The organism is Pedobacter heparinus DSM 2366, from assembly GCF_000023825.1.
Lineage (GTDB): Bacteria > Bacteroidota > Bacteroidia > Sphingobacteriales > Sphingobacteriaceae > Pedobacter > Pedobacter heparinus.
On record NC_013061.1, the window covers coordinates 1,326,446 to 1,441,788 of the forward strand.

89 protein-coding genes, 2 tRNA genes and 3 rRNA genes (2 of these 94 running past the window's edge) are annotated in these 115,343 nt (G+C 42.4%); 43 read left to right on the forward strand and 51 right to left on the reverse strand.

What is annotated here, in order from left to right:
* The 5 genes from PHEP_RS05640 to PHEP_RS05660 form a co-directional block, all read left to right on the forward strand.
* A protein-coding gene (locus PHEP_RS05640) for an ATP-dependent Clp protease ATP-binding subunit (RefSeq protein ID WP_012781294.1) crosses the window boundary here: on the forward strand, positions 1–2,233 show its 3' portion. The gene continues 308 nt to the left of window position 1, outside the view; 2,233 of the gene's 2,541 nt are visible here — the last part of the coding sequence; its start codon lies beyond the left edge, outside the window; its stop codon occupies positions 2,231–2,233.
* Between the two features lie 218 nt (positions 2,234–2,451).
* Entirely contained in the window at positions 2,452–3,417 is a 966-nt protein-coding gene (locus tag PHEP_RS05645) for a formylglycine-generating enzyme family protein (protein WP_012781295.1), read from the forward strand.
* A gap of 38 nt (positions 3,418–3,455) precedes the next feature.
* Positions 3,456–4,784 (forward strand): Gfo/Idh/MocA family protein, encoded by a 1,329-nt coding sequence (locus PHEP_RS05650; protein ID WP_012781296.1) that lies wholly within the window; start codon positions 3,456–3,458, stop codon positions 4,782–4,784.
* A gap of 51 nt (positions 4,785–4,835) precedes the next feature.
* Positions 4,836–5,801, forward strand: coding sequence for an FAD:protein FMN transferase (locus tag PHEP_RS05655; protein ID WP_012781297.1), 966 nt, complete (start codon positions 4,836–4,838; stop codon positions 5,799–5,801).
* 29 nt (positions 5,802–5,830) lie between these two features.
* Positions 5,831–6,769, forward strand: a complete 939-nt coding sequence (locus PHEP_RS05660; protein WP_012781298.1) for a hydroxypyruvate isomerase family protein — start codon at positions 5,831–5,833, stop codon at positions 6,767–6,769.
* 14 nt (positions 6,770–6,783) lie between these two features.
* On the opposite strand, the gene PHEP_RS05665 is transcribed toward PHEP_RS05660, so the two are convergent.
* The 10 genes from PHEP_RS05665 to PHEP_RS05710 all read right to left on the reverse strand — a co-directional run bounded on the left by PHEP_RS05665 (position 6,784) and on the right by PHEP_RS05710 (position 17,303).
* Positions 6,784–7,857: a PA0069 family radical SAM protein gene (locus PHEP_RS05665; protein WP_012781299.1), complete on the reverse strand. Its 1,074-nt coding sequence runs from the start codon at positions 7,855–7,857 to the stop codon at positions 6,784–6,786.
* Between the two features lie 90 nt (positions 7,858–7,947).
* A complete protein-coding gene (locus PHEP_RS05670; RefSeq protein ID WP_012781300.1) occupies positions 7,948–8,766 on the reverse strand; it encodes an enoyl-ACP reductase FabI in 819 nt (272 codons plus the stop codon).
* A gap of 56 nt (positions 8,767–8,822) precedes the next feature.
* Positions 8,823–10,484 (reverse strand): DNA repair protein RecN, encoded by a 1,662-nt coding sequence (gene recN / locus PHEP_RS05675; protein ID WP_036675625.1) that lies wholly within the window; start codon positions 10,482–10,484, stop codon positions 8,823–8,825.
* Between the two features lie 91 nt (positions 10,485–10,575).
* Complete coding sequence (locus PHEP_RS05680) at positions 10,576–12,372, reverse strand: M56 family metallopeptidase (RefSeq protein WP_012781302.1); 1,797 nt, start codon at positions 12,370–12,372, stop codon at positions 10,576–10,578.
* Between the two features lies 1 nt (position 12,373).
* Positions 12,374–12,757, reverse strand: coding sequence for a BlaI/MecI/CopY family transcriptional regulator (locus PHEP_RS05685; protein ID WP_012781303.1), 384 nt, complete (start codon positions 12,755–12,757; stop codon positions 12,374–12,376).
* Between the two features lie 90 nt (positions 12,758–12,847).
* Positions 12,848–13,759: a type IX secretion system protein PorD gene (gene porD / locus PHEP_RS05690; RefSeq protein ID WP_012781304.1), complete on the reverse strand. Its 912-nt coding sequence runs from the start codon at positions 13,757–13,759 to the stop codon at positions 12,848–12,850.
* On the reverse strand, positions 13,756–14,955 hold the full coding sequence (gene coaBC, locus PHEP_RS05695; RefSeq protein WP_012781305.1) for a bifunctional phosphopantothenoylcysteine decarboxylase/phosphopantothenate--cysteine ligase CoaBC: 1,200 nt from the start codon (positions 14,953–14,955) through the stop codon (positions 13,756–13,758). Before coaBC ends, porD begins: the two co-directional genes overlap by 4 nt.
* Positions 14,956–15,000: 45 nt before the next feature.
* Entirely contained in the window at positions 15,001–15,330 is a 330-nt protein-coding gene (locus PHEP_RS05700; RefSeq protein ID WP_012781306.1) for a DNA-directed RNA polymerase subunit omega, read from the reverse strand.
* Positions 15,327–16,256, reverse strand: coding sequence for an outer membrane protein assembly factor BamD (locus PHEP_RS05705; RefSeq protein ID WP_012781307.1), 930 nt, complete (start codon positions 16,254–16,256; stop codon positions 15,327–15,329). Before PHEP_RS05705 ends, PHEP_RS05700 begins: the two co-directional genes overlap by 4 nt.
* A gap of 321 nt (positions 16,257–16,577) precedes the next feature.
* The gene (locus tag PHEP_RS05710; RefSeq protein WP_012781308.1) at positions 16,578–17,303 is read right to left on the reverse strand and encodes a hypothetical protein; all 726 of its coding nucleotides are present in this window, start codon (positions 17,301–17,303) and stop codon (positions 16,578–16,580) included.
* A gap of 326 nt (positions 17,304–17,629) precedes the next feature.
* Between PHEP_RS05710 and PHEP_RS05715 the strand changes: the two genes are divergently transcribed.
* Positions 17,630–18,073, forward strand: coding sequence for an SRPBCC family protein (locus tag PHEP_RS05715; RefSeq protein WP_012781309.1), 444 nt, complete (start codon positions 17,630–17,632; stop codon positions 18,071–18,073).
* 84 nt (positions 18,074–18,157) lie between these two features.
* Here PHEP_RS05715 and PHEP_RS05720 read toward each other — a convergent pair whose 3' ends face one another.
* The gene (locus PHEP_RS05720; RefSeq protein ID WP_012781310.1) at positions 18,158–19,168 is read right to left on the reverse strand and encodes a LacI family DNA-binding transcriptional regulator; all 1,011 of its coding nucleotides are present in this window, start codon (positions 19,166–19,168) and stop codon (positions 18,158–18,160) included.
* Positions 19,169–19,395: 227 nt separating this feature from the next.
* On the opposite strand from PHEP_RS05720, the gene PHEP_RS05725 reads away from it, so the two are divergent.
* Both PHEP_RS05725 and PHEP_RS05730 read left to right on the forward strand, forming a co-directional pair.
* On the forward strand, positions 19,396–20,433 hold the full coding sequence (locus PHEP_RS05725) for a pectinesterase family protein (protein ID WP_012781311.1): 1,038 nt from the start codon (positions 19,396–19,398) through the stop codon (positions 20,431–20,433).
* 13 nt (positions 20,434–20,446) lie between these two features.
* Entirely contained in the window at positions 20,447–22,129 is a 1,683-nt protein-coding gene (locus PHEP_RS05730; RefSeq protein ID WP_012781312.1) for a glycoside hydrolase family 43 protein, read from the forward strand.
* On the opposite strand, the gene PHEP_RS05735 is transcribed toward PHEP_RS05730, so the two are convergent.
* Complete coding sequence (locus tag PHEP_RS05735; RefSeq protein WP_012781313.1) at positions 22,112–23,146, reverse strand: LacI family DNA-binding transcriptional regulator; 1,035 nt, start codon at positions 23,144–23,146, stop codon at positions 22,112–22,114. The genes PHEP_RS05730 and PHEP_RS05735 overlap by 18 nt on opposite strands.
* 133 nt (positions 23,147–23,279) lie before the next feature.
* Here PHEP_RS05735 and PHEP_RS05740 point away from each other — a divergent pair, with 133 nt between their 5' ends.
* From PHEP_RS05740 to PHEP_RS05825, 17 genes are all read left to right on the forward strand, one after another.
* Entirely contained in the window at positions 23,280–24,968 is a 1,689-nt protein-coding gene (locus tag PHEP_RS05740; protein ID WP_012781314.1) for a sodium/sugar symporter, read from the forward strand.
* 263 nt (positions 24,969–25,231) lie between these two features.
* On the forward strand, positions 25,232–28,423 hold the full coding sequence (locus PHEP_RS05745; RefSeq protein ID WP_012781315.1) for a SusC/RagA family TonB-linked outer membrane protein: 3,192 nt from the start codon (positions 25,232–25,234) through the stop codon (positions 28,421–28,423).
* 21 nt (positions 28,424–28,444) lie between these two features.
* Positions 28,445–30,223, forward strand: a complete 1,779-nt coding sequence (locus PHEP_RS05750; RefSeq protein WP_012781316.1) for a RagB/SusD family nutrient uptake outer membrane protein — start codon at positions 28,445–28,447, stop codon at positions 30,221–30,223.
* Between the two features lie 11 nt (positions 30,224–30,234).
* Positions 30,235–31,779, forward strand: a complete 1,545-nt coding sequence (locus tag PHEP_RS05755; protein WP_036675628.1) for a DUF4957 domain-containing protein — start codon at positions 30,235–30,237, stop codon at positions 31,777–31,779.
* Positions 31,751–32,551, forward strand: coding sequence for a rhamnogalacturonan acetylesterase (locus PHEP_RS05760; protein WP_012781318.1), 801 nt, complete (start codon positions 31,751–31,753; stop codon positions 32,549–32,551). The genes PHEP_RS05755 and PHEP_RS05760 overlap by 29 nt, the downstream gene beginning before the upstream one ends.
* A gap of 1 nt (position 32,552) precedes the next feature.
* Positions 32,553–33,521 carry a pectinesterase family protein gene (locus PHEP_RS05765; protein WP_012781319.1) on the forward strand — a complete coding sequence of 323 codons (969 nt, stop codon included), beginning with the start codon at positions 32,553–32,555 and terminating at the stop codon, positions 33,519–33,521.
* Between the two features lie 114 nt (positions 33,522–33,635).
* A complete protein-coding gene (locus tag PHEP_RS05770) occupies positions 33,636–35,300 on the forward strand; it encodes a glycoside hydrolase family 28 protein (protein WP_012781320.1) in 1,665 nt (554 codons plus the stop codon).
* Between the two features lie 18 nt (positions 35,301–35,318).
* Positions 35,319–36,383: a pectate lyase gene (gene pelA, locus PHEP_RS05775; RefSeq protein ID WP_012781321.1), complete on the forward strand. Its 1,065-nt coding sequence runs from the start codon at positions 35,319–35,321 to the stop codon at positions 36,381–36,383.
* Between the two features lie 179 nt (positions 36,384–36,562).
* The gene (locus tag PHEP_RS05780) at positions 36,563–38,080 is read left to right on the forward strand and encodes a tagaturonate reductase (protein WP_012781322.1); all 1,518 of its coding nucleotides are present in this window, start codon (positions 36,563–36,565) and stop codon (positions 38,078–38,080) included.
* Positions 38,077–39,729 (forward strand): UxaA family hydrolase, encoded by a 1,653-nt coding sequence (locus tag PHEP_RS05785; protein ID WP_012781323.1) that lies wholly within the window; start codon positions 38,077–38,079, stop codon positions 39,727–39,729. Before PHEP_RS05780 ends, PHEP_RS05785 begins: the two co-directional genes overlap by 4 nt.
* A gap of 31 nt (positions 39,730–39,760) precedes the next feature.
* The gene (gene uxaC, locus PHEP_RS05790) at positions 39,761–41,161 is read left to right on the forward strand and encodes a glucuronate isomerase (protein ID WP_012781324.1); all 1,401 of its coding nucleotides are present in this window, start codon (positions 39,761–39,763) and stop codon (positions 41,159–41,161) included.
* 886 nt (positions 41,162–42,047) lie between these two features.
* Positions 42,048–43,569 (forward strand): 16S ribosomal RNA (locus PHEP_RS05800).
* 176 nt (positions 43,570–43,745) lie between these two features.
* Positions 43,746–43,820, forward strand: a tRNA-Ile gene (locus PHEP_RS05805).
* An 18-nt stretch (positions 43,821–43,838) separates the two neighbouring features.
* Positions 43,839–43,915, forward strand: a tRNA-Ala gene (locus PHEP_RS05810).
* Positions 43,916–44,139: 224 nt separating this feature from the next.
* Positions 44,140–47,018 (forward strand): 23S ribosomal RNA (locus PHEP_RS05815).
* A gap of 139 nt (positions 47,019–47,157) precedes the next feature.
* Positions 47,158–47,269 (forward strand): 5S ribosomal RNA (gene rrf, locus PHEP_RS05820).
* The 16S, 23S and 5S rRNA genes sit together here with 2 tRNA genes alongside, the layout of an rRNA operon.
* 275 nt (positions 47,270–47,544) lie before the next feature.
* On the forward strand, positions 47,545–48,525 hold the full coding sequence (locus tag PHEP_RS05825) for an acyl-ACP desaturase (RefSeq protein ID WP_012781325.1): 981 nt from the start codon (positions 47,545–47,547) through the stop codon (positions 48,523–48,525).
* 3 nt (positions 48,526–48,528) lie between these two features.
* On the opposite strand, the gene PHEP_RS05830 is transcribed toward PHEP_RS05825, so the two are convergent.
* From PHEP_RS05830 to rpsA, 13 genes are all read right to left on the reverse strand, one after another.
* Complete coding sequence (locus PHEP_RS05830) at positions 48,529–51,924, reverse strand: methylmalonyl-CoA mutase family protein (RefSeq protein WP_012781326.1); 3,396 nt, start codon at positions 51,922–51,924, stop codon at positions 48,529–48,531.
* Between the two features lie 150 nt (positions 51,925–52,074).
* The gene (pafA, locus tag PHEP_RS05835) at positions 52,075–53,742 is read right to left on the reverse strand and encodes an alkaline phosphatase PafA (protein ID WP_012781327.1); all 1,668 of its coding nucleotides are present in this window, start codon (positions 53,740–53,742) and stop codon (positions 52,075–52,077) included.
* 186 nt (positions 53,743–53,928) lie between these two features.
* Positions 53,929–55,215 carry a bifunctional folylpolyglutamate synthase/dihydrofolate synthase gene (locus PHEP_RS05840; RefSeq protein ID WP_012781328.1) on the reverse strand — a complete coding sequence of 429 codons (1,287 nt, stop codon included), beginning with the start codon at positions 55,213–55,215 and terminating at the stop codon, positions 53,929–53,931.
* Between the two features lie 41 nt (positions 55,216–55,256).
* Positions 55,257–56,078: a hypothetical protein gene (locus tag PHEP_RS05845; RefSeq protein ID WP_012781329.1), complete on the reverse strand. Its 822-nt coding sequence runs from the start codon at positions 56,076–56,078 to the stop codon at positions 55,257–55,259.
* On the reverse strand, positions 56,075–56,476 hold the full coding sequence (locus PHEP_RS05850; protein WP_012781330.1) for an ExbD/TolR family protein: 402 nt from the start codon (positions 56,474–56,476) through the stop codon (positions 56,075–56,077). Before PHEP_RS05850 ends, PHEP_RS05845 begins: the two co-directional genes overlap by 4 nt.
* Positions 56,476–57,186 carry a MotA/TolQ/ExbB proton channel family protein gene (locus tag PHEP_RS05855; RefSeq protein WP_012781331.1) on the reverse strand — a complete coding sequence of 237 codons (711 nt, stop codon included), beginning with the start codon at positions 57,184–57,186 and terminating at the stop codon, positions 56,476–56,478. Before PHEP_RS05855 ends, PHEP_RS05850 begins: the two co-directional genes overlap by 1 nt.
* Positions 57,187–57,188: 2 nt before the next feature.
* Positions 57,189–58,511 carry an HU domain-containing protein gene (locus PHEP_RS05860; RefSeq protein WP_012781332.1) on the reverse strand — a complete coding sequence of 441 codons (1,323 nt, stop codon included), beginning with the start codon at positions 58,509–58,511 and terminating at the stop codon, positions 57,189–57,191.
* A gap of 54 nt (positions 58,512–58,565) precedes the next feature.
* Positions 58,566–60,269 carry a TonB-dependent receptor gene (locus PHEP_RS05865; protein WP_012781333.1) on the reverse strand — a complete coding sequence of 568 codons (1,704 nt, stop codon included), beginning with the start codon at positions 60,267–60,269 and terminating at the stop codon, positions 58,566–58,568.
* An 11-nt stretch (positions 60,270–60,280) separates the two neighbouring features.
* Positions 60,281–63,298 carry a tetratricopeptide repeat protein gene (locus PHEP_RS05870; RefSeq protein ID WP_012781334.1) on the reverse strand — a complete coding sequence of 1,006 codons (3,018 nt, stop codon included), beginning with the start codon at positions 63,296–63,298 and terminating at the stop codon, positions 60,281–60,283.
* A gap of 170 nt (positions 63,299–63,468) precedes the next feature.
* Complete coding sequence (locus PHEP_RS05875) at positions 63,469–64,401, reverse strand: aspartate carbamoyltransferase catalytic subunit (protein WP_012781335.1); 933 nt, start codon at positions 64,399–64,401, stop codon at positions 63,469–63,471.
* 1 nt (position 64,402) lies between these two features.
* Positions 64,403–64,951 carry a bifunctional pyr operon transcriptional regulator/uracil phosphoribosyltransferase PyrR gene (gene pyrR / locus PHEP_RS05880; RefSeq protein ID WP_012781336.1) on the reverse strand — a complete coding sequence of 183 codons (549 nt, stop codon included), beginning with the start codon at positions 64,949–64,951 and terminating at the stop codon, positions 64,403–64,405.
* 123 nt (positions 64,952–65,074) lie between these two features.
* Complete coding sequence (locus PHEP_RS05885) at positions 65,075–66,676, reverse strand: beta-N-acetylhexosaminidase (RefSeq protein ID WP_012781337.1); 1,602 nt, start codon at positions 66,674–66,676, stop codon at positions 65,075–65,077.
* Positions 66,677–66,799: 123 nt separating this feature from the next.
* The gene (gene rpsA, locus PHEP_RS05890; RefSeq protein WP_012781338.1) at positions 66,800–68,734 is read right to left on the reverse strand and encodes a 30S ribosomal protein S1; all 1,935 of its coding nucleotides are present in this window, start codon (positions 68,732–68,734) and stop codon (positions 66,800–66,802) included.
* A 325-nt stretch (positions 68,735–69,059) separates the two neighbouring features.
* Between rpsA and PHEP_RS05895 the strand changes: the two genes are divergently transcribed.
* Genes PHEP_RS05895 through PHEP_RS05905 form a run of 3 tightly spaced genes read left to right on the forward strand, consistent with a single transcriptional unit; the run spans position 69,060 to position 72,773 of the window.
* The gene (locus PHEP_RS05895; RefSeq protein ID WP_012781339.1) at positions 69,060–69,761 is read left to right on the forward strand and encodes a cyclic nucleotide-binding domain-containing protein; all 702 of its coding nucleotides are present in this window, start codon (positions 69,060–69,062) and stop codon (positions 69,759–69,761) included.
* Positions 69,762–69,778: 17 nt separating this feature from the next.
* Complete coding sequence (locus tag PHEP_RS05900; protein WP_049772218.1) at positions 69,779–70,282, forward strand: Lrp/AsnC family transcriptional regulator; 504 nt, start codon at positions 69,779–69,781, stop codon at positions 70,280–70,282.
* A 52-nt stretch (positions 70,283–70,334) separates the two neighbouring features.
* Complete coding sequence (locus PHEP_RS05905) at positions 70,335–72,773, forward strand: phosphocholine-specific phospholipase C (protein ID WP_012781341.1); 2,439 nt, start codon at positions 70,335–70,337, stop codon at positions 72,771–72,773.
* 2 nt (positions 72,774–72,775) lie between these two features.
* Here the strand turns inward: PHEP_RS05905 and PHEP_RS05910 are convergent, their stop codons facing one another.
* Positions 72,776–73,618, reverse strand: a complete 843-nt coding sequence (locus PHEP_RS05910; protein ID WP_012781342.1) for a VOC family protein — start codon at positions 73,616–73,618, stop codon at positions 72,776–72,778.
* Between the two features lie 181 nt (positions 73,619–73,799).
* Here PHEP_RS05910 and PHEP_RS05915 point away from each other — a divergent pair, with 181 nt between their 5' ends.
* Positions 73,800–74,552 carry a hypothetical protein gene (locus PHEP_RS05915; RefSeq protein ID WP_012781343.1) on the forward strand — a complete coding sequence of 251 codons (753 nt, stop codon included), beginning with the start codon at positions 73,800–73,802 and terminating at the stop codon, positions 74,550–74,552.
* 25 nt (positions 74,553–74,577) lie between these two features.
* On the opposite strand, the gene PHEP_RS05920 is transcribed toward PHEP_RS05915, so the two are convergent.
* The 9 genes from PHEP_RS05920 to cmk all read right to left on the reverse strand — a co-directional run bounded on the left by PHEP_RS05920 (position 74,578) and on the right by cmk (position 85,326).
* Positions 74,578–75,552: a GlxA family transcriptional regulator gene (locus PHEP_RS05920; protein WP_012781344.1), complete on the reverse strand. Its 975-nt coding sequence runs from the start codon at positions 75,550–75,552 to the stop codon at positions 74,578–74,580.
* A gap of 161 nt (positions 75,553–75,713) precedes the next feature.
* A complete protein-coding gene (locus tag PHEP_RS05925; RefSeq protein WP_012781345.1) occupies positions 75,714–75,905 on the reverse strand; it encodes a hypothetical protein in 192 nt (63 codons plus the stop codon).
* Positions 75,906–75,989: 84 nt separating this feature from the next.
* Positions 75,990–77,300 (reverse strand): sensor histidine kinase, encoded by a 1,311-nt coding sequence (locus PHEP_RS05930; RefSeq protein ID WP_012781346.1) that lies wholly within the window; start codon positions 77,298–77,300, stop codon positions 75,990–75,992.
* Between the two features lie 23 nt (positions 77,301–77,323).
* A complete protein-coding gene (locus PHEP_RS05935) occupies positions 77,324–78,001 on the reverse strand; it encodes a response regulator transcription factor (protein ID WP_012781347.1) in 678 nt (225 codons plus the stop codon).
* 75 nt (positions 78,002–78,076) lie between these two features.
* The gene (locus tag PHEP_RS05940; RefSeq protein ID WP_012781348.1) at positions 78,077–79,483 is read right to left on the reverse strand and encodes an efflux transporter outer membrane subunit; all 1,407 of its coding nucleotides are present in this window, start codon (positions 79,481–79,483) and stop codon (positions 78,077–78,079) included.
* Positions 79,484–79,493: 10 nt separating this feature from the next.
* Positions 79,494–82,670 carry an efflux RND transporter permease subunit gene (locus PHEP_RS05945; RefSeq protein WP_012781349.1) on the reverse strand — a complete coding sequence of 1,059 codons (3,177 nt, stop codon included), beginning with the start codon at positions 82,668–82,670 and terminating at the stop codon, positions 79,494–79,496.
* A 42-nt stretch (positions 82,671–82,712) separates the two neighbouring features.
* Positions 82,713–83,882: an efflux RND transporter periplasmic adaptor subunit gene (locus tag PHEP_RS05950; protein ID WP_012781350.1), complete on the reverse strand. Its 1,170-nt coding sequence runs from the start codon at positions 83,880–83,882 to the stop codon at positions 82,713–82,715.
* Between the two features lie 26 nt (positions 83,883–83,908).
* Entirely contained in the window at positions 83,909–84,496 is a 588-nt protein-coding gene (locus PHEP_RS05955; protein WP_012781351.1) for a TetR/AcrR family transcriptional regulator, read from the reverse strand.
* A gap of 152 nt (positions 84,497–84,648) precedes the next feature.
* Positions 84,649–85,326 carry a (d)CMP kinase gene (cmk, locus tag PHEP_RS05960; RefSeq protein WP_012781352.1) on the reverse strand — a complete coding sequence of 226 codons (678 nt, stop codon included), beginning with the start codon at positions 85,324–85,326 and terminating at the stop codon, positions 84,649–84,651.
* 271 nt (positions 85,327–85,597) lie between these two features.
* On the opposite strand from cmk, the gene arfB reads away from it, so the two are divergent.
* The gene (gene arfB / locus PHEP_RS05965) at positions 85,598–86,008 is read left to right on the forward strand and encodes an alternative ribosome rescue aminoacyl-tRNA hydrolase ArfB (RefSeq protein WP_012781353.1); all 411 of its coding nucleotides are present in this window, start codon (positions 85,598–85,600) and stop codon (positions 86,006–86,008) included.
* A gap of 19 nt (positions 86,009–86,027) precedes the next feature.
* Here arfB and PHEP_RS05970 read toward each other — a convergent pair whose 3' ends face one another.
* On the reverse strand, positions 86,028–86,978 hold the full coding sequence (locus PHEP_RS05970; protein ID WP_012781354.1) for a lipid A deacylase LpxR family protein: 951 nt from the start codon (positions 86,976–86,978) through the stop codon (positions 86,028–86,030).
* The gene (gene lon, locus PHEP_RS05975) at positions 86,975–89,434 is read right to left on the reverse strand and encodes an endopeptidase La (protein ID WP_036673839.1); all 2,460 of its coding nucleotides are present in this window, start codon (positions 89,432–89,434) and stop codon (positions 86,975–86,977) included. The genes PHEP_RS05970 and lon overlap by 4 nt, the downstream gene beginning before the upstream one ends.
* 263 nt (positions 89,435–89,697) lie before the next feature.
* Here lon and PHEP_RS05980 point away from each other — a divergent pair, with 263 nt between their 5' ends.
* Complete coding sequence (locus tag PHEP_RS05980) at positions 89,698–90,324, forward strand: tetratricopeptide repeat protein (protein ID WP_012781356.1); 627 nt, start codon at positions 89,698–89,700, stop codon at positions 90,322–90,324.
* Between the two features lie 10 nt (positions 90,325–90,334).
* Here the strand turns inward: PHEP_RS05980 and PHEP_RS05985 are convergent, their stop codons facing one another.
* Positions 90,335–90,862: a hypothetical protein gene (locus PHEP_RS05985; protein WP_012781357.1), complete on the reverse strand. Its 528-nt coding sequence runs from the start codon at positions 90,860–90,862 to the stop codon at positions 90,335–90,337.
* Positions 90,862–92,382: a 2,3-bisphosphoglycerate-independent phosphoglycerate mutase gene (gene gpmI / locus PHEP_RS05990; protein ID WP_012781358.1), complete on the reverse strand. Its 1,521-nt coding sequence runs from the start codon at positions 92,380–92,382 to the stop codon at positions 90,862–90,864. Before gpmI ends, PHEP_RS05985 begins: the two co-directional genes overlap by 1 nt.
* A 135-nt stretch (positions 92,383–92,517) precedes the next feature.
* On the opposite strand from gpmI, the gene PHEP_RS05995 reads away from it, so the two are divergent.
* From PHEP_RS05995 to PHEP_RS06010, 4 genes are read left to right on the forward strand one after another with little or no spacing between them, the layout of a single operon-like run.
* Entirely contained in the window at positions 92,518–92,913 is a 396-nt protein-coding gene (locus PHEP_RS05995; protein WP_143715706.1) for a DUF4783 domain-containing protein, read from the forward strand.
* 36 nt (positions 92,914–92,949) lie between these two features.
* Positions 92,950–93,792, forward strand: a complete 843-nt coding sequence (gene nadC, locus PHEP_RS06000; RefSeq protein WP_012781360.1) for a carboxylating nicotinate-nucleotide diphosphorylase — start codon at positions 92,950–92,952, stop codon at positions 93,790–93,792.
* Positions 93,793–93,795: 3 nt separating this feature from the next.
* Positions 93,796–94,443, forward strand: coding sequence for a glycerol-3-phosphate 1-O-acyltransferase PlsY (plsY, locus tag PHEP_RS06005; RefSeq protein ID WP_012781361.1), 648 nt, complete (start codon positions 93,796–93,798; stop codon positions 94,441–94,443).
* A gap of 9 nt (positions 94,444–94,452) precedes the next feature.
* On the forward strand, positions 94,453–95,280 hold the full coding sequence (locus PHEP_RS06010; protein ID WP_012781362.1) for a M48 family metallopeptidase: 828 nt from the start codon (positions 94,453–94,455) through the stop codon (positions 95,278–95,280).
* 30 nt (positions 95,281–95,310) lie between these two features.
* Here PHEP_RS06010 and PHEP_RS06015 read toward each other — a convergent pair whose 3' ends face one another.
* The 4 genes from PHEP_RS06015 to PHEP_RS06030 form a co-directional block, all read right to left on the reverse strand.
* Entirely contained in the window at positions 95,311–96,564 is a 1,254-nt protein-coding gene (locus tag PHEP_RS06015; RefSeq protein WP_012781363.1) for an anthranilate synthase component I family protein, read from the reverse strand.
* A 69-nt stretch (positions 96,565–96,633) separates the two neighbouring features.
* The gene (locus tag PHEP_RS06020) at positions 96,634–97,911 is read right to left on the reverse strand and encodes an adenylosuccinate synthase (RefSeq protein WP_012781364.1); all 1,278 of its coding nucleotides are present in this window, start codon (positions 97,909–97,911) and stop codon (positions 96,634–96,636) included.
* A 34-nt stretch (positions 97,912–97,945) separates the two neighbouring features.
* Positions 97,946–98,440 (reverse strand): Fur family transcriptional regulator, encoded by a 495-nt coding sequence (locus PHEP_RS06025; protein ID WP_012781365.1) that lies wholly within the window; start codon positions 98,438–98,440, stop codon positions 97,946–97,948.
* A gap of 63 nt (positions 98,441–98,503) precedes the next feature.
* Positions 98,504–100,711, reverse strand: coding sequence for a RelA/SpoT family protein (locus tag PHEP_RS06030; RefSeq protein WP_012781366.1), 2,208 nt, complete (start codon positions 100,709–100,711; stop codon positions 98,504–98,506).
* A 238-nt stretch (positions 100,712–100,949) separates the two neighbouring features.
* Here PHEP_RS06030 and PHEP_RS06035 point away from each other — a divergent pair, with 238 nt between their 5' ends.
* The 4 genes from PHEP_RS06035 (at position 100,950) to PHEP_RS06050 (ending at position 104,210) form a co-directional block, all read left to right on the forward strand.
* Entirely contained in the window at positions 100,950–101,567 is a 618-nt protein-coding gene (locus tag PHEP_RS06035) for a DUF4294 domain-containing protein (RefSeq protein ID WP_012781368.1), read from the forward strand.
* 5 nt (positions 101,568–101,572) lie between these two features.
* On the forward strand, positions 101,573–102,049 hold the full coding sequence (locus PHEP_RS06040) for a glutathione peroxidase (protein ID WP_012781369.1): 477 nt from the start codon (positions 101,573–101,575) through the stop codon (positions 102,047–102,049).
* Positions 102,050–102,064: 15 nt separating this feature from the next.
* On the forward strand, positions 102,065–102,781 hold the full coding sequence (gene bshB1, locus PHEP_RS06045) for a bacillithiol biosynthesis deacetylase BshB1 (protein ID WP_012781370.1): 717 nt from the start codon (positions 102,065–102,067) through the stop codon (positions 102,779–102,781).
* Between the two features lie 67 nt (positions 102,782–102,848).
* Complete coding sequence (locus tag PHEP_RS06050) at positions 102,849–104,210, forward strand: acyl-CoA dehydrogenase family protein (RefSeq protein WP_012781371.1); 1,362 nt, start codon at positions 102,849–102,851, stop codon at positions 104,208–104,210.
* A gap of 3 nt (positions 104,211–104,213) precedes the next feature.
* Here PHEP_RS06050 and PHEP_RS06055 read toward each other — a convergent pair whose 3' ends face one another.
* From PHEP_RS06055 to PHEP_RS06080, 6 genes are all read right to left on the reverse strand, one after another.
* A complete protein-coding gene (locus tag PHEP_RS06055) occupies positions 104,214–104,618 on the reverse strand; it encodes a hypothetical protein (RefSeq protein WP_012781372.1) in 405 nt (134 codons plus the stop codon).
* Positions 104,618–105,949 (reverse strand): L-lysine 6-transaminase, encoded by a 1,332-nt coding sequence (lat, locus tag PHEP_RS06060; protein ID WP_012781373.1) that lies wholly within the window; start codon positions 105,947–105,949, stop codon positions 104,618–104,620. Before lat ends, PHEP_RS06055 begins: the two co-directional genes overlap by 1 nt.
* Before the next feature lie 69 nt (positions 105,950–106,018).
* Entirely contained in the window at positions 106,019–107,359 is a 1,341-nt protein-coding gene (gene gdhA, locus PHEP_RS06065; protein WP_012781374.1) for an NADP-specific glutamate dehydrogenase, read from the reverse strand.
* A gap of 115 nt (positions 107,360–107,474) precedes the next feature.
* Complete coding sequence (locus tag PHEP_RS06070) at positions 107,475–108,701, reverse strand: RNA polymerase sigma factor (protein WP_012781375.1); 1,227 nt, start codon at positions 108,699–108,701, stop codon at positions 107,475–107,477.
* A gap of 45 nt (positions 108,702–108,746) precedes the next feature.
* Positions 108,747–109,085: a YciI family protein gene (locus tag PHEP_RS06075; protein ID WP_012781376.1), complete on the reverse strand. Its 339-nt coding sequence runs from the start codon at positions 109,083–109,085 to the stop codon at positions 108,747–108,749.
* Between the two features lie 54 nt (positions 109,086–109,139).
* Complete coding sequence (locus tag PHEP_RS06080) at positions 109,140–109,613, reverse strand: carboxymuconolactone decarboxylase family protein (RefSeq protein ID WP_012781377.1); 474 nt, start codon at positions 109,611–109,613, stop codon at positions 109,140–109,142.
* 172 nt (positions 109,614–109,785) lie between these two features.
* Between PHEP_RS06080 and PHEP_RS06085 the strand changes: the two genes are divergently transcribed.
* Positions 109,786–110,343 (forward strand): NADPH-dependent FMN reductase, encoded by a 558-nt coding sequence (locus PHEP_RS06085; RefSeq protein WP_012781378.1) that lies wholly within the window; start codon positions 109,786–109,788, stop codon positions 110,341–110,343.
* A 1-nt stretch (position 110,344) separates the two neighbouring features.
* On the opposite strand, the gene PHEP_RS06090 is transcribed toward PHEP_RS06085, so the two are convergent.
* On the reverse strand, positions 110,345–111,217 hold the full coding sequence (locus PHEP_RS06090) for a 1-aminocyclopropane-1-carboxylate deaminase/D-cysteine desulfhydrase (protein ID WP_012781379.1): 873 nt from the start codon (positions 111,215–111,217) through the stop codon (positions 110,345–110,347).
* Positions 111,218–111,545: 328 nt separating this feature from the next.
* On the opposite strand from PHEP_RS06090, the gene PHEP_RS06095 reads away from it, so the two are divergent.
* A complete protein-coding gene (locus PHEP_RS06095) occupies positions 111,546–112,574 on the forward strand; it encodes an RluA family pseudouridine synthase (RefSeq protein WP_012781380.1) in 1,029 nt (342 codons plus the stop codon).
* Positions 112,575–112,591: 17 nt separating this feature from the next.
* Positions 112,592–113,428: an aminotransferase class IV gene (locus PHEP_RS06100; RefSeq protein WP_012781381.1), complete on the forward strand. Its 837-nt coding sequence runs from the start codon at positions 112,592–112,594 to the stop codon at positions 113,426–113,428.
* 21 nt (positions 113,429–113,449) lie between these two features.
* On the opposite strand, the gene fmt is transcribed toward PHEP_RS06100, so the two are convergent.
* A complete protein-coding gene (gene fmt, locus PHEP_RS06105) occupies positions 113,450–114,364 on the reverse strand; it encodes a methionyl-tRNA formyltransferase (RefSeq protein WP_012781382.1) in 915 nt (304 codons plus the stop codon).
* 60 nt (positions 114,365–114,424) lie between these two features.
* On the opposite strand from fmt, the gene PHEP_RS06110 reads away from it, so the two are divergent.
* Positions 114,425–115,343: the 5' portion of a DNA topoisomerase IB gene (locus PHEP_RS06110; RefSeq protein WP_012781383.1), read on the forward strand. 131 nt of this gene lie beyond the right edge of the window; 919 of the gene's 1,050 nt are visible here — the first part of the coding sequence; it begins with the start codon at positions 114,425–114,427; its stop codon lies beyond the right edge, outside the window.

The window sequence follows — 115,343 nt, forward strand, 5'->3', positions numbered from 1 at the left end:
TTTGATAGGTACAGAACACCTGTTGCTTTCTATTCTTCGCGATGATGATAACATTGCCTCACAGATTTTATTACAGTTTAACATCAATTACGAGATATTTAAACAGGAGGTTGAAGTGAACAAGAACGGTTTTAGAGACGAAACGCAGAACAGTGCATCAACAGGTGGAGATGATGACTACCGCGAAGAAGAATCATTCAGCAGCCCTAAAAAGGTGTCGGACATTAAATCTAAAACCCCGGTTCTGGATAATTTTGGAAGAGACCTGACCAAGGCAGCGGAAGAGGGCCGTTTGGATCCTATTGTTGGCCGTGAGAAAGAAATTGAACGCGTGTCGCAGATATTATCACGACGTAAAAAGAACAATCCGATCCTGATTGGTGAACCTGGTGTAGGTAAATCTGCTATTGCAGAAGGTCTGGCCCTCCGTATTGTTCAACGTAAAGTTTCCAGGGTACTGTTCAATAAACGTGTGGTAACATTAGACCTGGCTTCATTAGTTGCCGGCACAAAATACCGCGGACAGTTTGAAGAGCGTATGAAGGCGGTGATGAATGAGCTGGAAAAATCTACCGATGTGATCCTGTTTATTGATGAGATCCATACAATTGTAGGCGCAGGTGGTGCTTCAGGTTCTTTAGATGCATCAAATATGTTCAAACCAGCTTTGGCCAGGGGCGAAATTCAATGCATTGGGGCAACTACGCTGGATGAATACCGTCAGTATATAGAAAAGGATGGGGCTTTGGACCGTCGTTTCCAGAAGGTAATGATCGAGCCGGCTTCACCTGATGAAACCATAGAAATTCTGAACCGTATCAAAGAAAAATATGAAGATCACCACGGTGTGACCTATACAGATGAGGCGATTGCTGCCTGTGTGGCGCTTACTTCAAGGTACATTACCGACAGGTTTTTGCCGGATAAGGCAATTGATGCTTTGGACGAGGCCGGATCAAGGGTGCATTTAACAAACATACATGTTCCTGATAACATCATTGCGATTGAGAATAAGATTGAAGAGATCAAGGTTGAAAAAAATAAGGTTGTAAAAAGCCAGAAATATGAAGAGGCCGCCAAATTAAGAGATACTGAAAAAAATCTGTTGGAAGAGCTTGATCGTGCAAAGGCAGAATGGGAGGCTGAAACTAAAACGAAACGTTATACAGTTACAGAAGATAATGTTGCAGAGGTGGTTTCAATGATGACCGGCATTCCATTACAACGTGTTGGACAAACTGATAGTGTAAAGCTGTTAAATATGTACGATACTGTTGCGACCAAGATCATTGGACAGGATGATGCAATTAAAAAATTGACAAAAGCTATTCAGCGTACCAGAGCGGGATTAAAGGACCCTAAAAAACCGATCGGTTCGTTTATATTTCTTGGGCCTACCGGTGTTGGTAAGACTGAGCTTGCAAAGGAACTTGCACGTTTCATGTTTGACAGTGATGATTCACTGATCCAGATTGACATGAGTGAGTACATGGAGAAATTTGCTGTATCGCGTTTAGTAGGTGCGCCTCCGGGATACGTGGGGTATGAGGAAGGCGGACAGCTGACTGAAAAAGTACGCAGAAAACCGTATGCGGTAATTTTGCTGGATGAGATTGAGAAAGCACACCCGGATGTGTTTAATATCCTGTTGCAGGTATTGGATGAGGGACAGCTTACGGATAGTCTTGGTCGTAAGGTTGACTTCAGAAATACCATCATTATTATGACCTCTAATATCGGGGCCCGTCAGCTGAAAGATTTTGGGCAGGGAGTAGGTTTTTCTACCGCTGCAAAAAGCAACCAGGCTGATGCACATTCGAGGGGAGTAATTGAAAATGCGTTGAAACGCGCTTTTGCCCCTGAGTTCCTGAACCGTGTAGATGATGTAGTAGTATTTAATTCACTGGGTAAAGAAGAGATCTTCAAGATCATAGACATTGAGTTAAAATCGTTATTTGGTCGTGTACATAATTTAGGTTACGAGGTTAAGCTTACTGAGAAAGCAAAAGAATTTATAGCCGATAAAGGGTTTGATTCTAATTTTGGTGCAAGACCGCTTAAACGTGCGATCCAGAAATATCTGGAAGATCCGATCGCTGAAGAGATCCTTAAAGGAGAGATCCATGATGGAGATATTCTCGAAATCGATTACAACAAAGAAAGTAATGAAATAGTTGTAGAGAATAGAAGTCCGGGTAAGAAAAAGAAAAAAGAAGAGGGAAGTGTAGAATAATATCCCGGAACAATGCATAAAACCCCAGTTGGCGAAAAGCCAGCCGGGGTTTTTTTATGATACGATTTTGGCAGTATATGATGCGATCTTTACACTTAGTGTGATTTTTACACATTTTAGGAAATTATATGGCTATAGATTTTGGTTTTAACATAAATGCCTCTATTTTAGATAGAAAATAGGTTAGTTTACAATATCAATTGCATCAATACTTAAAAATGGAATCTAAATTATTGGGAGTGCTATTCTTTGTTTTTCTGGCCTTTCAGGTGCCGGCCCAGGAAAAACATGAAGCTTATACGCAGCAAATCAACGGGACTAAGCTGAGCTTTGAAATGAAAGCCATTCCTGCCGGAGAATTCTTAATGGGCAGCAAAAAGGGCAAGGCAGATGAACAGCCGGTACATCCTGTTAAGCTTGCGCCCTTTTGGATGAGTACCTTTGAGGTTACCTGGGATATTTTTGAACCCTTTTTATATAAAGATTATGAAGCTAACCATAGCACAGGCGCTATACCTGCAAATGTAGATGCAGTTACCAGGCCTACAAAACCTTATTTAGATATGACTTTTGGTATGGGTAAAGAAGGGCAACCTGCTTTGGCAATGACCCATTATAATGCCATACAGTTTTGCAAATGGCTTTATGCAAGAACAGGAGTATTTTACCGATTGCCAACAGAAGCCGAATGGGAATATGCCTGCCGTGCTGGTAGTATTACAGAATATGCGTTTGGGGATGGAGCTGCTATGCTCGGTGAATATGCCTGGTATAAGGACAATTCTGAAGGTAAAACACATAAAGTTGGTCTGAAAAAACCAAATGCCTGGGGTTTACATGATATGTATGGAAATGTTGCTGAATGGACTTATGATCAGTACATTCCGGATTTTTATGCTAAGGTGATAGGTGATAAAGTAAATAACCCTGTAGCTGTACCGGATAAATTGTATGCGCACGTAATCAGAGGTGGCTCTTACGAGGATCTTGCTAAGGATTGCCGTTCGGCAACAAGATTACCTTCTGATCCTGTTTGGAAGCAGCTGGATCCGCAGATACCTAAAAGCAACTGGTGGTTTCCTGAAGCACCTTTTATAGGTATGCGTTTGGTGAGGCCGCTAAATATACCTGCTAAAGAGGAAATAGATGCATATTACAATGCTGCCCCCCTAAAAGATTATTAAAGAAAAGCACAAAAAAGAACCAAATAAACCTAAATCAAATGAACAAGGAAGGATTGCGTGACCAGCGTCGTGAATTTTTAAAAACCTCAGCACTTGTTGCCGGAGGGGTAATGCTAAATGGAGTTGCCTTTGCTGGTGGCGGAGCGCATTCATCAGTAGATGATACCATTAAAATTGCACTTATTGGTTGCGGTGGTCGCGGTGCAGGTGCCGCCACGCAGGCATTAAGCACTAAACAAAATATTAAGCTGGTAGCCATGGCTGACGCTTTTCAGGACAGGCTTGATGAAACTTACCAGACACTATCTGCAAAATTTGCAGCTAAAGTTGATGTACCTCAGGAACGCAGGTTTGTTGGATTTGATGCCTATCAAAAAGCGATTGCATTAGCAGATGTTGTACTGCTGGCAACGCCTCCGGGCTTCAGGCCTATGCATTTTGAAGAAGCCATCAACAAAAATAAACATGTCTTTATGGAAAAACCTGTGGCGGTAGATTCCCCGGGAATCCGTAAGGTACTGGAAATTGCTGAACTTGCGAAGCAAAAGAAACTAAATGTTGTGGTGGGCTTGCAGCGCAGGTATCAGGCCAATTACAGAGAGGCGCTTAAACGGATTCAGGACGGGGCAATTGGCGATATTACCGGGGGACAGGTGTACTGGAACAGTGGTGGTGTTTGGGTTAAACCACGTAAACCGGGCCAGACAGAAATGGAATACCAAATGCGTAACTGGTATTATTTTAACTGGCTTTGCGGAGACCATATTGTGGAACAGCATGTACACAATATTGACGTGGCAAACTGGGCGAAAAATGCGTATCCGGTTTCTATTCAGGGCACAGGGAGCAGGGCCTGGAGAACCGGAAAAGATTATGGCGAGATCTATGACAATCATGCAGTAGAGTTAACTTACGCAGATGGTGCTGTGATCTATAGCCAGTGTCGTCATTTTGAGGGTACTTCTAACCGTGTTGATGAAACTTTTCAAGGTACAAAAGGACGTTCTTATTTAGCCGCTGGTGGCAATAAGGCTGTATTGTGGGACCATAAGGGTAAGGAAATATATAACCACCCTACAAAGGATAATCCGAATCCCTATCAGACTGAACATGACGAATTGTTTGCAGCAATAGCTAAAGGTGAATACAAGTTTGCTGATGCAGAACGTGGCGCAAAAAGTTGCCTTACTGCTATTATTGGCCGGTACGCGACTTACTCTGGCCGTGTAATTAAATGGGATGATGCCCTGAAAGCAGACAATAGTTTGTTCCCTGCCCAATTGAGCTGGGATGCGAACCCTAAATTAATGCCCGATGCAAATGGTTTGTACCCTATCCCTACTCCTGGACAAACCAGGGTGATTTAAGCTGTTGTGTTGGTAATAGGTAAATATATCAGCTTGTTTTTGCTCTCGCTGATGAATTTCTTTTCTGGATATGCTGACTTGCGGGAGTATACCATTAAAGGTTATGCCCAGGGAACTGACTATACGGTTAAATATTTTGCAGCAGACAGCATTGTTACGAAAGCGGATATTGACCGTATTTTGAATGCTATAGATTCCTCTATGTCACTTTATAAACCTTATTCTTTAATATGCAGGTTTAATGCAGCTGATGAGGGTTTGCATCTGGACCAGCACCTTGTGAAGGTGATGCGCAAGTCATTTGCCGTTTACAAAGATACCCGGGGGAAATTTGATGCCACCGTTGAGCCGTTGGTACAGGCCTGGGGATTTGGTGCCAAGCCCATCATTAAATTCCCTGATAGTGCGGAAGTTAAAATGCTGTTAGCTTGTGTGGGTATGAATAACCTGAGTTTAAAAGGAGATTATCTTAAAAAAAGCAGGCCTTGTATAAAACTGGACCTGAACGGGATTGCACAGGGCTATAGTGTAGATGTTATTGCCGATTATCTGCAACAAAAAAAAATAAAGTCCTTTGTTGTGGAATTAGGAGGAGAACTTAGAATGAAAGGACCTAAGCCTGACGGAAGCTCGCTACGTATTGGTATTGAAGGCCCCGCAATGACTGCGGATGCTGAACCTGTGATCAAACATGTCGTCCGTATTAATAATGGCGCAATAACAACTGCAGGAAATTATAGAAAATACCTGCTAAACGGGGCAAAAAAAATTGCACACCTTATTGATCCTAAAACGGGCTATCCTTTAGACAATGCATTGATCAGCGTAACGATTTATGCAAAGGACGCCATTACTGCCGATGGTTATGATAGTCCGATTATGGCAATGGGCGTTAAAGAAGCCCTGGATTTTGTCAAAGCAAGGAAGGGAATGGAAGCTTACATTATTTATCACAAGAAAGATGGTAGTGTGGCCGACACACTGACCAGTGGTTTCAGGAAAATGCTGGTAGACTAAACTTTAATTATATACCAAACAACCAAAATATGAACAGAATAGATTTTATAAAAAACAGTTTGGCGGCAGCAGGAGCAATTGTTGCAGGTTCTGCTATACCAGCAATCGCAGCGGATAAGACTGCTTTGCATAGCAGCAGATGGTCTGCTGGTAAAATTTTTAACCTGGATTATGCGCCACATCAGGGGATGTTTAAGCAGCATGCCGGAGACAACTTTCTGGATCAGATCAGGTTTATGCACGACCAGGGTTTCCGTTCTATAGAAGACAATGGTTATTTGAAAAGAACTATTGAAGAACAAACAAAAATAGGTGAGTTACTGGCCAAGCTGGGCATGAGAATGGGTGTATTTGTGGTAGATGGTGGTGACAACTGGAAAATATCACTAACCACTGGAAAAAAAGAATTTAAAGACAAATTCATAGAGACCTGCAAGCTTTCTATTGAAGCTGCTAAAAGATGTAATGCGAAATGGTTAACCGTAGTACCGGGCTTTTATGAACGAAAGCTGCCTTATGGCAACCAGTTTGCAAATGTGGTAGATGCGATGCGGGCAGGGGCTGAGCTATTTGAACCTCATGGCCTGATCATGGTGTTGGAAACGCTAAGTGATACACCGGAATTATTTTTGCAACAAACACATGAAACTTATGCGGTTTGTAAAGCTGTTAAAAGTCCGTCCTGTAAAATTCTATACGACATTTATCACATGCAGAAAATGGAAGGACAGCTGATGGTGAATATGGACCGTTGCTGGGAGGAGATTGCCTATATACAGATAGGTGATAATCCAGGTAGAAAAGAACCTACAACAGGAGAGATCAATTATAAGAACCTGTTTAAACACATTTATGAAAAAGGTTACAAAGGTGTTATGGGTATGGAACATGGCAATTCCAAACCCGGTAAGGATGGAGAGCTGCGGGTGATACAGGCCTATAGGGAATGTGATGATTTTCTTTCGTAACCATAGCAGTGATGTTAAAATAAATTGAGCTGAACTTTAGGAACTTTGAAAAGACTGGAATCCAGCTTTGGTTTAATTTCATTGAGGTGGTTCAGGCGGCAATGAAGTTTAAAGCTATCCTTGATCAATTTGGCAATATTTCCGTCTCCCCTCATTCTGTCGCCAAACCTGCTGTCATTCACGCTTCCTCCATGACAAGACTGGATGGCATGCCATACTTTTTCAAAGCGGTCGGGATAGTTTTTTCGTAGCCAGTCTTCAAATATTCCGCCTATTGCACCATTCAGCCTTACTACAGTGTATCCTGCTGCTATAGCCCCACAATTGGCAATTGTTTTTAAAATAACAGGGATTTCATGATCGCTTAAACCAGGTACCAATGGTGCTACCATTACACCCATAGGGATACCAGCCCCACTCAGCTGTTCTATTATTTTGAGTCGCTGTTTTGCTGTGGTAGTCCTGGGTTCCATTTTCTGACGCAATTTTTCATTCAGGCTGTTGATGGATACATAAACCATACAGAGGTTTAGTTTGGCCATTTCAGCAAGCAGGTCTATATCTCTCAATATCAATGCATTTTTTGTGATCATGCCAATCGGTTGCCGGTATTCCAATGCAATTTCCAGTAATTGTCTGGTGATCATAAATTTTCTTTCAGCAGGTTGGTAGCAATCTGTATTGCCAAATAAAGAAATAACGGAGGCGTCCCAGCCTTTACGTTCAAGGAATTTTTTAAATAAGGCCGGAGCATCTGTTTTTACGACGATCTTTCGTTCAAAATCCAGACCTGCACTAAAGCCCCAGTATTCATGTGCGTTACGTGCATAACAGTAAGTGCAGCCATGCTCGCAGCCCTGATAGGGATTAAGAGAATAGGCCATGCCAACATCCGGGCTGTCTACCTTGTTGACAATTGACTTTGATTTTCCAAAAATGAAAGTAGTTTTCCGGTCTTCTTCTTCCCATTCATCAATTCCTTCACTATGCTCCTTTGCATAATCATTTTTAGCAAAACGGTTATTTGGATTGAGTTGGGCCCCACGGCCTTTAACATAATTGTCAGGTTTTTCGTTGTCTAATATCATTAGTTAAAATTGCTAATAATATTAGTAATATGCAAATTTGTGTTAAACTTTAGATAGAGGGAGGCTTATGATATCAGTCTAATTTTATCATTATTTTTCTTCAATTCCCATTTTTTGCATCACCACATCACTTACTCCAGTCGAAGAGTAGCCCCCATCGTGGAAAAGGTTTTGCATGGTAACCATTCGGGTAAGGTCAGAGAACAAGGTAATGCAGTAATCTGCGCAGGATGCTGCATCCGCATTGCCCAATGGTGCAATGGCATCAGCATAATCATAGAAATCTCCAAAACCTTTGATGCCCGAACCGGCGGTAGTTTTTGTAGGTGATTGGGAAACCGTATTGATACGTACTTTTTTCTCTAATCCATAATAGTAGCCGAAGCTGCGGGCAATGGATTCCAGCATGGCTTTGATATCGGCCATATCTGTATAAAAAGGATAGGTACGCTGTGCGGCCATATAGCTCAAGGCAACCACACTACCCCCTTCATTAATGGCATCTAATTTTTTTGCTATTGCCAGCATTTTATGAAAAGACAAAGCCGAAACATCGATGCCTTTCAAAAAATAATCATAGTTTGATTCTGTATAAGGAATCTTTTTGCGAATATTTACGCTCATGCCAATAGAGTGCAGTACGAAGTCTATTTTTCCACCTAATATTTCTTGTGATTGGATAAACAGGTTAGTCAGGTCGTCCACATTTGTAGCGTCAGCCGGAACAATTTGTGCATTTGTTTTTTCTGCCAGTGCATTAATTTCTCCCATGCGCATGGCAACAGGTGCATTGGTCAAAACAAAGGTTGCACCCTCTTCGTGAGCTTTCTCAGCTACCTTCCACGCGATTGAATTCTGATCTAATGCACCAGTAATAATGCCGCGTTTACCTTTTAATAAGTTATACATAAAATTTTGTTTTTTAAAACAGGCCGAAGTTAAGGAAATTTTCTTTTGTCAAAAGCCTAGCTTTTATAACCAAGCAGATCTCTGGCATTTTCTATAGCTGGTGCACCAGGTGTTTTGCCACTTAACATTTCTGCAATCACTTGTATGCGGTCTGTTTTATTCAATTTGCGAATCCCGGTGGTCGTGCGTTCAGTTTCCTCATTTTTATAAACAAAATAATGCGCATCGCCTTTTGCTGCAATCTGAGGAAGATGGGTAATACAGATCACCTGCATGTTTTTTTCAAGCGCTCCAATAACTTTACCTACGCGAAGCGCTGTTTCTCCGGAAATACCGGTATCTATCTCATCAAATATTAAAGTAGGTAAGGAAGTGTATTTGGCCATAATAGATTTAATAGCGAGCATTAAACGCGAAAGCTCACCTCCGGATGCTACTTTGCCCACAGGAGCAGGAGGTTGACCTGTATTTGCCGAAAACAAGAGACTAATAATGTCTTTTCCGTCCTTATTCAATTCAGCACTTTGCTGCTGTTCGATTTTTATTTTAGCATTGGGCATACCTACCTGTTGGAGCAATTCTCTAACGCTACTTTCCGTATGAAGAATCGATTTGTTGCGGTTAAGGGATAATTTACCTGCTGTCTCCTCAAGTTCCCGATGGAGTTTTTCCTGCGCTTTATTCATACGTTCAATCTCTTCATCACCGCTTAAAAGATTGGCCAGGTTTTCTGAAAGCTGTGCCTGAATGGCAGTTAATTCTTCAATGCTGTTTACCCTGTGCTTTTGTTGTAAACTATAAACAAGGTCTAAACGGGTATTGATCTCTTCAATCCTTAAAGGATTAAAAATTATGTTTTCTTCCAGTGCAGATGTTTCTTCAGCAATATCTTTGATCTCGATCAGGGCAGAACGTAAACGGTCATTTAATGCTCCGTATGCAGGATTAAATTTCTCAATGCTTTGCAGTTGATTAACCGCTTCTTTGAGGATTGGAAGTACGGCTGTTTCCTGCTCGCTTAATAGGTTATAACTGGTCAGCAGGCTTCTTTTAATACTTTCCGAATTGTTCAGCATCTGCAGTTCGGTCTCCAGTTTTTCCTGTTCACCGGTCTGAAGATCTGCATTTTCCAGTTCATTGAACAAAAACTGCTCATAATCCTGCCTGTTTCGTGCTTCATCTGCTTTGTTCTGCAATTCGGTTAACTGACGTTGTTGCTGTTTATATAGCTTAAACTGATTGCGGTAATCCTGGAGTAAAGGCTGATGTCCGGCAAGAGTATCTACTACTGATAATTGGAATTCAGGATCATTAACTTCCAGTGTGGCATGCTGTGAATGGATGTCTATCAATCGTTCGCCTACCTGTTTCATTACAGTAAGGGTTACTGGTGTATCGTTAATAAAGGCCCTCGATTTCCCATCTGTAGTGATCTCCCTTCTTAAAGTACTTTCTTTATGGAAATCGAGGTCATTTTCTTCAAACAAAGCCTGCAAATGAGCGCTGACCAGTAAAAAATGTCCTTCAATGATGCATTTCTTATCCTGATTAAAAAAGTACTTAGTCTCGGCACGCTGCCCCAGTATCAGCGATAAAGCACCTAGCATGATTGATTTACCTGCGCCGGTTTCACCGGTAATGATATTTAAACCACTGTCAAGTTCCAGCTCAACACTGTCAATCAAAGCATAATTGCGGATGGAAAGTTTTTGTAGCATATACATTGCTAAATTATGAAAACTTAGCGATGAACAACAAAAAAAGGCAGAAGATTATCTACTGCCTTTTTTATCTTGTATGTTGGTCAGGTTAAAATGATGTGGTATCCGCTTTAATTGTTTTTTTCTTCAAAGTTTCTACATCCTCATCAAACTTTTTCTTCAGGTCCTGGTATGCTTTAGAGGCTTCGAGTGTTTTAGTCTCTTCAGATTTTTGCTTAAAAATAGGGGCCGAGAAGTGCAGTCGCATCTTTTCTGATAACTTGGCCTTATCCAATTCTTTTTTAAATTCAGGTGAATTTAATTTTATCGCGATTTCCCGGCTATGTTCAATAAGCTGTTTTTGCTGATTTTTCCATTCAGCAGAATTAAAAAACAGCTGGATTCTTTCTGAATTTTTTTTAATATCCTGCTGTTGTTTTTTCCACTCTTTCGAATCAAAGAATTTTTTCATCTTTTCTGAATTCTTTTTAATGTCCTCACTGTTTTTTGTCCATTCTTCAGCACTGAACTGTTTTTGCAGGTCTTCAGACATTTTTTTGAAACCCGACTGCCATTCCGGAGACATGGTAAACGTCAGACTTTTATTGACCACCGAATCGATATTGAAATCGAAATCGCCCTTGCTTACAAAGGTATCTTTGATCACTTCTTTTCTTAAACTGTCGGGCATTTCCTTTACAGAATTGTATTCCTGCTTACGGCCACTGGCATCAATGGTCACAATTTTAAACTTGTGTTTCTTTCTGGTTGTGTCCTGTCTTAAGAGAGGCAGCACATTCAATTTTACTAATGGATTGCTGAAATGTCGAATTTTTGCTTCAGAAAGCGGAGCCGGGACAGGAGGCACAGGTAAAACAGGTACCTGAGGTTTTAGGAAGGCCGGTTCGGTTTTTTCAGGACTGATCCAGGCCAGCGATATTACGGTAGCTATTGTCAAAGTGATGGCAAAAATCTGCTGTTTGGCATTCATATAATTGGTCTTCATATCTGTAATTCTTTTAATGCGCTGGTATAAATGTTGGTTGCTGCCATTTGCTGCCATTGACAAAGCAGGTGTTGTTTTGTCTTTAAGGATTTCAAGTTTTAACAACGCATGTGCATAAGTTAATGGTGTTCCTGTGAGTTTAAGTACAAGATCGTCGCAGGCATGTTCACGTTCTATATTGATAAACCTGCTGCTTAACCAGATGAAAGGATTAAAAAACATTAAGGTCTCGATGGCAGTTTTAATCAGATTGAGCAGGTAATCGTTTCTTCGGATATGCGAAAGTTCATGGATCAATATGGCTTCCACCTGCTTGATGTCCAGTTGCGCCACAAGCGCTATGGGAAACAATACCATTGGTTTAAAATAACCTATTACGAGCGGTATATTTACCTGGTCAGAAAGGTAGAAACTGATGGGCTGACGGAGCCCCAGCCTGGATAGCATTTCCTTAAAAACCTTTAACCAGGCTTCGGGAACAGATGTTTTGTCCGCCTCCTTAAGCTTATGCAGCTTTCTATAGCCCGCGGCAAGGATCAGCAGCTGGCACAACAGGCCAATGGCGTAAACATTAACAATATAAGGAAAAAACTGCTCTGTTTTCTGGTTGATCCCATCAGACAGGTCCGATGCATATTGCATCAGCACAATTTCTTTATTACCTGCAGAAATAAGCATATCATTAGCAGGAAGCTTAAAAATTGAGAAAAAAGTAATGCAGAAGCCTGCAAACATCAGACTTATGGCACCATAAGCCAGGTTGTGCTTTAGTTTTGCCGTCATTTTTGGAAAAAAGGCAATTAGAAGTAAAAGTACTCCATAAATAATTGCAGCTTGCCATAAAGAATGAAAGATACTCCATCCTGTTGCTTTGATCAGGTTGTTTACAATTGTTTCCATGTTATTGATTACTTAATTCATCCAGATATTTCTTTATCGAATCGATCTCATCTTTACTAGCCTTATGGTTACCCAGGGCCTGTATCACCATGCGTGCGGCTGAACCATTAAAAACATTATCGATCATTTTATTCACCAAATGTTGCTGGGTTTTTTGCTGATTGATCAATGCGCTGTAAATGTGTGTTTTAGCGGAAGTATCCCGGGCTACCAAACCTTTTTCATGCATAATCTGCATCAGTTTTAGTGTAGTTGTATAACCTGCGTCCTTATTTTTTTCTAAAACTTCATGTACATCCCTTACTGTGCAATCTCCTTTTTCCCATAGGATCTGCAAAATTTCGAGTTCACTTTCTGTCGGTTTCAAGTTTGCTGTTCCTGTCATAATATCATAGTACGAATGGTTTCGTAATCAAATATACGAATCTATTCGTAGATGCAAAATATTTTAACAAAAAAATTAAACAGGTGAGGATTAACGCTTTCCTTTAGTCCTTAGCGCTTCATATTTATTGATGTTGGCCGGATCCACTTCTGCCAGTAAATTATATGCTTTGATTACATCCTGAGGGTCGGGAAGTACGGCAATTACATTCACAAGCTCATCAGCTTTGGTAGCCAGGTACATATTGGGGAAAATAGAGCCCAGCTTTTGTTTATCCATAAGTTTTAAGCCCGATAGAAGGGCTGCAATTTTTTTAGCCGCTTTAGCAGGATCTTCCTGCATCTGGTCTAAGCCAGTATAGTGGTAATCATAAATGAACTGCCTCAGTTCCTCAAAGCTTTTGTTCTGCAAGTTCTCATTTAACCAATATCTGTTGCGCAGTCCATCAAAGGCTTTCCAACCCTTATTCCCTGATACCTGGGCTACATTTAAGATATTTTGTGCTTTGTTGTAAAAATGTGTGCCGCCAAGTTTGCTGAAACTATCTTTATCCAGGCCAATAATGGTATAAGCATAAAAGCTCAGCAGCGAACTTAAATTAGAGATGAAATTCTGATCGGAGAAATCCAGCGACTGGCCTTCATTGAAATTAAAATCAAAGTCTTTGTCGCTAATGTTCAGCAAAGTGCTGTTGTAAGCGGTGTTGTAAACTGGCCTGCTCGATTGGATCTGTGCTTCTGCTTTATAGGCCGAACTTCCATCCCAGGCAGTTATAGTAATTACGAAATTGCATTCTATGCGTTCTGGTGGAGTATAAGTTTCGTTACTCCACTTATTGTTGTTTAAAAACTCTCTGATGGTATTTTGTAAAATCTCTAAATTCCTTTTGTTGATGTTTGGAACAGTAGGGGCCATCAATTGTACCCTTGTATTTAATTCCTGGGCTTGCAGTGCCGCAGCACACAAAATACAGAGTAAGACAAGAGCGCAAAGTTTTCTCATACATTAACCAGCTTTAATATTTCATTGCAAATATCTTTGGCCACCTCGGTTTTCGATTTCATTTCAAAAACTATTTTTTCGGCGGCTTTATTAAAGATAGTTATTTTATTGGTATCCATTTTAAAACCGGCACCTTTATCATTTAAAGAATTGAGTACAATGAGGTCCAGGTTCTTTTTTATCAGTTTTTCTTTGGCATAGGTTTCCTCATTTTGTGTTTCGAGTGCAAAACCTACCAATATTTGCCGGTCAGTTTTTAATTGACCCAGGGTAGCCAGAATATCCGTTGTTTTTTTGAGCTCCAGGTTAAACTCATTGCTGGTTTTTTTTATCTTTTGCTCAGCCCTGGTTACCGGTGTATAATCTGCCACAGCAGCACTCATTACTGTAATGTCTGCCTTGCCAAATTCAGCTTTGCAGGCACTAAGCATATCGGCAGCACTTACCACATCAATCCGTTTGAGCTCATAATTGCTTTTTTCGGTAGTAGGACCAGTAATCAGCGTTACATCTGCACCCAGGCTTGCAAACCTGTTTGCAATAGCAAAACCCATTTTACCCGAAGAGTGGTTTCCTATAAAACGAACAGGGTCTATGGCCTCATAAGTAGGGCCCGCCGTAACCATGATCTTTTTTCCCAATAAGGGTAGTGAAGATCTGACCTTATCCGTTAAAAAAGCCAAAATATCTTCAGGTTCTGCCATCCGGCCTTCACCAAACAGGCCACTTGCCAGTTCTCCGCTGCCAGGCTGGATAACCTGGTTTCCATAGGTCAGTAATTTTTGGACGTTACCTGCTGTACTTTCGTGTTTCCACATATCCAGGTCCATTGCCGGAGCAACATATACCGGACATTTGGCTGATAAGTAGACGGCAGTAAGCAGGTTATCGCATAAACCGGAAGCCATTTTGGCCAGGGTATTGGCACTTGCAGGGGCAATTACCATAAAATCTGCCCAAAGGCCCAATTCAACATGATTGCTCCATACACCTGTTTCTTCTTCGAAATACTGGGTATAAACTGGATTTTTTGAGAGGGTGGCCAGGGTAAGTGGCGTAATGAAGTTGGCCGCACCAGCCGTTAAAATTACTTTGACGTTTGCACCAGCCTTTACCAACAGCCTTACCAGTATGGCTGATTTGTATGCTGCAATGCTGCCGCAAACGCCAAGAATGATCTTTTTATTTTTAAGCATGGTTTTAAGGAATGCAGAGATGCAATTTAATACCTATGCGTAGTTTTATTGTTGCTCTTTAGCAGGATTTCTGAAATAGATCTTATCGTTCAGGAACTCGTCAATAGCAATTAAGCTTGGCTTAGGCAAACGCTCATAGTGCTTACTGATTTCAATCTGCTCCCTGTTTTCGAAAATCTCTTCCAGATTATCATTAGAAGAAGCGAATTCAGCCAATTTGCCGTGCAACTCTTCTTTCATGTTGTTAGAAATCTGGTTAGCCCTTTTTGAAATAATTACTAAAGACTCGTAGATATTTTTTGTTTTCTGATCTAAATCATTAACATTTCTAGTAACCGTAGTATTCGGTACAGCGGGTTTATTCGTGTTCATCATTTGATGGGGGTTTTTATTGTCGTAGTGGTACTGTCTGATCTGGCATCTTTTGCCATTAATGCTCTGTATTTTTCCTGATTTTTGGCCAGTTCAGCCAAAAAATGTTTTGCATTTTCTATACCTTGTTCGCTATTTTTCTTTAAAGCTTTTGCATCTTCAAGCAATTTACTTTGCGGATGTGCCTCTACAAATTCATCTGCATAAGTAATGGCTTCGTTGTAACGGTCTTCCTGGCGTGTTTCCAAACTGTTCTTTGCATAAGCGAACTGAGATTTGATAATCAGGAAATCCATTTCTTCAGCATATTTAATATCCGGGAAATCAATCTGCGCATTTTTCAATGCTATAACAGCAGCCTTATAATTACTTACATCATAACCACCCAGATCGTAATACAACCGGGCATTGTTATATGCTTTATCTTCAAGCTTGGCACGCAAAAGTCCTATGTATTTTGCAGCATCGGCGGCACGCTCACTTTTAGGATAAAAGTTAATGAACAATTGCAAGGCATCTATTGCTTTATACGTGTTCTCCTGATCAAGGCTTGGGGCCGGAGAATCCAGGTAATAGCAATAGGCACCCATGTATCTGCATTCTTCTGCATATTTACTGGTTGGGTAAGTATCTGCAAATGATTTAAACTGATACCTTGCAGTAGTGTAGTCCTTTAATTTATACAGGGTTAAAGCATAATGGTAGTTTAACTCTTCAGCTTCTGCACGGCCTCTGTATTTCTGAGAAAGATCTTCAAATAAGATCAAAGCCTTTGCATAGTTCTTTTTGTTATACAAACGCATTGCCTCCTGATACTTTTTGGCTACATCGTTGCTCAGTCTGATCTTTTCAAACTGGCTTTTGCAGCCCGCAATGGTCAGGGCTATAATGGTAAAACTTAATAGTAGTACGTGTTTAACTTTAAACATTGTGCAAAGATAAGGTAATAATACGATAACGTCAATTAAAAATAACAGGATGCTAAACTATGTAAAGGCTTTGATGTAGGCAAGGCGTTAACATAATTTAACATCTTCAAATTTTCCCATGTTCTACGTTGTATAAGCTGCAGTTTCAATGGTTTTTGAGTGGGGATTCCGATGGCTTTGGATAGGGATTAACCATAGGAAAGCCCTTTCAACACCAAGCCAACACACTTGCAATACCAATATAAATATAAGGCGAAAAGAAATGATAAAGATCTTAAGTATAAGAAAGCCGGGATGGATTCCGGTTACAAACAACATAAACTATTTCGTAATATCCAATATGGTGGTAGCCGCACAATAAACAGATTTGTATTCCTTATTGTTCAATGTGCCTGGGCTTTTGTCCTTATAAACAGCTTCAATAAAATAGGTTCCCTTATCCAACGCCTTAAATTCAGCTTTTCCATTGGTATCTACTTTTGTATCCAGTTTCCAGCCAGCCTGGTTGAAAATACTAATCGTTACTTTTGAAAGATCGATGTCCTGATGTTCAACAGTTATGAGGACAGGCTTGTAGGCTGTTGTAGCTGTCGCAGAAACGTTCAGTTTAAATCTTCCTGTTTCGGGAACGGCTTTTTCGGCACCTACCTGTACCGCTGCACTTGCATAAAATTCAATTCTGAGTGATCCGGAAGGGAATTCCAGCACTTCCATAGCGTCGTTTTGCAAGATGATGCGGTATTCACCATTTTGTTCAGGAGTAAAACTTGCTTTATAATGGTCAGTTGCTGCAGTGGTTTGTAATTTGATCTTTTCTTTTCCGGGCATCAACAACCATAAAGAAAAGTTTTTGACATTGGCCATTTCCTTACTGTCCAGTAGTTCTGGTTTTTCTGCTGGTTCTGCATAAAACACCTGCACTTCATGTGCCTGTCCTTTTTTTCCTGAAGGGTTTGTTTTAAGCCAGAAAGCATGCGCAAAAGCACTGTTTACACCAATCGTCATTAACACGAGCAGGGCCCATGATTTTAAATTTGCTATCACCATATCATATTAAAATTTAGAAGTCAGACACAGTTAAATTTACCTAAAGTCGGTTTTTATTTAGACTGCATCTTAATAAGTGACAAATCTAATATTTTATTTCAGTATTAATAAGAATTATTCTAAATAACTGGATTTGCTGTCAAGTACCCTATCCTTATCCTAAGCGATGGTTTCAATGCCCTGGATGGGTTTATATTAAAAGCTGTCGCAATAACCCCTGTTTAATGTCGTTTTCACACAGCTTTTCTTTAATCTATAAGGGCTAGCTTTATATGGTCCAACCAAAATAATATCTATCAAAAAGGTAAGTGTTAAAATAAATCATCATGAAAAAATTAGAATTTAGTATTGCGATTAATGCAAGCCCCGAAAAAGTTTGGGAGATTATCATTGGAAAGGAAACTTACAATGATTGGACAGCACCATTTGCTGAGGGTTCAAGTGTAGAAACGGATTGGAAAAAGGGTAGCAAAGCTTTGTTCCTGGATGGTAAGGGAAACGGAATGGTCTCGGAGATTGTCGAGAGTATTCCTGGTAAATTCCTTTCTATCCATCATCTGGGGGAAGTGAAAGACGGTGTGGAAGATCTTACTGGTTATCAGGGAGAGCAATGGGGAGATGCCCTGGAGAATTATACCCTGAAAGAAGTTGAGGGCAAAACCGTTTGGCTGGTTAATATGGATATGAATGAGGAGTATGTAAAATATATGGAAGATACCTGGCCGCTGGCAATGGCAAAAGTAAAAGCGCTTGCTGAAAATGGCAGTTAATCCCTGGTCGATTTAACGACTGCGCTGAATAACCCTTCACCAGTAAATTTAGAGTTACAAACTGAAAGCTGCGCGTCCTGATCATCAGCGGAGGAACAATTTTGTATCGAGTACCTTATTCTCAAATTCTGTTACCGGCCTTTTGCTTTCTATCAGTTGGAGCAGCATGGTTGTGGCAATCTGTCCCATTTCAAAGGCCGGCTGCCGCACAGAGGTAAGCGGATACTTCAGTAGATCCAGCATATCAGAATTGCTAAAGCCGGCAATGGCCATGTCATTCAGCGCATCTACATTTAAACTCTTAAATACAGTAAGACAGCCCATCGATAGCCGGTCGCCTGCCACAAATATGGCATCCGGTTTTTCTTTAAGGTTTAGCAGCTCTAAAACTGCACTTTCCGTTTCTTCCTGAAACATACCGCCATGCGGACAATTTTTTATGTAATCAGGGTTGAGTGCTATTCCATATTGGTTTAAGGCCTTAGTATATCCCCGAAGACGCTCTATACTGATAGACAGATGGGCTGAACTGCTTAAATGTGCAATTTTTTTATAGCCAGCTCTGATCAGGTGTTCAGTAGCCTCAAAGGCACCTTTTTCATTATTTGCACTAATTTTATGGGTATGTATCTCCTCCGCAATGCGGTCGAAAAATACGATAGGTAATCCTTTATCGTGTAAAGCACTAAGGTGACCGGTATCTTTTGTTTCTGCGGATAGTGAAATTAGTAAACCATCTACACCCCTTGAGGCCAAATGTTGGGTATTGATCATTTCTCTTTCATACGATTCATGTGTCTGGGTAATGATAACATGGTAACCCTTATCGTAAGCAATGGATTCAATGCCATTGATGGCCTGAGAAAAATACTGGTTAGCTACTTCACTTACAATAACGCCAATTGATTTTGTACGGCGTTCTTTTAAACTTTGTGCAATAGGATTGGGGCGATAGTTAATTTTTTCTGCGTATTCCAGTACCAGTTTTTTGGTTTTGGGGCTGATCTCGTAAGTATCTCTTAACGCCCTTGACACGGTAGAGGTAGACAATCCTAAAGCAATTGCAATATCTTTTAAAGTAGCTGGCTCAAACATAAACTAAAGCGTAGTTGACAAGTAATTCCGAGAACGATTGCATAAATATAATGAATTTGATCGACATGTTATTTAATCGAAATTCGTATGATTGTCATACCAAATATTAAACCAGAGAACTTACCTCTTGAAAAGCAATCGATTGCTTCGTTTTTATTGGTTAACATTTATATTTTGTAGTTGTATCTGTTGATTTAAAGTAGCGTGCTAAAACAAATATTTAATACATGCAATTTGAATACGTAAAAAAGAGCCTTAAAATTTTAAGCCTGGTGGTTTTAATGGCTTTACCTGATATTGCCCGGGCCCAGCAAAAATTTCCTGCGCTGATCATTGTAGCGCAGGATGGTAGCGGCGACTTTAAAACCATACAGGAAGCAGTCAATTCGGTTAGGGACCTTGGACAGCTTCAGGTAAAAATCACAATCAAAAAAGGTATTTATCATGAAAAACTGGTTATACCTTCATGGAAAAAACACATTTCACTCATAGGAGAGAATGCTGCAACAACGATCATTACCAATGCGGATTATTCAGGCAAAGCTTATGTTTCCGGTCCTGATGCTTTTGGAAAAGATAAATTCGGCACTTTTAACTCCTACACTGTACTGGTGCAGGGCAGTGATTTTACTGCCGAGAATTTGACCATTGCCAATACTGCCGGCAGGGTGGGGCAGGCTGTTGCCCTGCATGTAGAGGCCGATAGGGTGGTAATAAAAAACTGCAGGCTTTTGGGTAACCAGGATACTTTATATACGGCAAACCCCGACAGCAGGCAGTATTATGTGAACTGCTATATAGAAGGGACTACCGATTTTATATTTGGTGAAGCTACGGCAGTATTCCAGACTTGTACCATTAACAGTCTGAGTAATTCCTATATTACTGCTGCAGCCACCAGTCCGGCGCAACAATATGGCTATGTATTTTTTGATTGCAGATTAACGGCGGATGCAGCGGCCAAGAAGGTTTTTCTTGGCAGGCCATGGCGCCCTTATGCCAAAACAGTTTTTATCCGGACAAACATGGCAGGTCATATTGTGCCCGAGGGATGGAACGCCTGGCCGGGCGACGCCATGTTTCCAAACAAGGAAAAAACCGCTTTTTATGCAGAATATGGGAGTACAGGTGAAGGGAGTTCCCATACAAAACGTGTAGCCTGGTCTAAGCAGCTTAGTACCAAAGCAGTTAAACAATATACACTAAAGCATATATTTTCGGGTAAAACTGCCTGGGTACCGAATAGTAATTCATCCGAATTTTAAGATCCAAAATTTTATGAAGCCTTGTTTTTCTATTTTAACTCTTGCTTTTTTTAGCCTGTTCTATATACCCGGCATTGATGCACAGCAAAAAAAGAATTTAAACATTACTCCTGCTCCTGCAGGGTATGTTTCAAAAGTATGGGTGGCCGATCAGGGGGATGGTACCTACAAAAATCCTGTGCTGAATGCTGATTATTCTGACCCCGATGCCATTCGGGTAGGTGATGATTTCTACCTGATCGCTTCCAGCTTTGATGCCGTTCCGGGTTTACCCATTTTGCACTCTAAAGATCTGGTGAACTGGAAAATTATAGGGCATGCGTTAAAAAGACAATTGCCTTTGGATCATTTTCAAAAAACACAGCATGGAAATGGCGTATGGGCACCTGCTATCCGTTACCATAAGGATGAATTTTATATCTATTATCCTGATCCGGATTTTGGCATCTATCTTACTAAGGCCAAAACGATCACCGGTCCCTGGACTGAACCCGTACTGGTAGCGCCTGGTAAAGGTTTGATAGATCCATGCCCCCTTTGGGATGCGGATGGCAGGGTATACCTTGCTTTTGCATTTGCGGGAAGTCGTGCTGGTATAAAAAGTGTGATTGCAGTGAAACAGCTGAATGCAGAAGGCAACCAAGCCATAGATGAAGGTACAATTGTATATGATGGACATGAAATTGACCCAACCATAGAGGGACCGAAGTTTTATAAACGCAATGGTTATTATTATATTTTTGCACCCTCGGGTGGCGTTGCTACAGGCTGGCAACTGGTGCTCCGTGCTAAAAATATATATGGCCCTTATGAGCGTAAAGTAGTCATGTCACAGGGAAAAAGCCTGGTTAACGGACCTCATCAGGGTGCCTGGGTAAATACACAAACGGGCGAAGACTGGTTCCTGCATTTTCAGGATAAAGATGCGTATGGCAGGGTGGTACACCTTCAGCCTATGAAATGGGTAAATGACTGGCCGGTAATAGGTATGGATGCAGATGGTGATGGTAACGGAAATCCGGTTATGCACTATAAAAATCCTTCAGTAGGCAAAGTCTACCCCATCAATACCCCGGCAGAAAGCGATGAATTTAACAATGTCGGTTTGGGCCTTCAATGGCAATGGCAAGCCAATCCCCTGACCACGTATGCTTTTGCAGATGCTGCCAAAGGAAGCCTTAAATTATATACCCAGCAAATTCCTGCTGAGGCCAAAAACTTATGGGATGTGCCAAATGTATTGCTGCAAAAATTTCCGGCAGATGAATTTGTAGCCACCACAAAGCTCACTTTTAATCCTAACCCAAAGCTGGAAAATGAAAAGACCGGATTGGTGGTGATGGGTTTAACCTATGCAAACATCGCCATCAGGAGTAAGAAAGATGGCTTGCAGCTGGTTACCGTAATCTGCGAAAAAGCAGATAAGGGAAATGCGGAAAAGGAAAGTCTGGTTACCAAATTAAAAACACCCACAGTTTATTTACGCTTAACAGTACAAAATGGGGCAAAATGTAAGTTTAGTTATAGCCTTGATGGCGAAAGGTTTATAGATTCCGGACTTAGTTTTGAGGCTAGCCCCGGCAAATGGATTGGAGCCAAAATGGGTCTTTTTGCGACAAGGGAAGACCAGATCAATGATTCGGGGTATGCAGATTATGACTGGTTCAGGGTGGAGGCATTAAATCTTACTTTTTAACGTCGACTTTCGGATGATCAGTTCCGGCTGGATGTTCACAACTTTGTCTTTACGTCCATTTGTAACTGAATCCAGTTCCTGAAAATAAAGCTGGGCAATAGTTTTACCCATGAGTGTGCTATGCTGATCAATAGTGGTTATCATAGGAGTGGTAATTTCTGTAAAAGATTCATTTGAATAGCCGCAAATGCCCAAATCTCGCGGTACACTGATGTTCATTTCGTTGGCTACCTCCAATACACCCAATGCTGCAAAGTCGGAAGTAGAAGCGAATATCGCATCAGGTGGGTTAGGCAATCCGAGCAACTTTCTGGTAGCTATAGCCCCTAAATCCTTCGTCCAGGCATTTTCAACAATCAGTTCAGGAATTACAGGCATGCCATTTTTGCGGAGCGCCTTTAAGTAACCGGCCTTACGCTGCCTGAAAATGTTTAAGTTTTGAGGGCCTTCCAGCAAGGCAATACGTTTATACCCTTCGGCAATTAAATGTTCCACCGCTTCCCTCGAGGCACTTTCATTGTCGTTTGTCACTTTAAATGTATCCAGTTCATCTGCTACACGGTCAAACTGGATCAATGAAATGCCCTGTTCCTTGATGTTCTTTAAATGGTCATCACTCTCGAAATCTGCACTTACAGAGATGATGATACAGCTTACATCCTGGTTAACCAGGGTGTTTATACATTTGATTTCCCTTGCGGCCAATTCATTAGACTGGCATATAATCAGGTTGTAGCCCTGCTGATAAGTTATCTCTTCGATACCAGCAATTACATTGGCAAAAAAATTCTGGTTAATTCTGGGTACAACAACACCAATGGTACGGTTATGGCCTTTGCGTAGGTTAGAGGCCATGCTGTTGGCCTTGTAGTTCAGCTCTTCGGCGGTTTTTAAAATTAACTCCCTTGTTGCGGTGCTGATGTTCCTGCTGTGATTCAATGCCCTTGAAACTGATGACGGATTTAAATTAAGCTTTTTGGCGATGTCATATATCGTTGCCCTTTTTGGCTGTTTCATGGTTGTTCCGGTATAATTTTATAAACTCATGTAATCAAACAAATATGCTGAAATTATTTTTAAGCAATCGATTGCGATTTTAAGTAATCTTTACTTATTTTCGTTCAACCAAATTAAATCAATAAACAAATTTATGAAAACTCTTGGAACACTCGACTATGCCGTATTCCTGGTCTACTTTTTAATTGTTGCATGTTATGGATGGTGGGTGTACCGTCAAAAAAAGGCACAGAAAGAGAATTCCAAAGACTTTTTTCTCGCTAAGGATTCTCTGACCTGGTGGGCTATAGGGGCCTCGCTCATTGCCTCTAATATTTCTGCGGAACAATTTATAGGTATGAGCGGTTCAGGATTCAAAATGGGTCTTGCCATAGCTACCTACGAATGGATGGCAGCGGCAACTTTAATTATTGTGGCCGTTTTCTTTATCCCCGTATACCTTAAAAATAAGATTTATACCATGCCTCAGTTTCTGCACCAGCGGTATAACGGTACGGTAGCCATGATCATGGCTATTTTCTGGCTGTTGTTATATGTGGTGGTAAACCTTACTTCAATTCTTTACCTGGGGGCACTGGCCATACACAGCATATCGGGCATCAATACCCAGGCCTGTATGTATATACTGGCGGTTTTTGCCATTATCATTACACTTGGAGGGATGAAAGTAATTGGTTATACTGATGTAGTTCAGGTGTTTTTTCTGATCCTCGGTGGTTTGGCCACTACTTATCTTGCCCTGGATCTGGTTGCCACACATTTTGGCTCAAGCGGGGTGCTAAAAGGTTTTAACCTGCTAACAACACATGCAGAAGAACATTTCCACATGATCTTTAAAAAAGACAATGAAAATTACCTGGACCTGCCGGGGCTTACCGTGCTGATCGGGGGGATGTGGATTGTAAACCTCAACTATTGGGGCTGTAACCAGTATATTACGCAACGTGCCCTGGGGGCCGATTTAAAAACAGCCCGTTCCGGTATCCTGTTTGCCTCTTTTCTGAAGTTATTAATGCCGGTAATTGTTGTATTGCCAGGAATTGCCGCTTATGTACTCTATAAAGAAGGTTACGGAGATTTTAAGACCAGTATGAGCCAGGGTGGGGAAGTTGTTCCGGATACGGCTTATCCCGTATTGCTGAACCTGCTTCCTGCAGGGTTAAAAGGATTGTCATTTGCAGCGCTCACTGCCGCAGTAGTAGCCTCTCTTGCCGGCAAGGCCAACAGCATTGCCACTATCTTTACACTCGATATTTACAAAAAGGTAATCAACAAGGATGCGCATGAAGATAAGCAGGTCGTAATTGGCAGATGGACGGTAATTTCTGCGATGCTCATTGCCATTGTGATTGCACCATTTCTAGGCATTGATAAAAAGGGAGGGTTCCAGTTCATACAGGAATATACAGGCTTCTTTTCTCCTGGTATCTTTGCGATGTTCATTTTAGGTTTCTTCTGGAAAAAAACCACTTCAAATGCAGCATTATTTGCTACTGTAGGTGGCTTTGCCCTGTCAGTAGTTTTAAAGTTCCTGCCTTTTGTTATGAACCTGGAATTTTTAAGTGCCTCTGGCTTTTCAAAGCTTGTGCAACAGAAAGATGGTACCATGCTTTACGAGATCCCTTTCCTGGACCGGATGGGCCTTGTCTTCATCATCTGTATGGTAGTTATGTTCCTCATCAGTATAGTTGAAACCAGCAGGGGGGTAGTGGCCAAAGGACTTGAAATAGATGGCAGTATGTTTAAAACCAACAAAGGTTTTGCTGTAGGTGCATTAATTGTCTGCGGTTTGCTGGTGGCCTTATATACCATTTACTGGTAAGCTGTTAGCTTCCAGTTTCTTGAAAGCCAGATAAGCCATGGTTGTTTCCGTTAAAAGCAGGAAACAACCATGGCTTTAGTTTTATTGAAAATCCTTCTTACGTGGCTGATTATCAATATGAAATCCTTCCTCTGATCTCCGTTTTTCCGGCAACGATTGCACAAATTTACTTGTCGAAACGTATAATTTGTGTTAGAAAACAATGTAACTTGTTTACAGGAGTACCGGTAAGGTATTCTTTACTAACCAAATATAATTAACGTATGAAAAGAATTTTACTATTATTTAGTATGCTCATCCTATGTTTCGGATTAGCAGATGCCCAGCAAACCAGGCAAATAACGGGCAAGGTAACAGACAAAACGAGCAAACAATCTATTCCCGGAGTATCTGTAACTGTAAAAGGTGCCGGCAATGTGGTCAGCACAGATGAAAAGGGACAATTTAAAATAAATGTTCCTGCAACCGGAAACATTGTTTTGATTGCCAGATACGTAGGTTATAAACCTCAGGAAATTACGGTAGGAAATGAGTCCAAAATTAACTTCGTACTCGAAGAAAACATTTCCTCATTGGATGAAGTGGTGATCAATATTGGTTACGGTACAGTACGTAAAAAAGACCTGACGGGTGCTGTTTCTTCTGTAGGTGCAGATGTAATTGCTGCTGCACCGGTTTCTTCAGCTTTAGAAGCTATTCAAGGGCGTGTAGCGGGGGTAAACATTACTTCAACAGAAGGCTCGCCTGATGCCGAAATGGTGGTAAGGGTAAGGGGCGGTGGCTCAATTACACAGAGTAATTCTCCGCTTTACATTGTAGATGGATTCCCGGTAGCCTCTATATCTGACATCGCACCGCAGGATATCGAATCGGTTGATATCTTAAAAGATGCTTCTTCCACAGCTATTTATGGTTCAAGGGGTGCCAATGGGGTGGTACTGGTTACCACAAAAGGTGGTAAAAGTGGTAAAACGAATATCAGCTATAATGTATTTACCGGTACCAGAAAACTAGCCAATAAACTGGATGTTTTAACACCTTTTGATTATGCATCCTGGCAGTACGAAAGAGCACTTTTGAGCAATGCACTCGATGTGTATACCAAATATCTGGGCAACTATCAGGATATAGACCTTTACAGAAATACACCGGCCAACGATTGGCAGGAGCTGGTTTTTGGCAGGACAGGTACTACTTTTAACCAGAACCTGAACATCAGCGGAGGGGGTGAAAAAACAAAATATAGCCTTAGCCATAGTTTTGTAAAAGACAAATCCATTATGCAGCTCTCCAGTTATGAACGGCAAAACGTTAACTTTAAAATGAACCATAAACTGTACAGTAAGCTTACACTGGATGTTGGACTACGTTATGCAGATACTAAAACAAAAGGCGGGGGCGTAAATGAACAGAATGAGGTATCTTCTGCAGATTCGCGTTTAAAAAACGCCATGATCTATCCGCCATTTCCAATACAGGGGCTTACTACAACTACTGAAACGGATGATACATTTAATTTGTATGATCCATTGGTATCTATTTCTGATAATGACCAATACATCCACCGTAAAACCTATAATTTAAGTGCTGCACTTACCTACGAAATCATAGATAACCTTAAGTTGCGCTCAGAAGTCGGTTATGACGGTTACAGAAATGACCAGGACCGGTTTTATGGTACAACAACCTATTATGTAAGAAATGTACCCACCAGCGAAAACCAGAACCTTCCAGCAATTATTTTTTCCAATACCAACAGGAACAGCCTGAGAAATACAAATACGCTGAGCTATAGCTTCAATAAACTGTTGAAAAAAGACCACAATCTTACCGTATTGGCCGGACAGGAATTCATTAAAATTGAGGAAGGTACAATGACCAATGTAGTACATGGCTTCCCTAAAACATTTACTTTTCAGAACGCCAGGGTTTTGTCTACCCAGGGTAAGGCAAACTCCATAGATAATAATTTTTCCCCTGATGATAAGCTTTTGTCGTTTTTTGGCAGGGCCAATTATGATTATCTGGGCCGATATTTGTTAAGCGCGACATTCAGGGCCGACGGCTCTTCGAAATTTTCAACTGAAAACCGCTGGGGATATTTCCCTTCTGTTTCTGCAGCCTGGAGAATTTCAGAAGAGAGCTTTATGGAGGATACTAAATCATGGCTGGCAGACCTGAAATTAAGGGCCAGCTATGGTACTGCAGGGAATAACAATATTCCACCCGGACAAATCGCTCAAACGTTTCAAAATTCTACCACCACCTGGGTAAATGGGTTTAACAGCTATTGGGCACCATCCAAAATTATGGCCAATCCGGATTTGAAATGGGAAACCACTGTTACAAGGAATATTGGTGTCGATTTTGCCCTGTTTAATTCTAAAGTTACAGGTACAATTGATGCCTATTTGAACCGCACAAACGACCTTTTAATTCAATTCCCGGTTTCAGGAACTGGTTATGATTTTCAGTTCCGGAACATTGGAAAAACCCAGAATAAAGGTTTAGAGTTCTCGGCAAGCTGGAACGCGGTAAAGAAATCCAATTTTGATCTGTCTGTGAATGCAAATATAAGTTTCAATAGAAATAAGGTAATTTCATTAGGTACAGTAAAAAACATTAACGGTACATCCGGATGGGCCTCAACAGAAATTGGTGTGGATTATCTGGTAGAAGAAGGAGCCTCGATTGGCAGAATTTACGGCTACCAGAGTGATGGCAGGTATGAAGTTTCAGATTTTACGGGATACAATGCTGCCACAGGGAACTGGACATTAAAAGATGGTGTAGCCGATGCAAGTACGGTTATTAGTACGCTGCGTCCGGGATCTATGAAACTTAAAAATCTTACGGGCGACCTGAAGATTGATCAGAACGATAAGACTGTAATTGGGAATGCCAATCCCCTGCATACAGGTGGCTTTTCTATCAATTCCAGAATCTATAGTTTTGATATAGGTGCTTTCTTTAACTGGAGTTATGGCAACGATATCTATAATGCAAATAAAATAGAATACACTTCTACCAGTAAGTACAATTCAAGAAACATGATCTCAACTATGGCAACGGGCAATCGCTGGACAAACCTGCGGGCAGATGGGACGATCAGTAACGATCCGGCCGAATTGACTGCTATGAACGCGAATACCACGCTCTGGTCGCCCTATATGAGGTCTTTTGTGTTGAGCGACTGGGCCATAGAAGATGGATCTTTTTTAAGGTTGTCTACCATAACACTGGGTTATACCCTACCCAGAAATTTATCAGCTAAACTAAAAATGCAAAAATTAAGATTATATGCATCAGCTTATAATTTATGGCTGTTAACCGATTATTCAGGGTTTGACCCCGAAGTTTCGACAAGGCGCAAAACAGGGTTAACGCCGGGAGTTGATTATTCAGCTTATCCAAGAAGCAGATCTTTTGTTTTTGGATTGAATGTTAATTTTTAGGACACTATTAATTTTAAGAAAATGAAAAAGATTGTCAATATTATATATATCCTCACCGTATTGATGGTGGTGAGTAGTTGCAAAAGTGCTTTGGAGGCACCAACCAAATCATCCTTAGATGAATCTGTTATTTTTTCTACGCCCAGCCTGGCTGAAGGGGCAGTAGCAGGTATCTTTCATTCCTTTGGTGAAACCAATTCTTATCGTGGCAGGTTCTTGGTCTATTATGGGATCAACACAGATGCTGAGGTTTACAATACCTTAAAATCCGTAGATGATGATAAAGCTAAATTATCCAATTACAATACCAATGTAGCCAATGGTCAAATGAATACGAGCGACAATGCCTGGGCCAAATTTTATGAGGCAATTGAAAGGGCCAACCTGGCCATAAGGGGCCTAAGAGCTTATGGAAAAGTAGAAAGCAATGCCCAGCTGGCACAAACATTAGGTGAAATTCTGACTTTAAGGGCTGTGATTTACAATGACCTGATCAAGGGTTGGGGAGATGTGCCGGCCCGTTTTGAACCCATTACTACAGAAACAGCTTACCTGCCAAGAAACGATAGGGATGTGATATATAAACAGCTCCTTGCTGATCTGGATGAAGCCGCAAATTATCTGCCCTGGCCTAATGAAAACGCTTTGACAAGTAAGGTAGAGCGGATCAGCAAAGCTTTTGCAAAGGGGTTGAGAGCGCGTTTGGCATTAGCAGCCGGGGGCTACGCCCAGCATCTGGACGGTACGGTACATTTAAGTACAGATCCTGACCTGGCCCGCGACAAAATGTATGCTATCGCAAAAAAGGAATGTCTCGATATCATTGGCAGTGGTAAATTAAAACTGCTTGGCTTTGAAGAAGTCTTTAGAAAATTAAATGAAGAAGGAGGTGCTGCCGGTTTGGAATCGATGTGGGAAATTCCATTTAGTGAAGGTAGGGGAAGGGTAATTTTTGATCTGGGTGTCAGACATACTACTATTGATAAGTATACCGGACAAAACAAAGGCGGTACCAATGGTCCAAACCCGATTATGTTGTATGAGTATGATGTAGACGATGTAAGGAGGGACGTTACCGTAGTTCCATATGAATGGACAAATGGAATACAGGTGCCTTCTGCACTTGGGCGTTTGTATTTTGGAAAATACCGTTACGAATGGATGAAAAGGAAAGTTACCTCTACCAATGATGATGGGTTAAACTGGATGTATATGCGTTATTCAGATATATTGTTAATGGCAGCTGAGGCCATTAATGAACTGGATGGACCGGCTGCTGCTGCACCATATTTAAAACAGGTGCGCGACAGGGCCTTCCCAACCAATCCTGCAAAAGTTACCGCCTTTATGGCTGCGGCGACAGCTTCTAAACCTACATTTTTTGATGCTATTGTGAATGAAAGGGCATTGGAATTTACTGGAGAAATGCTTAGAAAGGCCGATTTGATCCGATGGAATTTATTAAATACCAAACTGACAGAAGCAAAGGATAAATTAAGACAACTAGAGAACAGGCAAGGTAAATATGCTAATCTGCCAGCTAAAATCTATTATAGAACCGCTGCTGATGGGGAGACGGTACAGATTTATGGTTTAAAATTTGGCGATACAGATGCGGCAGGTGCTGCTTTGGGTTATACTTCAAATAAAACATGGACTATGGTTTCATCCGGTGATACCAAAACTTTCTGGGATGCCCTTTTTGTAAAAGATCCAAATGCACAGCAGGTATGGCCAATATGGCAGGTGTTTTTAGATTCCTCTAACGGATTGTTAAATAATGCTAATCTGGGACTATAATTTTAATGGTTATGAAAAATAATAAAAGATATATCAGTATTCTTTTCCTCGCAACTTTGATCGGATTTTCAGGCTGTAAAGAGGATCAGCTCGATCCAATAACTACCCTTAAAGTAGACCGTGCATTTTCTCCTACCGGCTTAACTGCCACGGTGGTAAATAAGATCTCGGTAAAGCTCGACTGGAAAGCCGTAAACAACGCAAAAACCTATACGATAGAAATTTTTGAAAATGCAGATTTTTCTGGCACACCTGTAAAGACAATCGGCAATATTGCCTTTACGCAGGTTCCTTATACGGTTTCAGGACTTGCTGGCGATACTCAATATGCCATAAGGGTTAAAGCTGCTGGTGAAGATGTAGGGGATTCCAAGTGGGTAACAGCAACAGTGAAAACTGATGCAGAGCAGATATTTAACGCAGTTAAGTTAGCAGATATTTCTGGTAACTCAGCGATATTGACCTGGCCTGCCGGCGAAACGGCAACAACCATCACCCTTAGCCCAGGTAACCTTAGCCATACGGTAACCCCGGCCGAAATTGCAGCCGGTTCTGCTACGGTAACAGGCCTGACAGGCGAGACCAATTATACCGCAAAACTGCTAAATGGAAACAAAATACGCGGCACAATAACATTTAAAACCTATGTTGACATTCGAAATGCAAAAATAATCAATTCTGTAGCCGAATTTAATACCGCCCTGACCACTGCGGTTAACGGCGATATCCTGGCCGTAAAAACAGGGAATTTTGATTTTGCAGGGGCAACAATTGCCGTTACAAAATCTATATCAGTCGTAGCTTTTCAAGCTACAGAACGACCTGTACTTAACAACCTAAGCTTTAATGTACAAAGCGGCGCTTCCCTGAAAATCAAGAACCTGGTTATTGACGGTGGGGCTACACCTACTTTTGCCATTACTTATGCTGCAGGTAATTTTGGCAATCTTGAAATTGATGGTTCAGTGATAAAAAATTATGGTGGTGGTATATTGGGCTTAACAAGCACAACTATAGTCAGTACAATTTCATCGGTTTTAATTAACAATAATGTGTTCAGTACATTTGGTGCAGGAGGAGAGTTTATAGATTTTCGTGGCAGTTTTGCCAATAGTCTGACTTTTACCAATAATACGTTATATGCACAGGGTGCCAGGGAATTTATACGTATGGACAATTCTGCAAGTGCCAGCTATCCGGCAGCTAAAGTAATCATTACTGTAAGTAACAATACATTAAATGCTGTAGCAAGTGGTGGCAAACGGTTATTTTATGTGCGTATCCCTGCTGCCAGCCATGAAATATATTTTACAAAAAATATAGTTGCCAGTACCGACGGCCTGCTGGCCAACCAGGCACAGACCAATCTGGTTACCTTATCAGGAAATAACTATTTTACAGCACCAAATATGGTTTCTTCTGCTACTGTCGGGGTTAAGGTAGATGCCAGTGGTACAACGCTTGACCCAGGGTTTAAATCTCCTGCAACTGGTGATTTTACCATCAGTCAGGTAGATTTAAAAGCCAATGGAATCGGAGATCCGCGATGGAGATAAAAAAAATGATAAAATGAGTGTATTAAATAAGTTTATGTTGCTTGCAATGATCAGTACTTTACTGTTATCTTTCAGGAGCCCACCTAAAAAGATTAAAGTTTACCTGATCGGTGATTCTACCATGTCCGTAAAACAAAAAAGGTATTATCCGGAAACCGGTTGGGGTATGCCATTTGCAGGTTTTTTTGACGCTGAAGTGGAAGTGGATAATCGTGCCCAGAATGGAAGAAGCACAAAGAGTTTCATAAATGAGAAACGCTGGCAATCTGTGATGGATAGTTTAAACGAGGACGACTATGTATTTATCCAGTTTGGCCATAATGATGAAGTGGAAACAAAGAAGAATTATACCAAACCAGAAGAATTTAAGGCTAACCTGATCAGGTTCATTACCGATACAAAAGCTAAAAAGGCAACACCAATATTGTTAAGCCCGGTTTCCAGGCGAAGGTTTGATGTTGGGGGCAAAGCTCAGGAAACACATCCCTATACCTATTTGGTAAAAGAAGTGGCCTCCGAACAAAAAGTAGCTTTCATTGACCTGGATGCCAGGAGTATTGCACTTTATCAGAAATTTGGCCCTGATGCTTCTACTTTGTTGTTCAACCACCTGGAACCCGGTATACATCCCAATTATCCCGAAGGCAAAATTGATGATACCCATTTTAATGAACTGGGTGCCCGCGAAATTGCTCAGCTGGTATTGCAGGAACTCAGGAAGCTTAATTTAGATCTCAGTAATCACATTGTTAAACCACAACCAAAAAAATAAGATGGCAAAATTGGGTCTTAAATGCCTTACTATAGCCCTGGTAGCCCTGCTATCGGGAACGAATATTTACGGCCAGGATAAAAAGATCATTGTTGCACAGGATGGTAGTGGTGATTATAAAACGGTACAGGAAGCTATAAACGCGGTGCCCGATTTTAGAAATGCCACTACGGTTATCCTGATCAAAAATGGCAATTACAAAGAAAAACTTAACCTTTCGGCCTCTAAAAAGATGGTTAAACTGATTGGCGAAAACCCTGAAAAAACTGTGCTTACTTATGATGACTATGCACAAAAGAAAAACAGTTTCGGAGAAGCAATGGGTACTTCAGGATCTTCCTCATTCTATATTTATGGGGATGGTTTTGCTGCAGAGAACATCACCTTTGCCAATTCTTCAGGGCCGGTCGGACAGGCTGTTGCGGTATGGATCGCATCGGATCAGGCGGTATTCAAAAACTGCAGGTTCCTTGGTTTTCAGGATACACTTTATACCTATGGCCGTGGCAGCAGGCAATATTATAAAAACTGTTATATAGAAGGGACAACTGATTTTATTTTTGGGTCATCTACTGCAATGTTTGAAAATTGTATCCTCTTTTGCAAAAAAGGTGGGTCATACCTTACCGCGGCCTCTACCCCCGATACAACCAAATATGGTTATGTTTTCAAAAATTGTAAAATAACCGGCGATGCACCTGAAAACTCTTTTGCATTGGGCCGTCCATGGCGACCGTATGCTAAAACTGTTTTCATCAATTGCGAACTTGGAAATATGATCAAACCCGCCGGCTGGGACCATTGGGGTAAAGAGAGCAATAAACAGACAGCCTATTATGCAGAATATAAAAACACCGGACCTGGTTATAAACCCGATAAAAGAACAGATTGGTCGCAGCAGCTTAGTGATGACGAAGCCAAAACTTATAATATAACACAGGTTTTCCGTGGCTGGAACCCTGTACAATAATTTAAAACGGCAACGATTGCGCAGTTATTTTCCTGCTTTTTGTTCCAATCTTATTTAAAACTATGTAGACTTGCTTTATTAAGTATAACCCAAATATAAATTCTAATTTCAAATATGAAACAAATAGTATCCGCCATATTAGCCATTCCTTTATTGATCAGCACATTCCAGGCAGGTGCACAAAATAAAAAAGCGTATTCGTTCGATAACCTGCCGGTAATCGCAAAAACATTCTTTAAAAAGGATACCATTAATATTCTTAAATATGGAGCAAAAAATGACGGGATCACTTTAAATACAAAAAGCATCAACCAGGCCATTACGGATTGTAATAAACGTGGTGGCGGTGTAGTGGTGATCCCTGAAGGTCTGTGGCTTACCGGTCCGATTGAACTGAAAAGCAATGTAAACCTGCACCTTAAAAAAAATGCGCTGCTGCAGTTTACAAAAGATATGGATCAATATCCTTTGGTAGAAGGCAACTGGGAAGGCTTACCTCAAATGCGTAACCAATCGCCCATTTGGGCCAGTAACCAGCAAAATATTGCCATCACCGGTTACGGTATTGTGGATGGTGGTGGCGAGGCCTGGCGCATGGTAAAGAAAGATAAACTGACCGAAAGTCAGTGGAAAAGTCTCCTTGCCTCAGGCGGCGTAGTAGGCGAAGACAACAAGTCCTGGTACCCCTCAGCAAAGTCCTTGAAAGGTGCAAAGATGAAAAATGCGGGTGTCATTACTAAAGATAAAGATGCTGCGTTTTATGCAGAGATCAAAGATTTCCTGCGCCCGAACCTGTTGGTGCTTAATCGCTGCAAACGGGTTTTGCTGGAAGGCGTAACCTTTCAGAATTCACCCGCATGGAACCTGCACCCACTGATGTCGGAAGACATTACCATAAGAAATGTATATGCCAAAAACCCATGGTATGCCCAGAACGGTGATGGCCTTGACATAGAGTCCTGTAAAAATGTACTGGTAGAAGGCAGTACATTTGATGTGGGCGATGATGGCATCTGTATCAAATCGGGCCGTGATGCAGAAGGCCGCAAGCGGGCAATGCCAACCGAAAATGTAGTAATCCGCCACAGCACGGTGTACCACGCACATGGTGGCTTTGTGATCGGTAGTGAAATGTCGGGAGGCGCAAAAAACATTTTTATTTCCGATTGTACCTTTATAGGTACCGATATCGGTCTGCGTTTTAAAACCACAAGAGGAAGAGGTGGTGTAGTGGAAAACATCTACGCCAGAAACATCAACATGAAAGACATTCCGGGCGAGGCCATCCTTTTTGACATGTACTATGCCGCAGTAGACCCGGTTCCGCTAACAGGCGAAAAAAGAGAAACACCTAAAGTAGAATTACTGCCCGTTACCGAAGAAACACCTGTTTTCAGGAAGTTCTATATCAGTAATGTAGTTTGCGACGGTGCAGCCAAAGCTGTATTTATAAGAGGATTACCTGAAATGAGCATCAGCGATATTTTTCTGGACAATTTAACCATTAAAGCAAAAGAAGGACTGGATATACAGGAAGCTAAAAACATCAGCCTGTCCAATGTTCACCTCGATATAAAAAATGCAAAGCCCCTGATCTATATCCAGAATGGTAGCTCTGTAACCCTCAGCAATATCAGTTATACCAATGCCGAACTGCTGTTCAGAATTAACGGGGCAAAAAACAGCAATATAAAATTAACCGGTACAGCTACTTCAAAAGCAGCAGTAAAAACTGAATTTGGTCATGGGGCACAGGCAGATGTACTGGAAATAAAATAACCTTAAAACATAAAAGGTATGTCAGAAAGAATGATTAAAACAGTATTGATCTGTTTGCTAAATGCGGGTTTCACATGTTTAAGTGCCAGGGCACAGGTTGCCGCCAAAACTGATCATTCAACAGATCCGGCTGCCGAAAATATGTTGGTTTACCAGCGCAGTGTTGGCGGATGGCCAAAGGCCGTGGGTAAGGTAATAACAGATCAATTATACAATAAAGTACTGTCTGATGCCGAAAAAAGCCTGATAAGGGCTGATTCTATGCATAACGATGCTACCATCGACAATAAAGCAACTTCGAAAGAACTCCGCTACCTGGCTACTGCCTATAAGCATACACAAAACCCGGCCTATTTGAAAGCTGTGGAAAAAGGGGTAAACTACCTGTTAAATGCCCAGTACGACAATGGGGGCTGGGCCCAGTACCACCCCGACCATAGCCTGTACCGTGGACAGATAACTTATAACGACAATGCAATGGTCAATGTATTGAACATTATGCAGGACATTGCAGAAGGGAAGAACAATTTTGATCAGCTCCCGGCTGCTTTTCGCCCTAAAGCCGAAAACGCAGTTAAAAAAGGAATTTCCTGCATTTTAAAAACACAGGTAAGGGTAAATGGCAAACTAACGGTCTGGGCGGCTCAATACGATGAACACACCTTAAAGCCCGCCAAGGCAAGGGCATTTGAACTTGCTTCTTTAAGTGCGATGGAATCTGTTGGTATTGCCGAGTTCCTGATGCGTATTAAAAACCCTGGTGCAGAAATTAAAGATGCCCTGAGTGCAGCCATGGCCTGGTTTGAACGGTCGAAAATAACAGATCACGATTTTGTATTTATTGAGGATGCGAAACAACCCAAAGGTAAAGACCGTATATTTATTGAGAAACCCGGATCAGTCTTATGGGCCCGTTTTTATGACATCGATACCAATGAACCCATATTTGTTGGAAGGGATAGCCTGCCAAAAAAGACCGTTGCCGAAATAGAACAGGAAAGGCGCATTGGTTATGCATGGTATGGTAACTGGGCCAGTAATTTGCTTCAAAAGAAATATCCAGCCTGGTTAAAATCCCTTTAATCCAGCCCCTTAATGCTGCGCAATATAGCAGCGGGCATATGGCCATTTCCAAATCCTGTTCCTGGCGGTCTAACGAAAACGTTATCGAGAACGTTTGCGTAAATAATTACCGTATAACAGGGTTTTTTACTAGTAATAATTATGTAGACTTGTTTTACGACCTTATATAAATTGTAAAAATGACTTTATCAAAAGATACCTTAAATAGCATTAAACCAAATCAAGTGGTTGCTCCCGATGAAAAAATATTTAACCTGCCGGAAAAAGTGCTGCAATTTGGCACGGGTGTGCTGCTGCGCGGATTGCCTGATTTTTTTATCGACAAGGCCAATAAAAAAGGATTGTTCAATGGTAGGGTAGCTGTAATCAAATCGACCAGCAAAGGCGGTACCAAAGAATTTGATGATCAAAACGGTTTATATACCATCTGTGTAAGGGGAATTGAAAACGGACAGCCTGTAGAAGAGAATATCATTTCTGCGGCCATCAGCAGAGTGCTTACTGCCGATCAGGATTGGAACACTATTCTGGATATTGCGGCATCACCTTTATTAAAGGTGATCGTTTCTAATACTACCGAAGTGGGGATACAGCTGGTAGAGGAAAGTATAGACCAAAGCCCCCCGCAATCTTTCCCCGCAAAATTACTCGCAGTGTTGTACGCACGCTATAAGGCATTGGGAGCAGCTGCCGCCGCCGATATAGCTGTAATTGCTACTGAACTTATTTCGGATAACGGAAAAAAACTGGAGGCCATTGTATTGCAGCTAGCTGCATTTAACAAGCTGGACGAAGCATTTTTAACCTGGTTAAACGCCCATGTCCATTTCTGCAATTCGCTGGTAGACCGTATTGTTCCCGGAAAACCTGATGCAACCACACTGGCTAACCTGGAAACAGAACTGGGGTATAAAGATGAACTGGTCATTATGGCCGAACCTTACCGCCTTTGGGCCATTGAAGGAGGACAAAAGGTTGCTGAACTGCTTGGCCTGGAAGCCGCTGATAACGGTGTAATTGTGAGGCCCGATATTGAAATATTTAAAGAACTGAAAGTACGCCTGCTGAATGGTTCGCATACCCTAACCTCGGGCATTGCTTATTTGCTGGGTATCGATACGGTAACCAAAGCCATGAACAACAGCCTGACCAGGAATTATGTAAATGAGCTGATGATGCAGGAAATTGTTGGTGCCATACCTTATGATGTAGCGCCTGATGAAGCTATTGCTTTTGCAAATACGGTGATAGACCGCTTTGCAAACCCAAGTATCCAGCACCTCTGGATCAACATTACCTTCCAGTATACCATGAAAATGAAAATCAGGATTTTGCCTGTCCTGCTCAATTATTATAAACTCAATCAAAAAGTACCTGCTCATATTGCCTTTGGTTTTGCCGCATTCCTGCTGTTCATGAAATCGGCCAGAAAAGATGGTGATCAGTACTTTGGCAATTACAAAGGTCATGAATACGCAATAACCGATGATGAAGCTGCTTATTTTTACAATATCGCACAGCAAAATGAATCGGAATACGTAAATTTAGTACTGGCAGACAGTAAATTATGGGGTACTGACCTTTCGTCATTGCAGGGCTTTAATGAAACGGTAAAAGAAAACTATAACAATATATTGAAACATGGTGTGGCCGACGCTTTGGCCAGGCTGGAAGAGACATTACAAATTAAACAATGAAACAAAGAATATTAAAGGTTCATCCTAAGGATAATGTGTTGGTTGCACTTACCGATCTGGTAAAGGGAGAGGAAGTGATTTATGAAGGTGAATCTTATTTGCTGACAGACAATGTGCCGGCCAAGCATAAATTTACCACTGCCGATCTGGCTGCGGGGGATAAAGTGATCATGTATGGTGTATTGGTAGGTAAGGCCCAGATGGACATTCCGGTAGGTTCAATTTTAACTACCAGTAACATCAAACATGCCGCTACTGAGTTTAACACTACAGATGCACATGTCGACTGGCAAAAACCGGATGTAACAGAATGGAAAGACAAAACCTTTCAGGGCTTTCACCGCAACGATGGTCAGGTGGGTACCGCCAATTACTGGCTGGTGATCCCTATGGTGTTTTGTGAGAACAGAAACCTGGAGGTTTTACAGGAAGCCCTGATGAACAACCTGGGCTACGGCCGGAACGAGACCTACCAGTCGCAAGCCAAAGAACTGATGGCCCTTTACGAAAAAGGAGCCAGTGTAAACGACATTTTAAATGCCCAGCTTACGTATTCGGAAAAGGCACAAAAGCAAAACCGGATGTTTCCGAATGTAGACGGTATTAAATTTTTGACACATACGGGGGGCTGCGGCGGAACCCGTCAGGATTCAGAAACTTTATGCGGATTGCTGGCAGGATACATTACCCATCCCAATGTAGCGGGAGCAACAGTGTTAAGTTTGGGTTGTCAGAATGCCCAGGTAAGCATCCTTAAAGAAGAAATTGAAAAGCGGAGCAGAAACTTCGACAAGCCTTTATATATACTGGATCAGCAAACCGTTGGAAAAGAATCGGAACTGTTGAGCCAGGCGATCAAGCAGACCTTTGCAGGTTTGATCCAGGCCAATGCCAATGAAAGAAAGCCGGCACCTTTAAGCAAACTGTGCATAGGACTGGAATGTGGTGGTTCTGATGGCTTTTCAGGTATCTCTGCAAACCCCGCAATTGGGTATGCCTCCGATCTGCTGGTGGCACTGGGTGGATCGGTGATCCTGGCCGAGTTCCCTGAACTCTGTGGTGTAGAGCAGAACCTGAGCGATCGGTGTGTGGACAAAGAAGATGCTGAACGTTTTGAATACCTGATGAAAACCTATAGCAAAAGGGCAACTGAGGCCGGTTCGGGCTTTGACATGAACCCTTCACCAGGAAATATTAAAGATGGTTTGATCACGGATGCCATTAAATCTGCCGGAGCAGCTAAAAAAGGAGGCACTTCTCCGGTGGTTGCTGTACTGGACTACCCCGAAAAAGTATTTAAACCAGGATTGAACCTGCTCTGTACCCCGGGTAATGACGTGGAATCGACCACGGCCGAAGTGGGCTCGGGTGCAAATGTAGTGCTGTTTACTACCGGCCTGGGTACCCCCACAGGCAACCCTATTGCCCCGGTAATTAAAATATCAAGCAATACCAAGCTGTTTAATAAGATGAGCGACATTATAGACCTGGATACAGGTCCTATTATTGATGGCGACGAGACCATTAAAGATGCCGGTAGCAGGATCTTGAATTATGTGATCGACGTGGCCAGCGGTCATACTACCGTGAGTGCAGTACGTCACATTCAGGACGATTTTATTCCATGGAAAAGAGGCGTTTCCTTATAGAAACGCGTAAATACATTATATACTTATTTGCATGAAGAAATTTTTAGACGAAAACTTTTTATTAGAGAGCAAAACAGCCGAAATGCTGTACCATAACTTTGCCAAACAAATGCCGGTGATTGACTATCACAACCATCTGATTCCCGATCAAATGGCAAATGACATTAATTTTGAGAACATTACCCAGGCCTGGTTATATGGCGACCATTATAAATGGCGCGCCATGCGGGCAAATGGTATCGATGAACATTACATCACCGGTGGGGCAAGCGATCTGGAGAAGTTTAAAAAATGGGCAGAGACCGTTCCCTATACCTTAAGAAACCCTTTATACCACTGGACACACCTGGAACTGCAAAGGTATTTTGATGTGCATGAGGTGCTTTCTGCCGAAAATGCAGAACGTATATATCATGAATGTACCGCTAAATTACAGACGCCCGAATATTCGGTGCTGAACCTGCTGCGCAAAATGAATGTGAAAACATTGTGCACTACCGATGATCCGCTGGATAATCTGGAGTTTCACCAGAAACTAAAAAATGACGGGGTAGATATCAAGATATTGCCTGCCTTCAGGCCGGATAAGGCCATGAATGCAGATGATACTGCCGGGCTTAACCAATATATAGATAAGCTGGCAGCTTTATCGGGAGCGGAGATCAATGACCTGGATACTTACCTTTCGGCTTTAAAAGCACGCCATGATTATTTTGCGGCCAATGGCTGTTCGGTTTCAGACCACGGATTGGAGCAGATCTATGCAGAAGACTATACTGCTGAGGAAGTGAAATCCATTTTTGTAAAGATCAGAACGAAAGCTGCTTTAAGTATGGATGAAGTGTTGAAGTTTAAATCGGCCCTGTTGTTTGAATTTGCGCTGTGGGACCATGAAAAAGGTTGGGTACAGCAATACCACCTGGGCGCATTAAGAAATAACAACAACAGGTTACTGACCCAGCTTGGACCAGATACCGGCTTTGATTCTATAGGTGATTTTAGCCAGGCGAAGCAGCTTTCGAAATTTTTAAACAACCTGGACAGCCAGAACCGTTTGGCAAAAACCATATTGTATAACCTGAACCCTGCTGATAATGAGCTGATGGCCACCATGATTGGTAATTACAATGATGGTACAGTTGCTGGTAAAGTACAATGGGGATCGGGCTGGTGGTTCCTGGACCAGAAGGATGGCATGATCAAACAACTCAATACTTTGTCTAATATGGGACTGCTGAGCCGCTTTGTGGGGATGCTTACAGATTCCAGAAGTTTCCTTTCTTATCCCCGCCATGAGTACTTCAGAAGGATACTGTGTAACCTGTTTGGAGCCGATGTGGAGAATGGTGAACTGCCAAATGACCAGGAATGGCTTGGAAAGGTGATACAGGATATCTGTTACAACAACGCCAAAACGTATTTTAACTTCTAACATCGTTTGTTTTAATTTTAGATATGCCCTTGTAGTAGCAATACTGCAGGGGCTTTTTTTAGGCCATGTTGTTCACAAGAAGTGTGATTGTTCACACCTGGTTCACATCTCCTTCACACCAAACCCACAAACAGGTACCTTTTTGTGAAGAAAGTGTGTAGAATGTGTGGATGATGTGAGGACATGGCCTTACCAGGAGCGGGCTTTGCCTTCAGGGATTGCCTGGTTTGGCGGGGTATAGAATGTTGTTTTTGGGAGCATAAGCAGTAAAACAATAAAAAAGGCAGCATTTTTTTCAATTTTTCTGATTGTAATTAAGGCAGTTAGGATAAAAGTTGATTTAATGGTGTGATATAGTTTGATTGGGTTGATAATTTTCCTACTTTTGCAACCCGCTTCGGAGGAAGGGAAAAGGTGAGGTTGATGTTTAGGAGGTTGATTTGAGGAGATGATGAGTAGAGATTTGTATTTCTTTAGGACCTGGTTTAGCGCCATGAGAAAAAAGGAAAAAAAGTTTTAAAAAAAGCTTGACAATACTAAAAAGATTTCTACCTTTGCAATCCCAAACACAGGGAGCCTGATTGACGGAGTTGATCAGGGGAATAAAAAAGATTGAAGCGCTGAGATTTGAAACAGAGATCTGGAATAATAAGACCAGGCCGAAACTGAAAAAGGAAGCGAAGATATATACAGGAGACCCGTGAGGCGATTCGAGAAGTTCATTAAAGAGATGTCATTTATAAAGCGTAGCGAGGTAAGATAGTACGATTTCAAAGTACATGAATACGGAGCTATTTTTTCGAGTTGAATTCTAACTGGACAATACAATTAGAATAAGACTATTATTAATTAAGTTAAGAATGGTCAGCGTTCAAACAACACATTTACAATGGAGAGTTTGATCCTGGCTCAGGATGAACGCTAGCGGCAGGCCTAATACATGCAAGTCGAACGAGATTAAGGGGCTTGCTCCTTATGAAAGTGGCGCACGGGTGCGTAACGCGTATGCAACCTACCTTAATCAGGGGGATAGCCCGAAGAAATTCGGATTAACACCGCATAAAAACACAGGATAGCATTATCCAATGTTCAAATATTTATAGGATTAAGATGGGCATGCGTGTCATTAGCTAGTTGGCGGGGTAACGGCCCACCAAGGCGACGATGACTAGGGGATCTGAGAGGATGACCCCCCACACTGGTACTGAGACACGGACCAGACTCCTACGGGAGGCAGCAGTAAGGAATATTGGTCAATGGAGGGAACTCTGAACCAGCCATGCCGCGTGCAGGAAGACAGCCCTCTGGGTCGTAAACTGCTTTTATTCGGGAATAAACCTACTTACGTGTAAGTAGCTGAATGTACCGAAGGAATAAGGATCGGCTAACTCCGTGCCAGCAGCCGCGGTAATACGGAGGATCCAAGCGTTATCCGGATTTATTGGGTTTAAAGGGTGCGTAGGCGGCCTGTTAAGTCAGGGGTGAAAGACGGTAGCTCAACTATCGCAGTGCCCTTGATACTGACGGGCTTGAATACACTAGAGGTAGGCGGAATGTGACAAGTAGCGGTGAAATGCATAGATATGTCACAGAACACCGATTGCGAAGGCAGCTTACTATGGTGTGATTGACGCTGAGGCACGAAAGCGTGGGGATCAAACAGGATTAGATACCCTGGTAGTCCACGCCCTAAACGATGAATACTCGCTGTTAGCGATATACAGTTAGCGGCTAAGCGAAAGCGTTAAGTATTCCACCTGGGGAGTACGCCCGCAAGGGTGAAACTCAAAGGAATTGACGGGGGCCCGCACAAGCGGAGGAGCATGTGGTTTAATTCGATGATACGCGAGGAACCTTACCCGGGCTTGAAAGTTAGTGAATTAGATAGAGATATTTAAGTGAGCAATCACACGAAACTAGGTGCTGCATGGCTGTCGTCAGCTCGTGCCGTGAGGTGTTGGGTTAAGTCCCGCAACGAGCGCAACCCCTATGTTTAGTTGCCAGCACGTTAAGGTGGGGACTCTAAACAGACTGCCTGTGCAAACAGAGAGGAAGGAGGGGACGACGTCAAGTCATCATGGCCCTTACGTCCGGGGCTACACACGTGCTACAATGGATGGTACAGAGGGCAGCAAGCTGGCAACAGCAAGCGAATCTCAAAAAGCCATTCACAGTTCGGATAGAGGTCTGCAACTCGACCTCTTGAAGTTGGATTCGCTAGTAATCGCGTATCAGCAATGACGCGGTGAATACGTTCCCGGGCCTTGTACACACCGCCCGTCAAGCCATGGAAGTTGGGGGTACCTAAAGTACGTAACCGCAAGGAGCGTCCTAGGGTAAAACCGATAACTGGGGCTAAGTCGTAACAAGGTAGCCGTACCGGAAGGTGCGGCTGGAATACCTCCTTTCTGGAGTAGGTTTGACTACTCGCTACGCTAAATGATATAAATGACTATATATCTCAAAACAAGACAACCCATAGGATGAAGCATGGTTTAGTGCTCCATACTGAAAAGGGGACATGAGTAGATCAAAAGATTTGTGAAAATGAGAAATCAGTACTCATAAACCTTAAGGAATCCATAGTCCCGTAGCTCAGTTTGGTTAGAGCACTACACTGATAATGTAGGGGTCAGCAGTTCAAATCTGCTCGGGACTACATTAAGAATAATCTTAAGGGGGATTAGCTCAGCTGGCTAGAGCGCCTGCCTTGCACGCAGGAGGTCAACGGTTCGACTCCGTTATTCTCCACCATCACCGGTGCCTAAGATAAAAGGTACAGAAATAGGTAGCAGGAATGCAACCCGGGATAGAAAAGTTCTTTGACATATTGGAAGAAGTTAAAAAGAAGAGCAAACAACAATAGAGACGTTGTTTGATTGGATGAAGGGATGAAGTAAGCAATTACGACAAACCAACTGAAGGTTTAACAACAAATCAAAAAAAGCATTTCCATAGGCGCAAAAGGCTATGGAGAGAAGAAAGTAAATAAGAGCACACAGGGGATGCCTTGGCTCTCAGAGGCGATGAAAGACGTGATAAGCTGCGATAAGCTACGGGGATTAGCAAATATGAATTGATCCGTAGATTTCTGAATGGGGAAACCTGGCTAGTTGAAGACTAGTCGTACAAAGTACGCAAACCTGCCGAACTGAAACATCTAAGTAAGCAGAGGAAGAGAAAATAATAATGATTTCCTAAGTAGTGGCGAGCGAAAGGGAAAGAGCCCAAACCAGCCTTGTTACGGCAAGACTGGGGTTGTAGGACTACGATATGATTATAATGCAATGAAGTGGAACAGGATGGGAAGCCTGGCAAAATAGAGTGAGAGCCTCGTACACGTAAGTACCATTAGTCTAGTAGTATCCTGAGTACCGCGAGGTCGGAGACGCCTTGTGGGAATCTGCCGGCACCATCCGGTAAGGCTAAATACTCCTGAGAGACCGATAGTGAACCAGTACCGTGAGGGAAAGGTGAAAAGAACCCCGAACAGGGGAGTGAAATAGAACCTGAAACTGTGTGCTTACAAGCGGTCGGAGCGTCCAGGTGGCGTGACGGCGTGCCTTTTGCATAATGAGCCTACGAGTTACTCTTCTCTGGCAAGGTTAAGTGTTTAAGACACGGATCCGAAGCGAAAGCGAGTCTGAATAGGGCGTATAGTCAGGGGAGGTAGACGCGAAACCTTGTGATCTACCCATGGACAGGTTGAAGGTGCGGTAACACGTACTGGAGGACCGAACCGATAAACGTTGAAAAGTTTCCGGATGATCTGTGGGTAGGGGTGAAAGGCTAATCAAACTGGGAAATAGCTCGTACTCCCCGAAATGTTTTTAGGAACAGCGTCGTGGTAGAGTTAAATAGAGGTAGAGCTACTGATTGGGTGCGGGGGAGTCAAATCCTACCAAATCCAGACAAACTCCGAATGCTATTTAATATACACGGCAGTGAGGCGCGGGGTGCTAAGGTCACGCGCCGAGAGGGAAAGAACCCAGACCATCAGCTAAGGTCCCCAAGTTACAGTTAAGTTGAACTAACGAGGTCCGATTGCACAGACAGCTAGGATGTTGGCTTGGAAGCAGCCATTCATTTAAAGAGTGCGTAACAGCTCACTAGTCGAGCGATCGGGCATGGATAATAAACGGGCATCAAATTGTACACCGAAGCTATGGGTAATATTAATATTACGGTAGGGGAGCATTCCAGCGGCAGCGAAGGTATGACGTAAGTTTTGCTGGAGCTTCTGGAAAAGCAAATGTAGGCATAAGTAACGATAAGGCAGGCGAGAAACCTGCCCGCCGAAAGGATAAGGTTTCCTGATCAACGCTAATCGGATCAGGGTTAGTCGGGGCCTAAGGAGAACCCGAAAGGGATATTCGATGGACAACGGGTTAATATTCCCGTACTTTTTATAACTGCGATGTGGGGACGGAGTAGTGACACTGCCGCGATCTGACGGAATAGATCGTTGAAGGCTGTAGGTATAGGACCGGTAGGCAAATCCGCCGGTCTTGCTAAAGGCTGATAGTACCGCAAACCTTCGGGGGCGTGGATAGTGCAGGTAATCAGACTTCCAAGAAAAACCGCTAAGCTTCAGGTTATAAAAACCCGTACCGCAAACCGACACAGGTATCCGGGAAGAGAATTCTAAGGCGCTCGAGTGAATCATGGCTAAGGAACTCGGCAAAATGGCCCTGTAACTTCGGGAGAAGGGGCGCTGGTAGCAATATCAGCCGCAGTGAAAAGGCCCAGGCGACTGTTTAACAAAAACACATGGCTTTGCAAAATCGAAAGATGAAGTATAAGGCCTGACACCTGCCCGGTGCTGGAAGGTTAAGAGGGGATGTTAGGGTTAAACCGAAGCATTGAATTGAAGCCCCAGTAAACGGCGGCCGTAACTATAACGGTCCTAAGGTAGCGAAATTCCTTGTCGGGTAAGTTCCGACCTGCACGAATGGTGTAACGATCTGGGCGCTGTCTCAGCCATGAGCTCGGTGAAATTGTGGTCCCGGTGAAGACGCCGGGTACCCGCAACGGGACGGAAAGACCCCATGCACCTTCACTACAATTTAACATTGACATTGGATACAGGATGTGTAGGATAGGTGGGAGACTATGAAGCGGTGTCGCCAGGCATCGTGGAGTCAACGTTGAAATACCACCCTTTCTGTATTCGGTGTCTAACTTCACCTAGTGAAGGACATTGTTTGATGGGTAGTTTGACTGGGGTGGTCGCCTCCAAAAAGGTAACGGAGGCTTTCAAAGGTAAGCTCAATACGCTTGGTAACCGTATGAGGAGTGCAATAGCATAAGCTTGCTTGACTGTGAGGCATACAAGCCGAGCAGGGTCGAAAGACGGATATAGTGATCCGGTGGTTCTGCATGGAAGGGCCATCGCTCAAAGGATAAAAGGTACGCTGGGGATAACAGGCTGATCTCCCCCAAGAGCTCATATCGACGGGGAGGTTTGGCACCTCGATGTCGGCTCGTCACATCCTGGGGCTGGAGAAGGTCCCAAGGGTTCGGCTGTTCGCCGATTAAAGTGGCACGCGAGCTGGGTTCAGAACGTCGCGAGACAGTTCGGTCCCTATCTGTTGTGGGCGTAGGAATTTTGAGTGGGGCTGACCTTAGTACGAGAGGACCGGGTTGGACTAGCCTCTAGTGAATCTGTTGTTCCGCCAGGGGCATTGCAGAGTAGCTACGCTGGGAATAGATAAGCGCTGAAAGCATCTAAGTGCGAAACTAGCCACGAGATGAGAATTCCATATAGGACCGTAGCAGACTACTACGTTGATAGGTTACAGATGTAAAGGTGGTGACATCAAAGTCGAGTAATACTAATCATCCGAAGCTTTCAAAAGCAGAACACTGTTGTTTGTTCTTCCTAAAAACTTCTTTCAATAATATGTCATTGTTATCCTGCTGAATCAAGCGGTTCCTGAAATTGAGATCAGGGATTAAAGCTAAAAGATATAAAAGCTGAATAACATTAAAAATATTTAGGTGCCTATATCGGTGGTGTCCACCTCTTCCCATTCCGAACAGAGAAGTTAAGCCCACCAGAGCCGATGGTACTGCGGTAACACGTGGGAGAGTAGGTCGGTGCCAAATCTTAAAGAAAGCCGGTAGTCCAGATGACTACCGGCTTTTCTTGTTTCAATACAGCACCCTGGCTAGCCCAATATTACTGAAATTCTATAACCGGATACCCATGGGCAAGATCAACCAAACTTAGCCCATAACCTATGCGCGGGCCGAGTTTCCGATGCCGAAATTATTGCTATTTAATGAGATAGGATGGAACTTTATTGTGAATAAATGACGCTTATCACTTATTTTGAACATTTTTTGGTTATATTTGATACAAAATTTAAAATATAAAACGAATGAATTTTTTCGCAGAGAAAAGAAGGGAAGTAATGCTGCATATAGAGAACTATATGCTTGAAATGATGGATACCTATTTGAAACCGATTGATACAAATTGGCAGCCATCTGATTTTTTACCCGATTCTACAAGCGAAACATTTTATCAGGATATAAAAATACTACGTGAGCATGCAAATGATCTTTCTTATGATCTTGTTGCAGTTCTGATTGGAGATACCATTACTGAAGAGGCTTTGCCTACTTATGAGTCGTGGTTAAGTATGGTGGATGGGATTTCAAGGGATGAAAAAGGCGGATGGATGAAATGGACCCGTCACTGGACTGCTGAAGAAAACAGGCACGGTGATTTGTTGAACAAATACCTTTACCTATCGGGAAGGGTAGACATGCGCCAGATGGAAATTTCGACACAATATTTAATTGCTGACGGTTTTGATATCGGTACAGGTCATGATCCCTACAGGAATTTTATCTATACCAGTTTTCAGGAACTGGCTACAAATATTTCTCATAGAAGGGTAGCTTCACTGGCTAAAAAGGATGGTGATGCCCTGTTGTCTAAAATGTGTGGTGTGATTGCTTCTGATGAGGCCCGCCACGCTAAAGCTTATAAGGATTTTATGAGTAAGATCTTTGAAGTAGACCCCAATGAAGCGATGATTGCTTTTGAGGACATGATGCGCCAGAAAATTGTTATGCCAGCACACTTCCTTCGTGAGATGGGCTTAAAGATTGGGCAGACCTTTGGTCATTTTACTGATGCGGCACAACGTCTTGGTGTTTATACGGCCATTGATTATGTAGAGATTATGCAGCAGCTGATTGAAGAATGGAAGCTGGAAAGCATGAAAGATTTAAATGAAGCCGGAGAGAAAGCCCGTGATTACATCATGGCTTTACCTGCCAGGTTACTGCGTGTTGCCGAACGCATGAAAAATCCTACCATGGATTATAAGTTTAGCTGGATACACGCCTAAACATCACATGTTTCTGCGGTATTGCCCGCCAACTTCGTATAGCGCATTTGATATCTGCCCTAATGAGCATATTTTACATACTTCCATAAGTTGCTCAAAAATATTGTTGCCAGCTATAGCCGATTTTTGAAGGTTCTTTAAAGCTGTTCCGGCTTTATCCGCATTTCTGGTCTGAAAGGCCTGAAGTGTGTTGATCTGATATTGTTTTTCTTCTTCCGTAGCCCGAATCACTTCGCCAGGTATGATGGTAGGGGAGCCATTTTTATTCAGAAAGGTGTTTACCCCAACTATAGGGTATTCGCCTGTATGTTTTAAAGTTTCATAATATAAGCTCTCTTCCTGTATTCTGCTACGCTGGTACATGGTTTCCATGGCACCCAATACTCCGCCCCTGTCATTAATGCGTTTAAATTCCTGCAATACGGCCTCTTCTACCAGATCAGTAAGGTCTTCTATAATGAAGGCACCCTGTAGGGGATTCTCATTTTTAGCCAGGCCAAGCTCCCTGTTGATGATGAGCTGAATGGCCATAGCCCGGCGTACAGATTCTTCTGTTGGTGTGGTAATGGCTTCATCATAAGCATTGGTATGCAGGGAATTGCAATTGTCGTATATGGCATAAAGCGCCTGCAATGTGGTACGGATATCATTGAAATCAATTTCCTGGGCGTGTAAGGAACGGCCGGAGGTTTGAATGTGGTATTTCAGTTTCTGCGACCTGTCGTTCCCTTTGTATTTGTTTTTAATGGCTTTGGCCCAGATGCGGCGTGCTACACGCCCTATTACAGAATATTCCGGATCGATACCATTAGAAAAGAAAAAGGACAGGTTGGGCGCAAAATCATCAATGTTCATTCCCCTGCTGAGGTAATATTCAACAAAAGTAAAGCCATTGCTTAAGGTAAATGCCAGTTGCGAAATGGGATTGGCCCCTGCTTCGGCAATGTGATAGCCCGATATGGATACAGAATAAAAATTGCGGACCTTTTCGCTGATGAAATAGCTTTGGATATCGCCCATCATCCTTAAGGCAAATTCTGTAGAGAAGATACAGGTGTTTTGTGCCTGGTCTTCTTTCAGGATATCGGCCTGAACGGTTCCGCGAACGGTGCTGATGGCATGGCTCCTTATTTTAGCATACACTTCAGCAGGCAATACCTGGTCGCCGGTAACACCTAACAGCATTAGGCCCAGTCCGTTATTTCCCTCGGGCAGGTTACCACTGTAAACTGGTCTTTCCTGTCCAATGGTTTTATAGATAGCTTTTATCTTGGCTTCAACTTCTTTTTGTAATCCATGTGCTACAATGTATTTCTCGCATTGCTGGTCTATTGCCGCATTCATAAAAAAGCCGAGCAGCATAGGGGCCGGGCCATTGATGGTCATAGATACTGATGTAGAAGCCGCACAGAGATCAAAACCTGAGTAGAGTTTTTTTGCATCGTCTATAGTGGCGATACTGACCCCGGAGTTGCCTATTTTTCCATAGATATCGGGCCGGATGTGCGGATCTTCTCCATATAAGGTAACGGAGTCGAAAGCAGTAGACAGGCGGTGTGCGGGCTGGCCCAGGGATACATAATGGAATCTTTTGTTGGTTCTTTCAGGCCCGCCTTCTCCGGCAAACATCCTGGTTGGGTCTTCACCCTCCCTTTTTAAAGGGAACACACCTGCAGCGTAAGGAAATTCTCCGGGTACATTTTCTGTTAACAACCAGCGTAGGATATCTCCCCAGTCTTCATACCTGGGCAGGGAGACTTTGGGGATCTGGAGTTTGGACAAGGATTCATAAAATAAAGGTTGCTTAATTTCCTTATCCCTTACTTTATAGATAAAATCTTTTTGCTTGTATTTTAACCTGGTTTCCGGCCATTGGCGCAGTAAACGACGGCATTCCCCGTCCAGTTGTTCTTCCAGGTGTTTGTATACTTCCTGTAGCGCCCCTGTAATGTTTTTACTGTTTGGTAGAGCTGCTGTTATTGTACTTTCTTCTTCTGCGAGCTGAATTACACCTTGTAGCTGGTATAGTTTACGTGCAATACCGCTTTGTTTGTCTACCCATTCATTATAACTCTGGCTGGCCTCAGCAATTTCGGCAAGGTACCTGATCCTGTCTGGCGGAATGATGTAGATCTTTTCTGATTGTTCGGTTGTAAGCTCCATGCGGGCATCGAATTTAAGCCCTGTTTTTTCCTGGATTTTACTGATCAGCGCACTGAAAAGGTTGTTCATGCCCGGATCGTTGAATTGTGAGGCCATGGTACCAAATACCGGGATGCTTTCATCGGGGGCATCAAAGAGGTTATGATTGCGTTTGTACTGCTTACGAACATCTCTTAATGCATCTGGGGCACCTCTTTTATCAAATTTATTGATGGCAACGAGGTCTGCAAAATCAAGCATATCGATCTTTTCCAGCTGGGTGGCAGCTCCAAATTCAGGAGTCATCACATAGAGGGATACATCGCAATGCTCGGTAATTTCGGTGTCTGACTGGCCGATGCCCGAGGTTTCGACAATAATGAGGTCATATCCGGCAGCCTTACAGATGTCTATACTCTCCTGTACATTTTTGGACAGGGCCAGATTGGCCTGCCTGGTGGCCAGGGAACGCATATATACCCTGGGGCTATTGATGGCATTCATGCGGATCCTGTCGCCCAGCAAGGCGCCGCCTGTCTTGCGTTTGGAAGGATCAACTGATATGATAGCCAGGGTTTTATCTTTTACTTCGATGAGGAATCGCCTCACCAGTTCATCGACAAGGGATGATTTACCTGAACCACCTGTGCCTGTTATGCCCAAAACGGGTGCCTGGTTGGCCAGGGTTAGTTTTTTGAGTTCATTTACAAATTGTTGTGCTGCTTCGGGATCGTTTTCTGCTACCGTAATTGCAGCAGCAATACTTTTTATTTCTTTCTCTGGGATGGATTTGAGTTCCCCGTTCAGTGATTTGGTTGTAATATAGTCTGTTTGTTCCAGCATGTTATTGATCATGCCCTGCAGGCCCATTTTGCGGCCGTCATCCGGAGAGTAGATCCTGGTGATTCCGTAAGCCTGCAGTTCTGCAATTTCTGATGGAAGGATGACCCCGCCTCCGCCACCAAATATTTTGATATGTGTGGCCCCGCGTTCCTGCAGCAGGTCGTACATATACTTAAAATATTCAATATGCCCACCCTGATAGGACGTCATGGCTATTCCCTGCACATCTTCCTGAATTGCACAGTTTACTACCTCTTCTACAGAACGGTTGTGGCCCAAGTGGATGACTTCGGCACCCGAGGACTGCAGGATGCGGCGCATGATGTTGATGGTGGCATCATGACCATCGAAAAGTGCAGCAGCGGTAACAAAACGGATTTTATGTTTGGGTTTATAGATTTCAATTTGCTCCATATCAGGTTTTATAATCGGTATACAAAGGTAACAAAAACTGAGTGCTGGCTGGTAAGGATGTACGCATCAAATGGTAGGGGTACTAAAAACAAAAGGCTGTTCCGGTTTTTGTTCCGGAACAGCCTTTTATATAGGTTTAAATCAGCTCTGTTACTGATGTGTAAGCTCTGTAATGGGCTCACCAACACATCCGCTTGGCATTTGTATCTGTAGCATAGCAGCCAGTGTTGCCGAAATATCTGTCATGTAATGCGTTTTATTGGTTTTCCCGGCTTTTACCTTCCAGCCCATAAATACACATGGGATATGGGAATCGTAAGGGTTCCATGAACCATGTGTTGTTCCGGTGCTGCCGCCGCTAAAGTAGCCGGATTGCAGGAAATAATAGATATCGCCACTGCGACGTGCATTGTAACCATTGGTTACGGCCATTTTTAAACGTTCGGGCAGGGTAGTGCTGCTAAGTTTACTCAGGTCAACCGCGTTCATTACGCCTGGTTGTTTTTTGAGGTAATCAATAGTCATGGTTTTCATCTGTTCATAATCGGCATTTGCTTTTTTGATGGCATCGTGGTTAAATACGATCTGGCTGTTCATGCCAGTGATGATGGCTTTTTTTACTTTGAATTTTTCTTCAAACTGGGCATTTAAGGTTTTTATGATGTTGGCATCAGAAAATGTTCCTCCAGGCAGTTTGTTTTCCGTCATGAAACCTGCTACGTGTGCTGCACCATGATCGGCAGATAAGAAGAACAGGTAATTTCCTTTGCCCAGTTTATTGTCTAAATAATTAAAGAATGCTTCAAGGTCCTTGTCTAAGCGAAGATAGGTGTCTTCAGCTTCAATAGAGTTGGGGCCATACTGGTGACCTACATAATCGGTAGCAGAACAGCTTACTGCAAGGAAATCAGTGGTATTGTTCTGGCCCAGGTTTTCGGCTGCAATAGCCTGTTTGGCCAGATCAAGTGTAATGGTATTTCCATAAGGTGTACTTTTGATCATCTCATAATTCTTACCCATATATAGTTTCAGTGGATGAGGAAAGACAGGGTTTTCTTCTCCTCTGTTTTTTCTTTCATAAACCTTATTGTCGCTTGTACTTTGGGTATAGCTGTCAATCGGATAAAGTGTATTCCAGTTTTGTGCAAAAAACTTATCGGCTTCTTTCTTTTTGTTGTAATCCTGCATCCATGCCGGCAGCTGGTTCATGTAATACGTACTGCTGATCCAGTCGCCCGTCTGTCCGTCAAACCAGTAAGCGGCATTGGCAGAATGCCCGGCCGGTAAAATTGAGCCCCTGTCTTTAAGCGAAATGCCTATTACCTTGCTCTTGAAATTGGTGGCCAGGCGAAGCTCGTCGGTAATGGTGGTAACCAGCATATTTTTAGGCGACATTAAGCCTGCAGCGGTATTGCTACCTACCGTTTTAACAGTAGTATCTTCGGCGCAATACACACTTCTTTGCAACTGAGGGTCGTACCAGTCGTTTCCAATAATACCATTAATTGAAGGTACAGAGCCGGTATAGATGCTGGCATGACCACATGCGGTATAGGTTGGTGTATAAGGGATAAAGGTGTTTTCGGCCGAGAAACCCTCATTAATCAGTCTTTTAAATCCTCCATTGGTATACCTGCTGTAATACCGGTACAGGTAGTCCCATCTCATCTGGTCTATCACCAGTCCAACAACCAGTTTTGGTCTGTTTAAAGTTCCCGGATTTTCTTTTTTTGATTCGTTTTTAATGGCCTTTTTTTGAGCAGTTGATACCTGGGTAAACAGGATAAGCGCAGCAAACAGCAAGTAAATTCTTTTCATTTTTGTTTTTTGTGTGTTTCGTTTTTTAATGGGTTTTGGTACCCATTAAATATTGATTAATGTTCTGAAACTTTTTGTAAGTAAAAATATGGAATTTTGTAAGCTTACGAAAGAATCAGCAAAGGTTTAATTGTTGCTAAATATAGAAAGTTGATGATAAGTATTCTTTATTATTGTGTAAAGATTTTATAGCACTTCGGCTACAACAAAGTTACTGCCCCCAATAAAGATCAGATCGTCTTTACCTGCATTTTCTTTTGCTGCATTGAGTGCAGCTGTAACGGTATCAAAAACATTTCCATGTAGCTGCTGCACTTTCGCCTGCAGGGCAAGCTCCTGGGCGGGAAGTGCCCTTTCCAGTTGTGGCTGGCAGAAATAATAAATGGCTTCGGTAGGAAGCAGGGTAAGCACGCCGCTGATGTCTTTATCTTTTACCATGCCAATAACGATGTGCAGTTTTTCGAAAGGGGTTTCTTTCAGGTTTTGTACCACTTCTTTGATACCGGCCATATTGTGTCCGGTATCACATATAACGAGCGGGTGTTCACTGAGTTTTTGCCATCTGCCCTGCAGTCCTGTTAAGGTTTTTACATTTTTTAACGCAGTGTAAAGGGCCTTGTCATTTAAGGTATAACCTTTATTTTTTAGAATGTCGACAGCCTGCAATACGGTAAGGATATTTTTTAACTGATAAATGCCGTTAAGGTCTAATTGCAGGTCCTTATAAATAAGTATTTTATTTTTCAGAATGGAAGTAACCAGGTATTCTTTTTCACGGAAGGTGTTTGTGGTACTCAATTCCTGATCGGCAAAAACAATTTTACTATTGGTTGTGCTTGCTTTTGTAAGGAATACCGCTTCACTTTCAGTTTGTTTTTCGCCGATGACCACTGGTATACCGGGTTTGATTATTCCGGCTTTTTCTGTAGCAATTTCTGTCAGGGTATTGCCCAGCATATTGGTATGGTCTAAGCTGATATTGGTAATTACAGACAATTCTGGTGTAATGATATTGGTAGAGTCGAGCCTGCCACCCAGGCCAACTTCAATGATGGCTATGTCTACTTTTTCTTCGGCAAAGTAAGCAAAGGCCATAGCTACGGTTACTTCAAAAAAAGAGGGGCTGATGGCTTCAATAGTTTCTTTTTGCCGGTTCACAAAATCGGTTACAAAGGTTTCCGGTACCATTGTACCATTGATCCTGATCCTTTCCCTGAAATCCTTCAGGTGAGGCGAGGTGTATAAACCTGTTTTATAGCCGGCCTGCTGAAAAATAGCAGCCAGTGTATGCGATGTGGATCCCTTTCCGTTTGTGCCCCCAACGTGTATGGTTTTAAACTTGTTTTGCGGATTATCGAGTTGTGCGCACATCAAAATGGTGTTGTGCAGGTCTTTTTTGAAAGCAACAGCTCCCACACGTGTAAACATGGGGAGCCTGCTGTATAAATAGTCTATGGTTTGCTTATAGTTCATCTGTAAATACCTGATGAAGCAAAATTACCAAAGCTGTATGATTATTTTACTTTAAAGTTGAAAACAACTACACCAATCTGAACGTCGGGAGCAGAGTCGGACTGAGTTAAACGGGCGCCCATTACGGCATCCTTACATTTTTGCCAGAGTTCCCTGTCATTTAATGTAGTGCCCTTAACACCTGGTGTGGCATCTATAACCACCCCGCTTTTATTGATCTTTATCCTTACCGCAATTTTTCCGGTTTTTTGTCCGTCATCCTGGGGGGTTACCAGATTGGTAAATTTCCGCAATGCAATGGGGGTTTCACCAAAGCCGGAGCCACCTTCGCCATAATTGTTAGACAGGGGATCGCCATTTACACTGCCCTGATTACCAGGGGTACTGCCAGTGCCATCCCCGCCACCGGTTCCTTTATTGGTTTTGCCCTTGTATAAAGCATTCTGATTGATGGCCGGCTTTTCGGGCTTGGTCTCAGTTGTAGTGGCAACAGGCGTTGAAGTGCTTTTGGTGGTTTTTGTTTTTACACTTACGGCATCCTCGGTATTTTGGGTTACAATATCCTTATCGCTGGTCTGAGCTGTAGATTTTTGGGGAGTGGGCTCGGCAGGTACTACTTTGTCCGGGGGCTGATTGTTGGCATTGGGATCGGCCGAGGGTTCCTCTATACTCGTATAATCTGTGCCCATGCCTTCTACAGAAGTTCCGTAATTGACCACTATACCGCCCATGCCCGCTTCAACTTCAGGCTGGAAAGTCCCTATGGCAATAAAAAAACTTAAAGCAAGTAAAACAGCCATGATCCCGGTAGATATGGCCAATGCTTTAGGGTAATTATTTTCTTCGTTAGGGTAGGTCATCATTTCTTAGGTTCTACAGCAAGTACAACTTTCAGTTTCAGTTTATTGGCTACATCAAAGACCAGCATGGTATTTTCTATGGAAACCCCCCTGGCCACATACAGGACTATTGTCAGATCTGGTGATGCTTTCTGGAAGCCTTCTATAGTAGTTTGCAGCTGTTCCAGGCTCACCTTTTGCTTGTCTACAAAATAATTCAGTTTTTCGTCTATAGATACAGTAACGGTTTTTTGTGCTGAAGATTGTTGTCCGGATTCGGAACGTGGCAACAACAGTTTTACTACCTGCGGGTTAACTACTGCAGAAGCCAGCAGGAAAAACAACAGCAGGAAAAACATGATGTCGTTCAGTGCAGAGGTATGTACCTCTACAGTCCCTTTATTTCTTTTGCGTAGATTCATTATTTCCCTGGCTCTTCTAATAGATCAATAAACTCAATGGCATCGGTTTCCATCCGTAATATGATGCGTTCAACCATCATGTTTAAGATATGGTACAGTACATAGGCGATGATACCGATGATCAGTCCGGTTGCAGAAGTAATCATTTTGGTATAAAGACCTCCTGATATGGTGCCGATTTCGATAGCACCTTTAATAGAAACATCATGGAAAATGGTAATTACACCAATAATTGTTCCTACGAAACCAAGCATAGGGGCAATACCGGCAATGATACCCAGTATGCCAATGTTCTTTTCCAGTTTGGAAACTTCCAGCTTGCCGTTATTTTCAATAGCAGCCTCGATGTCTTTAATGGGTCTGCCAATACGCTTTAAGCCTTTTTCCAGCATTCTGGCCAAGGGTGAATTGTTGTTTCTGCACAATGTTATAGCATTTTCCAGTCGGCCTTCGTGTATGTACTGCCTGATCTGGAGCATCAGATTGGATTCTGTTTTTGATGCTTTTCTGATGGTCAGGTATCTTTCAACAAAAATTACCAGGCCCAGGAATGCTAAAAAAGCAAGGGGCAGCATTACCCAGCCTCCTTTTAACAGAAGGTCGATAAAATGCAGTTCAGGGGGGGCAGGTGTAACTGCCTGGTTTAATGCATTTGCAGTATCAGTAAGTTGTTTAACGGTATCAGTGGCACCTTGGATTAATGCGATCATAATTATTTAGGATTGTTTGTGTGTCTAATTGGGGTAATGTAAATTCCTGGAATCTTTGTTGTTTTTTTCAGGATCTCAAGTTCTTTTTTTGCACTGTCTTCATCCAGGAAGGAGGCGATGCTGATCTTAACCCTTTTGCCACGCATTTTTGCAACTTTTGCAGGAATGCCTCTTTTTTTCATATCGGCCAGAAAACGGTCTGCTTCTTTTTGGTTTAACAATGATGCGGCTATGATGTCGTAAGAGATGATGGTGTCTTTAACGGAATCAATGGCCATGATGGCTTTTTCATTGCTGATCCTGATGCTGTCGGCCCGGGCAATAGAATCGGCTTTTAATCGGTCGTCTTGTACCTTAAGCGCTGTAGTATCCTGTACTGGATTATTTTTTACCACAGTACCGGTAAAAATTTCGGGTTTAGCAAGATAGGCAATTGCAGCAATTACGGCCACTGCCAGCAAAGCAATGATAACCTTCAGGTAAAGTGGCATTGCTTTTTTCTCTTCCAACTGTTCTGTAATATAATTGGTATTTACAGGTTCCAGTGGCTCAAAAACTATGGTCTGCTCTTTTTCTTGGTTTTGGTATGCTTCATTTATACCTTCCGGAGTTTCTATCTGGGGTTCATATGCTTGCTTGTATGGCTCAGGAATATTAGGTACTTCAGCTATTTCTTCGTATACCGGCTGTTCATCATTGTTTGTTTCCTCAATAAGCGGTTCAGCAGGGCCTTCAAGAGGATCAATCAGCGCGTCGTCTTCAATAATTTCTGTACCATCACTTAAATCGGCATTGTTGTTCTCCAGTTCCAGCTGTTCCGCCTTAACGGGAAATTCTTCTTCTTCCAGCTGGATTGCCTCTTCTTTTAACGGTAGTTCTTCGGCAGGCAGGCTTACTGCTGGCTCTTCTTCCCCTAAAACCTGTGCCTCCTTTAAAACAGGTAAACCATAAAAATCAAAACCAAAGTTCTGGCCTTGTTTCGGGATGAAGCTGAGGCTGCCGGATACGGTAGAAAAAGTGCCCAGGTCGCCAAAATCTGATTCCTGCTGGTTAGACAGCTCATCCAGTACGTTTTGAGAGAACTGTTCTACGAAATAGGTAGCTGCATCGGCCGAAATGTTCTTTTTTTTACTGATCATACCCCTTAGCAGCTCCTGTTCCTTTAAATCTGAGGTAAATGCGAGCGTATAGCTTGGTGGTAAAAACGAATGCGTTTCTGTATCATACCTCCCAGGAGATTTCCTTTTATAAATGGTTCCCAATCCGGGGATTCCCACTTCTTTATGGGTTTTTATAAGTGTTGTCAGGTATGATAAGATATCCATTCTGGTAAAAATAAATTTTAATTCCGTATCAACCAATTAATAATTAAAAAGCATTTAGAACGAGTAGCTCAGGCCTCCAAATATATTCATGCCAATAACCTCATAATGTAAGTACTTACTGTACTTTGTATTCAGCAAATTGTTGGCCCTTGCGAATGCAGAAAACTTATTGTTGATCTTATAAGTTGCCCCCACACCAAGGTCTACAAAGCCTTTAACGGTTACTACGGTCTCATTTGCCAGATCGGGTATCAGATAGGGATTTGCGGGGGCAGCTGTGTAAACCTTTGCTTTGCTGTCGCCCTGGATAGCGAGGGCAGCATTTAAGGCAAGTTGTTTGGTGATGGCATACATCAGATCAGAACTTAAACGCATTTGCGGTTTAAACCAGCTTTGTGTTTCAGCGGCAGGTTTATAATCTTCAAAGTTTAATTTTCCAGTCCATTTTAAGGCATCACTTACCTGTACCGACAATTCACCTTCCAGGCCTGTTAACTTCATTGTTCCGAAATCGTAGATGACATCAAACTTGTTAAAGCTTGTAAAGTTGTTTACAAATAGAGGCATGTCTTCAATCCGTTTGTGATAGAACCTTGCTTTATACCCAAAACCAGGACCGCCTGTACCTTTGATTCCTCCGCTGATGCTTAATTTCTCGATTGAATTTTTGATGGAAATGTTGCTGTTCAGGAAAGGGTTTTCATCTGTAAACTGTTTTAGGGAATTGCGGTTCACATCACCTTTTACTTCTCCAAAAATCTGCAGATAATCTGGGATCAGGGTAAAATCTGCCGTAACTGCAGGGAATATCCTACTGGAAGAAACCGTTCCGAATTCCTGTACAAAATTAATTCCTGCATTAATTTTAACCCCATTGGTCTGCAGCCTGATGTAAGGGTTTAACCTTAACAAATTATTGCCAACATCGGTCAGTGCGTCCTTGGTTTTGCCAAATTCAACAGCAGCGGCAAGCCCCAGGTTAAAGCTGCTGATCCTTTTGTTCAGGTAACCGTTCAATACGATGGCACTTTCTTTGGCATCGTATTTATCGTTCCAGAGGTAACCATTCAGTTTTGCAGCATAGCTTAAGGCATCAGGGTCTTCCGTAAATTTATTTACAACTTCGCCTTCTGCTTCTATAAAATTAAAGGCCTGTTGCTCCGGGTTCGGGTTTAGGGCAGGGTTGTTCTTATCTGTTCCATAAAAATATAAGCCGTTTCTTTGATAATTTAAGCGTCCGCTAAGGGTAGCCTGTTCACCAATGCTCCGGCCAAATACACTCAGCTGTTGTTGGTTGGCAATTTGCTTGTTCAGGCTTCCCGACTGTCCAAAATGCTTAAAAAATGCACCGGCCTGTAAAGCTTCATCACGGCCAGTGTTGACATAGGCCTCAGCCAGTATTGTTCCAGAAGAACCAAAGGCCCCTTTAACGTAATTGTTGATCAGTTCAGCCTCTTTTTCAGCAGCCAGCTGTTGTGCCTGCAACTTATTGATATCTGAATTGAGTTCCAGTTTCCTGTCGGTCAGGCTATAATTGAATTTGGCCTTATAGGTTTTAATGTCATTTAGATCCGGGCTTCTTCTAAGTTTTACGGCTTCTGCCAAAACGGGTTTATAGGGCCTTACCACTTCAATTTCTTCGGTCACAGCTTTTTCTTCCGGTTTCTTTTCTGTCGTTTTCTGATCCTGGGCCTTTGTACTTAATGCTCCGGCAATAATAAAAAACAGGGTTGTATATATTAACTTGGTCAATTTCATGTCGCTTTGTCTTATTTAATTTTTTCTAATTTGGCCTTGGCAGTAGGTACAATGTCATCCTTGCCTTCGTAATTGTCGATGATGCTCAGGAGCGTGCTTTTTGCCTGTAAATTATCTTTCAGGGCCACATAGTTATCGGATAACAGGATAAATGCCTTTGCTACCCAGTAATCATAAGAAGGCATGTTGTTGATGAGGTCAAAACAGGTTTTTGTAGAGGTTTTATAGTCTTTTTTATCATACTGTATGGCAGCCAGATTGTACTTGGATTCTGCGGCAGCCAGGGTTTTGGTTTTGCTAATCACACTGTTAAAGGCTTTTATAGCTTGTTCAGTATCACCTTTTAATAAATAAGCTTTACCCGCATATAGATCTACGCTGTTTTTTTCTTCTTCAGAAGCTTTGTCAGATTCTTTGACCAGCTGGACATATTTCAACACATCATCAGGCATGTTCAGCTCACTGTAAGCTTTTAGAAGATTGTTCAGTGCATATGTATAGTGCACTTTGTAATCGGCCGTAGTTTCCAGGCGTTTCAGATAAACGATAGCCTCATTGTATTTTTTCTGATCAAGGAACAATTTGGAAATGCTTACCAGCGAGCGTTCGGTATAATCACTGGTCCAGTCGTTCAGAATATATTCATAATCAGGAACAGCTTCATTCGGGCGGCCTAATTTTACCAGTGATTCTGCTCTGATGAACTTGGCTTCTTTATCGTGGATTGCCTTAGGGAATTTGTCAAAGTAAGCGTTAATTGCTTCAAAAGCACCCTTTGCATCTCCTTTCAAATAAAGATTGTTGGCACCCTGGAACAGGATATTATCCTGTTCTGCGTTTGAATAGTTGCCAAGTGGGGTTGTGCCGGCATAATTGATGAAACCCTGGGAATCGCCTTTGTCTACATAGATATTTTTGATAGATTCCAGGGCCTGTTTGGCTTCTTCAGTACTCGGGTAATCGCGGATCACCTTTTTGAAAGACTCAAGGGCAGCATCATCCTGGTCCTGGTTGTATTGCACCAGACCTATGGTTACCAATGCACGTGGTACATAACTGCTGTTGGGGTATTGGCTTACCAGACTGATCAGATCGGATTTTGATTTGTCGAGTTCCCCCTTATTGAAATAGGTATAGGCCATCTCGAAACCTGCATCATCCGCATAATTGGAGTTGGGAAACTGTTTCAGCAAATTTTGCATGGTATTGATCTTGGCGTCATTCTGGTTATCCAGTCCCTGGATCATCCCACGTTGAAACAATGCATAATCTTCTCCGCTGGCTTTGCTGTCGATGATCCTGTTGTAGTTTACCAGGGCATTACCATAACTTTTGTTTACAAAATACGAATCGGCAAGCCTGATGGTGGCATCATTTACTGTTTTCTGGTCTTTATCATTACCTTTTAAAAAGCGTTCAAAATAAAGTGCCGCCTTTCCATATTTTTCATCTTCAAATGCTGAATAGGCCAGGGCATAATTGGCAAAATTGTAAACACCCGTTTTGCTGGCACCCGGCATATCCAAAAAGGTTTCAAAATGCCTTACTGCTTCACCAAATTTTCTCAGTTCATAGCAGGCTTCGGCTTTCCAGTAAGTACTCAGCGCTAAAATTTCATTATCTTCAGGAAACTTTTCAGAGCGGAGGAACATAGACAGGGCATTTGGAAATGCGCGTTCATTGTAAAACTCCAGCCCCCTGAAATAGGTTACTTTCTGGTAAGCTTCCCTGGCTTCGGGCGATTTGCTCTGAATGGGTTCCAGAATATCTATTGCTGCCTGGTAGTTTTTGCTGGTCAGCAAAATCTCGCCCAACAGGGTTTTCGCTTCATTGATTTTACGTGAAGAAGGAAACTGTTTCAAGAAATTTTGAGTTGCTTCCAGCGCCTGCTGGTTAAACTCGAGTTCATAGCTCAGTCTGGCATAATTGATCCAGGCTTCTTCTTGTATTACCTTGTCAAAATCAAGCCTGGATGCCCTGAAGAAAGCACTTCTTGCTTTCTCCTTGTTTTTTAACTGCAGAAAAGAGCGGCCCAGGGTGTACATACCGCTTTGAAGGTACACATCATCGTTGTCCAGTTTTTCAAGTACAGTTACAGATTCGCTGTACTTTTTCAATTCAAATAAAGAATAGCCATATTGGTAAATAAACAGGTTATTCTTATTGTTTGATTTGTCTTTAGCATAAAACTCTCTGAAGTATTTTTCTGCATTTACATAATCAGATTTGGCAAAATAGGATGCCGCAATCAGGCTCAGCATTTCTGCTTCGTATTGTTGTTTAGAGGTTTTTAAGATGGGTATGGCATAGCTGATCACATCGTCATACCTTTCATCCAGGTAATACATGGAGGTGATGTAATAGGGATAGCTGGCTTCGTAAGTTGGCGATCCTTTAAGCTTTTCAAAATTGCTTAGTGCCGTTTTATATTCTTTGTTCAGGTAATTGATGTAGGCAAAGTAATAGGTTGCACTTTCCTGAAAAGGTGATTTTTCTTTTTTTACGGCTTCAAATAAAGGTTCAGCTTTTTCCATGTTGCTGAGCTGGAAGTAGGCATAGCCCTGTTTAAACTGATATTCCAGCCGCTGTTTGCCGGATAGCGTAGAAGGATCGGTTTTTTCAAACCATTCCAGTGCTTTCTGGTAATTTTTTTGGGCAAAATAGGATTTGCCTACATGGAAGTAAGCCAGTTTGGTATTGGGGTTAAGGGGATAATCTTTAATGAAGTTCTGAAACAGGCTTTCCGCATCACTGTTACCGAGCTCAAGGGCACAAACGGCAGCATAGAATTTGGCATTTTCTTTAAGCATAGACAGTTCGGCATTGCTTTCCTGTTGTGTGCCCGGTTTTTGCCTGAGCTGCTCAACCAGTCTGAACTGTTGCGCAGCTGCTACATATTTTTCATTATCCAGTAGTTCCAGACCAGTTTGGTAATTCTTGTTCAGGTTAACCAGTACGCTTGTCTGGGCGTAACCGGCTGTAAAGCCACCTGCTAGCAGTAGCGGAATAAAAAGGTATTTTTTTGACATCTGATTTCAAATATGGTTGGTACTAATATAAATATAGTATTGTGTCTTATTAACATAAGAAATTAACAACTGTTGATAACACAGGTTTAACGGTTATAAAAGAAAGTTCGTATTGATCCTTGAAAAATATCCTTGTGATATTTTATCCTAAGGTTTTTTAACCGGTAATTTTAGTCGTTTTGGGCGGCCAGCAGGTACAGGACAGCCATACGTACGGCAACCCCGTTTTCAACCTGCTCCAGGATGATGGATTGTTTGCTGTCGGCTACGTCACTGGTGATCTCTACGCCACGGTTTATCGGTCCGGGGTGCATGATCACAATTTCTTTATCCAGATTGTCAAGAATCTGTTTGTTCAGTCCGTACATCATGGCATATTCTCTTAAAGAGGGGAAGTATTTGATGTCCTGTCTTTCCAGTTGTATGCGCAGCATATTGGCTACATCGCACCAGTTCAGGGCTTTGATCAGGTTGTGTTCAACTTTTACACCTAAACTTTCAATGTGCTTTGGGATCAGGGTAGTGGGGCCGCAGACCATTACTTCGGCACCTAATTTTTGTAAACAAAGAATATTGGAAATGGCTACCCTGGAGTGCAGGATATCGCCAACGATCACTACTTTTTTTCCGGCCACATCGCCAAGCTTCTGCCGGATTGAAAAAGCATCCAGTAAAGCCTGTGTTGGGTGTTCATGGGCACCGTCGCCGGCATTTACAATCTGGGCTTTAATGTGTCTGCTCAAAAACTGACCTGCACCCGCATAAGGGTGTCTCATCACTACCATGTCTACTTTCATAGCCAGGATATTGTTTACAGTATCTATCAGCGTTTCACCTTTACTTACAGAAGATGAGGATGCAGCAAAGTTGACCACATCGGCCGAAAGTCTTTTTTCTGCCAGTTCAAAAGAAAGTTTGGTCCGTGTGGAGTTCTCAAAAAATATATTGGCAATGGTGATGTCCCTTAATGAGGGCACCCTTTTTATGGGCCGGTTAATCACATCTTTAAAATTATCTGCAGTCTCGAAGATCAGTTCGATATCATTCCGGTTAATATCTTTGATGCCTAAGAGATGTCGGGTTGATAATTTTTCTACTGCCATATTATTTATTGCTTTCTGATATTAAGATAACTTTGTCTTCTCCTTCGGTTTCCTTCCAGCTCACCCTTACCATTTGCGAGTTCAGGCTGTCCACCTGGTGTCCTATGTAATTCGGTTCTATAGGCAGTTGTCTGGAAAACCTTCTGTCTATCAACACCATGAGCTCTACTTTTGCCGGCCGGCCATAAGCCAGTAAGGCATCCATTGCAGCCCTGATGGTACGGCCGGTCCACAAAACATCATCAATTAAGATGATGTTCTTGCCTTCAATGATAAAATCTATGGTATTGCTGCTTGCTGAGACCAGCCCGTCTTTCCGCCTGAAATCGTCCCTGAAAAAAGTAATGTCAAGGTTACCTTTCAGGATCGTACTTTTTTTCAGGACTTCTGAAAGTTCATTTTTTACCCTGTCGGCAAAATAACTGCCACGGGGCTGTATACCTATTAAAGCAGTATTGGAAAAATCGTTGTGGTTCTCAATTAATTGATGACAAAGTCGCTTAATTGTGATCTGGAATTTTTGACCGTCTAGCAGTGTTCGTTTTTGCATTGACTTAAAGATTATGCAAATATAGCCAAAAAGTTGTAACCCCAAATGTATAAAGCAGGTTTAATTGCAAATGGCATAAAACAACCAGGTAGCTTGTTGTGCGTAAATGTTTTAGTGCTGAATTTAATTTGTTAAATATCTTTTACTGTAATTTACCTTCATCAGGTCGTAGCGTTTAAACTGCATTTTCAGTCTGTTCAGAAAATCATTATAATTGCGCTTTTCTTTAGGACTCCATAAAATTTCACTTAAGGCATCCAGGCGCGGGAAAAGCATGTATTCCGCTTTTGCCGGATTGGCAATATATTCAGACCATAAATTGGCTTGTCCGCCCCAGATGTATTGGGCTTCATCAGCACTAAGCACAGCCGGAACAGGTTCATAATCGTATACCGTTTTTAAAGGCAGGTATTTATTGGCGGTAAGCGAATCATCTTTTAAAAACTGACTATGGTTAAAGTACATCATGTTTTCGGGTGTCATAATTACCTTATGCTGCTGCTTTGCAGCAGCTATACCCCCTTTTTCACCGCGCCAGCTCATGACTATAGCATTGGGTGCCAGTCCACCATCTAAAATTTCGTCCCAGCCGATAATGGTTTTGCCTTTACTGTTCACAAATTTCTCAATCCTGTGGATGAAATAACTTTGCAGCGCACTTTCATCCTTCAGCCCATTTTCCTTCATGATCTGTTGTGAAAGGGCAGATTGTTTCCACCATATTTTCGAACCTTCATCGCCGCCAATATGGATATATGGAGAAGGGAAGAGGTTCATCACTTCAGTTAAAACCCCCTCCAGAAATTTAAAGGTTTGATCGGTAGGTTGGAACACATTGTTGAATTTGTTAAAAATACCCCAGGTTTGGGCCACTTCGTATTTTTTGGAAGGTTCAGTGCCAAATTCAGGATAGGCGGCCAGCACAGCCATACTATGGGCCGGCATCTCAATCTCGGGGATGACATTGATATAACGATCGGCTGCATACCTGATCACTTCTTTTACCTCTTCCTGGGTATAATAGCCGCCATAGCGCAGGCCATCATTGCCGGTTCCGGGGTAAAGACCTATAATGGTACCATTTCTCCAGGCGCCTATTTCGGTAAGTTTAGGGTATTTTTTAATTTCAATTCTCCAGCCATGATCATCAGTAAGGTGCCAATGAAAGTTATTGAGCTTATGTAAAGCCAGGTAATCGATGTACTTTTTGATAAAGGAGACATCAAAAAAGTGCCTGCTTACATCCAGGTGCATGCCGCGATAGGCGAAGCGTGGGTAATCCACAATTTCTAAGGCTGGTATCGAGAGCGATTTGCTGTTGTTCTTTTCTGCAGGGAACATTTGGATCAGCGATTGGATGCCGTAGAAAACTGCTTGTGGGGAATTGCCACTCAGCTTGATACTCCGAGGATTTACCGTAAGCGTATATTGGCCATCTCTTGGATTTTTTCGCGGATCGATACTGAGACTGATAACCTGATTACTTTCGGCGGATGATTGTTTTAAGTCAAAACCATAGTAGTTTAAAAGGTATTCATTGAGGAAGTTTGCGGATCTGGTTAAGGTATCGGCCAGAAGTCGGGTTTGAGGGCTAATGTTAAAGAATGCTTGTTCAATGCCATATTTGAACTGAACGGGTTGTGGAATGATGTTATTGAACTGCGAACTGGCTGATTTGGTAAATAGGATACAAGTTAGTAGAAGTCCTGCGGCTATTTTTTTCATAAAAAGGGTAATTGGTTGATCAATTGCGTGTGGATGCAAAATACAAAAAAGATTTGATCAGGGTAGGACAAAAAAAAGCCCCTCGGTAAAGAGGGGCTTTGAATATACTATAGTTAAAAGAAACTAGCCTTTTTTAGCTTTGTTTTCTTCACCTTCCATTTGTTGTTTCAATTGTGCAAGCACACCTAAATCGCCCAATGTAGATTTTTCAACTGAATCTTTAACTTTTTTAACTGCGCTGCTTGAAGCTTTAGCTTCTTTTTTCTTAGCGTTTCTTTCTTCAGCAACAGCTTCAGCTTTAGCCTCTTCCCAGATACGGGCATGAGAAACAACGATACGTTTGGCATCTTTGTTAAACTCAATGATTTTGAAGTCATTGGTTTCTTCAGCTTTGATTACAGAACCATCTTCTTTAGCCATGTGTTTAGTTGGCACGAAACCTTCTACACCATAAGGTAAAGCAATAACAGCACCTTTATCAGTTACTTTAACAACAGTTCCCTGGTGAATTGAATCTAAAGTGAAGATAGTTTCAAAAGTATCCCAAGGGTTTTCTTCCAGTTGTTTGTGACCTAAGCTCAGTTTGCGGTTATCCACGTCCAGTTCAAGTACAACTACGGCTAATGTATCACCAACTTTAGTGAATTCGTTAGGGTGGTTAACTTTTTTAGACCATGAAAGATCAGAAATATGGATCAGACCATCGATGCCTTCTTCGATTTCTACGAATACACCGAAATTGGTCATGTTTTTAACTACTGCAGTATGTTTGCTTCCGATCGGATATCTTTCAGCAACGTTTTGCCAAGGATCCTGAGTCAGTTGCTTAATACCTAAGCTCATTTTACGGTCTTCTCTGTCTAAAGTTAAAACTTCAGCTTCGATCTCATCGCCAACTTTCAGGAATTCCTGAGGGCTGCGCAAGTTTTGTGACCATGACATTTCTGATACGTGGATCAATCCTTCAACACCAGGAATGATTTCTAAGAAAGCACCGTAATCAGCAACAGTAACAATTTTACCTTTCACTTTAGAACCAATAGCCAGATCAGCATTTAAAGATTCCCAAGGATGTGGTGTCAATTGTTTTAAGCCTAATGCAATACGTTTCTTCTCATCATCAAAATCAAGTACTACAACATTGATTTTCTCGTCTAAGCTCAATACTTCTTTTGGATGCTCTATGCGGCCCCATGAAATATCAGTGATGTGAAGCAGACCGTCAACCCCACCTAAATCGATGAATACACCGAAATCAGTGATGTTTTTAACAGTTCCTTCCAATACCTGACCTTTTTCAAGTTTAGATACGATCTCAACTTTTTGGCTTTCTAAATCGTCCTCAATTAAGATTTTATGAGATACAACTACGTTTTTAAATTCGTGGTTGATCTTAACAACTTTGAATTCCATTGTTTTACCCACGTATACATCGTAATCGCGGATAGGTTTGATGTCAATCTGAGAACCTGGTAAGAAAGCCTCAACACCCATGATGTCAACGATAAGACCACCTTTAGTACGGCTTTTAACAAATCCGTTAATGATTCTGTCATTGTCAAGGGCTTCATTGATAGATTCCCATGATCTTTGGGTTTTGGCTCTTTTACGAGACAAGATTAACTGGCCGTTAGCATCTTCAGGGGCTTCCACGAAAACGTCAACTTTGTCGCCAACTTTCAAATCAGGTGTATCGCGGAATTCAGAAGTAGATACCAGGCCGTCTGATTTAAATCCTACGTTCAATACCACATCTTTGTTGTTGATTGAAACAACAGTACCGCTGATGATTTCACCCTGAGTGATTTGATTGAAAGTATCGGTATACATGTCTTCAAACTTTTTACGGTCTGCATCACTGTAATTACCGAATGCTTTATCATCTGCATCCCAGTCAAAATCCTGATCTGGAGTTGCCAATGATGATTTGATCTGTTCGATCGATACTGAATCAGCTTCTGACTCAATAGTTTCTTTCTCGGAGAGACGAGCGTCTGCACCTTGAAGTTCGGCTGTTTTAGCCTCTAGTTCTTTTTCTGCTACTTGTTTTTTAGCCATTAAAATTAAATCTCCTTTTCCCGTGAGGGACGGCAAAGATAGAAATTAATAATTTTACAGCAAAGATTTTTTTGATAAATGTTGTTGATTTAGAACAGATTGTATCCCGGATAGTTGTTTGTACACCAGACCTGCGCTTCATTACAGCCGGCCTTTGTAAAAAATACAGACCTTAGTCGGTCTGAAACCTTCGGTAATTCCGGTATCATGTGCGTTGTATCGTCCTCGGTTTATATTTTTTTAAAGATTTGTAAGAGGAGGTTGGCTGGTTTGCCAATTTCAGCATAAGTTTACTTAAATCAGAAAGATGTTTTAAGAAAATTTTATGGAAAGAAGTGGTTTAAATAATTATTCTCCTCCTGTTGGCAGTTTGCTGACTTATTTGAATGGTCATCTAAATTTATCGCAGGAATTTAATGATGCCCTCAGGCGGATGCTGGGCGCAGAAACTTTGGCTGCTAAACTTGATGTGGTCAAATTCGGGGAAGTTTGTGTAACAGCTAACTGGATAGAAAGAGGTTATGCACGCTTCTTTAAAAGGGTGGCAGATGACAATGGCATATTGACCGACGTAACGATTGATTTTTGTCGGTGGGGGAAAATATTGGTGATACCGGAATGTTTTTTTAACGGACAACCTTGCGGTTACAATGCTGAAATACCAAAAGGGTCGGTTATCGTTCCCTTTTCTAAAAATTGCTTTGATACCTTTAAACTGTCTGCTCCCGAGGCAGAATCCCTGGCCAATAAAATTCTTTCGCTGGAAAGAGCAGAAAGTCTGGAAAAAAGGGAGTTGATGAAAATGAAACCAAGACCCAGATACGATGCATTTTTGAGGATTTTTGGAAGGGAAATAGAACAATATTTTGCTGTAAAGCAGATTGCGAGCTACCTGGGCATGCAGCCTTCCTATCTGAGCAGATTACGTAGTGAGATTAAAAAGTATCCCACTGATCATCTTCAAAATAAAGTATCTGTAGTCATTTTTTTATTACTCACAAGTAAAATAGATTTGTTATTTAACTAACAAAATTAACTATGTGTATGCAATTAGACGAAATTGATGCTAAAATTCTGTTTCACCTTCAAAAAAATGCAAAAATACCGATTAAAGAAATTTCTTGGAGGATACATTTGTCCCAGAGCGCTACCCTTGCAAGGATAAAAAATCTTGAGGAAAATCAATATATTCAGCACTACGCAGCGGTGCTGAATAAAAGTAAGCTCAATAAAAAGCTGATTTCTTTTACCGGGTTGCAATTGAGAGCACATGCGCAGGATAATCTGATCAGTTCATCGCGGCTCATCAGTGAATTTCCTGAAGTGATCAATTGTTACATAGTAAACGGAGGTTTTGATTTTTTGTTACACATTGCTGTTGCTGATATGCAGGAGTACAATTCATTTTATTTAAATGCATTGTTAAAAATTAAAAATATTGAGACGGTCAGAACTTTTTTTGTGATTGACGAGTTAAAGGACGACAATAGCGTTGACCTGAGCAATTTGTTTAAGATGTATTCCGGTAAATCGCTAAGATTAGATTGATTAGCTGGTTAATCCCGAAAGATTAATTAGTTTAGTCCAATTAATCAGTTAAATGGAAAGCAGACGAGATTTTATCAGGAAGGCCGGTTTATTAACCGGTGCGCTGGGCATTGCAGGTATATTGCCCGCATCTATCCAAAGGGCAATGGCCATTGATCCCAGGCCGGGTACTACCTTTTTAGATGCTGAATATGTTGTTTTTTTAATGCAAGAAAACAGGTCGTTCGATCATGCTTTTGGTAGTCTTAAAGGGGTACGGGGGTTTAATGATCCAAGAGCAATTACCTTACCTGATCAATATCCTGTCTGGTTGCAGCGCAATAAAAAAGGTGAAACTTATCCGCCGTTCAGGCTTAATATTAAAGATACCAGGGCGACCTGGATGAGCGCCCTTCCACATTCCTGGGAAAATCAGGTAGACGCAAGAAACAACGGTAAATATGATGGCTGGCTGGAAGCAAAAAGGTCAGGTAATAAAGCCTATGCTGATATGCCCTTAACGATGGGGTATTATAACCGCGAAGATATTCCATTCTATTATTCCCTGGCTGATGCCTTTACCGTTTGTGACCATAATTTCTGTTCTGCACTGACAGGAACAAGTCCTAACCGGTGTTTTTTCTGGACGGGCAAGATCAGGGAGCAGCAAAATGCAACATCCCTGGCACATCATTCCAATGGATATATCGATGGTGCTGAAAGGCTTTCATGGAGCACTTTTCCCGAGCGTCTTTCCAAACACAATGTAAACTGGAAAATATATCAGAACGAACTGAGTGTAGATGTGGGGCTTGAAGGGGAAGCAAATGGATGGCTGTCTAATTTTACAGATAATGATATGGAATTTTTCAAACAATATCATGTAAAAAGGCATCCGGAGCACCTTGTTTATCTGCGTAAAGCCAAAGTTCAGCTCGAAGAACAATTCAAAAATAAACCCGACCCCAAGCTAAAGGAAAAACTCGATTTTGTAACCGGTGAAATAAATTTTTTGGAGATCAATACCCTTGATACCTTAACACCTGAACAGCGTGATCTGCATAAAAGAGCCTTTGTTACCAACAGGAATGACCCCGACTTTCATCAGCTTGAAACCATTACCTACAATGACAAGGGTACAGAAAGAACTGCCAAAATTCCAAAAGGAGACGTATTACACCAGTTTCGTACCGATGTAGATGCAGGTAAATTACCTGCTGTTTCCTGGCTTGTTGCGCCCTGTAATTTCTCTGACCACCCAGCTGCCCCCTGGTATGGTGCCTGGTACCTTTCGGAAACAATAGACATCCTGACCAAAAATCCTGAAGTTTGGAAAAAAACAATTTTTATTCTTACTTATGACGAAAATGATGGGTATTTTGATCACCTTCCACCATTTGTGGCACCCGATCCAAAAGATCCTGCAACCGGGAAAGTATCAGCCTCATTAGACAGTAGTGCAGAATACATTTATAAAGGAGCCGACAGCAACAGGAAAAGTCCGGTAGGTTTAGGTTTCAGGGTGCCAATGGTGGTGGTTTCTCCCTGGTCAAGAGGTGGCTATGTAAATTCCCAGGTATTTGATCATACCTCTTGTATCCAGTTTTTAGAGCATTTTTTGAGTCATAAAACAGGTGAAAAAATCTATGAAGACAATATTAGTTCCTGGAGAAGAAGCCTGTGCGGCGATTTAACTTCTGTATTCAGGCCTTATAACGGCGAAAATATACCTTCACCAGAGCCAGTGCAGCGCATACCATTCCTAACGGGTATTCATAAGGCTAAATTTGAAAAGCTACCTGACAATTTTAGATCGCCGGATAAAAACATCGTAGCGGATATCCTTAAAAGTCCAATACTGAATCCGAACCTGGCCCGGCAGGAAAAAGGGATTAAGCCTGCCAATACCATACCTTATGAGTTATATGCAAATGGTGTGCTGGATGTTGTAAATAAACAGTTTAAAATTGATTTTACAGCAGGTGACAGGTTTTTTGGCGCCAAAGCCAAGGGTGCCGGTTTCATCGTTTACGGAGCAGACAACAACTGGTCGTTTACTGTTGATAAAGGCGATACCCTAAGTTATCAATGGCCATTGCACAGTTTTCAAGACCAGGCCTATATGCTAAAAGTTTACAGTGCAAACGGCTTTTACCGCTGTTATAAAGGGAATGCAAAAGATCCTGAAATTGCGCTAACTTTAAGTTACCAGACGGAAAAAAATAGCCATCGGGCATCCGGCAATGTTTTGTTGCACATTAAACGTTTGGCCAAAGGCAGACAGCTTAAACTGACCATAACCGATAACAGTTACGGGAAGGCAGCAGTCCATGTTGTTTTAAATCAGGAACAGCATGAAATATTTGTTCCACTCGACATTAAAGCAAATCATTGCTGGTATGATTTTACAGTTACCTTAGCACAATATAGCAGCTATAGCCAGCAATTTGCAGGACATGTAGAACATGCAGGAGAAAGTTTTACCGATCCCTTAATGGGTAATGTGATGTAATCCTATGCGTTTTCCAGATCGGCAATGATCAGTTTCTTCATTTTCATCAATGCCCCCATGGCGCGCTGGCCACGTTCAGGATCTGTCATCAGTTTACCTAACATTTTAGGAATAATCTGCCAGCTGATGCCATATTTATCTGTCAGCCAGCCACAGGCCACTTCATGTCCGCCATCTGCAGTAAGTTGCTCCCAGTAGTTGTCAATTTCTGCCTGTGTATCACATTCTACTACCATGGATATGGCATCGTTAAAGCCAAACCCGTGGTCTTCAGAGCTATCCATAGCCATTGCGGTAAAGTTATTGATCTTAAATTGTGCATGTTTTACAAAATCAGTGCGTTCCCCGTCTTTTTCATCATACTTCATGATGCCCTCAATATGGGATTGCGGAAACAGGCTGGTATAGAAATGAACTGCTGCTGCAGCCTTGCCGGCACTGTTGCCGGTAAACATTAGGGTAGGACAAAATTTCTGAAAACTATCTTCTTTACGGCCTGTATACAGTTGCCAGGAAATACCATATTTGTCGACCACCCAGCCATATTTAGGGCTCCAGTCGTAACTGTCAATGTCCATTAATGCATTTCCGCCTTCAATTAATTTGTTCCAGTATTGTTCGGTCTCTTCAGCTGTGGAGCACATCACCATGAACGAGACAGAGGGGTTGGGAACTGAGCTGGGCCCGTCATTAAGTAGCATAAACTTTTGTCCGCTCAGCTCAATCTGTATCACAAAAGGAGAGGTTTGTGCAATTCTGCCTGCTCCAAAGGTTTTGATATAAAAATCTGATGCTTCCGCAATTTTACCTTTTAGTGTAAGGCATGGATAAATGGAATTGTTCATGACATTTCAAATTTGGTTTTTTAATAAAGTAAATATACGGGCTCTATAAACAATAAACGCTTGTAAAAGCGACATTAAGAGGGGTGGAATGCGACAAAAAAAGACCTGGCATTTTGTAAATAATTTAAAGGCTATTTACGTTAATCTTGTATCTTTATAAAAACAAAAACCATCTGTTAACATGAAAAGATCTGTTTTATTTTTCCTTTTATTGATCTCCTTCTCGGGATATAGCCAGACTACGATCAACAATTACAAATACGTATTGGTGCCCGAAAAATTCAGCTTCCTTAAAGAAGTGAACCAATATGGATTAAATACACTTACCAAGGCACTCCTGGAAGAAAAGGGCTTTACTGTCTATTTTGACAATACACAATTGCCGGCCGAAATAGCCACTAACAAATGCAGGGCATTAAATTTCGAACTGTTACAAAGGAAATCAATGTTCACAACCAATCTTACCCTTTTATTAAAAGATTGCCAGGGCAATGTTATTTTTAAAGGTAAGGAAGGTAAAAGCAGGGAGAAGGAATTTGAAACTTCCTATAATGAGGCTTTAAGAGAGGCATTTAAGTCATTAAATGAAGTTCAGTATGTTTATAGTGAAATACCCGCACCACCGGCAGTTGCAACCCCTGTTGCTGTGCCCGCCACTGCAGCGGTAAACGAACCGGTAAGCAGTACTGCAACAGCAGTACCGGCAGCGCAGGTAACCGGTACCTTATATGCACAGCCAACAGCCAATGGGTACCAGTTAATAGATACCGCCCCTAAAATTGTTTTAACCCTCTTAAAAACCTCGGTGCCGGATTATTTTATTGCAGGTAATGGAGCGGCGCAGGGCATTGTATTGAAAAAGAATGAGAACTGGTTTTTTGAATACTATCAAAACGATAAGCTTGTTTCAGAAAAACTGGCTATTAAGTTTTAGCTGCCCCATATGAAGGAAGTAGTAGTTATGCAATCCGCGCTTTAAACTTATCGCGATAATCTTTAGGGGTCATACCAGAGCTTTTTTTGAACAGTTGTCTGAATGCTTTTAAATCATTGTATCCTGAGTTCAGCATAACTTCCAGAATACTTTGATTGGTTTGCTCCAGCAGCTTTTTAGCCTTTTCTATCCGGGTTTTCTGTAAATACGCGATCAGCGTATTTCCTGTTGCCTGCTTAAAACGGCGTTCAATATTTCTGCGGCTTGCCGGAATATGCTGCAAAATATCTTCAACTGTTGCTGCTTTATTATAGGCATTTTCTATGCACAACTGGGTTTTAGTCACCAGCTCATCGCCATGATCCCGGGTCGGGATAAAAGTACCGAAATAGCTTTGCTGTTCCCGGTTCATGTCTATTGCAAACACTTTGGCCGTCCTCACCGCAATTTCCCTGCTGGCATAATTATGTATCAACTTAAGCAATAAATGAAAAGTACTGGTGGCACCCCCGCTTGTATATATGCCCTGATCGTAGGTAACCACCTCGTTGGGCCTTAAATATACATCAGGAAAGCTGGAAGCAAAGGAAGTACTGGCATGAATGTGTGTGGTCGCACTTTTGCCGTCCAAGAGGCCGCTGGCTGCCAATAAAAAGGCACCAGTACAAAAACTGGCCAGTTCCACACCTTTTTGGTGCTGTTGTTTTAACCAGGGCAGGAATTCAAGGTTTTCCTGAATGGCGGCAGACATGTCCGCCGTACCGAAGGCGGGGATCAGCACCAGGTCCTGTGTGTTTGCCGGATTTAAAGGTCGGGGTTTATGCGTGTTAAAAACAGGTACTTCATTGTTGCTGTTGGCAGCGTAAAGTATGCTCAAATTAAACAGGGCCTCTTGTCCCTCGGCCTCGTAATAACTATTTACAGTATCAAATACATCCAATATAGCCGCTACACTTAACAAACGATATTTATTGGTCAATAATAAAGCTACTTGTATCATTTCATTCGGGCTTAAACGAAATGCAAATTAAAAAAAAATCATGCTTTTACTGTTTTTTCTTTTTACATGACACCCTGAAAATCAAAAGCCCCAAATTATTGACATAAAAAAGGCCGCCTGCTATGGATGATGCAGACGGCCTAAAACTACAGTTGTAATTATTATTTACCTGATTTTTTAGTTTCAGCTGGTTTAGCCTCTGCTTTAGCTGCTTTTTTAACTGCTTTTTTGTGATGTTTTGGTTTTGCAGTTTCAGTTGTAGCTGTTGCAGGTTTTGCCGCTGGAGTAGTGTTTTGTGCAAATGCGCCGAAAGTTGTTGCAACTAATGCTAACGCTAAGATTGTTTTTTTCATGTTTATAATTTTTTAGTGTTTTTTGTTATATCAAAGTTGCAAACACAACATGAAGATTTGATGAAGAATAAATGCTGGTCTTTTTTATGCAGGAAAGCTAATGTATACCTGAGTGCCCTGGCCTTTTTTTGATCTGATGTCAATCTGCAGGTCATGAAAAGCGGCAATGCTTCTTACAATGGCCAGGCCCAGACCATGACTGTCTTCTTTTTCCGATTGAAGTTTTTCAAAACGTATGAAAGCATCCTGTACCAATTCGGCATCCATGCCTATCCCGGTATCAGCTATAACCAGCATATAGGCCCCGGCGGTTTCTTCACTGTAAATATTTACGTTACCGGATGGTATATTGTATTTTATGGCATTATTGATCAGGTTCATCAGCAGGGTATGGAACAACGATTTATTACCCCTAAAGCTATGGTCTTCAGGCAGGTCAATGTTAATTTTAAGCTTCATCATCAATAACCGGTGTTCCAGTTCTTCGTATACTTCCTCCACTGTGTGTTTTACAGAAATGAGGTCGGGTTTACTGTACTGGTTATTTTCTACTTTTGAAATGAGCAGCAAACTGTTGATGATTGCTTTCAGGCGGTTTAATGTTTTTAAACTGGCAAAAAGTTTATTCTCTCCCTCCTGTGTCAGCTGTTCATCGTTAAGCAGGTTTTCCAGGCGCGTATTAAGTACTGATATGGGGGTAAGCAACTCATGAGAAACATTGGCAATAAACTCTTTTTCGGTCAGAAAGAGTGTCGCAATCTTATTCATCAGTACACTGATGCTGCGGTCAAGGATCCTGAAGTCTTCTGTAGTGGTTTTTACCGGCTGATAGTTAAAATTTATAGGGTCATTCACCTTGTTTAATTTCTGATCGATGATCTGATAAAAGGGGGCCAGTAAAAATTGGGTAAAGGCAAGATCGGTAATCAGGGTAAGAATGACGGCCGCGACCAGGATGCCAAAAGTAAACATGGATATGGTCCGCTCCAGTTGGGCCAGGGTAGACATCGTTTCGCCAAGTTCAAGCCGGTAGTTTTTTCCCCCGTAAGTAAAGTCAGACATCAGGATCTGAAATTCATCCTGGTTCCCTTCAATGCTGCGCAATTCTCTGCTGAACTTTTGCTTTATGGGCTTTTCACTTTTTTTAATCTCTTTTAGAATGATGTACTCTTCACGCAGCAGGTTATAATCTGTATAGATTTTCTGTGTGAGCAGGTCGTTGATCTCTATACTGGAAAGATTGGTTACCAGTCGGGCCTTTTTTTGCAAAAGTCGCCGCTGAATGTGATTTACAGAAATCCGGTTGATGGATACCAGGATCAGGATGCCGAGCATGGTAATGATGGCTACCTTGGTTAAAGTATTATATAAAGCAAGTTTGAACTGGAGCTTCATCGGGCCGTTTTTCTCATGGTGCACTAAAAATTAATCCTGTAACCAATGCTCCTTACGGTTTCAAACCAGTTTATCGTAGCATATGCAGTTAGTTTTTTACGCAGGTTTTTTACATGAACATCCACAAAATTAGAATCCGAATTCACTTCAAGTATATCTCCCCAAACATGTTCGGTTAAGTTCACTCTGGATATTACTCTGTTTTTGTTCAGCACCAGGTAGTTGAAGATCTCAAATTCTTTATTGGTAAGGTTAACCCGTTTCCCTTCAAAACTTACCTGATGGTTTTTAATGTCGAGTATGAAATCATGCACATTTACTTCATTCCGCTCCAGTTTATGTTTGCGCCGGATGATGGCATGCATCCTTGCCAGTAGCTCTGTTAAGGAAAAGGGCTTTGCCAGGTAGTCATCTGCCCCAGCTTCCAGTCCTTTAATGCGGTCGTCAACCTCGCCGCGTGCAGTAAGTATAATTACTGCATCTTCACGTCCCGGCATCTTTTTTAACTGGTGCAGCAGCTCAAATCCATCTCCTCCGGGCAAACCCAGGTCCAACAGTATAAAATCGTAGGAGTTGACAAAGATCTTCTCTTCTGCTGAAGCTTTTTTCCAGGCATGTTCAATGGTATAACCTTCTTTACCTAAAAAATCGGCCATTTCTAGGCCCAGGTTTTTTTCATCTTCAACAATCAGGATGTTCATTGGCATTACAATATAATGGTATGAAGCTAATAAAAATAGCTGATAAAAAAAGAAGCGCTTTAAGCGCTTCTTTTTTTATTCCTTCCATCCACCTCCCAGCGCCCGGTATAAATTTACTACCGATTGTAGCTTTTGCAGCCGGTCGTTAATGCCGCTCAATTGTGCTGCCAGTAAACTTTGCTCAGAGGTGAGCACATCAGTATAATTTGTAGCTGAACTGTAGCGCAGGAGTTCCTTGGTATAATCTACGGCTTTGGTCAGTGATGCCACCTGCATTGCCCTTGTTGTTTCTTTCTCTGCTGCCGTTTGATAGGCATATAAAGCATTCGACACTTCCTGGCCACTGGTCAGCAGCGTTTGCTGAAAGCTGTAAAATGCGATCTGCTTTTGGGCTTCAGCTGTTTTTAACCTGGCCTTATTCTGTCCTTTATTAAATATCGGCTGGGTAATGCCGCCGATTAAATTGTAGAAAACCGAATTGTCGAAAAAGTTTTTGAAGCTCAGACTGGATAAGCCACCATTGGCTGTCAAAGTTAAGGCGGGATAAAAATAGCTCCGGGCTACATTTTTATTCTCGAAAGCTGCCCTGAAGGCAAACTCAGCGGCCTGCACATCAGGTCTGTTCTGTAACAGCTGGGCCGATACGCCTGTTTGCAGGTTGCTGTAAACAGTTTGCTGATCAATTGTGCCCCGTTCAATTTTTCCAGGGCCTTTTCCTAAAAGGATACTCAAAGCGTTTTCTGTTTCCCTGATGTTTCTTTTCAGATCGGGCAGGGTTACCTGTGCGGCATATAAATTGGCCTCACTTTGCACCACGGCAGCACCATTTACCACGGCACCTTCCTTTAAAGATTTCATGGTCTCTACATCTGTCTGCCTGATCCTGATGGTCTGCTCTGTAATGGCCAGCTGCTTATCTAAGGCCAGCAAATTGTAATAGCCATTGGCAATATTGGCAATCAGTTGCGTTTGCACAGCCCTTTTTGCAGCATCACTTTGCAATAAAGAGGCATAAGCCGATCTTTTAGCACTGCTCAGTTTGCCCCATATATCGGCTTCCCAGCTGGTGCTCAGCTGTGCTTTGTAGGTTTGGGTTTCCGTATTGATGTTGATGCCGGGAGGGAAGTTTAAAGCTGCCCTGGACTGTTTGGCATCTGTTACCGATAAATCAGCGGTCAGGCTCGGCAATAAAGCACCCTTGCTTTGCAATAAGGTAGCTTCGGCAATTTTAATCCTTTCAATGGCCTGTTTTAAATCCAGGTTTTCGTTGATACCCTGCTGTATCAGTGCCTGTAAAGCCGCATCAGCAAACAGGTTTTTCCAGGGAAGGCTGGCTATGGTCGTACTGTCGCCAGTAGTATTGTCGCGGTATAAATCGTTACTGTTTACTGCCGGGCGTTCATATTTTCTGCTTACGCAGGCCGTTAAGGTCAGTATAGAAAAACCGATAATGAAATAATATTTATGATATCTGGTGTTCATGTTCTTTAAATTAATGTTCACGGGTGTCAACTTCAGGAAATTCTATAACCTCTTGCCTCGGACCGTAGCCTTCATCGAAAGGCGATTTGCTGCTCACTTTTTCCTGTATGCTCTGGAAAACGATAAATAATGCAGGAATCACAAATACACCAAATAAAGTTCCGATAAGCATGCCACCTACTGCACCTGTACCGATAGATTTATTACCTGCAGCACCTACACCGGTCGACAGCATTAAAGGTAGCAGACCAAGGATAAAAGCAAATGAGGTCATCAAAATGGGACGTAAACGTGCGGTGGCACCGCTAATGGCCGCGCCTACAATGCTCATTCCTTTTCTTCTCCGGTCTACTGCAAATTCAACAATCAAAATGGCATTTTTGGCCAGCAAGCCCACCAGCATGATCAGTGTAATCTGGGTATAGATGTTATTGTCAACTTTAAAGATCTTATCGAAGATGAATACACCTGCCAAACCGATAGGAAGGGATATCAGTACTGCCAAGGGTAAAATATAGCTCTCATATTGAGCACATAGCAGGAAATAAACAAAGATCACGCAAAGCAGGAAGATAAAGATCGTCTGACTGCCGCTCGACATTTCTTCACGCGATAAACCTGAAAATTCATAACCATAACCTGTAGGCAGGTGTATCGCTGCTTCTTCCTGCACTGCCTTCAGGGCATCGCCAGAGCTATAGCCCGCATTCGGGTTTCCGGTTACGGCAATAGAAGTGAAGAGGTTAAAGCGTGAGATGGCCTGAGGACCGTATACCTTTTTTAAGGTAATGAAATTGCTGATCGGCGCCATTTGTCCACCCGAGTTTCTCACGTAAATATTGTTCAGTGTCTGCTCATTTGCACGGTACTGGGCATCTGCCTGGTACATTACCCGGTATTGTTTTCCAAATTTGTTAAAGTTTGAAGCATATACCCCACCATAATAACCTTGCAGTACGGCCAGCACATCGCTTACCGATAAGCCAGCCTGTTTTACCGTAGCCACATTTACATCAATCTGGTACTGGGGGAAATTGGGGTTAAATGAGGTAGATGCATATTGGATCTCGGGCCTTTTGGCCAAAGCTGCCAGGAAGCCGTTGGCAATATTACTGAATTTATTGATATCGCCACCGGTTTTATCCTGTAGCTGGAACTCAAAACCACCACCGGTACCAAAACCCTGGATGGTTGGGGGGGCAAAGAAAATGATCCTGGCTCCTTTTATACTGGCTGTTTTGGCAAAAAGTTCTGCAATAATCGCTTTTACATCCCGCTGGCGTTCATCCCAGGGTTTCAGTTTTCCGATCACCATTCCATAGGAACTTCCCGTACCACTGATCATACTTCGGCCCACTACGGTCAGTGAAAATTTAATCTCAGGAATGGTATGGGCTATGCTGTCAATCTTTTTAATCACCAGGGCTGTTTGCTCCTGTGACGTGGCCGGAGGTAAAGAAATATCCGACATCACTGTGCCCAGATCTTCGTTGGGTACAAAGCCTTTTGGAGTGGTACTCATTGTCCAGATCAGCACTATAGTAAACAATACAATACCCAGGCCTGCAATCCATTTTCTGCGCGCTAAAAAGCTCACTGATCTTTTGTACCTGTTGGTCATGGCATCAAAAGAAGCATTAAAAGCGGTGTAAAAACGCTGCATAAAGTTTTTAGGCTTGTTGTGGTCTTCTGCATGTGGCTTTAAAAATAAAGCACAAAGTGCAGGGCTTAGCGTTAGGGCATTGATGGCTGAAAGAATAATTGCAATGGCAAGGGTTAAACCAAACTGTTTGTAAAATACGCCTGATGAACCTTGTATAAAACTTACAGGGATGAACACTGCCGCCATAACCAGGGTAATGGAAATGATGGCACCTGTAATGTCCTCCATCGCATCAATAGTTGCCTTTTTTGCCGAGGTATAGCCATGGTCGAGCTTGGCATGGACTGCTTCTACCACCACAATAGCATCATCTACCACAATACCGATGGCCAGCACCAGTGCAAAAAGCGTAAGCAGGTTAATGGTAAAGCCAAATAAGCTCAGGAAAAAGAAGGTACCTATAATGGCTACCGGTACACTGATGGCCGGAATTAAGGTAGAACGGAAATCCTGAAGAAAAATAAATACAACAAGGAAAACCAGGATAAATGCTTCAATCAGGGTATGGATCACTTTTTCGATAGAAGCGTCCAGAAAGTCGTTTACGTTGATCAGCGCCGTATAATGAACGCCTTTAGGGAAATTGACAGACGATTCATCCAGTACCTTAATGGCCCCTTCAATTACCTCTTTGGCATTGGAACCCGCAGTCTGGTTAATGGCGATACCTAAAGCCGGTTTACCATTAAACTTTACCGAACTGGAATAACTTTGTGCACCCAATTCGATACGGGCGATATCTTTTAGCCTTAAAACCTGTCCGTTTTGGGCAGTTCTTACAATGATATTGCTAAACTCGGTCTCATTTTTTAAACGGCCGGAATATTTTAAAGTATACTGGAACGACTGGTCGCCCTGCTCTCCAAACTGGCCCGGAGCAGCTTCAATGTTCTGCTCGGCAAGTACCACACTAATGTCGTTAGGTACCAGTCCATAAGTTGCCATTACTTCCGGCTTCAGCCAGATGCGCATGCTGTAATCCATCAATCCGAATGCTGTAGCATCACCAACCCCGTTGATCCGTTTGATCTGGGGGATCAGATTGATATTGGCATAGTTCTGCAAAAACTTCTGATCATAAGAGGCGCTATCGCTATAAATAGCAAATATCAGTACGTTACTGGCTTGTTTCTTTGCGGTAATTACACCGGCACGCGTAACCTCTGCGGGTAGCAAACTGGTAGCCCTTGCCACCCTGTTCTGTACGTTTACCGCTGCCAGATCAGGGTTAGTGCCCAGCTTAAAGTTTACAGTAATGGTTGCTGTCCCGTCGTTACCGGCGCTGGAAGTCATATAGGTCATGTCCTCCACACCGTTGATCTGCTCTTCCAGCGGTACCACCACACTACTCATTACCACATCGGCATTGGCGCCCTGGTAAGAAGCCGAAACCTGCACTGTGGGCGGTGCAATTTCAGGATATTGTGATACGGGCAGGGTAATTAAACCCAATATCCCCAGTATAACAATGATAATGGATATGACCGTTGATAAAACCGGTCTTTCTATAAATTTCTTAAACATATCGGATAATTTTCGATTGTGGATTTAGGGTTTACGATTTGTTTATTTGTTTTGGAGATCAGCAAAGACAGAATCTGCACTTTTTTCTTCAGGTTTGATCTGTGTACCATCTTTCAGGGACTGGAAGCCTTCAAGTACCACTTTATCGCCGGTCTTAAGGCCTTTGGTAACCACATAAAAATTACCTTTCGTAAGCTCCATAACCTCCACTTCCGTATTTTTTACATTTCCCTTTTCATCCAGCACATACACAAATTTTTTGCCCTGCAGGTCGGTCGTAACCTTTTGGGGAATAAGGATGATGTTCTCCAGGTGCTGCGGAATCCGCACGGATGCACTTGCACCACTCCTTAAAAGCGTTGCCGGGTTCGAAAAAGTAGCCCTTAAACTGGCCGAACCCGTGCTGGTATTGATCAGGCCGTTTATAGATTCTATCTTACCGTTTTCAGCATAAATTGTGCCGTCTGCCAACACCAATGATACCGCAGGGATGTTTTTTAATTTGGTTGCAAGGTTAGTGCCTTTATAATGACGCGAAAACTCCAGCAGTTGCTTTTCATTCATAGAGAAATAAGCATATACCCTGGAAATGTTGGATACTGTAGTTAAAGGGCTTGCGCTACTGCTACTTACCAGGCTTCCGGTTTTAAAAGGAATGCTGCCTATTACACCGTCAACAGGACTGGTGATGCGGGTATAGCCTAAATTTACTTTGGCATTTACCAGTTCTGCTCTGGCTTGTGCCAGGGCTGCCTTGCGGCTTTGCAGGGTTAACTGGGCGGCATCAAGATCGTATTTGCTGATGATGTCCTTATCTACCAAGGGCTTGGTCTTGTTAACCTGCAACTGGGCACTGTTTACATCGGCCTCGGCACTGCTGATGGCAGCGGTGGCTGTTCTTACCAATTGTTCGTATTGTGGTGCATTGATACTGAACAGCAGCTGGCCTTTTTTAACGGTAGCTCCTTCGTCAACATATATCTTTTCAATAAAACCATCCACCTTCGGTCTGATGTCTACATTCTGAATCCCTTCAAGTGTAGCCGGGTAATCTGTTTCCAGGTCGGTAGATTGTGTTGTTATGGTAAAAACCGGGTACGACTGTACCTGGTCAGCAGCTGCACCGGGTTTTTTCTGATCGCTGTTGCCACATGAACTGATGATCAGTAATACAGGGATTAATAAATAAAAAGATTGGATTGTAGTTTTCATATTTTAGCGTGGTATTGTGTATGTATTTAGGGAAATATAAATTCAAATATCAGTTGTTTTCTTTCTTCCATTAAGATGTTGTATTCATCATCCTGCATGTCATAAAGTATTTTATAGAGCGGTGCGGTAATCAGCGGGTAGGCCATTAGCGAGAAAAGATTCATACAAAAATGCCTTGGATTCATTTTTTTGATATTACCCTTATCCATCTCCTGCTGAATTTCTTCCAGAAATGCGTTTACCTTTTTAACACGTGCCCGCTTGGCATCGATCACATCGTTCCTGTTCATTTGGGTAATGATAAAGATTTCCCGGTAGGGGAAGTGCATGGCTTCTTTGAGAAATACATCGATCAGGTTTGCGATCTTTTCTTTGAAAGGCCGTTCAGATTCCATCACCCCGTCAAGAATTTTTACTACTTTTTCCTGTGCTTCATTGAATACCTGGTCGAACAGCGCATCCCTTGATCTGAAATAATAATTAACAAGTGTACGATTTACACCAGCTGCATCTGCAATTTCCTGTGTGGTTGCATGTATTTTGCCTTCTGCAAAAAACAGACGTTTGGCCGTATCCTTAATTAATTGTTCTGTACCGGTATCTTTTGCGGTCATTTACCTGAGTTTGACAAAATTGTTAAACAAAAGTATTGATCGGATATTTTAGTTAAAACATCGAATTGTAATGTTTACATTAAGCTGCTTATTGTAACCAAATATTTGCAGAAAAGAAGAAGGTATAATTGTGGGATTTAATACTAAAATTATTAAGGGAGATGCTGGTGTACCATGTTCAGGGCAAAATCAAGTTGTTCTGTTTCTGTAAGCTCGGTGTTGTCCAGTACAATCGCGTCTTCAGCCCTGGTAAGCGGACTTTCTTCTCTTGTGGTATCGGCATAATCCCTGTGGGCCAGGTTCTCAAATACTTCTTCCAGTGTGGTTAAGGTATCGCCCTTGCTCTGCAGTTCCTTATAACGGCGTTCGGCCCTTATTTTTGGATCAGCGGTCATAAAAAATTTAACCTGGGCATCTTCAAATACTGTAGTACCTATGTCACGCCCGTCCATTACTATGTTTTTCGATTTTCCCATACGTTGTTGCTGCCTTACCATTTCCTTCCGTACCTGCTTATTGGCCGAAACTTCACTCACGTATTCAGAAACAGGCATTTGCCTGATCTCCTCAGATACTTCTTCACCGTTAAGCGTAATGTGCGACTGATAGTCCCTGGAATGAAAGTTCAGTTCTATATGTTGCAGGGCATCGGTAACCGCCTCAGGATTTTTTACGTCTACCTTGTTGCGGATAAAATAAAGGGTTACTGCGCGGTACATGGCACCGCTGTCAATATAGATAAAACCCAGTTTCTTAGCTAAAGCTTTTGCCAGGGTGCTTTTTCCACAGGATGAATAGCCATCAATGGCTATAACGAGGTTTTTTCTCATACAGGGCAAAGTTAGCGTTTTGCCCAATTGTTTTAGCTGAATTTTAATTAAATGTATTCAATTTGCATGGTAATGCCGGGATTTCTTTCTTTGGATAAAGAAAGAACATCACTGACCACTTTTTCACGCAATTTATTTACTAGGGCAAGACCTATCCAAATGTTCTGGTGCTGGAACTGTAGTGGATTGGAGGGGCTGCATACACACCAGTCTGTTATCAGGACAAAGGCTACAGGGTAACGGAAATAGAATAAATTGCTATTTTTGCGGCATGATACCCGTTAAAGAAGATATACTCAAGGCTGTTACATTCAAAACTTCGCGTAGTGGAGGAAAGGGTGGGCAAAACGTGAATAAAGTTTCCAGTAAGGTTGAGCTGATATTTAACATTGCCGAAGCCCCCTTTTTTAATGAGGATGAAAAGGCTTTGTTAAGCCAAAGACTGGCCGGGCGTCTGGATCAGGAGGGTAACCTGCATGTGGTGTCACAGGAAGACCGTAGTCAGCTGCTCAATAAGGAAAAAACAATTGCCAAGCTGATTGTTCTTTTAAAATCGGCACTGCATGTTCAGAAAAAGCGAAAGCCTACTAAAATACCCAGGGCTGTAATCAGGAAAAGGCTGGCAGACAAACAAGTTGTTGCTGAAAAAAAAGCCTCCCGAAAACGTCCCGCTATGGAGTAGGGTTTATAACCTTGTGTGCCTAATTAAACCTGTAAAACATACTGATAGACCCATACTGATGGGCCTTTGCCGTACTTTTTACTTCTTTGGTTTTGAAGATCATCCCAAAATCAAAGGTAAAGCGCTGTGAACTGTAGTTAAAGCCAATTTGCTGGGCAAATACTATGGGTTTTACGCCGAAGGTAACCGGATCGTTGTTGCTGAACATACTGCCTTGTATAGTGGCATCGTAAGCCACAAAATTAAGCTGTGGTTTAGCATAAAAGAAAACCTCTCTTTTTACCAGCCCTTTGGTTTTTGGGTTATGGCCAATTACAGCATTGGTATAGGCCGAATTGAACAGTTGGTTCAATCCGCCAGCCCTGAATAAAATACCTGCACCTGCCCCGCTAAATGTTGTTCCTGCATTTGCGTAACCCTCAACAGAGAAATCTGTTGCATTGTTTGAGTCCCGGTGCAGCAATTTGGTGTACTGGGCCGAGAGGTTAAGGGCTATTGCATTTTTGATCTGGTACTGCCAGCCGTCAAGCGCATAAAAACCCACTACATCGTGTAACAGTTCCTGTCCGTCTTCGGCCAGTGAATTCGGACCTGTAGTACCCACTTCAGCACTTATTTTTAAAATACTTTCATTTTTGCGAAACCAGCTCAGCGCCCCGCCCGCATATAAATAACCGGCAAAAGGCCTGTCCTGTCTGGCTGGATCGGGGGCATAACCAGACATGGGGTTGTACATTTTCTGACCTGCCGAGATCTCGTAAGTCTTTTTCTCCAGTTTATCGTTCAGCTTTTCCTGGTTAAGGGCATGGCGAAAATAAATAAACAGACCGTTGGTATAATAACGGTCTGACCCCTGTGCCAGGTAAGAATCGTTGTCACTGCGAAAGCCAAACTCATTTTTATAAGTTTGGGCACAGGCAGCTGTGCCCAACAGGATCAATATAACAAGTGCCGGAAATTGGTATTTCATTTGGGCTTTACAGTTAAATTTTGCGGGTTCCTTACTTTTTCTTTAGTTAAGGCCAGGTCTATCACTTCCTTCATTTCTGTAACATAATGGAAATTCAGGTCTTTGATATAGCTTTCTTTAATTTCCAGAATGTCCTTACGGTTCGACTTACATAAAATAATGTCTTTGATATTGGCACGTTTTGCCGCAAGGATCTTTTCTTTGATACCACCAACAGGTAAAACTTTTCCCCTAAGGGTAATCTCGCCAGTCATTGCCAGGTTAGATTTTACTTTACGCTGGGTAAAGGCCGATGTAAGTGCTGTTAGCATGGTTATCCCTGCCGACGGGCCATCTTTAGGTGTTGCACCTGCCGGAACATGCACATGCACATCCCATTGATCAAACAGGGCATAATCTATGTTAAACAATTCGGCATGGGCACGTAAATAGGCTAAGGCAATAATAGCTGATTCTTTCATTACCTCGCCCAGGTTACCTGTAAGGGTCAGTTTGCCCTTACCAGGGCTTAAGCTGGCTTCAATGAACAGAATGTCGCCACCTACCTGTGTCCAGGCCAAACCGGTTACCACACCCGCTACTTCATTGCCTTCGTATAAGTCTTTATCATAAAGGGGGGCACCTAAAATGCGCTCTACATCATCCAGGCTAAGTGCCGGATCATAGCTTTCCTCCATAGCAATTTTGGTGGCCACACCGCGTACCAGTGAGCCGATCTTTTTCTCGAGTCCCCTTACACCAGATTCCCTGGTATAGTCTTCAATCACCTTTTCAATTAAATTATTTTTTAAGGTAATATCTTTTGTTTTTATGCCATGTTGCTCTTTTTGCTTAGGTAAAAGATATTTTTTGGCAATCTCTATCTTTTCTTCAATGGTATAACCGTTTACTTCAATGATCTCCATACGGTCTAACAGTGCCGGATGGATGGAACTGAGTGAATTGGCCGTTGCAATAAACAGGACATTGGACAGGTCATAATCTGTTTCTACATAATGGTCGTTAAAAGCACTGTTCTGTTCCGGGTCCAATACCTCAAGCAGGGCAGAAGAAGGGTCGCCCCTGAAGTCTGAGCCCACTTTATCAATCTCATCCAATACAAATACTGGGTTAGATGCACCTGCCTTTTTGATCGACTGTATAATACGGCCCGGCATGGCCCCTATATAAGTTTTTCTATGACCACGGATTTCAGCCTCATCCTTGATACCTCCTAAGGCCATACGCACATATTTACGGTTCAACGCTTTGGCAATTGATTTTCCCAGCGAGGTTTTACCTACTCCCGGAGGGCCAACCAGACAAATAATCGGGGCCTTCATGTCACGTTTTAGCTTCAATACTGCTAAATATTCTATAATGCGCTGCTTCACCTTTTCCAGTCCGAAGTGGTCTTTGTCGAGTACACGCTGTGCACGTTTAAGGTCGAAATTATCTTTGGTAAACTCGCCCCATGGCAGGTCAAGCAACAGTTCCAGGTAATTGATCTGAACAGAATAATCGGGGGCAGCAGGGTTCATTCTGCCCAGTTTTTCCAGTTCTTTGTTAAAATGGTCTTTAACATGAATGTCCCATTTTTTCTTTTTTGCGCGGCTTTCCAGCGCTTCGTATTCCAGGTCGGAAGAGTTGCCTCCCAGTTCTTCCTGAATGGTTTTTAACTGTTGGTTCAGGAAATAATCCCTTTGCTGCTTGTCGAGGTCGGTACGTACTTTCGACTGGATCTGGTTTTTAAGTTCCAGCATCTGAAGTTCCAGGGTAAGCAGCTCCATTACCATCATGGCACGTTCGCGCAGGTTTGTCATTTCCAGCATCTTTTGTTTATCAGTTACATCTGCATTCATGTTAGAAGAGATGAAGTTGATTAAAAAAGAGGTGCTTTCTATGTTTTTTAATGCAATTCCGGCCTCGCTTGGAATATTAGGCGATAGCTGGATGATCTGGGCAGACATTTCCTTGATAGAGGCCACCAATGCTTTAAATTCTTTATCGGATTTGTGCTTGGTCTCGGCAAATTTGCTGATGGTAACTTTAATATAAGGCTCAGATTGTACCTCTTCCAGTAAGCGGAAACGTTGTTTTCCCTGAATAATTACCGTAGTGTTGCCATCTGGCATTTGCAGCATTTTGATGATATGGGCAACGGTACCTACACTGTTCAACTGCTCAAATGTAGGGTCTTCGATAGAAACGTCACGCTGGGAGACCACGCCAATGATCCTGTCACCTTTGTAGGCTTCCTTTATAAGTTTGATAGATTTGTCGCGGCCCACAGTAATGGGGATAACCACACCCGGAAAAAGCACCGTGTTCCGGAGTGGAAGTATAGGCAGAATTTCAGGGGTATCCTCATTATTCATCTCATCTTCATCCTGTTGGGACATCAATGGAAAGAATTCAGTGTCTTCGTTTATGATAGGTAATGCATTGCTAAAATCGAACGGATCTTGTTTACTCATTAAATAAGTCTTTCTAAATAAAAAACGACAATCTGACAGCATGTCGTTTAAAAATTATTAATTGTATTGTACAGGGATATTTTCAACTCCTGTGCCAAAAAAGGTTTAGGGGCTTTTCCCTGTTAAAAAGTCATGCCGGCAATAATAATTAATTAGTATATCATAATTTGAATTATTTGACGTTTTAGTTAGATATTTGCAAATGGTATGATAGTTGACAGTATCGAACCTTTTAGATATATTTATTTTTTAAATAAAAATTGATGAACTATTTCAAGCAAACAATCTTATTGTTATTTGTTTTTTCTGCAGGTACCACTTTAGCGCAAAACAGCGGATACGACAAACTGGGTATGCAGGCAATGATGAAGGGCGATTATAAGGTAGCCGTTAACCAGCTGGAGAAAGCGGATGCGAAAAGCCCAAACAATGCAGCTGTGCTGAAAATGTTGGGATATTCTTATTTTCAATGTGGGGATTTTGAAAACTCTATTAAAACCTATAGCAATCTGATTACGCTGAAACCTTCGGATTACTCTGCTTATTATTACAGGGGCAAGGCCAGACAAAATGTAGCCAACGATCCTAAGGAATCTTTAAATAACTTAAGAGAGAACTTTTATCTGGCGGCAATTAAAGATTTTGGCAAAGCCATAGAGATCAATGGGGAAGAAGATCCTCAATTGCTCCAGAACAGGGCATTGGCCTACAAGGACTACGCCATCTACAAATCGTATAAGATTAAAACAAAAGCCGAAAAAGCGGCCTGTATTGCCCTTTTTAACAATTCTATTGCCGATTTTCAAAAGGTTTTATTGGTTCAGCCGCAAAGAAAGGACATACTTTCTTTAATCGATTATGTAAAAGCCCAGGTGGCCAGTTTAAAATAGCCGGCGGCTATCATTTAAATTTTCCTGTGATACTGTAATTTTTTTCAGAAAGCAGTTTGATGTGTTGCTTTTTCTTCACCTGGTACAGGCTGTCGGGGTAATAGGATAGTGTGTCTGCAGAACTGTATAAAACATTGGCATTCCTGACAAGGATTTGTATACCATACAGCTGAGCACCCTTTTTTAGGATCAATACTTCTTTTACAGGTACCTTTTCATTATTGGACGTGTAAAGCTCCCTTTCCTTACTTTTTTCTGTGCTGAACAGGCCTGCCCATGCTGCCCGGTTGATGTCAGCATCCAGAAATATGGCAAATTCTTTTTCCCAATCGGCAATTCTGATCTTTTTTTTCTCAGCAGCGCCATTCACCGATACGGTTTTTGTAAGCACAGGGTTGTTTTTTTTAAGCCTTTGCGCTTCTTTCTGAAAATATCCTTTAAGGTCAAAATAGGTTAAATTGTCCTGTTGTTTTTTTACGGATGGTGTGCAGCCGTAAAAAAACAACAAGACAAGGACTGATGATAATTTTTTCTTCATTATACCAGACTGTTACCAGTCATAATTGCCGGTTTGGGAATGTCCATAATGCTTAAAATGGTAGGCGCAATATCACCCAGTTTGCCATCAGCAATACTGCTGAAATCTTTATCCACCAAAATACAGGGTACCAGGTTGGTGGTATGGGCAGTGTTTACCGAACCGTCCCCGTTGATCATAAATTCAGAATTTCCGTGATCGGCCAGGATGATGAACGAATATCCGTTTTCAAGACCTTTGTTTACCACAATTTCAGCGCAGCTATCGGCCGTTTCAACAGCTTTAACTACTGCGTTAAAAACACCGGTATGACCAACCATATCCGGATTGGCAAAGTTCAGGCATACAAAATCTGCCCAGCCGGTTTCCAGCTCTTTGCAAATGGCCTCGGTAATTCCCGCTGCGCTCATTTCAGGCTGTAAATCGTAGGTAGCTACTTTAGGAGAGGGGATCATGATCCTTTTTTCGTTTTCAAAAACCTGTTCCCGGCCTCCTGAAAAGAAAAAGGTTACATGCGGGTATTTTTCAGTTTCCGCAATGCGGATCTGGTTTTTATGGTATTTCTCTAAAACTTCTCCCAGGGTTTCAGAAAGGTCATCTTTGGTGAAAATGACTTTTACATCTTTAAAGTTTTCATCATAAGTGGTCATGGTCACATAATACAAGGGCAGTTTATGCATCCCAAATTCAGGATAATCGTTCTGGGTAAGTGCTGCCGTAATTTCGCGGCCACGGTCTGTCCTGTAGTTAAAGCAGATGACCACATCGCCAGGTTGTATAGTGGCAACAGGTTGTCCGCTGGACTGTGTAACTACAACGGGTTTAATAAACTCATCCGTTATGCCAGCTGCATAAGACTGTTCAATAGCCATAGCCGGATCCGTAGCCGGTGTCCCGATGCCCTGGGTAAGCAGGTCGTAAGTCAGTTTAACCCTTTCCCATCTGCTGTCCCTGTCCATTGCATAATAACGGCCAATCAAACTGGCTATTTTAGCTGAGGTATTTTGCAGGTAATGCTCCAGGTCTTTAATAAAATTTAGCCCCGAGTTCGGATCTGTATCGCGCCCGTCCATAAAGGCATGTACAAACACTTCTTTCAGCCCCTGTTCTGTTGCCGCATCACACAAAGCCTTTAAATGGTTGATGTGGGCATGAACGCCCCCATCAGAAGTCAGGCCTATAAAATGAACCGCTTTATTGTTGTTTTTTGCATAGCTAAAGGCAGCTGTTAAAACAGGGTTATGATGCAATGTCCTGTCGCTGATCGCTTTATTGATCCGGCCAAGTTCCTGATATACTATTCTTCCTGCACCAAGGTTCATGTGGCCAACTTCAGAGTTTCCCATCTGGCCGGCCGGTAAACCTACTGCTTCACCGGAGGCTTCTAATTTCGAATTAGGCCATTTTTGTAATAAAGAATCAAAAAAAGGGGTGTTTGCCGCATAAGCTGCATCAGAATTGTCTTTTTTTCCGTATCCCCAGCCATCAAGAATAAGTAGTACTAGCTTTTTATTGTTCATTCACGTCTGCTTTAATTAAGGTGTCGATAGACACCACAAATATAAGGGTATTGCTTGTTTTTTTTGAACCAATTTGAGTTTTATGATCTATTAATGGCATAGTTTATGTGCGTTCAAAACATTAGCTATATAGAGATGATAAAGCCCTTACTTTTTTTGTTTGTTTTTTTTCTTGAAATCCCCCACTCTTATACGCTTCAAGGCGATATTATAGATAATTTATCTGCGCATTTTAAGGCCGGGAACGCAAAAGAGATCGCGGCAAACTTCTCTTCTTCTGTCGAATTAATCATCATAGATGAGGAGGATGTCTACTCAAAAGCTCAGGCCGAACAAATTTTAAGAAATTTTTTTACCAAATATGCACCCCAGAAATCGACGGTGATCCATCTCATTAATACCAATCCAAATTTCCGCTTTGGTATACTTTCGCTCCAAACTAAAAATGGTAAATTCAGGGTCTCCATCACCATGAAAAAATCAGGGGCTGCTTTTTTTATTACAGAATTAAGAATAGAACCTGATAAATAATGCTAAAAATACTATTTTTGGGTTTAAATATTAATTTTGGATAAACAAGTCATAGATCAATTCATAAAGAATGCTATTGCCGAAGATCTGGGCGATGGCGATCATACCTCTCTTTCTACCATTCCTGCCGATGCAAAAGGACAGGCAAGGCTGCTGATTAAGGACAACGGAATTATAGCCGGAGTAGAACTTGCACTTGAAATATTCAGGCAGGTTGATGCAGGCCTGGTTACGGAAGTATTTATTCATGATGGTGCTGAAGTAAAGCACGGAGATGTGGCCCTTACTGTTTCAGGAAATACGCGCGCTATTCTTTTGGCCGAACGTTTGGTATTGAACTGCATGCAGCGCATGAGCGGGATTGCCACCAAAACCCATCATATTGTAGCGCTGCTGACAGGTTACGGAACGCGCTTACTGGATACCCGGAAAACAACCCCGGGGTTAAGGTATCTGGAAAAATGGGCGGTGCGGATAGGTGGCGGTGTAAATCACCGTATTGGCCTGTACGATATGATCCTGATCAAAGATAATCATGTAGATTATGCCGGCGGTATAAGCAATGCCATTAAAGCCGCCAACCAATACCTGGCAGAAAAAGGCAAAAAACTCCAGATAGAGATCGAAGTCAGAAATATTCAGGAACTGAATGAAGTGATGGCAACAGGTGGTGTAAACAGGATCCTGCTTGACAACTTTAGTTTTGCCGACCTGAAAAAAGCCGTTGGTATCATTAATAAACAATACATTTCAGAAGCATCAGGCGGCATTACAGAAGAAAATGTAGCTGAGTATGCTGCCTGCGGGGTAGATTACATTTCCATGGGCGCATTAACTCATTCTGTTAAGAGTTTAGACATGAGTTTAAAAGCCTTTTAGGTTATGATTTCTATCTATTCTATTTCAGCGGTTCTCCTGGCCTATTTATTTGGCTCTATTCCTACTGCGGTTTGGCTGGGACAGGCATTTTATGGTGTTGATGTAAGGGAATATGGCAGTGGCAATGCCGGTGCAACCAATACATTTAGGGTATTAGGTAAAAGAGCAGGTATTGCTGTAATGACCATTGATATTGCAAAAGGGTACACTGCCACTAAACTGGCCTATTTTATAGGCCTGTCGGTTACGGGGCCCCAGCACTCGGCCCAGTTTGTAAATTATGAACTTGCATTGGGTGTAACTGCTGTAATGGGGCATTTGTTCCCGATATTTGCAGGATTTCGGGGCGGAAAAGGGGTGGCCACGCTTTTTGGAATGATTTTGGCAGTTAACTTTCCGGCAGCGATGCTTTGTGTTCTGGTATTTATTACCGTCCTGTTGATTACAAAATATGTATCTCTGGGCTCTATATGTGCAGGTTTTACCTTTCCATTGAGCATAGTGTTCATATTCCAGTCGTCCATAAAATCAGAAGTACTGTACGGTATGTGTGTATGTGTCCTGATTTTGGTAACCCATCAGAAAAATCTGGAACGGTTGCTTAAAGGAAAAGAATCCAAAGTATATCTGTTTAAGAAGAAAACTAATTAAACAAAACTTATGAAAAGATTATTGATTGTTGGCACAACCGCTGTATTGCTGGCGCTATCATCCTGCTCTACAGTTCCGCTGACCGGCAGGAGCAGATTAAACCTGGTTAGCAATGATCAGGTATTACCGATGGCCTTTCAGGCTTACAACGAGTTTTTAACGGAAAATAAAGGTGCGGTGCTCTCGGCCTCTAATGCAGATGCCCAAAGGGTAAAGCGGATCGGGAATACCCTGATCGCATCGGTTAAAAATTATATGAACAACAATAACTATGGCGATCTGATCAAAGATTATAAATGGGAAGTGAATGTAGTTCAGAGTAAAGAGTTAAATGCCTGGTGCATGCCGGGCGGTAAAATAGTCGTTTACACAGGCCTGTTGCCCGTTACAAAAGACGATGCTGGTTTGGCTACTGTAATGGGGCATGAGATTGCCCATGCCATAGCCGGGCATTCAGCCGAACGGATGTCGCAGCAAATGGTTGCGCAGGGGGTTGGTGTTTTAGGTAATGTGGCTACAGCCAACAATGAAAAAAAGCAATCTGTATTTAATACGCTTTATGGTGTAGGAACACCCCTGGTGATGTTAAGTTATGGTCGTAACCAGGAGCTCGAAGCAGATAGGCTGGGGCTGATCTTCATGGCAATGGCAGGTTATAACCCTCAAACTGCTATTGCTTTCTGGCAAAGGATGGCTGCAGCATCGCAAAGCGGACAAAAACCACCTGAATTTTTAAGTACGCACCCCAGTGATGCGACCAGGATTGCGCAGATACAAAGGATTTTGCCCGAGGCCCAGCGATACTATAAATCTACCAACGGGAAACCGGTTAACTGATAGAGAAAAAGACAGCCTAAGGCTGTCTTTTTATGTTTTAAGGGTTTGGATAATTGCTGATGCCTTGAGCAGGCATTCTTCATATTCATCCGCTGCATTGGATGCAAAGGTAATAGCCCCGCCTACCTGAAAGGACAGGTAGCGTGTATCAGCATGATACAATATACTGCGTATGATGACATTAAAATCGAAATCACCCTGGGGATTGATATAGCCCATTGCTCCTGAATAGGCACCCCGCTTGCTGGATTCATAGGTTTCTATGAGTTCCATGGCTTTAACCTTTGGTGCCCCTGTCATAGAGCCCATAGGGAAAGCCTGTTTAATGGCATCAACAAAATGGACAGCAGGGTCCAGTTTACTGCTAATGGTAGAGATCATCTGGTAAACCTGCGGAAAGCCGTAGATGCCAAAAAGTTCATCTACTTTTACACTTCCTTTTATGGCACTTTTAGTCAGGTCGTTGCGCACCAGGTCTACAATCATCACATTTTCTGCCTGTTCTTTTATATTTTTACGCAGTTTATTTTTAATGCGGGCATCTTCTTCCTTATCCGGGCTTCGCTTTGCTGTACCTTTAATGGGCTGCGAAATGAGCTGACGGGCCCTTTTACAAAGGAACCTTTCCGGACTGGCAGAGAGGATATACTGGTCTTTTATTTTAAAGAAGCCCGAAAACGGGGTGGGTGAAACTTCTGACAGTTTGCAGTAAATGGCTACAGGATCTACGGCAGCGTGCAAGGCGTAGAATTCCTGACAAAAATTAATTTCATAAATGTCGCCGCGTGCAATGTGTTGCTGTAACGTTTCAACGGTTTTTAGGTACAGTTCTTTCGAAATCCGGCTTTGTATAGAAATATCTTTATTATAGGGGGCAATAAGTGGGGATATACGGTCAATGGTATCAAGAATTGCTGGCTCGCCAACCAGTACTTCTGCTTTTCCGTCTTTAACCCTCAGCAGGTAACGTGGTACAAAGAAAAACAGGTCGGGGAAGCCAAGCTGATCAGCATTGCAAGAGCTGAGCTGTTCTACCTCATTTTTCAGGTCGTAACTCAATAAGCCAAACATCCAGCTTTTGTGTTGTTCGTAAAATGCTTTCAGTTCCGTAAACTTATCTTCAGACCGCGCATTTAACTCTTCTTTTACCCCTACTGCCAGTATCAGATCAAATGCACTGTAAGGGTCGGTATAGTCGTTGGAATCGAGCACACAGCATACTTCAAAGGAACTGGCCCAGGTCAGCGCTTTTTGCTTAAATGAATATAAATCCTGCAGGCTCATTTTATTTGCGCAAATGTAGAACAAAAAAGGCAGCCAATGGCTGCCCTTTGCTAATTTATGTATATAAAATTAGTTCAATATTAATGTTTGTACCCTGTCTGGTCCAACAGAGAGGTACTTAACAGGAACTTCCAGTTCTTTTTCCAGAAAAGCAATGTAATCTGCCAGTTTAGCCGGAATTTCTTCAACCTTGCTTACCTTGGTGACATCAGTTTTCCAGCCTTCTATTGCTTTTAACACAGGTTTTGGTTTAACTGTAATGATGTCATAGGGCATATAGTCGATCGTTTCCCCATTGTGCTCATAATGTGTACAGGCATAAATGGTATCAAAACCATCCAGTACATCAGCCTTCATCATGATCAGTTCCGTAACCCCGTTCAGCATAATGGCGTATTTTAATGCAGGCAGGTCAATCCACCCGCAACGGCGTGCACGTCCGGTTGTTGCCCCAAATTCATGGCCAACTTTACGCAGGGTTTCGCCCACTTCATCATCCAGTTCTGTAGGGAAGGGGCCACCGCCAACACGTGTGCAGTAGGCTTTGAAAATGCCATATACACTGCCCACTTTGTTTGGTGCAATACCCAATCCGGTACATGCACCGGCAGTTGTGGTATTAGAAGAAGTTACAAAAGGATAAGAGCCGAAATCCACATCCAGCAAGGTGCCCTGGGCACCTTCGGCAAGTACGGTCTTTCCTTCTTTCAGATAGCCATTTACGAAATGCTCACTATCTACATGCGGAATATTTTTAATAAATTCTATGGCTTCAAAGAAGGCTGCTTCTTTCTCTGTAAGATCGTATTCAAACTCATAATGAGAAAGTATTTCTTTGTGTTTTTCAACCAGCTTGTTGTAACGTTCTTTAAAATCAGGAAGGGTAGTATCGCCAACCCTTAATCCGTTGCGGCCGGTTTTGTCCATATAAGTAGGGCCAATTCCTTTCAGGGTAGAACCAATTTTATCTTTACCCATTTTTTGTTCGTTTGCTGCATCCAGCAACTGGTGCGTAGGTAAAATCAGATGGGCTTTGCGGGCAATAACCAGTTTGCCTTTGGCAACAGGATCATGACCTGCTTTTTTCAGGTTATCCAGTTCCCTTTTTAAAATGATGGGATCTATCACCACACCATTTCCGATCAGGTTCATTGTTTTTTCATTGAAAATCCCGGAAGGAATGGTGTTTAAAACGAATTTTTTGCCATCAAACTCTAAAGTATGGCCGGCATTCGGACCGCCTTGAAAACGAGCTATCAAATCATATTGCGGACTCAGTACATCAACAATTTTTCCCTTGCCTTCGTCGCCCCATTGCAGGCCCAGAAGCACGTCTACTTGCGTCATTATTTAAATTTAAAAATGGAAATATTATAATTGGTTAACTTGCATGCTTAATACCTGCGGCAGTTTGATTGTTCATTGATGCTTTTGCAGAGCAATCAAAACAAACGCCATAAAGATTTAAAGAGTGGTGCTTGATGTCAAATTTCAGCAGTTCACCTACCATACTCTGGATTTGCTGGATACGCGGATCGCAGAATTCCACAACTTTGCCGCAATCAATACAGATCACGTGGTCGTGCTGGTGGTAACCGTAAGATTTCTCAAACTGGGCCATGTTTTTACCAAACTGGTGTTTGGTAACCAGGTCACATGAAACCAGCAACTCTAAAGTATTGTATACTGTAGCCCTGCTTACACGGTATTTCTGGTTTTTCATGTGGATGTAAAGGGTCTCTACATCGAAATGGTCATCTCTTGAGTAAATTTCTTCTAAGATGGCAAAACGCTCCGGTGTTTTTCTGAGACTTTTATTTTCGAGGTAGGCTTCGAATATTTTTCTAACCAACTCGCTGTTGTGGTTTGTCGACATAGTTTTTAAACTCCTTTCAAAGGTATCAATTTTTTATATAAACGCTATGATTTATTGTTATTTTTAGGCATCAAAACGTGTAACTCCCGTTACCCCTTTAACTTCTAACAGATTTTTAATCAGGTTGTCCAGGTGGTCCTTGTCGTTTACAAAGATCATGATAGAGCCATCGAAGATCCCATTATCAGTGTCTACAGTTATAGAGCGCATATTTACCTTAAAATCGTTCGAGATCACCTTGGTGATGTTATTGATCAGCCCCACATCATCAATACCTATAATGTGCAGCCCGGTCAGGAAAGTAAGCTCTTTTTGTCTGTTCCATTTTGCTTTAACCACCCGATAACCATAGTTCGCCATCAGCTGTGCCGCATTCGGGCAATTGGTGCGGTGTATTTTTATGCCTTCATTAACGGTTACAAAACCAAAAACATCATCACCCGGAATTGGGTTACAACAGGCTGCCAGTGTATAATCTATTTTTTGCAGGTCTTCGCCAATCAGTAAAATGTCCGATTCAGGTCCTTTTACCTTGTTCAGCAGCGCATCTATCTGCTGGTGCTCATTTTTCTCGGCACCACGGTTCTCTATTTCCTTTTCACTGGCCAGGTAATCTTTCAGGTCTTTTAATTCAATTTTTCCCTTTGCCACCGCAATAAACAGTTCCTGGGTAGAAGGCAGCTTAAAGAAGTAGCTGAGTTTATTTAAATTATCGGTGTTGTAGGTGATCTTTAATGATTTCAGCTTACGTTCCAGTGTTTCCTTGCCCAGTTCGGCAATTTTTCTCTTTTCTTCTTTTAAAGAAGATTTGATCTTTGATTTTGCCTTGGCAGTAACAACGATATTGAGCCAGTCTTCTTTTGGGGATTGCTTGCTGGAGGTAATGATCTCTACCTGGTCGCCGTTCTGCAATTTATAAGACAGGGGCACCAGTTTATGGTTTACCTTGGCCCCGATACATTTTGCGCCTACATCTGTATGGATCTCAAAGGCAAAGTCGAGCGCAGTAGCGCCCAATGGCAGCTGGAGCAAAGCGCCCTTGGGTGTAAAAATAAAGATCTCATCCGAGAAGAGGTTCATTTTAAAATCGTCCAGAAAATCTAAAGCATTGGCTTCCGGGTTGTTCAGCATTTCCCTTACTTTCATGATCCACTGATCCAGTCCGTTGTCGTTGCTCGACTCTTTATATTTCCAGTGCGCAGCAAAGCCTTTCTCTGCAATTTCGTTCATGCGCTGCGTACGGATCTGTACTTCAACCCATTGCCCTTTAGGGCCCATTACTGTGGTATGTAACGATTCATATCCGTTTCCTTTGGGCGATGATACCCAGTCGCGCAAACGGTCGGGATTGGGCCGGTAAAGGTCGGTCACAATCGAATAGGCTTTCCAGCAATCTGCTTTTTCATTTTCAGGCGGGCTGTCCAGAATAATCCTGATGGCAAAAAGGTCATACACTTCCTCAAAAGGTATGTTTTTGCTTTTCATTTTGTTCCAGATGGAATGGATGGACTTTGGCCGGCCATAGATATCAGCTGTCAGGCCCTGTTCTGCCAGGATCTCGTTGATCGGTTCCACAAATCTTTTGATGAACAGTGTCCGTTCTGCTTTTTTCTCGTTCAGCTGAGTGGCAATGTACTTATAGGTATCCGGTTCCAGGTATTTCATGGAAAGGTCTTCCAGCTCAGACTTAATGGCGTACAATCCTAAACGGTGCGCCAGTGGTGCATACAGGTAAATGGTTTCAGATGCAATTTTAAGCTGTTTTTGCCTCGGCATAAAATCCATGGTACGCATGTTGTGCAGCCGGTCGGCCAGTTTAATCAGGATTACCCTTACATCATCTGCCAGGGTCAGCAACATTTTTCTAAAATTCTCTGCCTGCAAAGAGCTGTTATAGTCAAAAACACCCGAGATCTTTGTCAGCCCATCAATAATTTTTGCTGTCTTTTTACCAAACTCCCGCTCAATGTCCTCCAGCGTAATGTCTGTATCTTCCACCACATCGTGCAATAGCGCACATACTATGGACGTGGTGCCCAGCCCAATTTCTTCTGCTGCAATCTGGGCCACAGCAATTGGATGATAGATGTAAGGCTCCCCGGATTTTCTCCGCATGTTTTTATGGCTCTCCAATGCCATGTCAAAAGCCTTCCTGATTTCCTTTTTATCCCCTCTTTGCATTGTTGGCTTACAAGCACGCAAAAGGGCACGGTATCTTTTCAGTATCTCCTGCTTTTCTGCTTCTAAATCAATAACTAATGCATTCTTCATTTATATTCCTTTGTTTTTCGTTAACAGTTGATCCCCTTAATATAATGTTTTTCTATGGCATTGTGTAAAATAATCCATACAGCGGGGTTTTTAGGGGTACTACCCCATTGCTGTTGGTCAATTGTCATTTTGTATTATTTACGTAAAAATTATACCCGTTTATCGTTAAATGGGTATATTAGATCAGTAAAGGAACAAAAATATAAAATTAGCCCTAAATTTGCCTGGGTATAAAATTATGAATTTTTATAGGCTGTTTATTCTTTCAATTGTCATTATTTCAGGTGCTTCCGCTAAAGCGCAGGTGAGCACTGTGCCTGTTAAAATGCCGGTATTGGGAAAGAATGATACGATCAGGGTGGCCTCAACAAATGACAACGGAGAAATGATCCCCTGGATCCCGCTCAATGAAGTAGAAATCTTTGCCATGCGGCTCTTTAAATCGCCGGCAGACCGGGCTGCATTTAACAGGTTGCGTTATAATGTAATGAAGGTGATGCCTTATGCCTTATTTGCCAAAAGAAGATATGAGCAGCTGGAAAGGGACCTGGCACTGACAACGGAAAAAAAGGAACAGAAAAAACTGGTTAAGCAGTGTGATAAAGAGATCAAGGAAATGTTTAACAGGGAGATTAAGGAACTGACAATTACCCAGGGACAAATTTTAACCAAACTTATAGACAGGGAGCTGGGCAGAACTACCTACGATATTATAAAAGAAACAAAAGGAGGGGTTACTGCGTTCCTGTACCAATCGGTTGCAAGGGTGGTAGGCCACAACCTGAAAAGCACATATAGCCCGCAGGAAGATAGGGACATCGAATCCATTATCGTTTCCTCTGGGTTTTATCAATAGAAACTATGTCTGACCAATCTAAAAGCATACACCAGTTTAAGGTGAAACTTATTAATGGGGCTGAAAAGAACCTTTCTGCATATAAAAACAAAGTGCTGCTGATTGTAAACATTGCTTCAGCCTGTGGTTTTGCTCCGCAGTTAAAGGATTTACAGGAACTCAGGGAACAATTTGGGACAGAACATTTCGAGGTACTGGCTTTTCCTTCTAACGATTTTGGCAGGCAGGAGCCTTTAGAGGGGGCAGCCATTGGTAATTTTTGTGAAGCAAATTATGGTGTACACTTTCCGGTTTTTGAAAAGATTATGGTCCGGGGTGAGCAGGCACACCCTCTGTTTAAATTTTTAACACAAACGGCTACGCCACGCTGGAACTTTCACAAATACCTTGTAAATAAGGAAGGCGAGGTGGTAGATTATTTTTTTCCCTTCACCAAGCCGCTTTCTTCCAAAGTGAAGAAAAAAATTCAACGCTTGCTTTAAATTAAAAAGAACTTTATGAAGTTAGATCTATTGGTGCTCGCTGTCCATCCGGATGATGCTGAACTGGGCTGTTCAGGAACGATTGTAAAACACATTGCCATGGGCAAAAAAGCTGGGATAATTGATTTTACAAGGGGCGAACTGGGTACCAGGGGTACTGCCGAAACCCGTGACGAAGAAGCTGCGGATTCGGCGAAGATTATGGGCCTGCATGTACGTGAGAACCTGAGGTTCAGGGATGGTTTTTTTAAGAACGACGAGGCCCATCAGCTGGAAGTGATCAGAATGATCCGTAAGTACCAGCCCGAAATCGTGCTGACCAATGCACTGCATGACCGGCACCCGGATCATGGCCGGGCAGGGGATCTGGCCGAAGAGGCCTGTTTTTTATCGGGCCTGGCCAAAATAAATACAGCACTGGATGGGGCTGCACAAGAGGCCTGGCGCCCGCGGCTAGTGTTGCAGTACATTCAGGACCGTTACATTAAACCGGATGTAATTGTAGACATCACGCCTTATTTTGAAACCAAACTGGCTGCCATTAAAGCCTTCAAAACCCAGTTTTTCAATCCTGATCTCGACGGACCGGATACTTATATCTCCTCGCCGGAGTTTTTTGAGAGTGTAATTGGCCGTGCAAGGGAATTTGGCAAAACCGTTGGGGGTACTTATGGTGAAGGATTTACTTCACGTAAGCTTTTAGGGGTTGACAACCTGTTTAACCTGAGCTAGTTTTGGTAAAAATTGAGGCCGGGCCAACAAAAAGTGGTATATTCTGTTTTATTCTAAACAATTTACTATGGCCAATATTTTCTCTTCCTTAAAAAATGCTTATACTCTTTTTAAACATGTAGACTTCCGGAAGCTGGAAGCTTTATCTAAAAAAGTAGACCTCACCAAAATGATTGATTCTGTTTCCAACCTGGATGAGACCCAGTTACAGGGGCTGATGAAAATGATGGGCGGCCAGGGTAAAAAAAGGGAACTGCCACCAATTGAGGGCGATTTTTATCAACTCGGAGAGGAGGCCTTAAAAGATGAAGACCGGGCCCTGCAGCTAAAGGTAAGGGCGTTTTTAGAAAAGGAAGTAAAACCTGTAGTGAACAAATACTGGCTCAAAGCGGAATTCCCATTTGAGCTGATCCCTAAAATTGCTGAGTTGAACATTTGTGGTTTAACCTATCAGGGCTACGGCTGTCCGGGTAAATCCAACCTGATGGAAGGCATGCTGGCCATGGAAATGGCCCGTGTGGATACCTCTATGTCTACCTTTTTTGGCGTACAAAGCGGACTGGCCATGGGCGCTATCTATTTATTGGGTTCGGAAGCTCAGAAGCAGCAATGGTTACCGGATATGCAGCAGATGAAAATTATTGGGGCCTTTGGCTTAACAGAACCTGAAGTAGGCTCTGGTGTTGCAGGGGGCTTAACCACCACAGCCAAAAGGCAGGGAAATAAATGGCTGTTGAACGGACAAAAAAAATGGATAGGTAATGCCACGTTTTCAGACATTACCGTAATCTGGGCAAGAGATGTTGACGATAACCAGGTTAAGGGCTTCCTGGTAAGAAAAGGGAGCAAAGGCTTTGCAGTAGAAAAGATGCAGGACAAAATGGCTCTGCGTATTGTGCAAAACGGTCTGATTACCTTAACCAATTGTGAGGTAGATGAGGAAGACCGCCTGCAAAATGCAAATTCCTTTAAGGATACAGCCAAAGTGTTAAAAATGACCAGGGCAGGAGTAGCCTGGCAGGCTGTGGGCTGTGCCAGGGGTGCTTATGAAAGTGCTTTAAATTATACGCGGACCAGGAAACAGTTTGGCAAACCCATTGCCTCTTATCAACTGATCCAGAATCACCTGGTAGAAATGTTGTCTAACCTTACCGCTATGCAAACGCTGTGTTTCAGGCTCTCGCAACTGCAGGACCAGGGCCTGTTGACCGATGAACATGCCTCGCTGGCTAAAGTATTTTGTTCAATGCGCACAAGGGATGTAGTAAGCAGGGCCCGTGAAGTAATGGGTGGCAACGGTATTTTGCTGGAATACGATGTCGCCCGCTTTGTAGCCGATGCTGAAGCCATCTATTCCTATGAAGGTACGAAAGAGATCAATACCTTGATTGTGGGGCGGGCCATTACTGGCTTTTCCGCATTTGTATAAATTTTATCTGAAAGGATTTTTTTCAATACTTGCATTGCCCATAGCTGTTTTCTCATACAGGGCAATGCAATAAGGATTAAATGCCGGGTCGAAGTTCGGCTTTCCCGGATATAGCTCATCCGGCACTGGATTTCCTGCTGCAAAGAAATAAACTTTGGTATTACCGCCCTTATGGTGAGGCATAAAGTTGCCATAGGCCTCAAGCTGGGCCGCCGCCGTATCTTTTACCGTAACGGTAAAAACATGCTGTATCGGGCCGGTATTGTTCTCGTTCCGGTAATGGGCTACTTCTGTAAACCCACCTTTAAGGCTGCTGATGCCGGGTTGCATAAAGGTACCCCTGATCATCCATACCACTAAAACTACAACCAATATCCCTAAAAAGGTGTTCAGTTTTTTATTACCCATTATAAGGCAGGTAATATACGTTCCATCACTGCCATACCTTCGTCAATGTGTTTTTTCTCTATACATAAGGCCGGCCTGAAACGTATGGTCTGGTTCCCGCAGCCTAAAAACATCACATTGTTTTCCATTCCTTTTTGTATGAAGGCATCACGCATGGCCTTACTGGCAAAATCGAAGGCACAAAGCAAACCTTTTCCGCGCACATTGCCCATTTTATCGTATTTAGCAGCAAGCTGTTCCAGCTGCTCCTGCAAGTAACGGCCAACTACAGCGGCATTGTTACATAAATTGTCTTCCGCTACAATCTGCAGGATCTGTGAAGAACGTACCATATCTACCAGGTTACCACCCCAGGTAGAGTTAATGCGCGAAGGAACTTTAAAAACATTACCTTCCACCTGCTCCACCTTATGGCCAACCAGGATGCCACATACCTGCATCTTTTTGCCAAAGGCGATAATATCCGGACGTGCTTTTTCGCTGAAATGCTGGTGGCACCAGAATTTGCCGGTCAGGCCAACTCCGGTTTGTACCTCATCATAGATCAGGAAGGCATCCTGCTCATCAGCAATACTTTTCAGACGTGCCAGAAACTCTTCCCGCAGGTGGTTGTCGCCCCCTTCAGATTGTACAGGTTCTACTATAATGGCGCAGATATCATCTTTATGTGTGGCAAAAGCCTGTTTAATCTGGGCAATTGAGGTCTCTTCAGTTTCGATGGCCAGTTTTAAGTTTTCAGCCTGTAAAGGAAATTTAACTGTGGGTACCGACACCCTTGGCCAGTCGAACTTGGCAAACCATTTGGTTTTATCGGGCAGGGTATTGGTCAGGCTCAAAGTATAACCGGTACGGCCATGAAAGGCTTTTTCAAAATGTAAAACCTTAAAGCCTTTTTCTTCTTTATAGCCTTTGGCAAAATTCTTTTGCACCTTCCAGTCCATCGCTACCTTAATGGCATTCTCAACAGCCAGTCCACCGCCGGCAATAAAAAAAGCATGGGGCAGGTATTCAGGAATACCATGTTTAGAAAATGTATCTACAAACTGTGCATACTGCTGCGTATATACATCAGAGTTGGAAGGGTTGGCCAGTGCTGCCTGCAAAAGGTTACTTTTGAAAGCTTCATCATTGATCATTTTAGGATGGTTGTAACCTAAAGGGACCGAAGCAAAGCAGGTAAAAAAATCGAGCAGCTTACGGTTATATTTGGAATCATAAATATAAGCCCCCTGACTTTTTTCCATGTCGTAAGTCAAATCAAAACCATCAGCCAGAATGTGTTTGCTTAGCGTTTCGTTTACCTTATCGGGAGCTACAGTGAGTTGATACATAAATTCTGTTCTTGGTGTATTCCAAATGTAACTAAAACCGCCAAATTAACAAATCCGGCCCATTTAGTTTTACACGATTCCCTGCGCAATCATTGCATCAGCTACTTTAACAAATCCGGCAATATTGGCCCCTTTGCCGTAATTGATATAGCCATCTGGTTCTTTGCCATATTTCACGCAGGCAAGATGGATCTGTTCAATGATCAGTTTTAGCTTGATGTCTATTTTTTCCCGTCCCCATGAATAGCGTAAAGAATTTTGGGACATTTCCAGTCCGGAAACCGCTACACCACCTGCATTTGCGGCCTTACCTGGCGCATATAATATCTTAGCCTTTTCAAATACGTGTATGGCTGCAGGTGTAGTTGGCATGTTTGCCCCTTCAGCTACACAAAAACAGCCATTTTCCGTTAGCAAAACGGCATCTGCCTCGTCCAGTTCATTCTGTGTAGCATTCGGAAATGCAATGTCACATTTTACGCTCCATGGTTTCTGGCCGGCAAAGAATTCGCAGTTAAATTTATCTGCATATTCTTTAATGCGTCCCCTGCGGTTGTTTTTAAGGTCCATAATGAAAGCAAGCTTCTCCTTGTCAATTCCCGCCCGGTCATATATATAACCATCTGAATCTGAAATGGTAAGTACTTTGGCGCCAACTTCAATACATTTTTCTACCGTATACTGTGCAACATTTCCTGATCCCGAAATGATGACATTTTTACCTTTCAGCGAATCGCCCCTAAGCTTCAGCATTTCTTCTACAAAATAAACTACGCCATAGCCGGTTGCTTCAGGTCTGATCAAACTACCGCCCCATTCAGGTCCTTTGCCGGTTAACACTCCTGTAAACTCACCCCTGATGCGTTTATACTGCCCAAATAAATAGCCGATCTCTCTGGCACCTACACCAATATCTCCGGCCGGAACGTCCATGTCAGCGCCAACATATTTATACAGTTCGGTCATAAAGCTCTGGCAAAATTTCATGATCTCATGATCTGATTTTCCTTTCGGATCAAAATCAGCACCACCTTTTCCGCCACCCATTGGCAGTCCGGTCAAACTGTTTTTAAAAACCTGCTCAAATGCCAGAAACTTCAATACACTCAGGTTTACCGAAGGATGAAAACGCAAGCCTCCTTTATACGGGCCTATGGCACTATTCATCTGTACCCTAAAACCACGGTTCACTTCTACCTCGCCTTTATCATTCAACCAGGGCACCCTAAATATGATCACCCGTTCAGGTTCAGCAATGCGTTCTAAAATTTTATGGATCTTATATTTTTGATTTTCTTCACTAAACGGAATAATTGATTCTGCTACCTCAAATACTGCCTGTAAAAATTCTGGTTCATGTGCATTCCTGAGTTCAAGTTTATCCATGAACTCCTTTATCAAATTATTCATTGCTCGTTTAAATTTTTAGGTTTTTTTTATTGTTTGTCGGCTAAAAATAGTTTTTTTTAAAAAATAATAGTGTAAAAAAGAGATTTTTATAATTAATCTCATCGTTGATCATTTTTTATAGCTCCTTTATTTTCTGACGGATGAGCTGTTGCTCTGCCGATGTCTTTGCCAATGCCAGTGCCCTTTCAAAACAGTTCATCGCTTTGCTTTTGTCTATGTTTTTATAGAGTTCTCCCAGCAATACGAAATAGAAATGGTTGTCTTCAAGTTTTAACTTTTCTGCTTCCCTCAGGGCCGGTTCTGCTCCGTTTGCCTTGTATAAGGCAAATGTCCTGTTCAGTGCAGCAGCAGGAGAATAGCTGATCATTAAAAGCTGGTTATAAAGCTGTAAGATCTCTTCCCATTTTTCTGCAGTATCTTCTTTGCTGCAATGGCAATAAGCAATTTTGGCCTCCAGGTGGTAAGGGCTCAATTCTTTGCCGCTGGCAGATAAGTTCAAAAAATGGATGCCCTGGTTGATGAGTGCTGTGTCCCAGCGTTTTTCATCCTGCTCTTCGTATAAAACCAGCTCGCCTTCAGTATTTCGCCGGGCATCAAAACGTGAAGCGTGGAAACACATCAGGGCAATAAGGGCATTTGTTTTTGGCAGATTTGTCTTTTCGTATTCCGTAAGCATTAAGCCCAAGCGTAAGGCTTCTATGCAAAGTTCTTTTCGCAGGATCTGGTTCTGGGTTTTGGAATAATAACCTTCGCTAAACAGCAGATAGATGATATGGAGCACATTGTCCAGACGTTTGGTGATTTCATTCTCAGGAGGAAATACCAGCTGTATCTTCTCTGAACGCAGCTTTTCTTTGGCCCTGAACAGCCTTTTGTTAATGGTCTCTTTGTTAGACAGGAAAGCTTCTGCAATTTCATCGATACCAAAGCCGCAAAGGATGCGCAATGCAAGGCCTATTTGTGCCTCACTGGCAATTGCTGGCATACATATCGCAAAGAGCATTTGCAGCTGGCTGTCTTTAATATTTTGTTGGGAGAAATTCAATACCTCAGGTTGGTCCGGCAGTTCTTGTTTACGCCGGATTTCGGGAATTACCTTGTCTTCAAAAATTTTATTTCTCCTGAAATAGGAAAGGGTCTTTTGCCTGGCTACAGTATACAGCCATGCCGCCGGATTTGCCGGCAGCCCTTTCGTTCCCCAGGTCTCCGTAGCCAGCAGAAATGTTTCACTCACAATGTCTTCTGCTGTTTCTATGTGCTGCAGGCCAAAGCGCCTGCTGATTACAGCAACCATTTTCGAAAACTCCTGCTGAAATAAATGCTTTAGAAATTCCTGTTCCATCCAAATGATCAGCGCAGCCGTAGCTGAACACGGCTGCGCTATAATTTAAGCAAAAATAGGCCTTATTTCAACGCTGCCATCCGCCTCCAGGGCCGGACAGCCATGCGCCAATGTAGTTGCCTCATCAAAATTGTCGGCTGTAACCACAATAAAACCACCTAATCTTTCCCTGATCTCAACGAAAGGGCCATCGGTAACTACGCCACCTGGTTTAAGTACTTTACCAGCCGGGTCCAGATGGGCGCCGTGATTTTTTAATTTTCCCTGTGCAGCTATCCCGCCTATCCAGTCGTTCCATTTCTTGTTAATGGTGTCCGCCTCTTCGGCTGAAACACTGTTTTGTCCCGAATCGGCCTGGCGAAATATGAATACGAAATCTTTCATCCTATTTGTTTTTATAATGTTTGAAGATATGAATTTGATCTGTTGTACTGCTATTTATTTTACCTGTACTTTATGCTGGCCTACGGTATAACTGCCGGCAACCGTACGGAAAGCAATATTGATGCGGTTATAAGTATTAATGGTTGTAATGCCTAGTGTCAGGTCGATCAGTTCTTCTTCAGAAAACTGTTTGCGTGCCCTTTCATATACTTCATCGGCTACATTGCCATCCCTTATCCGGGTTACTGCTTCGGCCCATGCCAGGGCTGCACATTCGCGCTCACTAAACAAGGGGGCCTCTCTCCAGGCATCCAGCACATACAGGCGCTGTTCTGTTTCTCCCGCTGCACGCAGGTCTTTAGAATGCATATCCAGGCAATATGCACAGCCATTGATTTGCGATACCCTGAAATAAAGCAGATGTAAAAGTTTCGGTTCAATTGATGATTTGCTCAGATAAGCACCTATACCGTACATTGCTTTCATTGCATGCTGACCTTTTTCGAAGGCATTGATTCTCTGTTCCATGTTATTGTTGTTTTTAAATTTATTGATTTATACCACCATAATGCATGGCTTTAAAGAAATTGGACAGCAAGCTTAATTTTTTTTTAAATAAAATATAAAAGGCTGATCATCAGGCATACCGGCTTTCAAGAAAAAACACGATATTTAGTGTTAAACCCTAATCAGAAAAGAAATGCCACATATTGCCATCCTATCCGCCAGTGTAAGAAAAGGGCGCAACAGTCACCGCACCGCCCTGTACTTCAAAAAATTCATAGAATCGGAAAACCTGGCTTCGGTCGAAATTCTGGACCTGCAGGAATATGATTTCCCCATTTTTGAAGAACGCCTGCGTTTTTTTGAAAACCCGACTACGGAGATGCTGGATTTTGCTGCAAAAATTAAAGCTGCTGACGGAGTGCTTATCGTTACACCGGAATACAATGGTGGCTATCCGGCAAGTTTAAAAAATGTGGTCGATCTGCTGTATGATGAATGGCGTAAAAAGCCTGTTGCCATCTGTACCAATTCTGCCGGCCCCTTTGGCGGGGCACAGGTGATGGCCTCTATACAGTTTTCCTTATGGAAAATAGGGGCCTGGACAGTTCCTGCCATGTTCCCTGTGCCAAAGGTGCAGGAAACATTTGATGAAAATGGCCAGCCCGCTGATCAGGCTGCAACAGATAAGCGCGCTACTGTATTTATAAATGAACTGCTGTGGTGTATTGAAGCAAAAAAAAGAATGACATGATCTAATGAAATTTCTCTTTCATGCCCAGCAGGCCTAGTAAGCCGCCGGTATGCAGGACTACTATTTTATCATCAGGGTTGAAATGGTTATGTTTCAGCAGATCAGCCAATGCATAGCACATTTTTGAAGTATAAACCGGATCTATCATAATGCCGGTATGTGCAATGAAGTACTTTATAAATTCAATTAAAGCCGGACTTGTTTTGGCATAGCCACCAAAATGGTATCCGGTATGTACCCTGAGCCGATGGTCAGGACCCGTATATTTTAAAATTTCAGGGCTAATAAAATCGTCGCCTTTTAGCACGGGAACCACATGCAATATGGTTTTTAGCTGAGCAGCCTGTATGCCTTTTAGTAAACCAGCTGCCGTAGTCCCGGTTCCGGCGGCACAAAATAAATGACTTGTATCTGCAGGCAATTCCGCAATAATTTCTGCGCAGCCCTTCACCGCATGGGGGCCTGCACCGCCCTCGTCAACAAAAAGAGCGGTATGGTCGCCCCCAAAATACCGGTCAAATAATAAAGGTTTATTCTGGTAACTTAAGCGGTCGGTAAACCGCAGTTGCATACCATAAAGTTTACATAGCAGGAGCATTTCATTTTCAACTGCTTCTCCACGTACAAAGGCGGTACTTTGTAAGCCATTCCTGGCACAGGCGGCTGCGGTAGCTACCAGGTGATTGGAATAGGCACCACCAAAGGTAACCAGGTGATTTTTTCCGGTCCGGTCAGCTTCGGCTAAAATGTATTTCAGTTTGCGCCACTTATTCCCCGATATAAAAGGATCAATCAGATCATCCCTTTTTACCAGTACCTGATAGCCATGAAAGAAATTTAAGGGTTGTAAGGGGCTATGTATATCTGCAAACATGCTGGCAAATATAAATCCCTTTTACGCTACAGCTATATTTATTGTTTAAAATAAATCTTTTTAAGCAGGTAGGGGAAGAAGTTAAGTATGATTTTGACGTTTTGAGTAAAGTTTTTCATAAGCGTAGTCTTTTGTTTTTCATTGTTTATACAGCCTTATCATTAGCTCCATAAACGTTTATATTAGGTATGTGGGTAGGGTTCACAAAAAGCAGACCAATTTCTTTTTTAAATATGTAATTGTTAAAGATTAGTTTTGCAGCCTGGAACCTGTAAAGCTATGAAAGCGGCAGAGGCCCCCATTATCTGATCAAAACAATAGAAACTCAATGGAAAACAGTTATACCGGACCGGAATTAGAAGAGCAGGATTTATACGAACACTTTAATATTGTTGTTGATAAAGGACAGTCTTTATTGCGGATAGACAAGTTTTTGATGCACCGTATGGAAAATGCGTCACGAAACCGCATACAGAATGCAATAGAGGCAGGCAACGTACTGGTCAATCAGAAAACGGTTAAAGCCAGTTATAAGGTTAAGCCTGCCGACGAGATTTCTATCGTGTTTCCCCATCCGCCACGTGATACCGAAGTTTATCCGGAAGACATTCCTCTTGACATTGTATATGAAGACAATGACCTGCTGGTGGTTAATAAACCTGCAGGTATGGTAGTGCATCCCGGATATAACAATTATACAGGCACACTGGTCAATGCACTTGCCTTCCATTTTGAACAACTGCCCCAGCTGCCGGGCAACGAGGGCCGTCCGGGCCTGGTGCACCGGATTGACAAGGATACCTCCGGATTGCTGTTGATCAGCAAGAATGAAATTACAATGACCAGGCTGGCCAAACAGTTTTTTGACCATACCATTACCCGTAAATACGTGGCGCTTGCCTGGGGCGATATCGAAAAAGATGGCACGGTTACAGGCTATATTGGTCGCAGCGCAAAAAACAGGATCGTGATGGATGTATACGATGATGAAGAAAAAGGTAAGTGGTCTGTAACACATTATGCCGTGTTGGAACGTTTAGGTTATGTAACCTTAATCAGCTGCCAGCTTGAAACTGGCCGTACACATCAAATCAGAGCGCATATGCAACATATTGGCCACCCTTTGTTCAACGATGCCAACTACGGCGGTGATAAAATTTTGAAAGGCACTACTTTTAATAAGTACAAACAATTTGTACAAAACTGCTTTGAATTACTCCCCCGACAGGCACTTCATGCACAAACACTAGGGTTTATTCATCCAGGTACTAAAAAGTATATGGAATTTGAGGCACCTTTGCCTTCCGATTTTGACTCGGCACTGAATAAATGGAGAAATTATATCGTACAACCCTAATACATCGTACCCAATAAATGCAGGAATATATTTTACATAATGATGAGTTTGTGGCCATCAGCCAGCCTATCCTTACAGCCCATAACCGGGGGTTTAAATATGGCGACGGCCTCTTCGAGACCATGCGCATGTGTAACGGTAAGCTGCAGTTTGCCGGGCAGCATGCCGACCGGTTACATGCAGGGATGAAAGCCCTGAAAATGGATGGCAGCACTTTGCTGGATGAATATTTTTTAAAACAAAAAACCGCAGAACTCTGTAAAAAGAACAAACTGAAAGAGAATGTGCGTTTCAGGCTGTCAGTTTACCGGGATGGCGACGGGTTATATACCCCAAACAGCAATAAGTCGGGCTATGTGCTGGAAGCCGGTCCACTCCCCGATAACCATTATGAACTGAACAAAAGAGGACTGATCATTGATGTATACGATGAAATTACCAAACCGGTAAACAAATTGTCCAATTATAAAACCACCAACTCCCTGTTGTACGTAATGGCTGGCCTGTACAAAAAACAGCACCGCTTAGATGATGCATTTATATTGAACCAAAGCGGATTTTTATGTGAAAGCATCAGCTCAAATGTATTTGTTGTCTATGATAAAAAAATATATACACCGGCCTTGTCCGAAGGCTGTGTTGCAGGTGTAATGCGGGCTGTGGTCATGAACATGTGCAGGATAAACGATATTGAAGTGATAGAGGCACAGATCAACCCCGAGATCTTAAAAGCAGCAGAAGAGGTATTTGTAACCAATGCGATCAGTGGCATCCGCTGGGTAATGGGCTATGGCCGCAAACGGTATTTTAATGAAATGACCAAACTGCTGAGTGTAAAGCTGAACCTGCTGTAAGCACATTTCTTTTTGTAGCTTTTACAAGCGCATCCCTCTCAAAAATTCATCTACGGTCATTCGTTTTTTGCCTTCATATTGCAGATCTGTGAGTTTAATGAACCCATCTTTTGCGGCAAACTTAAGATAGCTCTTTCCGTCAGACAGGAAGGCACCGGCAGCCAGGCCTGTTTCTTTTTCTTCCAGTTCTGCTTTAAATATCTTAAGGACCTTGTCGTTCAATCTGGTAAAAGCGGTAGGATAGGGGCTTAACCCACGGATAAGGTTGTAAATGTTTTTTGACGGCTGGTTCCAGTCAATCAGGCAATGCTCCTTAAATATTTTAGGGGCATGTTTTAATTCCTCCTGTGCTGCATCAGGCTGGGGCTGTTCTTTATAGTCCCCGGCTTCAATGGCTTTTACGGTCCTTACCAACAGGTCGGCACCTGTATGCATCAGTTTGTCGTGCAGATCTCCGGCGGTATCTTCATCAGTAATTTCAACTTTTTCCGAAAAGATCACATCACCCGTGTCAATTTCGTGTTTCAGGAAAAAAGTGGTTACACCGCTCTCTTTTTCGCCATTTATGATGGCGTGGTTAATGGGCGCAGCACCCCGGTACTGGGGCAGTAGTGAAGCATGCAGGTTAATGGTGCCTTTTGGGGGCATGTTCCATACCACTTCGGGTAACATCCTGAAAGCCACCACCACCTGTAAATCAGCATTTAGTGCTTTCAGGTCTGACAGAAACAAAGGGTCTTTTAATTTTAAGGGCTGCAGTACTTTCAGACCATGGGCAACAGCATATTGCTTTACCGCACTTTCCTGTAGTTTTTGTCCCCGGCCGGCAGGTTTATCCGCCGCAGTAACCACACCTGCTACCTCAAATCCGGCTTTTACAAGCGCATCCAGCGCAGCAACAGCAAAATCGGGCGTACCCATAAAAACTAATCTCATTGTCCTTTGTTTTAGCTAACAAAATAACTAAAAATTTAACGCATTTTTTAAACAAACCGTATGACAGGCAGTCCCGAGGAAATTAAAGAAATTGGTCTGGTTTACCTAACAGATAGCCAGCCAGGGATATACAGAAAGGGGAAGCCCGGAAAATTTTATTATACAGACAACCATGGTAACCGCATTACCGATCCCGGTCAGCTCGACAGGATCAAAGCATTGGTGCTGCCCCCGGCATGGACCGGGGTTTGGATTGCACCAAAGAAAAATGCGCATTTGCAGGCTACCGGTATGGATGCAGCGGGTCGGAAACAGTATAAATATCATGCAGTGTGGACTTCCCGCAGGTCGGACAGCAAATATTTCAGACTGCTGGAATTTGGTAAAGTTTTGCCCCAGGCCCGTAAAAGGATAGCTAAAGATTTGCGGAGAAAAGAGCTGGATGAACAGAAAGTGCTGGCAATTTGTGTACAGCTCATGCAAAAAACATTGATCCGTGTGGGTAATGAGGCTTATAAACAGCTATATGGGAGTTACGGATTAAGTACTTTAAAAGACAAACATGTGAAAATTAATGGCCATGCCATGAAATTGAGTTTTGTGGGAAAAAAAGGCGTGAAACAAGAGGTCGTACTGAACGATAAAACCCTCAGCAGGTTGGTAAAAAAGTGCAGGGACATTCCCGGGCAGGATCTTTTTCAGTATTATACCAATGGCAATGAACATAAGCCCGTAGATTCCGGACGGATTAACAATTACATCAAAGAAATTACCGGAAGTGATTTTACGGCAAAAGATTTCCGTACCTGGGGTGGTACACTGGAGGCCCTGAGGCAGCTGGCAGTTTGCAGTATTGCCGCTGATGAAAGGCCAAAAAAGAAATTGGTAGTGGAAGTGCTGGATTGTGTGGCCGCAAAACTGGGCAATACGCGTGCAGTTTGCAAAAGTTCGTATGTTTATCCCTTACTGCTGCAGACCT

What these genes read in the sequence shown, in the direction of transcription:
- PHEP_RS05645 (WP_012781295.1), top strand. Translation starts at nt 2,452, where the DNA reads ATGGAATCTAAATTATTGGGAGTGCTATTCTTTGTTTTTCTGGCCTTT.
- PHEP_RS05650 (WP_012781296.1), top strand. Translation starts at nt 3,456, where the DNA reads ATGAACAAGGAAGGATTGCGTGACCAGCGTCGTGAATTTTTAAAAACC.
- PHEP_RS05655 (WP_012781297.1), top strand. Translation starts at nt 4,836, where the DNA reads ATGAATTTCTTTTCTGGATATGCTGACTTGCGGGAGTATACCATTAAA.
- PHEP_RS05660 (WP_012781298.1), top strand. Translation starts at nt 5,831, where the DNA reads ATGAACAGAATAGATTTTATAAAAAACAGTTTGGCGGCAGCAGGAGCA.
- PHEP_RS05665 (WP_012781299.1), bottom strand. Translation starts at nt 7,857, where the DNA reads ATGATATTAGACAACGAAAAACCTGACAATTATGTTAAAGGCCGTGGG.
- PHEP_RS05670 (WP_012781300.1), bottom strand. Translation starts at nt 8,766, where the DNA reads ATGTATAACTTATTAAAAGGTAAACGCGGCATTATTACTGGTGCATTA.
- recN (WP_036675625.1), bottom strand. Translation starts at nt 10,484, where the DNA reads ATGCTACAAAAACTTTCCATCCGCAATTATGCTTTGATTGACAGTGTT.
- PHEP_RS05680 (WP_012781302.1), bottom strand. Translation starts at nt 12,372, where the DNA reads ATGGAAACAATTGTAAACAACCTGATCAAAGCAACAGGATGGAGTATC.
- PHEP_RS05685 (WP_012781303.1), bottom strand. Translation starts at nt 12,757, where the DNA reads ATGACAGGAACAGCAAACTTGAAACCGACAGAAAGTGAACTCGAAATT.
- porD (WP_012781304.1), bottom strand. Translation starts at nt 13,759, where the DNA reads ATGAGAAAACTTTGCGCTCTTGTCTTACTCTGTATTTTGTGTGCTGCG.
- coaBC (WP_012781305.1), bottom strand. Translation starts at nt 14,955, where the DNA reads ATGCTTAAAAATAAAAAGATCATTCTTGGCGTTTGCGGCAGCATTGCA.
- PHEP_RS05700 (WP_012781306.1), bottom strand. Translation starts at nt 15,330, where the DNA reads ATGATGAACACGAATAAACCCGCTGTACCGAATACTACGGTTACTAGA.
- PHEP_RS05705 (WP_012781307.1), bottom strand. Translation starts at nt 16,256, where the DNA reads ATGTTTAAAGTTAAACACGTACTACTATTAAGTTTTACCATTATAGCC.
- PHEP_RS05710 (WP_012781308.1), bottom strand. Translation starts at nt 17,303, where the DNA reads ATGGTGATAGCAAATTTAAAATCATGGGCCCTGCTCGTGTTAATGACG.
- PHEP_RS05715 (WP_012781309.1), top strand. Translation starts at nt 17,630, where the DNA reads ATGAAAAAATTAGAATTTAGTATTGCGATTAATGCAAGCCCCGAAAAA.
- PHEP_RS05720 (WP_012781310.1), bottom strand. Translation starts at nt 19,168, where the DNA reads ATGTTTGAGCCAGCTACTTTAAAAGATATTGCAATTGCTTTAGGATTG.
- PHEP_RS05725 (WP_012781311.1), top strand. Translation starts at nt 19,396, where the DNA reads ATGCAATTTGAATACGTAAAAAAGAGCCTTAAAATTTTAAGCCTGGTG.
- PHEP_RS05730 (WP_012781312.1), top strand. Translation starts at nt 20,447, where the DNA reads ATGAAGCCTTGTTTTTCTATTTTAACTCTTGCTTTTTTTAGCCTGTTC.
- PHEP_RS05735 (WP_012781313.1), bottom strand. Translation starts at nt 23,146, where the DNA reads ATGAAACAGCCAAAAAGGGCAACGATATATGACATCGCCAAAAAGCTT.
- PHEP_RS05740 (WP_012781314.1), top strand. Translation starts at nt 23,280, where the DNA reads ATGAAAACTCTTGGAACACTCGACTATGCCGTATTCCTGGTCTACTTT.
- PHEP_RS05745 (WP_012781315.1), top strand. Translation starts at nt 25,232, where the DNA reads ATGAAAAGAATTTTACTATTATTTAGTATGCTCATCCTATGTTTCGGA.
- PHEP_RS05750 (WP_012781316.1), top strand. Translation starts at nt 28,445, where the DNA reads ATGAAAAAGATTGTCAATATTATATATATCCTCACCGTATTGATGGTG.
- PHEP_RS05755 (WP_036675628.1), top strand. Translation starts at nt 30,235, where the DNA reads ATGAAAAATAATAAAAGATATATCAGTATTCTTTTCCTCGCAACTTTG.
- PHEP_RS05760 (WP_012781318.1), top strand. Translation starts at nt 31,751, where the DNA reads ATGGAATCGGAGATCCGCGATGGAGATAAAAAAAATGATAAAATGAGT.
- PHEP_RS05765 (WP_012781319.1), top strand. Translation starts at nt 32,553, where the DNA reads ATGGCAAAATTGGGTCTTAAATGCCTTACTATAGCCCTGGTAGCCCTG.
- PHEP_RS05770 (WP_012781320.1), top strand. Translation starts at nt 33,636, where the DNA reads ATGAAACAAATAGTATCCGCCATATTAGCCATTCCTTTATTGATCAGC.
- pelA (WP_012781321.1), top strand. Translation starts at nt 35,319, where the DNA reads ATGTCAGAAAGAATGATTAAAACAGTATTGATCTGTTTGCTAAATGCG.
- PHEP_RS05780 (WP_012781322.1), top strand. Translation starts at nt 36,563, where the DNA reads ATGACTTTATCAAAAGATACCTTAAATAGCATTAAACCAAATCAAGTG.
- PHEP_RS05785 (WP_012781323.1), top strand. Translation starts at nt 38,077, where the DNA reads ATGAAACAAAGAATATTAAAGGTTCATCCTAAGGATAATGTGTTGGTT.
- uxaC (WP_012781324.1), top strand. Translation starts at nt 39,761, where the DNA reads ATGAAGAAATTTTTAGACGAAAACTTTTTATTAGAGAGCAAAACAGCC.
- PHEP_RS05825 (WP_012781325.1), top strand. Translation starts at nt 47,545, where the DNA reads ATGAATTTTTTCGCAGAGAAAAGAAGGGAAGTAATGCTGCATATAGAG.
- PHEP_RS05830 (WP_012781326.1), bottom strand. Translation starts at nt 51,924, where the DNA reads ATGGAGCAAATTGAAATCTATAAACCCAAACATAAAATCCGTTTTGTT.
- pafA (WP_012781327.1), bottom strand. Translation starts at nt 53,742, where the DNA reads ATGAAAAGAATTTACTTGCTGTTTGCTGCGCTTATCCTGTTTACCCAG.
- PHEP_RS05840 (WP_012781328.1), bottom strand. Translation starts at nt 55,215, where the DNA reads ATGAACTATAAGCAAACCATAGACTATTTATACAGCAGGCTCCCCATG.
- PHEP_RS05845 (WP_012781329.1), bottom strand. Translation starts at nt 56,078, where the DNA reads ATGATGACCTACCCTAACGAAGAAAATAATTACCCTAAAGCATTGGCC.
- PHEP_RS05850 (WP_012781330.1), bottom strand. Translation starts at nt 56,476, where the DNA reads ATGAATCTACGCAAAAGAAATAAAGGGACTGTAGAGGTACATACCTCT.
- PHEP_RS05855 (WP_012781331.1), bottom strand. Translation starts at nt 57,186, where the DNA reads ATGATCGCATTAATCCAAGGTGCCACTGATACCGTTAAACAACTTACT.
- PHEP_RS05860 (WP_012781332.1), bottom strand. Translation starts at nt 58,511, where the DNA reads ATGGATATCTTATCATACCTGACAACACTTATAAAAACCCATAAAGAA.
- PHEP_RS05865 (WP_012781333.1), bottom strand. Translation starts at nt 60,269, where the DNA reads ATGAAATTGACCAAGTTAATATATACAACCCTGTTTTTTATTATTGCC.
- PHEP_RS05870 (WP_012781334.1), bottom strand. Translation starts at nt 63,298, where the DNA reads ATGTCAAAAAAATACCTTTTTATTCCGCTACTGCTAGCAGGTGGCTTT.
- PHEP_RS05875 (WP_012781335.1), bottom strand. Translation starts at nt 64,401, where the DNA reads ATGGCAGTAGAAAAATTATCAACCCGACATCTCTTAGGCATCAAAGAT.
- pyrR (WP_012781336.1), bottom strand. Translation starts at nt 64,951, where the DNA reads ATGCAAAAACGAACACTGCTAGACGGTCAAAAATTCCAGATCACAATT.
- PHEP_RS05885 (WP_012781337.1), bottom strand. Translation starts at nt 66,676, where the DNA reads ATGAAAAAAATAGCCGCAGGACTTCTACTAACTTGTATCCTATTTACC.
- rpsA (WP_012781338.1), bottom strand. Translation starts at nt 68,734, where the DNA reads ATGGCTAAAAAACAAGTAGCAGAAAAAGAACTAGAGGCTAAAACAGCC.
- PHEP_RS05895 (WP_012781339.1), top strand. Translation starts at nt 69,060, where the DNA reads ATGGAAAGAAGTGGTTTAAATAATTATTCTCCTCCTGTTGGCAGTTTG.
- PHEP_RS05900 (WP_049772218.1), top strand. Translation starts at nt 69,779, where the DNA reads ATGCAATTAGACGAAATTGATGCTAAAATTCTGTTTCACCTTCAAAAA.
- PHEP_RS05905 (WP_012781341.1), top strand. Translation starts at nt 70,335, where the DNA reads ATGGAAAGCAGACGAGATTTTATCAGGAAGGCCGGTTTATTAACCGGT.
- PHEP_RS05910 (WP_012781342.1), bottom strand. Translation starts at nt 73,618, where the DNA reads ATGAACAATTCCATTTATCCATGCCTTACACTAAAAGGTAAAATTGCG.
- PHEP_RS05915 (WP_012781343.1), top strand. Translation starts at nt 73,800, where the DNA reads ATGAAAAGATCTGTTTTATTTTTCCTTTTATTGATCTCCTTCTCGGGA.
- PHEP_RS05920 (WP_012781344.1), bottom strand. Translation starts at nt 75,552, where the DNA reads ATGATACAAGTAGCTTTATTATTGACCAATAAATATCGTTTGTTAAGT.
- PHEP_RS05925 (WP_012781345.1), bottom strand. Translation starts at nt 75,905, where the DNA reads ATGAAAAAAACAATCTTAGCGTTAGCATTAGTTGCAACAACTTTCGGC.
- PHEP_RS05930 (WP_012781346.1), bottom strand. Translation starts at nt 77,300, where the DNA reads ATGAAGCTCCAGTTCAAACTTGCTTTATATAATACTTTAACCAAGGTA.
- PHEP_RS05935 (WP_012781347.1), bottom strand. Translation starts at nt 78,001, where the DNA reads ATGAACATCCTGATTGTTGAAGATGAAAAAAACCTGGGCCTAGAAATG.
- PHEP_RS05940 (WP_012781348.1), bottom strand. Translation starts at nt 79,483, where the DNA reads ATGAACACCAGATATCATAAATATTATTTCATTATCGGTTTTTCTATA.
- PHEP_RS05945 (WP_012781349.1), bottom strand. Translation starts at nt 82,670, where the DNA reads ATGTTTAAGAAATTTATAGAAAGACCGGTTTTATCAACGGTCATATCC.
- PHEP_RS05950 (WP_012781350.1), bottom strand. Translation starts at nt 83,882, where the DNA reads ATGAAAACTACAATCCAATCTTTTTATTTATTAATCCCTGTATTACTG.
- PHEP_RS05955 (WP_012781351.1), bottom strand. Translation starts at nt 84,496, where the DNA reads ATGACCGCAAAAGATACCGGTACAGAACAATTAATTAAGGATACGGCC.
- cmk (WP_012781352.1), bottom strand. Translation starts at nt 85,326, where the DNA reads ATGAGAAAAAACCTCGTTATAGCCATTGATGGCTATTCATCCTGTGGA.
- arfB (WP_012781353.1), top strand. Translation starts at nt 85,598, where the DNA reads ATGATACCCGTTAAAGAAGATATACTCAAGGCTGTTACATTCAAAACT.
- PHEP_RS05970 (WP_012781354.1), bottom strand. Translation starts at nt 86,978, where the DNA reads ATGAAATACCAATTTCCGGCACTTGTTATATTGATCCTGTTGGGCACA.
- lon (WP_036673839.1), bottom strand. Translation starts at nt 89,434, where the DNA reads ATGAGTAAACAAGATCCGTTCGATTTTAGCAATGCATTACCTATCATA.
- PHEP_RS05980 (WP_012781356.1), top strand. Translation starts at nt 89,698, where the DNA reads ATGAACTATTTCAAGCAAACAATCTTATTGTTATTTGTTTTTTCTGCA.
- PHEP_RS05985 (WP_012781357.1), bottom strand. Translation starts at nt 90,862, where the DNA reads ATGAAGAAAAAATTATCATCAGTCCTTGTCTTGTTGTTTTTTTACGGC.
- gpmI (WP_012781358.1), bottom strand. Translation starts at nt 92,382, where the DNA reads ATGAACAATAAAAAGCTAGTACTACTTATTCTTGATGGCTGGGGATAC.
- PHEP_RS05995 (WP_143715706.1), top strand. Translation starts at nt 92,518, where the DNA reads ATGATAAAGCCCTTACTTTTTTTGTTTGTTTTTTTTCTTGAAATCCCC.
- plsY (WP_012781361.1), top strand. Translation starts at nt 93,796, where the DNA reads ATGATTTCTATCTATTCTATTTCAGCGGTTCTCCTGGCCTATTTATTT.
- PHEP_RS06010 (WP_012781362.1), top strand. Translation starts at nt 94,453, where the DNA reads ATGAAAAGATTATTGATTGTTGGCACAACCGCTGTATTGCTGGCGCTA.
- PHEP_RS06015 (WP_012781363.1), bottom strand. Translation starts at nt 96,564, where the DNA reads ATGAGCCTGCAGGATTTATATTCATTTAAGCAAAAAGCGCTGACCTGG.
- PHEP_RS06020 (WP_012781364.1), bottom strand. Translation starts at nt 97,911, where the DNA reads ATGACGCAAGTAGACGTGCTTCTGGGCCTGCAATGGGGCGACGAAGGC.
- PHEP_RS06025 (WP_012781365.1), bottom strand. Translation starts at nt 98,440, where the DNA reads ATGTCGACAAACCACAACAGCGAGTTGGTTAGAAAAATATTCGAAGCC.
- PHEP_RS06030 (WP_012781366.1), bottom strand. Translation starts at nt 100,711, where the DNA reads ATGAAGAATGCATTAGTTATTGATTTAGAAGCAGAAAAGCAGGAGATA.
- PHEP_RS06035 (WP_012781368.1), top strand. Translation starts at nt 100,950, where the DNA reads ATGAATTTTTATAGGCTGTTTATTCTTTCAATTGTCATTATTTCAGGT.
- PHEP_RS06040 (WP_012781369.1), top strand. Translation starts at nt 101,573, where the DNA reads ATGTCTGACCAATCTAAAAGCATACACCAGTTTAAGGTGAAACTTATT.
- bshB1 (WP_012781370.1), top strand. Translation starts at nt 102,065, where the DNA reads ATGAAGTTAGATCTATTGGTGCTCGCTGTCCATCCGGATGATGCTGAA.
- PHEP_RS06050 (WP_012781371.1), top strand. Translation starts at nt 102,849, where the DNA reads ATGGCCAATATTTTCTCTTCCTTAAAAAATGCTTATACTCTTTTTAAA.
- PHEP_RS06055 (WP_012781372.1), bottom strand. Translation starts at nt 104,618, where the DNA reads ATGGGTAATAAAAAACTGAACACCTTTTTAGGGATATTGGTTGTAGTT.
- lat (WP_012781373.1), bottom strand. Translation starts at nt 105,949, where the DNA reads ATGTATCAACTCACTGTAGCTCCCGATAAGGTAAACGAAACGCTAAGC.
- gdhA (WP_012781374.1), bottom strand. Translation starts at nt 107,359, where the DNA reads ATGAATAATTTGATAAAGGAGTTCATGGATAAACTTGAACTCAGGAAT.
- PHEP_RS06070 (WP_012781375.1), bottom strand. Translation starts at nt 108,701, where the DNA reads ATGGAACAGGAATTTCTAAAGCATTTATTTCAGCAGGAGTTTTCGAAA.
- PHEP_RS06075 (WP_012781376.1), bottom strand. Translation starts at nt 109,085, where the DNA reads ATGAAAGATTTCGTATTCATATTTCGCCAGGCCGATTCGGGACAAAAC.
- PHEP_RS06080 (WP_012781377.1), bottom strand. Translation starts at nt 109,613, where the DNA reads ATGGAACAGAGAATCAATGCCTTCGAAAAAGGTCAGCATGCAATGAAA.
- PHEP_RS06085 (WP_012781378.1), top strand. Translation starts at nt 109,786, where the DNA reads ATGCCACATATTGCCATCCTATCCGCCAGTGTAAGAAAAGGGCGCAAC.
- PHEP_RS06090 (WP_012781379.1), bottom strand. Translation starts at nt 111,217, where the DNA reads ATGTTTGCAGATATACATAGCCCCTTACAACCCTTAAATTTCTTTCAT.
- PHEP_RS06095 (WP_012781380.1), top strand. Translation starts at nt 111,546, where the DNA reads ATGGAAAACAGTTATACCGGACCGGAATTAGAAGAGCAGGATTTATAC.
- PHEP_RS06100 (WP_012781381.1), top strand. Translation starts at nt 112,592, where the DNA reads ATGCAGGAATATATTTTACATAATGATGAGTTTGTGGCCATCAGCCAG.
- fmt (WP_012781382.1), bottom strand. Translation starts at nt 114,364, where the DNA reads ATGAGATTAGTTTTTATGGGTACGCCCGATTTTGCTGTTGCTGCGCTG.